General features: G+C 37.8%; 94 protein-coding genes and 1 tRNA gene (1 of these 95 only partly in view). 54 read left to right on the forward strand and 41 right to left on the reverse strand.

Annotation, left to right across the window (positions count from 1 at the left end; genetic code table 11):
* Nucleotides 1–911, reverse strand: partial view of an OstA-like protein gene (locus RIB54_RS05690; RefSeq protein WP_350099664.1) — the 5' portion only. 700 nt of this gene lie to the left of the window's left edge; the window shows 911 of its 1,611 coding nt (coding positions 1–911); its start codon is at nt 909–911; its stop codon lies off the left edge, out of view.
* Nucleotides 912–956: 45 nt separating this feature from the next.
* On the opposite strand from RIB54_RS05690, the gene tilS reads away from it, so the two are divergent.
* From tilS to RIB54_RS05710, 4 genes are all read left to right on the forward strand, one after another.
* Nucleotides 957–2,282, forward strand: coding sequence for a tRNA lysidine(34) synthetase TilS (tilS, locus tag RIB54_RS05695; RefSeq protein WP_350099665.1), 1,326 nt, complete (start codon nt 957–959; stop codon nt 2,280–2,282).
* A 49-nt stretch (nt 2,283–2,331) separates the two neighbouring features.
* The gene (locus RIB54_RS05700; protein WP_350099666.1) at nt 2,332–2,787 is read left to right on the forward strand and encodes a Crp/Fnr family transcriptional regulator; all 456 of its coding nucleotides are present in this window, start codon (nt 2,332–2,334) and stop codon (nt 2,785–2,787) included.
* 88 nt (nt 2,788–2,875) lie between these two features.
* On the forward strand, nt 2,876–3,796 hold the full coding sequence (gene mdh, locus RIB54_RS05705; RefSeq protein ID WP_350099667.1) for a malate dehydrogenase: 921 nt from the start codon (nt 2,876–2,878) through the stop codon (nt 3,794–3,796).
* A gap of 221 nt (nt 3,797–4,017) precedes the next feature.
* Nucleotides 4,018–6,492, forward strand: a complete 2,475-nt coding sequence (locus tag RIB54_RS05710; RefSeq protein ID WP_350099668.1) for a tetratricopeptide repeat protein — start codon at nt 4,018–4,020, stop codon at nt 6,490–6,492.
* Between the two features lie 3 nt (nt 6,493–6,495).
* Here the strand turns inward: RIB54_RS05710 and RIB54_RS05715 are convergent, their stop codons facing one another.
* The 10 genes from RIB54_RS05715 to RIB54_RS05760 all read right to left on the reverse strand — a co-directional run bounded on the left by RIB54_RS05715 (nt 6,496) and on the right by RIB54_RS05760 (nt 18,808).
* Entirely contained in the window at nt 6,496–6,864 is a 369-nt protein-coding gene (locus tag RIB54_RS05715; RefSeq protein ID WP_350099669.1) for a VOC family protein, read from the reverse strand.
* Between the two features lie 43 nt (nt 6,865–6,907).
* Entirely contained in the window at nt 6,908–8,377 is a 1,470-nt protein-coding gene (locus RIB54_RS05720; RefSeq protein ID WP_350099670.1) for a CotH kinase family protein, read from the reverse strand.
* An 89-nt stretch (nt 8,378–8,466) separates the two neighbouring features.
* Entirely contained in the window at nt 8,467–10,896 is a 2,430-nt protein-coding gene (locus RIB54_RS05725; RefSeq protein WP_350099671.1) for a DUF5686 and carboxypeptidase regulatory-like domain-containing protein, read from the reverse strand.
* Nucleotides 10,897–11,110: 214 nt separating this feature from the next.
* Complete coding sequence (locus RIB54_RS05730) at nt 11,111–12,412, reverse strand: hypothetical protein (RefSeq protein WP_350099672.1); 1,302 nt, start codon at nt 12,410–12,412, stop codon at nt 11,111–11,113.
* Nucleotides 12,413–12,513: 101 nt separating this feature from the next.
* Complete coding sequence (locus RIB54_RS05735; RefSeq protein ID WP_350099673.1) at nt 12,514–13,035, reverse strand: DinB family protein; 522 nt, start codon at nt 13,033–13,035, stop codon at nt 12,514–12,516.
* A 14-nt stretch (nt 13,036–13,049) separates the two neighbouring features.
* Nucleotides 13,050–14,009, reverse strand: a complete 960-nt coding sequence (locus RIB54_RS05740; RefSeq protein WP_350099674.1) for a TolB family protein — start codon at nt 14,007–14,009, stop codon at nt 13,050–13,052.
* A gap of 35 nt (nt 14,010–14,044) precedes the next feature.
* Nucleotides 14,045–14,638 (reverse strand): hypothetical protein, encoded by a 594-nt coding sequence (locus tag RIB54_RS05745; protein WP_350099675.1) that lies wholly within the window; start codon nt 14,636–14,638, stop codon nt 14,045–14,047.
* A 52-nt stretch (nt 14,639–14,690) separates the two neighbouring features.
* Nucleotides 14,691–15,419 (reverse strand): YqjF family protein, encoded by a 729-nt coding sequence (locus tag RIB54_RS05750; RefSeq protein ID WP_350099676.1) that lies wholly within the window; start codon nt 15,417–15,419, stop codon nt 14,691–14,693.
* Nucleotides 15,420–15,429: 10 nt separating this feature from the next.
* Nucleotides 15,430–15,900 carry a hypothetical protein gene (locus tag RIB54_RS05755; protein WP_350099677.1) on the reverse strand — a complete coding sequence of 157 codons (471 nt, stop codon included), beginning with the start codon at nt 15,898–15,900 and terminating at the stop codon, nt 15,430–15,432.
* Nucleotides 15,901–15,913: 13 nt separating this feature from the next.
* A complete protein-coding gene (locus RIB54_RS05760; RefSeq protein ID WP_350099678.1) occupies nt 15,914–18,808 on the reverse strand; it encodes a GH92 family glycosyl hydrolase in 2,895 nt (964 codons plus the stop codon).
* Nucleotides 18,809–19,518: 710 nt separating this feature from the next.
* Between RIB54_RS05760 and RIB54_RS05765 the strand changes: the two genes are divergently transcribed.
* The 3 genes from RIB54_RS05765 to RIB54_RS05775 are packed head-to-tail and all read left to right on the forward strand — an operon-like array spanning nt 19,519 to nt 23,453.
* Nucleotides 19,519–20,496 (forward strand): isoaspartyl peptidase/L-asparaginase family protein, encoded by a 978-nt coding sequence (locus RIB54_RS05765; protein ID WP_350099679.1) that lies wholly within the window; start codon nt 19,519–19,521, stop codon nt 20,494–20,496.
* Nucleotides 20,490–22,712 carry a glycoside hydrolase family 20 protein gene (locus RIB54_RS05770; RefSeq protein ID WP_350099680.1) on the forward strand — a complete coding sequence of 741 codons (2,223 nt, stop codon included), beginning with the start codon at nt 20,490–20,492 and terminating at the stop codon, nt 22,710–22,712. Before RIB54_RS05765 ends, RIB54_RS05770 begins: the two co-directional genes overlap by 7 nt.
* Nucleotides 22,713–23,453 carry a copper homeostasis protein CutC gene (locus RIB54_RS05775; protein ID WP_350099681.1) on the forward strand — a complete coding sequence of 247 codons (741 nt, stop codon included), beginning with the start codon at nt 22,713–22,715 and terminating at the stop codon, nt 23,451–23,453.
* 114 nt (nt 23,454–23,567) lie between these two features.
* Here the strand turns inward: RIB54_RS05775 and RIB54_RS05780 are convergent, their stop codons facing one another.
* The 5 genes from RIB54_RS05780 to RIB54_RS05800 all read right to left on the reverse strand — a co-directional run bounded on the left by RIB54_RS05780 (nt 23,568) and on the right by RIB54_RS05800 (nt 27,147).
* Nucleotides 23,568–24,008: a carboxymuconolactone decarboxylase family protein gene (locus RIB54_RS05780; RefSeq protein WP_350099682.1), complete on the reverse strand. Its 441-nt coding sequence runs from the start codon at nt 24,006–24,008 to the stop codon at nt 23,568–23,570.
* A 68-nt stretch (nt 24,009–24,076) separates the two neighbouring features.
* Nucleotides 24,077–24,652 carry a Crp/Fnr family transcriptional regulator gene (locus RIB54_RS05785; protein ID WP_350099683.1) on the reverse strand — a complete coding sequence of 192 codons (576 nt, stop codon included), beginning with the start codon at nt 24,650–24,652 and terminating at the stop codon, nt 24,077–24,079.
* 63 nt (nt 24,653–24,715) lie between these two features.
* Nucleotides 24,716–25,204 carry a YdeI/OmpD-associated family protein gene (locus tag RIB54_RS05790; protein ID WP_350099684.1) on the reverse strand — a complete coding sequence of 163 codons (489 nt, stop codon included), beginning with the start codon at nt 25,202–25,204 and terminating at the stop codon, nt 24,716–24,718.
* Nucleotides 25,205–25,208: 4 nt separating this feature from the next.
* The gene (locus RIB54_RS05795) at nt 25,209–25,832 is read right to left on the reverse strand and encodes a porin family protein (protein WP_350099685.1); all 624 of its coding nucleotides are present in this window, start codon (nt 25,830–25,832) and stop codon (nt 25,209–25,211) included.
* Nucleotides 25,833–26,184: 352 nt separating this feature from the next.
* Nucleotides 26,185–27,147, reverse strand: coding sequence for an NAD(P)-dependent alcohol dehydrogenase (locus RIB54_RS05800; RefSeq protein WP_350099687.1), 963 nt, complete (start codon nt 27,145–27,147; stop codon nt 26,185–26,187).
* A gap of 207 nt (nt 27,148–27,354) precedes the next feature.
* On the opposite strand from RIB54_RS05800, the gene RIB54_RS05805 reads away from it, so the two are divergent.
* The 3 genes from RIB54_RS05805 to RIB54_RS05815 are packed head-to-tail and all read left to right on the forward strand — an operon-like array spanning nt 27,355 to nt 28,792.
* Nucleotides 27,355–27,888 (forward strand): RNA polymerase sigma factor, encoded by a 534-nt coding sequence (locus RIB54_RS05805; protein WP_350099688.1) that lies wholly within the window; start codon nt 27,355–27,357, stop codon nt 27,886–27,888.
* Nucleotides 27,869–28,135: a hypothetical protein gene (locus RIB54_RS05810; RefSeq protein ID WP_350099689.1), complete on the forward strand. Its 267-nt coding sequence runs from the start codon at nt 27,869–27,871 to the stop codon at nt 28,133–28,135. Before RIB54_RS05805 ends, RIB54_RS05810 begins: the two co-directional genes overlap by 20 nt.
* 3 nt (nt 28,136–28,138) lie before the next feature.
* A complete protein-coding gene (locus RIB54_RS05815; RefSeq protein WP_350070120.1) occupies nt 28,139–28,792 on the forward strand; it encodes a ClpP family protease in 654 nt (217 codons plus the stop codon).
* Nucleotides 28,793–28,797: 5 nt separating this feature from the next.
* Here RIB54_RS05815 and RIB54_RS05820 read toward each other — a convergent pair whose 3' ends face one another.
* The 4 genes from RIB54_RS05820 to RIB54_RS05835 form a co-directional block, all read right to left on the reverse strand.
* Nucleotides 28,798–29,259 carry a RidA family protein gene (locus RIB54_RS05820; protein WP_350099690.1) on the reverse strand — a complete coding sequence of 154 codons (462 nt, stop codon included), beginning with the start codon at nt 29,257–29,259 and terminating at the stop codon, nt 28,798–28,800.
* A 13-nt stretch (nt 29,260–29,272) separates the two neighbouring features.
* Nucleotides 29,273–29,635: a VOC family protein gene (locus tag RIB54_RS05825; RefSeq protein WP_350070114.1), complete on the reverse strand. Its 363-nt coding sequence runs from the start codon at nt 29,633–29,635 to the stop codon at nt 29,273–29,275.
* Complete coding sequence (locus tag RIB54_RS05830; protein WP_350070111.1) at nt 29,632–30,015, reverse strand: hypothetical protein; 384 nt, start codon at nt 30,013–30,015, stop codon at nt 29,632–29,634. The genes RIB54_RS05825 and RIB54_RS05830 overlap by 4 nt, the downstream gene beginning before the upstream one ends.
* A gap of 95 nt (nt 30,016–30,110) precedes the next feature.
* Nucleotides 30,111–30,608, reverse strand: a complete 498-nt coding sequence (locus RIB54_RS05835; RefSeq protein WP_350099691.1) for a hypothetical protein — start codon at nt 30,606–30,608, stop codon at nt 30,111–30,113.
* A gap of 72 nt (nt 30,609–30,680) precedes the next feature.
* Between RIB54_RS05835 and RIB54_RS05840 the strand changes: the two genes are divergently transcribed.
* From RIB54_RS05840 to RIB54_RS05850, 3 genes are all read left to right on the forward strand, one after another.
* Entirely contained in the window at nt 30,681–31,085 is a 405-nt protein-coding gene (locus RIB54_RS05840) for a DUF3052 domain-containing protein (protein ID WP_350070105.1), read from the forward strand.
* An 81-nt stretch (nt 31,086–31,166) separates the two neighbouring features.
* Complete coding sequence (locus RIB54_RS05845) at nt 31,167–32,189, forward strand: hypothetical protein (RefSeq protein ID WP_350099692.1); 1,023 nt, start codon at nt 31,167–31,169, stop codon at nt 32,187–32,189.
* Between the two features lie 46 nt (nt 32,190–32,235).
* A complete protein-coding gene (locus RIB54_RS05850; protein ID WP_350099693.1) occupies nt 32,236–33,648 on the forward strand; it encodes an MBOAT family O-acyltransferase in 1,413 nt (470 codons plus the stop codon).
* Between the two features lie 9 nt (nt 33,649–33,657).
* On the opposite strand, the gene RIB54_RS05855 is transcribed toward RIB54_RS05850, so the two are convergent.
* From RIB54_RS05855 to RIB54_RS05865, 3 genes are all read right to left on the reverse strand, one after another.
* Nucleotides 33,658–34,971: a sensor histidine kinase gene (locus RIB54_RS05855; RefSeq protein WP_350099694.1), complete on the reverse strand. Its 1,314-nt coding sequence runs from the start codon at nt 34,969–34,971 to the stop codon at nt 33,658–33,660.
* A complete protein-coding gene (locus RIB54_RS05860; RefSeq protein WP_350099695.1) occupies nt 34,968–36,341 on the reverse strand; it encodes a sigma-54-dependent transcriptional regulator in 1,374 nt (457 codons plus the stop codon). Before RIB54_RS05860 ends, RIB54_RS05855 begins: the two co-directional genes overlap by 4 nt.
* A gap of 84 nt (nt 36,342–36,425) precedes the next feature.
* Nucleotides 36,426–37,079: a transposase gene (locus RIB54_RS05865; RefSeq protein WP_350099696.1), complete on the reverse strand. Its 654-nt coding sequence runs from the start codon at nt 37,077–37,079 to the stop codon at nt 36,426–36,428.
* A gap of 235 nt (nt 37,080–37,314) precedes the next feature.
* On the opposite strand from RIB54_RS05865, the gene RIB54_RS05870 reads away from it, so the two are divergent.
* The 7 genes from RIB54_RS05870 to RIB54_RS05900 all read left to right on the forward strand — a co-directional run bounded on the left by RIB54_RS05870 (nt 37,315) and on the right by RIB54_RS05900 (nt 51,243).
* Nucleotides 37,315–39,714: an ABC transporter permease gene (locus RIB54_RS05870; RefSeq protein WP_350099697.1), complete on the forward strand. Its 2,400-nt coding sequence runs from the start codon at nt 37,315–37,317 to the stop codon at nt 39,712–39,714.
* Nucleotides 39,715–39,879: 165 nt separating this feature from the next.
* Nucleotides 39,880–42,273: an ABC transporter permease gene (locus RIB54_RS05875; protein WP_350099698.1), complete on the forward strand. Its 2,394-nt coding sequence runs from the start codon at nt 39,880–39,882 to the stop codon at nt 42,271–42,273.
* A gap of 15 nt (nt 42,274–42,288) precedes the next feature.
* Nucleotides 42,289–44,658: an ABC transporter permease gene (locus tag RIB54_RS05880; protein ID WP_350099699.1), complete on the forward strand. Its 2,370-nt coding sequence runs from the start codon at nt 42,289–42,291 to the stop codon at nt 44,656–44,658.
* Nucleotides 44,659–44,682: 24 nt separating this feature from the next.
* Nucleotides 44,683–47,097: an ABC transporter permease gene (locus RIB54_RS05885; RefSeq protein WP_350099700.1), complete on the forward strand. Its 2,415-nt coding sequence runs from the start codon at nt 44,683–44,685 to the stop codon at nt 47,095–47,097.
* Between the two features lie 18 nt (nt 47,098–47,115).
* A complete protein-coding gene (locus RIB54_RS05890; RefSeq protein WP_350099701.1) occupies nt 47,116–49,506 on the forward strand; it encodes an ABC transporter permease in 2,391 nt (796 codons plus the stop codon).
* 62 nt (nt 49,507–49,568) lie between these two features.
* Complete coding sequence (locus RIB54_RS05895; RefSeq protein ID WP_350099702.1) at nt 49,569–50,513, forward strand: DUF4097 family beta strand repeat-containing protein; 945 nt, start codon at nt 49,569–49,571, stop codon at nt 50,511–50,513.
* Between the two features lie 187 nt (nt 50,514–50,700).
* On the forward strand, nt 50,701–51,243 hold the full coding sequence (locus RIB54_RS05900) for a hypothetical protein (protein WP_350066853.1): 543 nt from the start codon (nt 50,701–50,703) through the stop codon (nt 51,241–51,243).
* A 121-nt stretch (nt 51,244–51,364) separates the two neighbouring features.
* Here the strand turns inward: RIB54_RS05900 and RIB54_RS05905 are convergent, their stop codons facing one another.
* Both RIB54_RS05905 and RIB54_RS05910 read right to left on the reverse strand, forming a co-directional pair.
* A complete protein-coding gene (locus RIB54_RS05905) occupies nt 51,365–53,767 on the reverse strand; it encodes an ABC transporter permease (protein ID WP_350099703.1) in 2,403 nt (800 codons plus the stop codon).
* A 26-nt stretch (nt 53,768–53,793) separates the two neighbouring features.
* Nucleotides 53,794–54,141 (reverse strand): DUF6249 domain-containing protein, encoded by a 348-nt coding sequence (locus tag RIB54_RS05910; protein WP_350066850.1) that lies wholly within the window; start codon nt 54,139–54,141, stop codon nt 53,794–53,796.
* Between the two features lie 158 nt (nt 54,142–54,299).
* On the opposite strand from RIB54_RS05910, the gene RIB54_RS05915 reads away from it, so the two are divergent.
* The gene (locus RIB54_RS05915) at nt 54,300–54,869 is read left to right on the forward strand and encodes an RNA polymerase sigma factor (protein WP_350099704.1); all 570 of its coding nucleotides are present in this window, start codon (nt 54,300–54,302) and stop codon (nt 54,867–54,869) included.
* A complete protein-coding gene (locus tag RIB54_RS05920; RefSeq protein ID WP_350099705.1) occupies nt 54,866–55,243 on the forward strand; it encodes a hypothetical protein in 378 nt (125 codons plus the stop codon). The genes RIB54_RS05915 and RIB54_RS05920 overlap by 4 nt, the downstream gene beginning before the upstream one ends.
* Nucleotides 55,244–55,449: 206 nt before the next feature.
* Here RIB54_RS05920 and RIB54_RS05925 read toward each other — a convergent pair whose 3' ends face one another.
* Nucleotides 55,450–59,208 (reverse strand): MBG domain-containing protein, encoded by a 3,759-nt coding sequence (locus RIB54_RS05925; protein WP_350099706.1) that lies wholly within the window; start codon nt 59,206–59,208, stop codon nt 55,450–55,452.
* Between the two features lie 476 nt (nt 59,209–59,684).
* On the opposite strand from RIB54_RS05925, the gene RIB54_RS05930 reads away from it, so the two are divergent.
* The 4 genes from RIB54_RS05930 to RIB54_RS05945 are packed head-to-tail and all read left to right on the forward strand — an operon-like array spanning nt 59,685 to nt 62,478.
* On the forward strand, nt 59,685–60,224 hold the full coding sequence (locus RIB54_RS05930; RefSeq protein ID WP_350099707.1) for an RNA polymerase sigma factor: 540 nt from the start codon (nt 59,685–59,687) through the stop codon (nt 60,222–60,224).
* Between the two features lie 3 nt (nt 60,225–60,227).
* Nucleotides 60,228–60,719, forward strand: coding sequence for a hypothetical protein (locus tag RIB54_RS05935; RefSeq protein WP_350099708.1), 492 nt, complete (start codon nt 60,228–60,230; stop codon nt 60,717–60,719).
* On the forward strand, nt 60,685–61,809 hold the full coding sequence (locus RIB54_RS05940) for a hypothetical protein (RefSeq protein ID WP_350099709.1): 1,125 nt from the start codon (nt 60,685–60,687) through the stop codon (nt 61,807–61,809). Before RIB54_RS05935 ends, RIB54_RS05940 begins: the two co-directional genes overlap by 35 nt.
* A gap of 33 nt (nt 61,810–61,842) precedes the next feature.
* Entirely contained in the window at nt 61,843–62,478 is a 636-nt protein-coding gene (locus RIB54_RS05945; RefSeq protein WP_350099711.1) for a hypothetical protein, read from the forward strand.
* A gap of 73 nt (nt 62,479–62,551) precedes the next feature.
* On the opposite strand, the gene aspS is transcribed toward RIB54_RS05945, so the two are convergent.
* Nucleotides 62,552–64,306, reverse strand: a complete 1,755-nt coding sequence (gene aspS / locus RIB54_RS05950) for an aspartate--tRNA ligase (protein ID WP_350099712.1) — start codon at nt 64,304–64,306, stop codon at nt 62,552–62,554.
* 300 nt (nt 64,307–64,606) lie between these two features.
* Here aspS and RIB54_RS05955 point away from each other — a divergent pair, with 300 nt between their 5' ends.
* The 3 genes from RIB54_RS05955 to RIB54_RS05965 all read left to right on the forward strand — a co-directional run bounded on the left by RIB54_RS05955 (nt 64,607) and on the right by RIB54_RS05965 (nt 66,313).
* On the forward strand, nt 64,607–65,107 hold the full coding sequence (locus RIB54_RS05955) for a hypothetical protein (RefSeq protein WP_350099713.1): 501 nt from the start codon (nt 64,607–64,609) through the stop codon (nt 65,105–65,107).
* Complete coding sequence (locus RIB54_RS05960; RefSeq protein WP_350099714.1) at nt 65,104–65,556, forward strand: nucleoside deaminase; 453 nt, start codon at nt 65,104–65,106, stop codon at nt 65,554–65,556. Before RIB54_RS05955 ends, RIB54_RS05960 begins: the two co-directional genes overlap by 4 nt.
* 151 nt (nt 65,557–65,707) lie before the next feature.
* A complete protein-coding gene (locus RIB54_RS05965) occupies nt 65,708–66,313 on the forward strand; it encodes a superoxide dismutase (RefSeq protein WP_350066829.1) in 606 nt (201 codons plus the stop codon).
* 162 nt (nt 66,314–66,475) lie between these two features.
* Here RIB54_RS05965 and RIB54_RS05970 read toward each other — a convergent pair whose 3' ends face one another.
* From RIB54_RS05970 to RIB54_RS05980, 3 genes are all read right to left on the reverse strand, one after another.
* The gene (locus RIB54_RS05970) at nt 66,476–67,744 is read right to left on the reverse strand and encodes a 7TM-DISM domain-containing protein (RefSeq protein ID WP_350099715.1); all 1,269 of its coding nucleotides are present in this window, start codon (nt 67,742–67,744) and stop codon (nt 66,476–66,478) included.
* Nucleotides 67,745–67,819: 75 nt separating this feature from the next.
* The gene (locus RIB54_RS05975) at nt 67,820–69,436 is read right to left on the reverse strand and encodes a PilN family protein (RefSeq protein ID WP_350099716.1); all 1,617 of its coding nucleotides are present in this window, start codon (nt 69,434–69,436) and stop codon (nt 67,820–67,822) included.
* A gap of 114 nt (nt 69,437–69,550) precedes the next feature.
* Nucleotides 69,551–69,862, reverse strand: a complete 312-nt coding sequence (locus RIB54_RS05980) for a hypothetical protein (protein WP_350099717.1) — start codon at nt 69,860–69,862, stop codon at nt 69,551–69,553.
* Nucleotides 69,863–70,161: 299 nt separating this feature from the next.
* Between RIB54_RS05980 and sucD the strand changes: the two genes are divergently transcribed.
* On the forward strand, nt 70,162–71,037 hold the full coding sequence (gene sucD, locus RIB54_RS05985) for a succinate--CoA ligase subunit alpha (protein ID WP_350099718.1): 876 nt from the start codon (nt 70,162–70,164) through the stop codon (nt 71,035–71,037).
* Nucleotides 71,038–71,113: 76 nt separating this feature from the next.
* Here sucD and RIB54_RS05990 read toward each other — a convergent pair whose 3' ends face one another.
* Nucleotides 71,114–71,440, reverse strand: a complete 327-nt coding sequence (locus RIB54_RS05990) for a HesB/IscA family protein (protein WP_155187965.1) — start codon at nt 71,438–71,440, stop codon at nt 71,114–71,116.
* Nucleotides 71,441–71,453: 13 nt separating this feature from the next.
* Nucleotides 71,454–71,864 (reverse strand): hypothetical protein, encoded by a 411-nt coding sequence (locus RIB54_RS05995; protein ID WP_350099719.1) that lies wholly within the window; start codon nt 71,862–71,864, stop codon nt 71,454–71,456.
* Between the two features lie 121 nt (nt 71,865–71,985).
* Here RIB54_RS05995 and mce point away from each other — a divergent pair, with 121 nt between their 5' ends.
* Nucleotides 71,986–72,387: a methylmalonyl-CoA epimerase gene (gene mce / locus RIB54_RS06000; protein ID WP_350099721.1), complete on the forward strand. Its 402-nt coding sequence runs from the start codon at nt 71,986–71,988 to the stop codon at nt 72,385–72,387.
* On the opposite strand, the gene RIB54_RS06005 is transcribed toward mce, so the two are convergent.
* Nucleotides 72,384–72,557, reverse strand: a complete 174-nt coding sequence (locus tag RIB54_RS06005) for a hypothetical protein (protein WP_350099722.1) — start codon at nt 72,555–72,557, stop codon at nt 72,384–72,386. The two genes, mce and RIB54_RS06005, sit on opposite strands and share 4 nt — an antisense overlap.
* Before the next feature lie 134 nt (nt 72,558–72,691).
* On the opposite strand from RIB54_RS06005, the gene thiL reads away from it, so the two are divergent.
* Nucleotides 72,692–73,726: a thiamine-phosphate kinase gene (gene thiL, locus RIB54_RS06010; protein WP_350099723.1), complete on the forward strand. Its 1,035-nt coding sequence runs from the start codon at nt 72,692–72,694 to the stop codon at nt 73,724–73,726.
* Here the strand turns inward: thiL and RIB54_RS06015 are convergent.
* Both RIB54_RS06015 and RIB54_RS06020 read right to left on the reverse strand, forming a co-directional pair.
* On the reverse strand, nt 73,723–74,091 hold the full coding sequence (locus RIB54_RS06015) for a hypothetical protein (protein ID WP_350099724.1): 369 nt from the start codon (nt 74,089–74,091) through the stop codon (nt 73,723–73,725). The genes thiL and RIB54_RS06015 overlap by 4 nt on opposite strands.
* Before the next feature lie 42 nt (nt 74,092–74,133).
* Nucleotides 74,134–74,718 carry an acyl carrier protein phosphodiesterase gene (locus RIB54_RS06020; RefSeq protein ID WP_350099725.1) on the reverse strand — a complete coding sequence of 195 codons (585 nt, stop codon included), beginning with the start codon at nt 74,716–74,718 and terminating at the stop codon, nt 74,134–74,136.
* An 89-nt stretch (nt 74,719–74,807) separates the two neighbouring features.
* Here RIB54_RS06020 and RIB54_RS06025 point away from each other — a divergent pair, with 89 nt between their 5' ends.
* From RIB54_RS06025 to RIB54_RS06035, 3 genes are read left to right on the forward strand one after another with little or no spacing between them, the layout of a single operon-like run.
* Nucleotides 74,808–75,212: a tellurite resistance TerB family protein gene (locus RIB54_RS06025; protein ID WP_350067480.1), complete on the forward strand. Its 405-nt coding sequence runs from the start codon at nt 74,808–74,810 to the stop codon at nt 75,210–75,212.
* Nucleotides 75,213–75,216: 4 nt separating this feature from the next.
* Nucleotides 75,217–75,906, forward strand: a complete 690-nt coding sequence (locus RIB54_RS06030) for a class I SAM-dependent methyltransferase (RefSeq protein ID WP_350099726.1) — start codon at nt 75,217–75,219, stop codon at nt 75,904–75,906.
* Nucleotides 75,902–77,176 (forward strand): metal-dependent hydrolase family protein, encoded by a 1,275-nt coding sequence (locus RIB54_RS06035; RefSeq protein WP_350099764.1) that lies wholly within the window; start codon nt 75,902–75,904, stop codon nt 77,174–77,176. Before RIB54_RS06030 ends, RIB54_RS06035 begins: the two co-directional genes overlap by 5 nt.
* Here RIB54_RS06035 and RIB54_RS06040 read toward each other — a convergent pair.
* Entirely contained in the window at nt 77,173–77,706 is a 534-nt protein-coding gene (locus tag RIB54_RS06040) for a DUF4924 family protein (RefSeq protein ID WP_350099727.1), read from the reverse strand. The two genes, RIB54_RS06035 and RIB54_RS06040, sit on opposite strands and share 4 nt — an antisense overlap.
* A gap of 99 nt (nt 77,707–77,805) precedes the next feature.
* On the opposite strand from RIB54_RS06040, the gene lepA reads away from it, so the two are divergent.
* The 13 genes from lepA (at nt 77,806) to RIB54_RS06105 (ending at nt 100,531) form a co-directional block, all read left to right on the forward strand.
* Nucleotides 77,806–79,590: a translation elongation factor 4 gene (lepA, locus tag RIB54_RS06045; RefSeq protein WP_350099728.1), complete on the forward strand. Its 1,785-nt coding sequence runs from the start codon at nt 77,806–77,808 to the stop codon at nt 79,588–79,590.
* A gap of 6 nt (nt 79,591–79,596) precedes the next feature.
* A complete protein-coding gene (locus RIB54_RS06050) occupies nt 79,597–80,484 on the forward strand; it encodes a bifunctional 5,10-methylenetetrahydrofolate dehydrogenase/5,10-methenyltetrahydrofolate cyclohydrolase (protein WP_350099729.1) in 888 nt (295 codons plus the stop codon).
* A gap of 40 nt (nt 80,485–80,524) precedes the next feature.
* Complete coding sequence (locus tag RIB54_RS06055) at nt 80,525–82,450, forward strand: OmpA family protein (RefSeq protein ID WP_350099730.1); 1,926 nt, start codon at nt 80,525–80,527, stop codon at nt 82,448–82,450.
* Nucleotides 82,451–82,619: 169 nt separating this feature from the next.
* Entirely contained in the window at nt 82,620–85,676 is a 3,057-nt protein-coding gene (locus RIB54_RS06060) for a SusC/RagA family TonB-linked outer membrane protein (RefSeq protein ID WP_350099732.1), read from the forward strand.
* Nucleotides 85,677–85,687: 11 nt separating this feature from the next.
* Entirely contained in the window at nt 85,688–87,088 is a 1,401-nt protein-coding gene (locus RIB54_RS06065; RefSeq protein ID WP_350099733.1) for a RagB/SusD family nutrient uptake outer membrane protein, read from the forward strand.
* A gap of 8 nt (nt 87,089–87,096) precedes the next feature.
* Nucleotides 87,097–87,900 carry a Calx-beta domain-containing protein gene (locus tag RIB54_RS06070; protein WP_350099734.1) on the forward strand — a complete coding sequence of 268 codons (804 nt, stop codon included), beginning with the start codon at nt 87,097–87,099 and terminating at the stop codon, nt 87,898–87,900.
* A gap of 162 nt (nt 87,901–88,062) precedes the next feature.
* Entirely contained in the window at nt 88,063–91,464 is a 3,402-nt protein-coding gene (locus RIB54_RS06075; protein ID WP_350099735.1) for a S8 family serine peptidase, read from the forward strand.
* A gap of 7 nt (nt 91,465–91,471) precedes the next feature.
* The gene (locus RIB54_RS06080; protein WP_350099736.1) at nt 91,472–92,170 is read left to right on the forward strand and encodes a hypothetical protein; all 699 of its coding nucleotides are present in this window, start codon (nt 91,472–91,474) and stop codon (nt 92,168–92,170) included.
* A gap of 542 nt (nt 92,171–92,712) precedes the next feature.
* Nucleotides 92,713–96,030, forward strand: coding sequence for a SusC/RagA family TonB-linked outer membrane protein (locus RIB54_RS06085; protein ID WP_350099737.1), 3,318 nt, complete (start codon nt 92,713–92,715; stop codon nt 96,028–96,030).
* 12 nt (nt 96,031–96,042) lie between these two features.
* Nucleotides 96,043–97,725 (forward strand): SusD/RagB family nutrient-binding outer membrane lipoprotein, encoded by a 1,683-nt coding sequence (locus tag RIB54_RS06090; RefSeq protein WP_350099739.1) that lies wholly within the window; start codon nt 96,043–96,045, stop codon nt 97,723–97,725.
* An 18-nt stretch (nt 97,726–97,743) separates the two neighbouring features.
* A complete protein-coding gene (locus tag RIB54_RS06095) occupies nt 97,744–98,691 on the forward strand; it encodes a hypothetical protein (protein WP_350063319.1) in 948 nt (315 codons plus the stop codon).
* Nucleotides 98,692–98,755: 64 nt separating this feature from the next.
* A complete protein-coding gene (locus tag RIB54_RS06100; protein WP_350099741.1) occupies nt 98,756–99,304 on the forward strand; it encodes a thioredoxin domain-containing protein in 549 nt (182 codons plus the stop codon).
* Between the two features lie 6 nt (nt 99,305–99,310).
* Nucleotides 99,311–100,531: a monooxygenase gene (locus RIB54_RS06105; protein ID WP_350099743.1), complete on the forward strand. Its 1,221-nt coding sequence runs from the start codon at nt 99,311–99,313 to the stop codon at nt 100,529–100,531.
* On the opposite strand, the gene rfaD is transcribed toward RIB54_RS06105, so the two are convergent.
* Nucleotides 100,528–101,484, reverse strand: coding sequence for an ADP-glyceromanno-heptose 6-epimerase (gene rfaD, locus RIB54_RS06110; protein WP_350099745.1), 957 nt, complete (start codon nt 101,482–101,484; stop codon nt 100,528–100,530). The two genes, RIB54_RS06105 and rfaD, sit on opposite strands and share 4 nt — an antisense overlap.
* A gap of 97 nt (nt 101,485–101,581) precedes the next feature.
* Here rfaD and RIB54_RS06115 point away from each other — a divergent pair, with 97 nt between their 5' ends.
* Together RIB54_RS06115 and lpxB are read left to right on the forward strand one after the other, a co-directional pair.
* Nucleotides 101,582–101,998: a 6-pyruvoyl trahydropterin synthase family protein gene (locus tag RIB54_RS06115; RefSeq protein WP_350099747.1), complete on the forward strand. Its 417-nt coding sequence runs from the start codon at nt 101,582–101,584 to the stop codon at nt 101,996–101,998.
* A 16-nt stretch (nt 101,999–102,014) separates the two neighbouring features.
* The gene (lpxB, locus tag RIB54_RS06120; RefSeq protein ID WP_350099749.1) at nt 102,015–103,115 is read left to right on the forward strand and encodes a lipid-A-disaccharide synthase; all 1,101 of its coding nucleotides are present in this window, start codon (nt 102,015–102,017) and stop codon (nt 103,113–103,115) included.
* Here lpxB and clpX read toward each other — a convergent pair whose 3' ends face one another.
* The 4 genes from clpX to RIB54_RS06140 all read right to left on the reverse strand — a co-directional run bounded on the left by clpX (nt 103,116) and on the right by RIB54_RS06140 (nt 106,634).
* Nucleotides 103,116–104,351, reverse strand: coding sequence for an ATP-dependent Clp protease ATP-binding subunit ClpX (clpX, locus tag RIB54_RS06125; protein WP_350067497.1), 1,236 nt, complete (start codon nt 104,349–104,351; stop codon nt 103,116–103,118).
* 2 nt (nt 104,352–104,353) lie between these two features.
* Nucleotides 104,354–105,022 (reverse strand): ClpP family protease, encoded by a 669-nt coding sequence (locus RIB54_RS06130; RefSeq protein WP_350067496.1) that lies wholly within the window; start codon nt 105,020–105,022, stop codon nt 104,354–104,356.
* Between the two features lie 109 nt (nt 105,023–105,131).
* A complete protein-coding gene (gene tig / locus RIB54_RS06135) occupies nt 105,132–106,466 on the reverse strand; it encodes a trigger factor (protein ID WP_350099751.1) in 1,335 nt (444 codons plus the stop codon).
* Between the two features lie 86 nt (nt 106,467–106,552).
* Nucleotides 106,553–106,634: transfer RNA gene (locus tag RIB54_RS06140), tRNA-Leu, on the reverse strand.
* Nucleotides 106,635–106,727: 93 nt separating this feature from the next.
* Here RIB54_RS06140 and RIB54_RS06145 point away from each other — a divergent pair.
* From RIB54_RS06145 to RIB54_RS06160, 4 genes are all read left to right on the forward strand, one after another.
* On the forward strand, nt 106,728–108,944 hold the full coding sequence (locus RIB54_RS06145; RefSeq protein ID WP_350099753.1) for a RelA/SpoT family protein: 2,217 nt from the start codon (nt 106,728–106,730) through the stop codon (nt 108,942–108,944).
* A 63-nt stretch (nt 108,945–109,007) separates the two neighbouring features.
* Nucleotides 109,008–109,481, forward strand: coding sequence for a Fur family transcriptional regulator (locus RIB54_RS06150; protein ID WP_350099755.1), 474 nt, complete (start codon nt 109,008–109,010; stop codon nt 109,479–109,481).
* 1 nt (nt 109,482) lies between these two features.
* On the forward strand, nt 109,483–109,833 hold the full coding sequence (locus RIB54_RS06155) for an STAS domain-containing protein (RefSeq protein WP_350099756.1): 351 nt from the start codon (nt 109,483–109,485) through the stop codon (nt 109,831–109,833).
* Nucleotides 109,833–111,116: an adenylosuccinate synthase gene (locus tag RIB54_RS06160; protein WP_350099758.1), complete on the forward strand. Its 1,284-nt coding sequence runs from the start codon at nt 109,833–109,835 to the stop codon at nt 111,114–111,116. Before RIB54_RS06155 ends, RIB54_RS06160 begins: the two co-directional genes overlap by 1 nt.
* The last annotated feature ends 137 nt before the right edge of the window (nt 111,117–111,253 follow it).

A 111,253-nucleotide genomic window follows, 5' to 3' on the forward strand; every position in this document is an offset into this window, starting at 1 on the left:
GTTAAATATAGGGTATCAAGCCCCATAACTTTCTTCATAAGTGCATTACCATAGACCTTGGCTATGCCTTTGTCCTTTTGATAGAAGCTATAATCACCCGTGATAATAACATCCTGCTCTTTACTCACCATTTCGACATCTCCTGTAGCGCTATAAAGCTTTTTAAGGTCATCCAAGAAAAGCTTGTTACCCGTCAGAACATAAGATGCTGTTTCAACTTCACCCTCGGCAAGATTGGATTTTCTAATATTGGTATTGTATTCACCCTCCTCGTAATAAAACTGGTTGCCTTCAACATCAGTAAGCTCTGTATAGTCCCTGAAGTAAACTATATTGGTTTTTGTATGATATTGAAGCGTATCAGACTTTAAAGTATAATCTGGGTTTTTACCAACTACATTTTTTTTGAAAGAAGCCATGTTTGTATTAACCTGATAGTACCCCTTTTCACTTGTAAGTACATTGGTAGAGTCTACCAATCGGCCACCATTAAAATATTTGGCTTGCTGCCGATTTCTGTCATAATCAAGGAAATCGGTATAAAGCGTTACACTTTTTAATTTTTTAAAAACCACATTTTCACGTAGTTCTGCCTTCTTATTATCACCGTTATAGTTCAGCCTTTTGGCGGTAATAGTAATGGAATCACCTTCTGTAATTCTTACCCTACCAAAAGCATTAACAATATTTTCTTTTTTGAAAAGGATAGCCGAGTCACAATATATAGTGGTCTCATTTTGCTCAAATACCACATTGCCCACAAAGCGATCAAATCGTTTTCCGGTTTGATCAATACCACCAACCAGTTTATCAGCTTTCTTAAGTTTTACTTTTTTTTGTGCGTCAGCACTAAAGCATAAACCCAGTGTTAATAAAATGACTAATGGATATTTTATGATTAATTTTATCATGTTTGTAATTCTGTTGCAAAACTAAATAAAAAGTTACGCTCCTCTATGTTAAATGAGTTTTTAGCCGTTGTTGAAAAACATAAATTGTTTAAGCCCAATGACAAGTTACTGGTGGCGGTTAGTGGCGGAGTAGACTCAATGGTTTTGCTTGATTTGCTAAAGAAAGGTGAATTTAATGTCACAGTAGCACATTGCAATTTTAAACTTCGTGGTGCTGATAGTGATGGTGATGAAAAGTTTGTAAAAGACACTTCTGAAAACTTAGGATTTAATTGCTTAACTGAGTCTTTCGATACCAAAAAGTATGCCACTGACAACTCAATTTCTACCCAGATGGCCGCTAGGGAATTACGCTACACTTGGTTTGATGAGTTGATGGATGAGAACAATTTTAAATATCTATTAACGGCACATCATCTTAATGACAGCCTGGAGACTTCAATATTTAATTTCACAAAAGGAACAGGCGTAGCAGGACTTCGGGGCATTCTGGTTAAGAAAGATAAATTGGTCAGGCCAATGCTTGAATTCACTAAGGCAGAAGTGGTTGATTATGCTGAACAAAACAATATGAAATGGCGTGAGGATGTAAGTAACAGCAGTATAGACTACAAGCGAAATTTTATTAGAAAAAAAGTAGTTCCGCTTTTAAAGGAAGTTAATCCATCGTTAGAGTCATCCTTCTTATTAACGGCTAAGCGTTTGCAATCACTTGAGTCTTTACTGGAAAAGCAGATTTTAGAATTTAAAGGAGCTTTTGAATTAGAAGGTGATCATATTTTCATTAGGAAGGCGCAATTTCAAAAACAGGAATGGGTTGTGTTGGAAAGTGTTTTAAAGGAATATGGATTTAATCATGATCATCTGCAAAGCACGCTGGATATTTTAAATGAAGATGTGCCCTCAGGTAAGCAATTTGAGTCCCATACACACTCTATGAATGTAGATAGAGAACATATCATAATTTCTCCTAAGTTTCAAAACGAGGATGTGCTAGTAGAAATTGGGGAGGAAGAAGAAGGCACTTTGAATGGAGTGATTGTGGGTGGTAAGGTTAGCGATGATCTATCATATTCAATTGACCCTCAAGTAGCTAAACTTGATTTTGACCTGCTCAAATTCCCCTTAAGGTTACGTTATTGGAGGGAAGGTGACAGGTTTCAACCTTTGGGAATGAAGGGCAAAAAAAAGCTAAGCGATTTTATGATAGATGCGAAAATTCCTCTAAACTTGAAAAAGCGCGTGATGGTTTTACTTTCTGAAAATAAGATAGTTTGGGTAGTAGGTCATAGAATAGACGAAAGGTTTAAAATTACTCCCGGCACCAAAAAAGCGTATAGCCTCGAAATAACAAATGATCAATCCATTTAAAAAGACATATACACTGAAGGAACAGGATATCTTTTTGTTTCTCACCAAAATGAGAATTTTTTCCGATCTGAATTATAAGCAATTATATCAGTTTATTCCTCATATGCACGAGCGCAGATATGTTCAGGACGAGGTTGTTTTTTTTAGGAATGATCCCAGCCATGCATTGTATCTTTTAAAGAAGGGTGAGGTTTCTTTGAATATAGATGTCAATGATACTTTTGAAATTTTAACAAAAGTGAAATCAGGAGCTTCTTTGGGCGAGAGTTGTCTGATTAAAAACAGAAAAAGGCAATTGAATGCCTTCGTTACTTCTGAGAATGCCGAATTTTATGTTATTCCACAAGAGAACATCTTTTCGATTTTTGATGACAACCCTAAGATTAAAACCAAAATGGTAGAAGCCCTTGCTGGCATGTATAGCGACTACAACGCCAGTATTTTTAAAACCTACAAATCGTCTTTAGGCTTCTTTAACTTAAAACAGGTTTATAAAGAAGATTAATTGGTCTTTATTTTAGTCTTATATAGTTGATTGTATAACTTTGTTCAATCGATTTAGTTCATTTAAAAACATAATAAACTCACATCATATGAAAGTTACCGTTGTAGGTGCAGGGGCCGTAGGAGCTAGCTGTGCTGAATACATCGCCATTAAAGACTTTGCCGCTGAAGTGGTATTAATTGATATTAAAGAAGGCTTTGCTGAAGGTAAGGCCATGGATTTAATGCAAACTGCTTCTTTAAACGGTTTTGATACCAAAATTACCGGTACAACTAACGATTATTCTAAAACTGCTAATAGTGATGTTGCGGTTATCACGTCAGGGATTCCAAGAAAACCAGGAATGACAAGAGAAGAGCTGATCTCTACAAATGCAGGAATTGTAAAATCTGTAGCAGAGAACTTGATCAAGCACTCTCCAAATGTGATCATTATTGTTGTATCAAACCCAATGGATACAATGACTTACCTTGCTCATAAGGCAACTGGTCTACCAAAAAACAGAATTATCGGAATGGGTGGAGCTCTAGACTCTGCAAGGTTTAAATACAGGTTGTCTGAAGCTTTGGATTGCCCAGCTTCTGATGTTGATGGCATGGTAATAGGCGGACATAGCGATACGGGTATGATTCCTTTGACAAGGTTGGCTACAAGGAATAGTGTTCCTGTTTCTGAGTTTTTGAACGCTGATCAGCTTGGTTATGTAAAAGAAGAAACCAAGGTAGGAGGAGCCACACTTACCAAGTTGTTGGGTACTTCTGCGTGGTATGCGCCAGGTGCTGCAGTTTCAGCAATGGTTCAGGCTATTGCTTGTGACACTAAGAAAATGTTCCCTAGCTCTTGCATGCTGGATGGTGAATATGGGTTAAGCGATATCTGTATTGGTGTACCTGCAATCATCGGACGAAATGGAGTTGAGAAGATTGTTGAAATCGAGCTTGACGCTGCGGAGAAGGCTAATCTTGCCGAGAGTGCCGATGCAGTGCGAAAAACAAATGGTTTATTATAATAATAGCCACTTTTAATATTCAACGGCCATCCGCTAGCTAGCGGATGGCCGTTTTTTTTCTATTTATGATCTCAAATATATAAGAGTATAGTATCTATTTCATAATCAATTGTATTACTGGTATTTATGGCTTGATAATGCGGACTGAACTATTCAAATAATCATATTTTATAGTTACCTTATTTTAGGAAACGGTCTTAACGGCTTTGATAAATCAAGTATTGAAACTTATACGTTATTGGCATTTAGTCATTGCCAGTTGTCTGTTGCTTGGCTTTGGGCAGAGCTATGGGCAAGCGGTTTCTGTTGATAGTAAAAAAGTAGAGTCGCTGGTAGAGCAGGCGCATACAGAATTACGAGCCTATAATTATGACAAGGCCATAGAAATAGCCAGACAGGCTCTAAATCTCTCTGATAGTATTGAACATTATGAAGGAAAGGTGAACAGCCTTTTTATAATTGGTGAAGCATATAAATCTAAAATTGATTATTCAGGTAGCCTCAATTACTACTTACAGGCCCTTGATGTGGTTGAAAAGAATAATGATCTGGAAAGCCAGCAGTGGGCTCACTATAAGTTAGGCGATTTGTTTCACGAGTGGAATGTACCCGAAAAGGCACTTGACTATTACAATAGGGTTTTATCCGTCAGATCAAGCGAACTGGATAAAAATGACATAAAGCTACTTAACAGTATGGCCGAAGTTTATTTGGCACTAAACCAAAAACAAGAGGCGCTGAGAAAGTATAAGAAAGTACTTGAAATTGAAAAATCAGAAGGTAATCAGAATCAAATCATAAACACTTATAGAAAGGTAGCTTCTATTTATTATCAACTGAGTGATTATCAAAATTCATTACAATGCCACTTTGAAATACTCAAAATCAATCAAACGCTTAAGGATTCTACCAATATGGCCATTTCTTATAATACCATCGGCTATCACTATAAGGATCTTAAGAACCTGGATCAATCTCTGTCATATTATAAGGCAGCCCTTGATCTAAATAAGCAAATGAACCGCAATGACTTGAATGATAACAACATAGTGTCCAACCTTATTAATATAGGGGTTATCTATCAGCAAAAAGGAGAGTTGCGTGACTCTAAAAGGACGTTTAATGAGGCGCTGAAGATAAAGGAGAAAAGTGGTACACCTGTGGAGATTGCTGTAATGCATAATTATCTGGCAACAATAGAAGTAAGTGCCGGACAGCTTAACGATGCCGAAATGCATACTCAAATGGCCATTGATCTATTGAAAAACACAGATAATAAGCGAATGTTGGCCACCAATTACAAAAGGCTTTCAGAGATTAACCAAAAGCAAAACGATTATCGAAGTGCATTAGCGAATTATGAGAAATATTCGATTGTAAAAGATAGCTTACTCTACAGGGAACAACTGCAGCAAGCTCAGGAGAAGTACAAGGCTTTCGTGGTGGAATCGGCAGAAAAGGAATCGAAGCTCAATATTATAGATCATGAAGTGCAAGCGCTAGAGCTTCGTAATCAAAAGGTAAATGCCGAAAGGGAAAAGCAGGAAGTTGAACTTTTACTAAGAGAAAAGGAACTGCAAAATGCAGAACTACAAAATGAACAACTTGATCAGGAAAGGCAGTTGCAAAGCCTCATGCTTGCCCAACAAAAAATAGATCGTCAAAGGCAAAATCAGGAGATACTTCTGCTTGAGCAGAAAAGAGATTTGCAAAACATTGAGCTTCAAAAAAATGAGCTTCAGGAAAAGGAAAGATTAAAAGAACTGGAGCTAAAGAACTCTCAGATTGAACTCCAGAAATCGGACCTTCAACTAAAAGAAGCACAGCTAGAAAAAAGTTCTATCAGACAAACGTATCTTATTTATGCCACACTACTAGCTCTGGCCGTGATTGCTCTGGGTATTTTTGCTTATTTAATTAAGCAAAGAGATAACAATAAGCTGAAGGTGCAGTATGCAGAAATTCAAAGGCAAAAGGAACAAATCGAAAATATAAATGCCGAGCTGGTTCAGTTAAATGAAGAAAAAAATGACTTGATCAGTATTGTTGCTCATGATCTCAAAAGCCCGCTGAATCAGATTAGTGGCATGCTCGATATCATTAAACTGACTTTGAAGAAACAAGATAAGGAGCAGCAGGACTACATATCCAGAATAGACCAATCAACTGCCAGGCTCAAAAGAATGGTGACCAAAATATTGGATGTCAGTGCCATTGAAGCCAAGACTTTGAATGTTACTATTGAGGAGGTTGACATCAATGTTTTACTGAAAGAGGTAGTGACTAGTTTTTATGAAATGGCAGAAAAAAAGGAGATAGAAATAGTCGAAAATTTATCATCCGTGGCTAATGTTAATGTTGATAGGGGCTATGCTACAGAAGTACTTGAAAATCTGATGTCCAATGCTGTAAAATATTCGCCTGTAGGTAAAAAAATCACAGTTGATATGCAGGAAAATGGACAGTTTGTTAAAATTGGATTTGCTGATCAGGGGCAGGGAATAAATAAAAACGATATGAAGAGGCTTTTTGGCAAGTATCATAAGCTAAGTGCCAGACCAACAGCAGGAGAAGACTCTACAGGTCTAGGGCTTTCAATTGTTAAGAAATATGTTGAGGCTCTAAATGGTAAAGTATGGTGCGAAAGTGTAGAGGGTGAGGGTGCTACCTTTTTTGTAGAGTTTCAAAAGGCCTGATCACTAGACATCCTGCACAAAGAAAATAGAATTATTGTTTGGGTCATACATCCCAAATTCGTGAGTGCCCCAGTCAGTATTTCTTCTTAATAAATCGTTATTAACTCCACCTTTTGCCACAAGTTCTTCAAAAATTGGTTCAATGTCTTTTACAAAAATTTTAATAACACTTCCTCCTAACAATGGATCCTCAGCCGTATCAGCATGCCATTGTAAATGAATAAAGGAGTTCTCCCTTCTCAAGACACAATACATATCATCGCCACCAATCCATTCATACCCTGTCTTTTCCTTGTGCCATTGTACATCTCTTTTAATATCAGAGCTTGGTAATACAGGAGTGATTTCTAGAATATTATTTTCCTTGGCCATACTGTATTCGTTTTATAATTCTTAATAATGAATAGTATAAGTTCTAAAAGTTCGATATTTCTGAATCCATCCATTCTGCACGTGTCTGAAGGAAATCCTTCAAGCTCTCTATACTGCCCAGATAATCAACGGGTACCCCTATGGTCCATCGATTATAATTCCTTTCAATTGCGCCATGTTTAATTAAATAGCTGGAGATCTCATTTACCATCAAATGTAATTTGGCAGTGCTTAGCTCATTTGTTCTTAAGGAGTTCCATCTTGATTTTATTGCTGCTCTAAATTGCGCGTCTTCCAGTAATCGAGGCCACCAGAATGGCATCATCCAGGTATCCTTATCTACATATTGGTTATAGTTGATCACCCAATTGTCTATGGGCACCCGATCACCATTATCAAACCCTATATTCATATCCCACACCGGCCCCATATTGAGTTTTTCACCCTTATCTTTAGTTAAATACGTGCTTAGTCTAAAGGCATCCACATTGCGACAAAGCTCATTTATGATAAAATAATCTACAAAACTGCCTATATCAATATACTCAGCATATGATCTCTCATCAGCGGCAAAATTATCAGTGAGCAGTGCTGTTTCAAATTCATCAATATAATTCTGAATATATGCTTTTTGCTCATCTGCAATTTCATCAGCAGCGGGATACTCATATAAGAAATAGGTCTCTAAATATTGATTTTCATGATAGGGTTCACCAAAAGCAGGAAAGTCAATGATATTACCATTAATGTCATAATTTGATCTAAAACCAAGGTTTTCAGAATACCTGGCATCATCATCCCAATTAGTGTAATAATATTCTAATGGTTGATTTAAGTTCAAATCACCGCCAGATGTCTTATCAATTTTTAAGATGTACCCTCCTGTAATATTTTCTTCATCTATCTCAGAAGGTTCGAGTTTTGAGAGGTCAATGCGGTTGTCGTCTCTTTTAAGTTTTTCCATAAAAATATAGACCCCTTGATATTCTCCATTTAGCTCAAGTTCAACAAATTTTGTTCGACTGGCATACTTGCCAATATTGCGTGATATTTCATAGCCTAGATAATGGTACATCAATGTTTGATCAAACATGTACCCCTCCGTTTCATTCACAACATGCCCCATTAATATCCAATCCTCTTCTTCAGGCAATCCAAAATAAGATGCCTTTATATCATTGCCTTCTGCGTCCCACGATTCTAGTCCAAATGATTTTTTATCTGAAAGCCGAAAAGAAGTAGAGCCTCTGTATTCTATGCCTATAGTGCTTACATTGGTTGCTACCTTTTTCTCAAAGATGGTCATATCCGCAATTATTTTGGGTTCATTTTCAATACTGACCCCACGCGTATCAACCGTTATAAAAGGAATTTCGCTATCACCAATATCTACAGAGAATTCACCTTCATCTGGATTGTTATTGTTTGAACCGTCTTCAAGATCATCCTTACAAGCTATGAGGATAGTAGTGAATAATAAAGCTGACAAGATATATCTGAACAATTTGAACATAGTAAATGAGATTAATATCGATTCTCATGCTAACATCACTCAAGTCCTGCTAAGTATGTTTAAAGCATATTTGTACTAAAAATACACTTTTAATAAGACCAATTTTTCTTCCAGGTGTCTATAATGTCAAAAGAGATTTTAAAATCCTTGTCAAAAGGCGTTTTGTTGGAGTCGGCAGCTACACCATAAATGCCTATTCTTAACCGTCTTCTTGCTCCTAGTTTAAATACCCGCTCCACTCCGGCAAAAACTTCTCTGTGCAGGTAATCACTTTGTTTTATCCACATAGCGCCAACTCCCGCTACTACATTGAAGCGTAGTTTTTTAATCAATGGAATGTTGTTGATCAAAGCACCATTGAAATGATGGATGTGATGGAACTCCAGATAATAGTCTGTGGCGTTAAGTGCCGTATCCAACAGCTGGAAAGAATTGAGAGGATCAGAATAAAGGTAGGGATCAGACTGCCTGAACCGCTTCAAGTCTATGAATTCCAGTTTTTTAGTGTTCACAAACTTGCCTACCTGAGCTTTGTACTTTGAGTTGCCAAAAACCGCGAGAATTATATCCTGATCAATAGAAAAATCAAGAAAATCAAAATCAATATCTGAACTTAATGGCCCTGGCCACCCTTTTTTATGGCCTACACTAAAAGTAGGAAACTTGCTGCCCAGCACTATTTTCCTGTTGGGTTCTCGCATGTATTTCTGCATGGGAGTGTATGATATTCGGATTTCTGTTATCAAAGCTTCATAGTCCTCAAATGAGAGGGGATCATTTTCATCAATGATTTGATTTATTACGGTAGTCCGGTCATAGTCCTCAACAGACTGGCGTTGGCTATACTTTGCTTCGGCACTCACATAAAATCCATTAAAAAGCTCCCTTCTCGTCCAAAAGCCTACATGGTCATGAAGAATATAGTTCGAAATCCTAAGCTGATTTAGATAAGCATCAAAGCTATTGACAGAATAAAATGATCTGCCAAAATATAAGCGCACATCACCCAGATAATAGGGATTGTACCTGAAAAAGGTACTATTGCCCCATTGTAGGTCTTCATTTTTGAGGCCGATATTTACATGGCCGAATGTATATAATAGTCTTCCACTTTCCCAGCGCTTAAAAAGTGATGTATGTGGGCCTAATCGCCAACCGCCTATAACCTCAAATTCTATTGTACTGAGTAGCGAACCAAAATATAGGTCACGCTTTTTTTCGGTGTTACGCCATCCCACGCCATCGTAAATTATTTCACCAAGTGTTATTTTGTTATAGCGCGCTTCAATAGAGTCCAGATAATCTTTGTCATTAAGCGCCAGCTCAATACTGTCTCTGTAGCTGATTACTTTCTTTTCATCAATAGTTAAAGGCTCAGGTCTTTCCAGGTTCCAATAGCTAGAGTCCCTTTTGTAGGCTTCAGCTGTGGTTACCGCTACTTCATTGTTAAAGTACTTTGGTGGAAACTGGACATTCTTTTCAAAGTCTTTATAGAAGATGAGGGTATTCCCCTCAAAGCTTTTTCGTCTTCCTTCTTTGGTAAAATAATCAAACTCCAATCTGTAGGGAATCCACGTGCCGTCTGCAAGTTGATTATAATCCAGCTTAATGGTTAACTCATCATAAAGCTTTAGGCCGCCTTTTTCAATAGTAAGCTCCAGTTTGTTGATATTCCAAATGCTGTCATTAATATAAATATGGCCTTCAAACGTTGAGTTGCTCGATTTTCTGGGTGTAACCCTTATTTTATGAACAGCAATGCCATTCTGCTTAGTGGTTTCTTCTAGTTTAAATTTATAGGTAAGAATGGAAGTCCTGCTCAGCGGTGAGATGATGGGAGAGGAGCCAAGGTTTTTCATTTCTACCAAATTTTGGTAGAAGTTGAAATCGGTTTCGCTAAAGTTAGGCAGATAAAGCCCAGCCTTTGTTCCATACAGCTTATAGCCGGTTCTCTCTTCCTTATATTTTTCCGGAGCTTCATAGCTTAAAGTACTTTTAATCTCCACCATATTGATATTCTTGAACTTATCGTCAGTGGTAGGTTTGTCAAATGGATCATCAATTCCTTCAGGGCTGTTAAACTCTACAGTAACGTCAACTTTACTCTTTTTCTCCTTAGGTTCAACCTCCATAAGTTCGGTTGCCTTGGTATAGACATTAGCCCTGAAACTGGTAATCTGTGTAAAGAAGTCATCCCGGTGTTCAATGGCCTTTTGAATAATTTCGTAAGCAGGGTCGCGCCTTGAGGCTTTAATAATAACCTGCTCCAGCTCTTGAGTGGCTGATGCTAATTGGTAGTTCCTGATTGTAGGTTGATCACCAATGGAGACTTTTACTATTTGGGATTCATAGCCGATAGATGACAAAACAATATCATAAATACCTGGATCAAGACGCAGGAAATATTTTCCCTGATCATCTGTAGAGGTGCCAGAGTTGAGCTGCTGGACAAAAATGTTTACAAAAGGTACAGGTTCGTTTTTTTCATTGGTGATTGTGCCACTTATGCTCTGAGCCATAACACTGGCACTAATGAGCATGAGCGATAGAATACAGCAGAATCTACTTCTCTGTTTTAAGCTACTTGTAATCAACTTGTTAGGTTAGGTGGACAAGGAATAAAACGAAAGTAATATGATTTATTATAATTTGAAGGGTTTATTTTTTATGTAAAATCAGAAACAGGAGATAAGGTGCTGATTCAAAGGTTAAGTGATATTATGTGTCTTTTATCTACAAATGATCAAAAGTTTGATATTCCCTTTGAACGATCTTGCTCTCTGAAGCTTCCAGCTCTTGTACTACCTGCTCATAGTCCGCAAATGATTCAATGGTTTTGCCTCTTAGGTCGTCCATAGCGCTGGTGAATATCTTGAGTTCAAAAAATACCCGATCCAGCAATGCCTGTTCTTCCTTCGATATATTAGATGTGCCAGACGTTAAATGTCGTGCTTTATTATAAGCAATCTGTTTAAGTTGATACCTCAACTGAGGATCATTTGGAAGGTTACGAAGAACACCAATTGTATAAAGATACTTGCCGGTATATGCAATATGGTTGTATTCATTGCCAAACTTAGATTTAAAGGCCTCAATATCATCGTTTTTTTGATTTTTAACAGTCTCCCTAGTTTCAAATGAAATCACCAGAGATTGCTGTTCTTTAACAAACAGAGAGCCGGCAATTAATACTTGGTCTTCACTTGTAGGAAATTGTTCTATTATTTCTCTATAAGCGTCAGTACTAACCGCAACATTTGTTTGGAAAGGTTGAGAAAGGTATTGAGAACTTTTGTAAAGTTTATATTCAGGAATGTATTGGGTAGGATATATCCTTTCCTCCCAGTCTAGGCTTTCAGAATAGGACATTAAAATATTCGCAGAGTTTTGTTCTTGTTCTGGGAATGGGTTTGACATAGATAGATTGGTAAAGCTATCAGCGCCCTCGCCTAACAATGTTTCTAAGAGTAATATGGCATTGTGAATAATTTCTCCTGACTTTGTGGTTGTAATTTCTCTTGAGTTAGTATTGAAAACCACGCTAGTAACATACGTCTGATCTGATGAAGTGAAGGTGCTTTTGCTGATCTGTCCATTTTTAAACGAGGTGATCGTTGTGCCATTATCAGCGTTAACAGTTTTCATAGAAAGTAATCCATCTATATATTCAAAACGTGCATCTATACTCCCATCCGCATTGTAGTATGTTGAAACGATTGGTTTATTGTTAATATCTCTTGATACCTCCATGTATTTATGATATTCAGGATAGTCGCTATAAACGGTAGCTGTTTTGATGTATCCATTTTCATAGTACTCAAATTCTGACCTTGTTCTACCATCAAAAAAGAGCCTTCGGGCATATTTGATCCATCCGTTGTCAAATGTTTCCTCAACATCGAGTAGCGTGGATGAACGGATGCTAAAATCAGGACTTAAGCTTGGCTCTGATTCTGGATCGTCTGAGCAGGCTATTAAAGCTAACATCCAAGCAATTAGTGTAAAGGCGTTCAGAGATTTAAAAAGGATTTTCATTTAATTGATTTCAATATTAGTAATGTCTGGTGTGCAAATATGAGCAAATTTTAACAGATCGAAAGATTATAAATGTTGGTGAAGCTCTTATATCTAATCAGCTATCTCAGTATCCCAAGGAACTGAATCCATGGGCCAACTTCGGCTTTGTACTGCTTGGCCATTACCCTTGAGATTTGACTGATATGACCGAGATCATGTACTACCCAGCAGGAAAGCAGTTCCTTCAGCGTGACATCACCCAGTGCAGGGTGCCTGCCTTTTAGTTGTAGTTGCTCTTCAGATAGATTGAGTTCTTTTAATTGCCTTAGGTTCTCAATTCTCAAAGCTTCAAACTTATCCAAAAGCTCATTTATGGTTTTGCCTTTGCTAAGTTCAAATTGGGCAAATCTGTCAAAAGGCTCAAAGGTTTTGTCTTCATTATCACTCAGAATTAAGTTGGTTCTTTTAAGCCAGTCTTCCTGCTCACCATGGATGAGGTGGCCTATGATGTCAAACGGGCTCCAGGTGTCAGGCCCTTCATTGGGGCTGGTCCACTCGGTAGGCAAGTCATACAAATAAGTACGTAGAACGGCAGGTGTTCTTTCTAAAACATGGATAGCTTGGGTTAGGTTGTATTGCATGGGGTGAATGATGTTTAATGCTGTTTGTAATTATCAGCATTAAATTTCACATACCAAATATTGTCGGTTTGATTATCTGCGCTCTTGTATTTGCTTAGAAGTGACTCATAATTTTTCTTTTCAAATGTTTTCCAGTTTTCTATCATTCTATTGCTGGTAAATGTTAATATTCCGGAGGACATGCATGGAGCAAAGTCATTATCTTCAGAATTTACTGTTTCTCCAAGATTGATAGGCTCACTCCATTTTCCGTCATTATGAAACGAAATATAAAGATCATGATTTCCATATCCTCCAGGTCTATTGGAGGCAAATATCAGATAATCTTCATTGGGAGATATAAAAGGGTCTGCTTCACTATGCCCTGTGTTAATTGTGGAGTCTAAGAGGGCCACTTCATAAATACCATTTGTAAGAATAGCTTTATAAATGTTGTTTGAGTCAGAAGCTCGTGAGTGAAAGTAAATTGTGCCCTTATTTGTGATAGAATTATAGAACTGATTTTCGTCTGAATTGATAGCAGCACTTACTTGCTCAGGTTGTCCAAAACCATTTTCATTTACGTCAACATACCACAAATTGGTATCTTCATTATCGGGCCCATAAGGGTTTATCGGGCGCCTTGAAGTAAAATAGATTCTTTTACCATCTGGTGAAAATATTGGATCAATATCGGCATACTGCCCTGAAAACGATGCTATCTCTGGATCAGTCCATTGACCATTTTTTAGCATCATACAAATGATTGTTGAGCCAGAATACATGAAATGAGTAGAATATAAAAACATTGTTCCGTCCGGAGAGTAACTCCCATTAGACTCCCAAGCCACATCTGAAACAATATCTGGCGATAGCATCTGAGCTTTGGAAGCTTGACTTTTATCAAGACCAAAGAAAGGCTCATTGGGAATGTTTTGTGCTAAACCAATGCGCGAGTATATAATTGAAAATAATATTACGAGTGGTTTAGTCATTTTAATCAATTGTTTCCAGAGTTGCTTTTAATATTTTACTTCCAAGAACTAGCCGTTCTTCTGTATTCGGTAAGGATAACATCAACCTCTTTTTCAGAAATTTTGTAAGGATTTCTTCCATCAATTGGGGGAGGGCTGTTGCTGTCAATGTATAAAACAAATTCAATTAGATACTCTCCTACATTCATTCTCATACCTTCACATCCAGCATAATACTCTATTTGATACTCTTTATCTTGGAGCGCTTTAAAAACCAAATCGGTTTTGTTCTTATAGTCAGCTTTTCTAATCAGTCCTTCATAAGCGATTGTTTTTATGGTGCCATCAGGGTATTCTGTTAGTCTCAATAATTCTGCTGTTGTGGTATTTTCCATAATCCAATGACGTCTATCATACTGTTTTGGCTTTATTCCAGAGATTCCAACTATTCCACTGGAGATTCCACCATATTCTGCCATCTGGATGCTGTCTTTTATCTCGGGTCTTATTCCACTCCAGTTGTACACCCAGCTTTTTTCATACATAGATGAGAAAATGGTAATAACGCCAATCAAGATTATGCTGAGAATAGGAAAAGCGAATATTAATCGTTTCTTTTTTCTACTATATTTCTTCTTTTCTCTTATCATCAGTTATTATATCAAAACTATAACAGGTTTTCTTAATTAAGTAACAGAAATATTACCTCTTTATTTTAAGCTTTTCTCTATCCCAAGCCAGCACTTTCACTCCACTAGAATAATGAGCAATTTCTGGATTTCCATTGATCAGGCCTTTAAATCTAGAATAGTTAACACTCAATTGCCTAATCTCAATATTGTTTATTGGCCATTCTAAATGGTGAATTTCATATTTATTGATACCTGTTGATGAATTCTGAAAAAGGGCATACCTCTCCGTTAGAAATTTATCGAGATGGGGTTTGTCAGGCTTATCTTCAAGTACATTGTACTCAATTGAAAGCTCATCATGGTAATCAGGATTGTTTGAGTTAAGGGTGTTAGAAGTTCTTTTGATGTGCGAAAATCTATACGGTAGCTCTGAAATGGTTTTTGCTAACCAGGTTGATGCTTTCTTCCCTGCTTCAATACTAAGGAAATAAACCCCGCCCTTATTCTGGCTTTTTACATAGGTGCGGATATTGATTTCATCAAAATTGGAAACTGGCGGGAATGCAGGTAAAACTCTTGGCCTCACATTTTCCATGGTAAACGCCACGATCGAAACCCAAGGCTTGCCTTCATATAAATCAATCTCCAATTCTTCAGGCACCAAATCACGAAGTATGTTAAAATCAACTTGCCAATGAAGGAAAACCGCCTTATTCCATTCCTGATAAAATTTATATTTACCAGAAGGAAGCTCCCAAGGACGGTGCTTTACAGAATTTAGAATTTCTCTAATTTTCATGAAATTGGCTTTATAGGTCAAGTTCTTTTTTCTTCCTTTTTATTAGACTACCCATGCCACTCCAATCCCAAGAGAAAAATAGAAACTGAGCTCCCCATCTTGATGTATTAAATAAGTAATAGTCATCATCATTTTTAAACTTGAGCTTATATAATGGAGGAAATAATACCGGCAGCATACGCACATATTCTACATCCAACCAGCTGCGGTCAACTAATTGACCTTCTTTTTCAATTTTAATAGATTGATTATTTAGCTCAACAATTATTATCCTTTCTTTATATGTGAAAGGAATTAATATTAGAATCAAGCCTAACAATAAAAAGATTACTGTAGCCCAAATATCAGGAGGTCCAGGCGCTCCATTGAAAGTTGAATTTTCTGGATGAAGGTATCCGAATAGTGGAACTAGAATTAAGAATGCACCCAATACCATAGGGAGGTATTTATAAGTCAGGTATACTGTTAGGTCGCTTCGCATTATTTATTTTTTATCACTCCACAACCACCTCATCCATAAATATCCATGACTGGCCGCCAGCGCCCAGGTGCCATTCCTGTATTTCACCATAGCTTTCTACCTGCACTTTTACATATCTCGCTTTGGTGTTTACTTTGGCAGTATAATCATCCAAAACCACACCTTCCTTATGGTCATCAGTTTTGCTTGTAATAGTGGCCACTTCTTTAAAATTCTCACCATCATTTGATACTGAATACGTAACCTTTTTAGGCATCCAGATCCATGATTTAATGTCCTGTAAAAAGCCAGCACTAATCGTTTTGATATTTTGCTCAACATTTAAATCAATCACCAATTCCACATCCTGGCCTTGCCAGCCTTGCCAAGCGCCAGTTCTGAAATCATCACCACCACGTATATAGTCGATCAATCCATTTTCGCCACCTCCTGCATATTGACTATTGTACATATTCTTGTACCTCACCGTACGCTTATTATCCACCTTTATAAATTTCGAGGCGGCTTCTTTGCTTTGAACTTGACCATCCACAGCTGCCATCATTTTAATATTGGTGGTCTTAGTCAAGGTCAACGGTTCGCTATATATTGTAGACTGGGTAGTAGGTGTGCTACCATCTAAGGTATAATAGATTTTAGCCCTGCTATCAATATTCAAAAGCTCCAGTTTTAAAGAATCGAAGAATACCTGGCTTGCCGCTTTTGCATAAGGCACTGCCGTAATCAATTGATCTTCGATTGATGTAACTGGGATTTCATGTTCCCATTCAGTATTTGGCTCCGAAGACATTTCAAATACCAATTCACCGCCTTTCATAATATCAGCATGCGAGATAAAAGATTTATTATAAGGCTGACCGTTGAGGTATATTGATTTCACATAAATGTTGTCTTTTGATTGGTTATTGACGGTGACAAAGAAGGTTTTGCTATTCTCAAGATTCACATTGGCAGACTTTATTTTGGGCGATCCAATAATATAATCGGTACTTCCAGGTGTTACCGGATAAAAACCAATGGCTGACAAAACATACCAAGCCGACATTTGACCACAGTCCTCATTGCCAATCAGTCCATCAGGCTGATTGGTGTACATTTCGTCCAGCATTTGCCTTACCCTTTCCTGCGTTTTCCATGGTTTGCCAATAAAATTGTAGAGGTAGGTCATGTGGTGGCTCGGCTCATTGCCATGGGCATATTGCCCAACCAGACCGGTAATATCCACCTGCTCACGACCAGAAGTTTCATTGGTCGTGGAGAACAATAAGTCTAGTTTTTTTTCAAACTGATCTTTACCACCATGAAGATTAATTAACCCTGAGATGTCTTGAGGAACATAGAAGCTATACTGCCATGAATTGGCTTCGGTGAAATTAAAATTCACTTCAGTTGGATTAAAGGGCTCAGTAAACTGCTGATTGTATTTAGCTCGCATAAAACCTGATGTGGGCTCGAAAATGTGTTTATAATATTGAGCGCGTTGAATGTATTCATCATATACCTCATTATTGCCTAACACTTTGGCAAATTGAGCTATACACCAGTCGTCATAGGCATATTCCAGGTTTTTGGAGACTGACTCATGCTCTTCGTCAGAGGCCATATACCCTTTTTGGATGTAATGCTGTTTGCCCAATTCATCGGCTGTAGCTGTTTTTATCATGGCCTCCAATGCCAGCTCCGTGTCAAAATCGGTAAGCCCTTTTTCATACGCATCTACAATTACCGGCACTGAATGATATCCTACCATACAATAAGTATAATTTCCAGATAACTCCCACATTGGCAGTTTTCCACCATTTTTATAATGGTTCAAAAAGGTGTTTATGAAATCTTTAGTCCTTTCCTGCTGAGTGATGGTGTGCAACGGGTGCGCACCTCTATAGGTATCCCAAAGCGAGAAGATGGTGTAATTGTTAAAGCCATTTGCTTCGTGAACTTTTAAATCAGTGCCCCGGTACTGACCATCAACATCCTGAAAAGTATTAGGATTTAGATAAGTATGATAAAGGGCCGTATAGAAAATTTCTTTGTCAATGTCATTTACCGTTTCCACTTCTATTTTAGCCAGTTCTTTGTCCCAGGCCATTTGCGTTTGTGTTTTTACACCTTCAAAATCCCAATCAGGAATTTCAGCATGTAAATTCTTTTTGGCTCCTTCTGTGCTTACAGCTGAAATACCTGTCTTCACTAGAATTTCCTTTTTGGGGCTAAACTTCATAATCAACTTTGTTGAATCCTGATTGTAGATGAATTCATCAACAGCTTCTGAGAGTTCAGCATAGAAAAAAGCATACTGTTCTACGGCCCAGCTTTTGGATACACGCATTCCTTGCACGGTTTTATTGTCAACCACTTCCAGCTTATAGTCCAGCAGCTCATCGCGGTGTTCCAGGTCTATTATGATGTAAACATCTTCAGGATTATCAAAGCTGTATTTGTGGAAACCTGCCCGGGTGGTGGAGGTCAATTCCACATTGATATTATAGTCTGACAGGAAAACCTGATAGTAGCCTGCTACAGCTTTTTCATTGCTATGTGAAAACCTGGAGGCATAACCCTGATCAGGAGAGGTTTTGTAGCCGTTATCAAATTTAGGTTCGCCAGTAGCCGGCATAAAAAGAAAGTCCGCATAGTCTGGAATGCCAGTGCCGCTCAGGTGCGTATGCGAAAAACCATAGATTATAGAATCTGAATAATGATAGCCACCGCAGCCATCCCAGCCTTCAAGCCTGGTATCCGGACTTAATTGCACTCCTCCAAATGGTGCTGAAGCGCCAGGGTAGGTATGGCCGTGTCCTCCAGTGCCAATAAACGGATTGACATACTCATGAAGCACTTTTTCTTGCTTGCTGCACGAAAAAAATAGGATAGATAGGATGATTAAGGTGGATAAGGTCTGTTTCATTATAAGTGCTTGTGTATTTATTGGATTGCCAAATTACACGATTATCTGAAATTCTATAACGATGACAATTTTCTCTGCGGCAAAAAAATAAACTACAGAGTGCGCAGAGAAACACAGAGGGCTTATGAAAAAGAAATATTCCTAAGTTTAAAATCAAATTAATGCCTATCGTTGGAATGCAAAAGTGTTATCCGATGCTCATATTCTCTGCGACCCTCTGTGTTCTCTGTGGTAAAAAAGCTAACCGCAGAGTGCGCGGAGAAACACAGAGAGAGGGCTTATGAGAAATAAAAAATTCCTAAGCTGAAAATCAAGTTAGTGCCTGTCATTTGAATGAAAAAGTGTCATCCGATGCTCATATTCTCTTCGGCCCTCAGCGGTCTCTGTGGTTAGAAATATAAACCGCAGAGTGCGCGGAGAAACACAGAGAGCTTACGAAAACAAAAAAAAATCTAAAGGTGAAAATGAAAATAGAGCATGTCGTTAGAATGCAAAAGGGTTGTTGGGTTCGCAATATTCTCTTCGGCCCTCAGTGACCTCTGTGGTTGGAAATAAAAACTACAGAGTGCACGGAGAAACACAGAGGTATAAATGATAAGAAAAATGGAGTTGCCTTTTTACTCAACTTGATTATGGGATTTTCTTTTATCGGTTATTCCCAACTCAATTTATTTAGCTAATTTTTGACCCGTTTACAAAATCATAGCCTCATGACTTCAAGAAGAAATTTCGTAAAACTATCTGCACTAGGCAGCCTTTTTTCATTCAACGCTTTCTCAGCATTTGGTAAAAATACACCTATTCTTTCTTCAAAGGAACCGGTAGTTATATCTACCTGGAACCACGGCATTATGGCCAATAAAAAAGCGTGGGAGATATTGAGTGCCGGAGGTACCGCATTAGATGCCGTTGAAAAAGGGGTGATGGAAGTGGAGAATGATCCAACAGGTGCTTCAGTGGGCATCGGTGGCCGCCCTGATAGGGAAGGGCGAGTGACTTTAGATGCCTGTATTATGGATGAGAAAAGCAGATGTGGGGCAGTGGCCTTTTTGCAGGATATTAAAAATCCTATTGCAGTGGCCAGAAAGGTTATGGAAGAAACACCGCATATTATGCTGGTTGGTGAAGGAGCGAAGCAATTTGCCCTAGAAAAGGGGTTTAAGGAAGAAAACCTGCTTACTGAAGAATCAGAAAAGGCCTGGAAAGAGTGGCTGAAAGAATCTAAATATAAGCCAATAATCAATGTGGAAAACCATGATACCATAGGCATGCTGGCGTTGGATAGTAATGGCAACCTATCGGGGTCATGTACCACCAGCGGGGCAGCTTATAAACTACATGGCAGGGTAGGTGATTCACCCATTATTGGTTCAGGATTATTTGTGGACAATGAAATTGGGGCAGCCTGTGCTACGGGGTTAGGTGAGGCAATTATCCGCGTGGCGGGCAGTCATTTGGTAGTAGAGCTGATGCGACAGGGGCATGAACCGGAAGAAGCATGTAAGCTGGCAGTAGATCGGATTATCGCCAAACATGAAAACATGGATGGTTTACAAGTGGGCTTTTTGGCCTTGCGCAAAGATGGAAAATATGGTGGTTATAGCGTGTTTAATGGGTTTAACTATGCTGTTGCCAATAAGCAAATCAACAATGAGTTGGTAGATACTAAATTTGACCGTTCGTGGTAAAACGAGCTTGTTTTGTAATTTCTATATTATTTGTCTTAGGGTGCACACAGCCAGATAGTTCGCAAGAACATGACCGAATAGTTGCATTGGCATCTTCTATTATTCCTAAGCCAAATGAAACCACAGTCAAAGCAGATGAATACTTTGAGTTCAATGAAAATACAGCCATTGTAGCCGATGATCAACTGTCTTCATTGGTTGGTGTAGTTCAGGGTTATCTTGAGGAGCTCACTGGCTATCAAATAACAAAATCTGATAACGGAGATAATGCTTTAATTCTTAAGCTGGATGAACAGCTTGATGAGGAGCGCTACAGTATTGAAGTCGATAAGTCACAAATACTAATAAAAGGTGGTAGTACCAAAGGAGTGCTTCATGGATTTCAGACCATTCGTCAGTTGCTCATTACTCAAGATCAGTCATTCGTCATTCCTGCGATGACAATAAATGATGAGCCTCGTTTCCCCTGGCGTGGCTTACAGTTGGATTGCTCTCGCCATTTTATGGAAAAGGATTTTGTAAAGCGTTATATTGATTTGTTGGCACTTTATAAAATGAATGTATTCCATTGGCACTTGACCGAAGATCAGGGATGGCGCATTGAGATCAAAAAATATCCAAAGTTAACCTCAGTTGGAGCATGGCGTGATGATGGTAAGGGAGGTAAATATGGAGGATTTTATACTCAGGAGGAAATCAAAGAAGTTGTGGAATATGCTACTGCCCGGGGGATAACCGTAGTGCCTGAAATAGAAATGCCAGGACATTCAGTCGCTGCCTTGGCTGCATATCCTGAGCTGTCATGTACCGGAGGGCCTTTTGAAGTAGAAACCGATTGGGGAGTGTTTAAGGATATTTACTGTGCAGGCAATGACGCTACCTTTACATTTTTGGAAGATGTGTTGACTGAGGTGATGGCCTTATTTCCTTCAAAATATATCCATGTTGGAGGAGATGAAGCACCAAAATTCAGGTGGGAAGAATGTGAGAAATGCCAGCAGAGAATTAAAGATGAAAGTCTGCATAATGAGCATGAACTGCAGAGTTATTTTATCAAGCGAATTGAAAAATTTCTCAATGCCAATGGCAGGCAGATTGTTGGTTGGGATGAAATACTGGAAGGGGGACTAGCACCAGGAGCTACAGTACAAAGCTGGCGTGGTTTTGAAGGTGCAGAGGCAGCTGTTAAAAGTGGACATAATGCGGTGGTTTCTCCAACCTCGCATGCCTATTTTGATTATTCAGTGGATGATATTGATTTGGAAAAAGTGTATTCCTTTGAGCCCTTACCTAAAGGCTTAACCCCGGAAGAAGCATCGCTGATCCTGGGGGGCGAGTGTAATATGTGGACTGAGCGTGCGCCTCAGCATTTGGTAGATAGCAAAGTCTTTCCCCGGATATTAGCCATGACTGAAGTGTTATGGAGTGATACTACTAATCGCAATTATCAGGAGTTTAATGATCGTGTTCAAACTCAGTATTCAATTTTGAATAAACTTGGAGTCACCTACGGTTTTGAAAAGAATCCTGTGGAAGTGAGTTCGGAAGTTAGAGATGGAGAGCTTATGGCCAAATTATCATCCTATGATCCTAATATTGAATTGTACTACAGCATTAATAATCAAAAAGCGATAAAGTATGAGCAGCCTGTTGAAATACAGGAACCAGTGACATTTGATGTTAGCTTTAAGAAAAATGATATTTTCTATAGTGATACAGTAAAGCAATATTTTGTTCCCCATAAAGGCGTTGGAAAGCCTATTGAATTGATTTCAAATTATAGCCCTAATTATACTGCTGGAGGCGATAGGGCACTTTTAGACGGAAAAAAGGGAGGTAGCAATTTTAAAGATGGTAACTGGCAGGGGTACTGGGCAACAGATGTTGAAGTTATCGTTGATTTGGGTGAATTAATAGATATCAAGAAGGTTCAGACTTCGTTTTTCCAGCATAATAGATCATGGATTTTCTTCCCTGAGAAGGTAGAATTTTTACTTTCAGAAGATGGAGAGAATTTTAAATCTGCTGGTATTATAATCAATACTATTGATGCTATGGAGAAAGGTGAATTGATTCAAAACTTTGAGATTTCTGCTGAAGGACTCAAAGGCAGGTATTTGAAAATGAAGGCAAAATCAATAAGTAAATGTCCAGATTGGCATGAAGCCGCTGGAAATGATTCATGGTTATTTATAGATGAATTGATTATTAATTAAATGAGCTACCAATTAGAAATATGTGCTAATTCTGTTCAATCGGTAATTAATGCTGAAAAGGCAGGTGCACAGCGGGTAGAGTTATGTGATAACCTGTGGGAGGGAGGAACAACACCAAGTGCGGCTACTATAAAGCTGGCTAAAGAAAAGACAAAGATTGCGATCTATGTTTTGGTAAGGCCCAGAGGTGGTGATTTTGTTTACTCCGATTTAGAGTTTGAGATCATTAAAGAAGATATCAGAATCTGCAAGGAATTGGGTGTTGAAGGAATAGTATCAGGAGTGCTGAATGCTGATGGCACTGTAGACAAAGCAAGAACTAAAATATTGGTGGAACTTTCCAGGCCATTGCCTTTTACTTTTCATAGAGCTTTTGATGTTGCTGCGGAACCATTTCAGGCTTTAGAAGATATAATTGATTGTGGCGCTGTTAGGATTCTAACCTCAGGACAAAAAAATAGTGCTATTGAGGGTATTGAATTGCTTAAGGAAATACAAGAGAAGGCTGCTGGTAGAATCATCATTATGCCTGGTGGAGGAATAAATGAATCTAATATTTCTAAGCTACAATCAATCGGCTGTCAGGAGTTTCATATGTCTGGTAAAAAGGCGCAGAAGAGTATGGCTAAGCCTGGCCATGTGAACATGAACAGCTCTAAAGATATTCCAGAAAATATAATTTTTACTTCTGATATAGGAACTATCAGGAGTGTAATTGAGAAAATTGATGTTGATTCTTAATGTGCAGGACTAGAAATCAACCAATCGTCATTCTCGAAAATATTAGCTCTACTTTGTTTTAGAGCTAATATTTGTCGGGAATCTCAACTCAGGACAGACACAATTTAAGGGGGATTAAATCCCAATCCCCATATTAGTGCTCACTGCAATTCTGTTCCAGCCATTAATTGCTACAATGGCCATAATAATTTGAGAGACATAGTCCTCACCAAAAAGCTCAAGAGCCTTTTTATAAGTCTTGTCCGACAAACCGTGTTCGCTGATTAATGTTATTTCTTCGGTCATAGCTAAAATAGCTTGTTCTTCTTCTGAAAAGACAGTTGTCTCATTCCAGGCACTTAAAAGAAATATGCGCTTGTTAGTTTCCCCATTTTCTAGGGCGGCCTTTGTATGCATATCAATACAGAATGCGCATTTATTGATTTGAGAGGCACGAATCTTTATTAAATGCAGATGTCTTGTGTTCAGATTAGAGTTTTGTAGATAGTTTTCAAGTGCCAATAATGGTTTGTATGCCTGAGGCTCTGTGTCATTAATACTAATTCTCTTTTCCATTTTTATAAAGTTTTTGTTTTTGATAAGTCAAAGCTCACCAATAGAAAATGGAAAAAACTTAAGCTAGTTTAAGATCGATACTTAGCCCTTATTTCACTTAAATATTCTGGTGTAAACCCAAGGTAGGAGGCAATTAGGTATTGAGGTATGCGCTGTACAAATTCAGGGAACCATGAATTAAAATGATAGTATAACTCCTCACTTGAATGACCATAAAGGTATTTGATTCTCATCTGATAAGCTGCAAATGCCCGTTGATAGATAAATCGAAAATAGCGCTCCATTTTAGGCGCCTGTTCCAAAAGTTTATCATAACTATCATTATCAATTACCAATATCTCAGAGGGTTCAACCGCCTGAATGCAAAAGTCAGTTGACTTTCTATGTTCGAAGGAGATAAGGTCTGTCATCCACCAGTTTTCAATGGCAAATTCAGTGGTCTGTTCTGTGCCCTTGTCTGTAATAAAGAACTTTCTCAGGCAACCATTAAGCACAAAATAGCTGCGTTTGCACACTTGCCTTGGCAAGAGTATATTTTCTTTCTTCTTGACTTTTATGATTGAGAAGTACTTGGCAATCTCTTTGAACTCATCATCATTGATGTCAATAAATTTGTCGAGATGTGCCCTAAATATTGATGACATGACTAAGGAGATAAATGTTTTATTATCAAATATACTATTCCATTTTATGGCATGACACTTATACTATGACTTAAGCCCTTTTCGACCTATGAATGATTCCTTACCTAATAAGAAGTTAATAGCCCGATCTATATTTTTATCGATACTCTTTTCAGTTTTTAAAAATGAGATGTACCTGATAATTTCCTTTTTCAATGAAGGGGTAAGTTCTTGAAAGACTTTTTCGGCCTCTGGATTTTCTTTAAGCGCGTTCAATAGTTTAGGATGGGTTTTCACAGTCCTGTCAGAGGGATCAAACTTTACAGTTAACTCAATAGTTTCTCCAATCATTTGCGGAGAATTTTTCAGCATAGTAGTATTAATATAAAGCCTCCATTCACTCTTATACTTTACTAAGGTTTGCGTATAGGGTTTGTTATTTATTTTCCCACAAATAGGAATAGGCCCCTTTTCCTTATCGGCTTGCTGAAATATAGCTTTCAGTATTTCTAGAGGCACAAATACATAAGGGTTAATTCCGATAATGTTAATTGTCGCTTTGAATTTATGCATTACACTATTTCAAATGATAGGATAAACTAAGCTGTAGGCTTCTGTTTTGGAATTTAGCGCGTTCGCCTGTGCTATTACCATTATTGTCACTAACATAGGCATTAGCCACAACTGATGAAAATCCATGGGTGTACCGAACTCCTGCACATATTTTTTCTGAAAGACTATAGTCAAGCCCGGCAGCCAGTCCAACGTCCAACTTATTGTCCCATTTGTCACTAACATCAATTCTATCAGGTCCAAATTTGGAGTTGGCCGAAATTAAATACCCTAGCTCAGGCCCGATACTCAACCTGATTTCTTCTGTGGCTTTGTAGCCAACGAGTAAGGGAAAGGTTATATAATTCAGGTTCAAGTATCCGCTTTCTGAAAAGGCAGTTTCAACAAATTGGTAGCCTTTACCAGAATAAAGCAGCTCTATTTGCATGTCCACTTTTTCGGTCACATCAGCACTTGCGAAAATACCAACGTGAATGCCAGCCTTGTACTTGCTGTCATTTATAGTTGATTGTTGATTAACAACATTGTTGGTGTAGTTGAGTCCGCCTTTTAGGCCAAAACTATATTGTGCAGACAGCGACCCAATAGTTAGTATTGATATAATTAAATAAGATAAAATGCTTTTCATACTTCTTCACCAAACGCAATTCTATGACCATCTGTTGTGCCATAAAGTATACTTTAATAGACCTCCAACTCATTTGCCTACAGACAGTTTGGTTTAAACTGTCTTCATAGGGCTGATAACTGGGATTTTTGCAGTAAAAGCCTATGTTTAGCAGAAGCCTCACGCCATCTTCGGTTATCGTGTTGACTCCATAAATGCTCCCTCTCCAAGTTGGAGAGGGCATTCAAACTGTGCGCAAGCTCAGCTTTAGAGAGGTGAGTCTTCTTTGAATGCAAGACATGTTAAAATCATTAAGCGACAATTTGAAATGCATCCTCTTCATTTATTAAATATAACGGAAACACATAGATTTCTAATATTCAATAATCACATTACCTGTTTTCTCACCACTCAGCACATAAGTATAAGCCTGTTTTATATCATCTATTGAATAGGTTCGGTCAATGACAGGCCGAAAGGCACCTTTAGATAGTAGGTCGTTAATATAATTTAAACTGCCTTTGATATCAGATGGAAAGGGGAATTTTACGCGCTTACCACCTTTGAGTTTAGTAAGGAGTGGCAGATAAGTATTCTCTAATCCTTCGCCCAGTTCTGAAGAGATATATGTTCCATTGGGTTTCAACAAATGCTCGCATAAGACAAATCTACTTTTCCCAACAGCGTCAAAAACAAAATCAAAGGACCCTTCAGGCAATTTGGTAAAATCTTCCTGCTCATAGTTAACCACTTTGCTGGCTCCCAAAGACTCAAGTAAGTCCAGGTTTTTTGTATTACCAACAGCCGTAACATCAATACCCATATGAACCAGAATCTGTAACATAGCAGACCCAATAGCGCCTGTAGCACCGTTAATTAATACTTTGTCATTGGCATTGACCTTTACTTTGTTAATGAAATTAAGTGCATAATGTACGCCCTCTATGCATGCCACTATTTCTTCAAATAAAGTTTCTTTTGGTATGGGAATAACATTTGACTTTTCATTGATAACTAAATATTCAGCCCAGGAACTGAGTCCATTATCATTAAACCCCCAAACTTTGTCACCTTCTTTGAATTTCGTCACTCCTGATCCAACAGCTTCAACCTCTCCAGCGAAGTCAGTACCTGGCACCAGATCTGTTGGTGTGATAAGCCCTGTAAACGCCCTGATAATGTTTGGTTTGCCTAGTAATATGCCGCAGTCAGTTCGGTTAACCGTTGTGGCTCGCACGCGTATTAGTAGTTCACCTTTTCCTGGAACAGGCTTATCTATTTCCTTAACTTCTAAAATATCTGGTGAGCCGTATTGGGTACGGGTAACTGCTTTCATCGCATCTGATTTTCATGCTAGATACGGAAACAATACATGACTAAGGAGCGGAAATGATTGAGCGGTTTGATAAGGTGATAAAGACCACTAAAGGTTTAAGTGATTTCCTACCAGGGAAAATGACATTTGGAGGTTGTTCATTGAAATTAAAAGTATTTTTAGGGTGATACTTTATAAAAACCGGGACATATAGTTAAAAACCAAATTATGTTAGTATTAGAACAAACTGTTCAAGAAGCCAGAAAGGAGAAAATCACCGAATGGTACAAAGATTTTTTCCCTGTAGTAGCTGCATATATCAGCAGAAGAGGGGGAGAGATGGAAGATGCCAGGGAGCTTTTTCAGGAGGCGTTAATAATCTTTTATGAAAAAAATCTGGCCGGAGACTTTCATCCAGAAGTTAGTGCTGAGGCCTATTTAATGGGGATAGTAAAAAAACTCTGGTTGAAGCAACAGCAGAATAAACAGAGGATTATAAGTTTCGAGAATATTGAGATTTCAGAAGAGTTTGAGTTGAAGCCAGCAGTTAAAAAAGTGCTTTCATTCCTTAGACAATCAGGAGAGAAATGTATGGACTTGCTACAGTCTTTTTACTATGAAAAACTGAGTATGGAGCAGGTGGCTGGCAGGTTTGGTTATAAAAGTGAAAGATCGGCTACAGTTCAAAAGTTTAAGTGTCTTGAAAAAGTGCGTGATCAAGTAAAACAAAAATCTTTGAGCTATGAGGATTTCCTTGATTGAGATACAGGAGATAGACAACTATTTACTTGACCAGGATCCTGCTCAAAGTCTTGTTGTTGATGTAAGGATGCTTGTAAATCCACAGTTTAAAGACAAAGTGCTTTGGCAGAAAACGGTTCATGAGCTTGTGAAGCTACATGGTAGGGAGAAACTCAGGTTCGAAATTCAATTAGTGGAGAGGGAACTTCTTACTGCTCCAAAGTACAAGTCATTTCAAGAACGAATACGTTCCATTTTTAAAAAATAATTTATGAATATTCAGTCGAATTTGATTCCCATGGTTATCGATCAGGATGGCCGTGGAGAGAGAGCCTATGACATTTTTAGTCTGCTGCTGAAGGAACGTATTATCTTTCTAGGCTCGGCCATTGATGATCAGGTGGCGAATGTTGTTGTAGCGCAACTACTGTTTCTTAACAGTCAGGATTCAAAGCGGCAGATCGATATGTACATCCAATCTCCCGGAGGGTCGGTTTATGCAGGGTTGGCGATTTATGATGCTATGAAAATGATATCAGCCCCAGTGTCAACAGTGGCGGTTGGCTTTAGTGGAAGTATGGGAACGGCACTGCTTACTTCTGGAGAAAAGGGCAAGCGCTACGCTTTACCACAGGCTACAATTCATCAGCACCCTACAGGTGGAGGTGCTAAGGGCTATACCGAAGATGTTCGCATTGCTACGCAAGAGCAGGAACGCCTTCAGGCACAACTTTTTCATATTATGGGCAAGAATACGGGACATACAAGGCAGGAAATCGAAGAGTTCTTCAGAAGAGACCGTTTCTTAAATGCCTTGGAGGCAAAAGAATATGGTTTGGTAGATGAGGTGTTAGGTGATACCTCAGATATTTTAAAAATGGCTCCAAAAGAATTGGAGTTTAGTCTTTATGGCAAATCAAACTAGAAAGATCAGTCCTCAACATAAGCCATACACTCTATCTCTACCCGTGCGCCCATGGCTAATCCCGTAGCCGCAAAAGCGCTGCGGGCAGGTTTGTTCTTAGGGAAAAATTTGATGTACTCGGCACTCATGTCAGCCCACTCGTTGATATCAGCTAGCATGCAGGTGCATTTGAATATGTTTTCCATTGAAGAACCATTGCGCTCTAATACTCCTTTAATGTTTAGCATAGTCTGTTTTGTTTCGGCCTTAATGCCACCTTCAACAAGCTTCCCAGTTTCTACTTGGTCGCCAATCTGTCCTGACAAGAACAGAATATTTCCAACTCGAACGGCCTCTGAGAAAGGCAAACCCCGCGCAGCAAACTCTTCGGTCTCAATAAACTCTGGCTTTGATGACTTTTCCTCTTCCTGAGGGATGCATGCTGAAAAGCTTATCAGGATTAAGGCGAGTAGCATTAAGTTTTTCATAATTAATTCTTTATTAATTGAAGGAGCCAATATGCCATAATATGCCTGATGGGTCATGAAGAAAAAACTCCTTACCCCAGGGGTTATGGACTATTTCAGATAGCCTAACCCGCTTATATTTACTGACCAGGTCGAGCTTCTTTATTTCTTCAAGATAGTATTCCACATCATCAACTTCCAGGAAAATCATAGAATTATCAACCCAGTCTTTGACATATGCTTTCTGAAGGTAGAAAGCAAAGTTTTCATTTTTAAATACAGACATATCGTGAGAGATGATGACTTCTTCAAAATTAAGATCACAGTAAAATTGTCTTGACTCATTGAAATCTTTGGCTCCAATAAATGGGCGCATTGATTTTATGCTGTGTTTCATGATTTACCTGCTTTATCTGGATGATGAGTAAAAATATAGCCAAAAGATATTGCAAAAATTGCATAAAAAATTGCAATAGCCCACATTAAAGGTGAAGAATTTCTAAATGCAAATTTCACTAAAGCCAAGCCAGCAACTATGAAATGGGTCATATTGCCAATAGTTATTGGGCGCCCATAAATCCCTCCAATCAGGTTGTCTTTGGCAGTCCAGTTGAGCATGGCAAAACCAAAATAAAGGGCTCCAACTAACTGTAATACAATAGGGTCAGTATCAATCAGCTTTATTGCAGCAGAAATTTCATGTGGAAGAAATGTGAGCAAAATGCCAATAGCGCCCAGCAATAGGGAGCTGGCTATCATCAGGTACTTTGTGTTCATAAATTAAAAGTATTTGTTACAAGCTACTTCTAATTATCCTCCAATTCAATTGACTTAGCGCAAATGGCTATTATGAAAGGTGGTCGGTTTTGATGCTATTCAGATTTGCAAACCGCAATATCTTTCCTTCCGGTAAGTTTACCTTTTGAAGCACTGCCAATATTGCCAGCAGCTAGAATTGTATTTTTATTTGGTCCGTCATCAAGATGGATTTTGATATGGCCATCGAAGTTTACTAAGTCATCGTAACTAAGAGTAGTTTCATCCATCAAAGTTTTAACTATAGTTATGCTCTCACCAGTTTTACCAAATACAGGGGTTAACACAATGGCAATTTCTGCGTCAGGGTTACTCACATTACCATAATGAAAATGCACAGGGTGGGAAATATCTCCTTCTGTACCACTAAGAGTAACTTTAATTTCCGTGGTTCCATCATTTCTTTCATAAAATGTTGCACTACCACTAATTGGGAAGTCTGCCGATTGTATCAATGCGTAGGTGTACTCTCTTCCTGTGTAGTCACTTTTTTCAGAAACATCAGCGCAGGATTGAATTAAGAAAAGGCCTAGTACGAATATTAAAGTTCTCATAGTATTTTGTTTTTTGTCAAAACTGTTCTGATTGCCTATTTTCAAATATAAAAACAAATCACATAATAAAACATGACTACAGGTTATTCAGGAACACCTTTGGCAAAAAAACTTGGTATCAAAGCGGGTTTTAGAGTATTACTTGTTGACGAACCAGATTATTACCCAACCCTGTTTGATGATCTTCCTGAGATAATCACCGAACTAGATAACGCTAAACCGGTGGATTTCATTCACTTATTTGCATTAAAATTTAATGATCTTGAAAATCACTTCGATCAGTGCAAAGCCCGGTTGGCTAAAAATGGTATTATGTGGGTATCATGGCCTAAGAAGGCTTCTAAAATCGAGACCGATTTAGACGGTAATATCGTCCGGGAATATGGCCTAAGCCATGGTTTGGTTGACGTAAAAGTTTGTGCCGTTGATGAAACATGGTCAGGGTTAAAATTTATGTATAGAGTTAAGGATAGATAGCTTGTAACTTATTAATTATCAGCGGAGTAGATAGTAGTTCTGGAATTTATTTCTACCTTGTGAGATTAAATGTAGAGTAAAATGGAATATCCTTCTATAAACCGGTCTCTTTTAATAGGCATAATCTTATCCATAGTTTTTCTTAGTGGCTGGGAGTGGTACTGCAGGGAGCAAGGTTTTGTAGCTACAATGGAGGACACCAAAGAACTTTGGGCTGAAACCCGGGCTAATTTGGAAGATAATAATCCAAATCAACTAGTTTCAGTAAGTGCCTCACGTGGGCATTTTGATATTCAACTGAATGAATGGGAGGCATTGACCGGCATAAGACCCTTAATGCTTAGTGCTGATGGCAGAGGCCCCGGGGCCGTTTTAGAAGATATTGTAATCACTACTGAATTTAACGGTACGATTTTATTAAATGTAACTCCTGATATGTTTTTTGTGCCCAAAGCCGACTCTTTATTTGCTTGGTGGCGAGGCAAGGAGTGGGTTGATTATTACAATAAACGTACCTACGCGCAGTTATTTAATCATCAAGTATCATATTCTCTTCAGCCATTTTTTGCCTTTCTTACCACAGGTGAAGAGGGTGATCCTGATTTGAAATCAATGGTAAGGGAATGGAGCAATACCAATGATAGGACTAAATCAGGGCCACCATTTCCTCGGTTTTCTTATTGTGATTTTGAGAGAAATACTACGATGTTGGATAAGGTAGTTACCGATACAGCATTTGCAGCAATTATTCAAAGAGCCTGGATGTTTGATACAGATTCCGTTAACCGCTTTGTTGATCATAAGCAAAGTATTTTTAACTTCTACCTCAAACTAATAGAGACTTTTAAAGCTAGAGGTGGTAAGGTTATTATTACTAGAAACCCTTCGCATGGTGGGGTAAGAAGCTATGAAAAGGATGTTTACCCAAGATCAGAATGGTGGGATGAGTTTATAGAACAAGCAAATTGTCCAGCCTATCATTTTGAAGACTATCCGCAACTAGATCAATTCTACACCCCTGAGTGGTCACATTTATCAACACCTGATGCAAGAATATATACCACTGAATTAGTTAAAATTTTACAAGCAGATGGTGTCCTATAATCACCTCTTCTCAAATTATAAATCATAAACATTAACCTGGTAAAATATGCTGTTTAATTCACTTGGCTTTATTGTTTTTTTACTGGTCGTTATGTTTTTCTATTATATGCCACTGCCTTGGGCAAATAAGAAAAGAATGCTCCTTCTTGCCAGTTATATTTTTTATGGCTTGTGGAATCCTCCTTTGGTCATTTTACTATGGATATCTACGGTTGTTGATTGGATAGCAGGTAATAAGCTGCATGCTTCCACTAATAAAGCCAATCGAAAAATGTGGTTGTTGTTGAGCATTCTTGTTAATATGGGGTTTCTGGTTTTCTTTAAATACGGAGGCTTTTTAATTGAAAATTTTCAAATGCTAACTGGCCTTTTGGGGTTTGAATTCCAGTCTTTGGAAATGGATATTATACTGCCTATGGGGATATCTTTCTATACATTCCAAACCATGTCATATTCCATTGACATGTATTATGGTAAAATTAAACCAGCCAATACTTTTTTAGACTTTGCTTTATACGTGACCTTCTTTCCACAATTAGTAGCTGGACCGATAGTTAGATCCGAAGATCTTGTTCCACAGTTTTATGAACCAAAGCGAGCTACCTCCAGGCAATTCACCTGGGGGTTATTTTTGCTAACATTGGGTTTGTTCGAAAAGGTAGTTTTAGCGGATGTATTGTTATCAACTACTTCAGATGATGTTTTTAATACTGCCTCGATAGTTAATCCTTTAGATGCATGGACAGGTACATTGGCATTTTCAGGTCAGATATTTTTTGATTTTGCGGGTTATTCAACTTGTGCTATCGGCATAGCTTTAATGTTAGGTTTTGTGTTACCTGATAATTTTAAATACCCTTATGCTGCTATTGGTTTTTCAGATTTATGGCAGCGATGGCATATTTCTCTTTCAAGTTGGTTAAGAGATTACCTTTATGTGCCATTGGGCGGAAATAAAAATGGAGTAGCAAGAACCTATGTTAACCTGATGCTGACCATGTTATTGGGCGGCTTATGGCATGGTGCAGGATGGACTTTTATATTTTGGGGGCTGCTTCATGGACTTTATCTTATTATTGAAAGGCTGCTTAAACAAAAAATTTCAATTAAGATTAATGGCTGGAATGGAATTCTATTGGCCTTGGCCACTTACACCTTGGTCAATATTACCTGGGTGTTTTTTAGAGCTACTACTTTTGAAAATGCTACCAACATGTTGAGCGCAATGCTTTTTATAAATACTGCTGGCGAGAAAGTCTTATGGTCAGGCACTATTATTAAGGTGTTTTCAGTTGTGAGTATTATGTTTTTGTGCCATTGGTTTATGAGAAATACCTCTGTAAAAGAAGTGGCAGGCAAAACTCCTAAATGGCTTCTTGGGGTTTTTTGGGCAGCCATGTTTATTCTATTGGTTATTGCACAAGGTAGTGGTGAACAATTTATATACTTCCAATTTTAGTTAAGTGGCTTAAATGGATACAATAAAGGTAGTTCCCTCACCAGGCACTGAAGTCACACCAATGTTACCATTATGTAGTCTGATGATTTGTCGTGATAGGGCCAGCCCAATACCAGAACCCTCTTTTTTGGTAGTGAAAAACGGTATAAAAATCTTATCAATTTTATCTTCATCTATGCCGCTGCCATTATCAGAAATAGCAATGTGGGTCTGATCGTCCTGCCAGGCCTTTACTCGCAAGACAGGTAATTTTCTTCCTTCAAGAGCCTCAATGCCATTTTTCACAAGGTTTATAAACACTTGCTCTAGCAAATCTTTATCACCCATAATTTGCATTTCTTGAGCAATTTCTATTTTTATCTCAATGTCTTTTGATTGGTCCTGAACCAGGATTATAATTCTTTTAAAGAGCTTATCAAGATTTAAACTGGTATAGTTTGGGGTTGGGATTTTGGTGAGCTTTCTGTAAGCATCAGTAAAGTTCTGTAGTCCCTTGCTTCTCAATTCAATGGCTTCAAGACCCTGGGTAACTTTATCAATAGTTTGATCATCATGAGGGGAGTTTTCTACAATCTGTCTGAGCGTTCCGGAAAGTGAGGTAATAGGGGTTACAGAATTCATAATCTCATGTGTCAGCACACGGATGAGTTTTTGCCAGGCGTCAAGCTCGTTTGAGTCCAATTCATTTTTAATATTTTGGATAGAAATCAGTTTGTAAAACTCCTTATCCAAAAGAAATTCTGAAGCGTGTATGGATAAATGAAGTAGCTCATCTTTGACCTTCACCTTGAGCAATCGATTTTCTTTGGGTTTGATTTCCAACAGTAGATTAGGGAGACGCTCATCAATACCACTTAGATTACTTAAAAATGCCATTTGAGGTCTGTCAAACATTTTTTGCAATGCCAGATTCATCATATGGATTTTGCCGTTTTTATCGAAGCTGATAATCCCAACCCTGAGGTGGTCCACCAGTGCTTCAAGATATAGGTGCTGAATTTCTTTAGCGGAGCTGATCTGTTCAAATTTCTTGGTGATCTTGTTAAGTGCCCCATATAGATTTTTGAAAGATTTACCTTTCCCTTTTTCCTGAAAAGTGGTTGTAAAATCTTCCTGCAATAGGGATAATAAAAAGGACGTAAAATCCCTGTTTGTTTTGTCAACGTACCAGATAAACTCTATGATAGCAACTACCAAAAAGAATACGATATAAACTGATCGCAAGTATCTTACATCCACCAATAGAAAATATACTAATAGTGTAATTAGTGCTGAGATGATCAGAAGCCGAATTAGTACGCTAAGTCTGAAGTTTTTTATCATAATCCGTATTTCTCCATTCTTCGGTACATAGCTCCTCTTGAAAGCCCTAGCTCCTTAGCTGCATGACTTATGTTGCCGTTGTGTTTTTTGATGGCATTTTTGATGGCCCAGGCTTCAATATTCTCCAGGTTGAAATTGTCAAACTCACTATTTGAAGCTTCGGTACGCCTTAAAAATGCAAAGTCACTAGCATTGAGTACATCATGTTCGGCAAGTATTGCAGCGCGTTCTACAGCATGTTGAAGCTCTCTTATATTGCCTGGCCAGCTGTGTTTCTTCAAAGCCCCAATAGCTTCCTTGCTAATAGACAGCGCATTTTTATGATATTTCTTCTCGTATTTTTTTAGAAAATGGTCTGCTAGCTCAGCAGTGTCCTCTATCCTTTCTTTCAAAGAGGGAAGGTCAATTTCTACCGTGTTAATTCTATATAGTAAATCCTCTCTGAAATCGCCATTATTTACGGCCTCCTGTAAATTCATGTTTGTAGCGCAGATTACACGCACATCAATATCTGTAGGTGTATTGTCACCTACTTTAGTGATTTGTCTGCGCTGAAGAACAGTGAGCAACTTACTTTGCAGATGCAATGGAATATTACCTATTTCATCTAAAAAAATGGTGCCTCCAGAGGCGGCTTCAAATCGGCCTATGCGCTCTTCTTTGGCATCTGTAAAAGCTCCTTTTTTATGGCCAAACAGCTCGCTTTCAAACAAATGCTCTGGAATTGTACCCAGATCTACCGCTATAAAAATCTCTTTTGCCCTACCAGATTTTTTATGAAGGGCTCGGGCAGCTACCTCTTTACCTGTTCCGTTTTCCCCTAATATCAAAACATCAGCATCAGTTGGAGCTACTTTGCTAATCATGTTTTGAATACCTTTCATGGCTGCTGATGAGCCAATCATTTCACGGTATTCATTGTCTATGTTTGAACTTATAGCCTGCTCTCGTATTTCAAGCTGCTTAACACGCTTTTCCTGGGAGGCCAACTTCAGAGCATTTTGAACGGTAACAATCAGCTTCTCATTCTGCCAGGGTTTGACAATAAAATCAATAGCACCTTTTTTCATAGCTTCAACGGCAATATCGACTTCCCCGTAAGCCGTCATGAGCAAAACGTTGGTTGATGGGCTTATTTCCTTTATTCGTTCAAGCCATTGTAAACCTTCATTGCCTGAGGTTTCGCCTTGCTTGAAGTTCATGTCCAAAAGCACCAGATCGAAAGTATGTTCTTTGAAGGCTTCTTCTATCTGTGTTGGGTTGTTGATTTTGCGTACCTCTGTATAATACTGCTCCAGCAATAGCTGCGCTGACAGCAATATCATGTCATCATCATCTACAATTAGTAAGTTACCTTTTGACTTGGCCATATTCTTGAAGTCAACTAAGCATTTAAGGATTAGTTGACTATTTATTCTAAATCTACTAAGCCTTTTTTAGGATTAGTGGATGATTTATTCGTTAATAATTAATTCTTTAATCTCATTATAATTTTTAGAGTCATTGTGAAATTTTAGAAATAACTCCTTATCTCCAAAGCAATCAAAAACAGACTCAGGATCGACAAAGCTATTGTCATAACTCAATAGATCATTATACGAAGAGTATCTCCATTTACCATATTTATTGACAAATGAATGATGTATTGGATTACGATGGATATAGTGAATTAGGATTAAAAGATATTTTTCCGAATCAACTCTAATTCTTCTAAACCTCTTTTGAAAAAGGCTTCCGGTTCTATTTTCTTGTTTATTAATTGCTAGAGTGTAGCCACTGAATAAATTTTTAAATTGATCTTCTAACAATTTATTTATATCCAATATTTCCAATGCCGACCTACTAATCCTTGAAGGCTTGGTAGATGCCGACCTACTTTTCAATAAAGCTTTAACTTCTTCTTCGGTTTTTATTTTTATTAAAAAATGGAAGTGATTAGGCATTAAGCAATAGCTTAATACTCTTGAGAATGGAAGGATGTATTTTTTCCATCTGGACATAAAGTATGCATAATTATGCTCATTCAGGAATAGGTTTTCCTTGTTGTTACCACGATTGTAAATGTGGTAGTAGCCTTCATATTCAAACGGAGCATGATAATCTGCCATCTTAATAGTGTAATTTAATCTACTAAGCCTCCAAGGATTATTAGATGGTTAACTATACCTGTTTCGTAAATCTAATTTCTTTAGAGCCTAAAATCATAATAAATGTCCAATAATGGGCGGTTGAATGTTTTATACATGGACAGTTTTGTATATTAGGCATTTAAATATAATTGTAAATGACTGTAAATCAGTTAATTAGTAATTATGGCATCTGTATTGGTAAGTAGATTGCATTATGATAAAAAATTACTTTCTCGTTGCCTTGCGCAACATTACGCGCAACAAAACCATTTCCATTATCAATATTGTAGGATTGTCAATAAGCATGTCAGTATGCTTATTACTAATTTTAATTGTAGCGGATCAGTACTCTTATGATGATTTTCATGCTAAGAAGGACAAGACTTACAGGGTCATAACTGACAGGCTGCAGGAGAAGGAGTACCTGTGGTCAACAGCCACAACGGCCTATCCATTATTAGATAAGCTAAAGGAACATACTGGCATTGAAAGTATTACCGGTATTCAGAGTAGGTTTAATGGTGTGTCAGAATGGAATGAAAAACAAATACCATTTAATGGATATTATACAGACAATGGCTTCTTTGAGATTTTTGATTTTCCGCTAGCCAAGGGAAACAGCAAAGAGGCATTTACACTTCCTAATTCTGTTGTGCTTACGGAGGAGTTGGCGGCCAAATTGTTTGGAGACAAGGATCCTTTAAATGAGGTTATTTTAGTTGAAAATAAAGGCGAATTTGTCGTGACCGGGGTTTTGGAAAAGCTGCCGGGAAAAACGCATTTGACTTTTGATGCACTTGCCTCCATTGGCTATCAGAAGGCTTTGCAGCAGCGAGATACATCTGCCTATACAGGTCTGGACGATTGGCAGGCCATATATGACAGCTACATTTATATAGAGGTGAAGGATGGAGCGGAACTTAGCACGATCAGCGATTTTATGAAAACTGCTGCCACTGAAAATTATGAAAAGGATGGAAAATTTGAATATACTTTTTTACTTCAGCCTCTTACTGGCATAACGCCCGGCCCTTTATTGAGCAATACCACAGGATTTGGCTTGCCCAATTTTGTGATTTATATGATGTTGGGCATTTCTTTAATAGTACTTTGTTCAGCGTGTTTTAACTATGCTAATCTTACTACTGCGCGTGCAATGAACCGATCTAAAGAGATAGGAGTTCGCAAAGTGGTAGGTGCCTTGCGCTGGCATATCTTTGGTCAGTTTATGATTGAGGCGGCATTAATTGCGGTTTTGTCTTTCTTCTTTGCCGATCTGATGGTTCAGTTTATTGTGCCGACTATGAACAGCTACTTTGCCTCACTAGGTGCACCTATGAGTTTTAATGAAACATCTAATTTGATATGGTGGTTTTTGGGGTTTGTGATCATAGCGGGACTTGTATCAGGCATTATTCCAGCACTTGTATTCTCCGCAACCCAGCCTCTTTCTGCCCTCAAAAAGACATTGCAGTCAAGTTACACTTCTAAAAAGAGTTGGTTTTCAAAATTTGATATCAGAAAGGTATTGGTGGTAGCGCAGTTTGCTATTTCTATCTTTTTTGTGATTACCATGATGACGGTTTACATGCAGCTCAAATTTGTACTGAATAAGGATCATGGCTTCAGAACGGAGGGTATTGTTAATGTTCATTTACAGGGTGTGGAGTTTGAAAAAATTCAGCCTGCACTTTCTGCATTATCGTCTGCGAAACTGGTATCCAGTGTGTCGCACCTTCCAGCTTTAGGTACAAATAACACATCAGATGCCAAATTAAAGGGTGACGATCAACCATTTCCGATGAGCTATTTTGCTATTGGGGATCATTATTTAGAAATGATGAATCTCAACCTGCTGGCAGGAAATGATTTTCCAGGTCAGATGCCCGAAGAGGAGTCTTATATAATTATCAATGAGAAAGCAGTGAAACGACTTGGGTGGGAGTCACCTATTGATGCTATTGGTGCGTCCATTTTGATCAATGATAACCCTTTGCAGATAATTGGGGTGATAAAGGATTTTCACTACGAACGGCTAGATGAGGAAATAGGCCCCATGGCCCTTAGGCATTTACCTGATTATGCCAACAGTGCAGTGTTGCTGTCTGGTGGTAATACCAACCAACTTATCAGTGATATTGAAAAGGTTTGGAAGGAACATACCACCCGTCCATTTGAATACTCCATGTATAAGGATGATCTGAAATTAAGTTATGGTCATTTTGAAGCCCTGTTAATGGTCACTGGTTATGTAACCATAATTGTGGTGTCATTGGCATGTCTTGGGTTATTAGGAATGGTCATCTATCAGGTACAAAATAAAACCAAAGAAATAGGGATTAGAAAAGTATTAGGAGCCTCTGGTTTTAGTATTCTCTCAACGGTTGGCAGAAGCTTTTTAGTACTCATGATCATTGCCTATGCCATAGGCGGACCGTTGAGTTATTTCGTTAATGATTTGTGGTTGAGTACTAATGTGTACCGCATAGATTTTGGACTCCAAATAATACTTACTGGTTTTGTAATGGTGCTTTTAGTCGTGTTGGCTACCGTTGGATCACAACTTTATAAGGCCATGCGCATCAATCCTTCAGACTCATTGAGGAGTGAATAAGTGCCCATTTATGGGCACTTAAGTGTTTTGTCAATGGGCACTTGGCCGATTTATTACTCTTTATAGAGCTTTAAATAGCTGAAAAACAATATGTTATGTTTTTTGGCACTTTACTTGGCATTAATAGATCATAATCTAATTTTTGGCATTTAATACCTCAACATTATGCTTAAGAACTACCTCAACATTGCGGTTAGAAACCTGAAAAGATTTAAAGTATATACTTTGATCAACTTGTTTGGCTTAGCCATGGGGTTAACTGTTGGTATTTTAATCATTCTGTATGTGACTGATGAACTTGGTTTTGATAAGTTTCATACAAAAGGTGACAGGATTTATAAAATAGTAACTGACAATCCTGAAGGTGGCACAATGGAAACCAATGCCTGGCCGGTTGCAACCATCTTAAAGGATGATTACCCTGAAGTAGAGAAAGTTGTTTATACGCGCAACGCTGGATCATCTATGATGGTTAGCTATGAAAACAAGCGTTACGAGCATAATCTTCATTATGCTGGTGAAGATTTCTTTAACATATTCACTTTTGATTTTGTAGAAGGCACTCCTTCGGAGGCGCTTAGTGCTCCATTTAATATTGTGATTACTGAAGAAATGAAGAAGCGCTATTTCGGCACTGATGTGGTATTAGGAAAAACACTCACCATTCGCGACTCGCTTGACTTTACTATTACCGGGGTTATAAAAGATGTTCCTGAACAGTCGCATATTCAATTTGATATGCTCATGTCATTTAAATCTTATGAGAAACTTGACGATTGGTTCAGCTACAGTGAGGGCTGGGGAAATTTTAATGTTAGAAATTACATCCTTTTAAAAGAAGGGGCTGATGTTAGCGGATTACAGCAAAAGGCGAAAAGCATGTACATGGAGCATGTAGGTGATTGGCTTGCTGAAATGGGGATGAAATTCAATGTTGAACTTGTTCCGCTAAATGATATATACCTGAGTGAAGATATTGGTAATGGTTTTGGCCCCAAAGGCTCTATGGGTAAAATTTATCTGGTGTCTGGAATAGCTGTTTTTGTGTTGCTATTGGCTTGCATCAATTTTATTAACCTTACTACAGCCAGATCAATTTACAGAGCCAAGGAAGTTGGGCTTAGAAAAATTGTAGGCTCCAGCCGTGCTTCATTAATTGGCCAGTTTATGAGTGAGGCTTTTATACTCACCTTGGCTGCCCTTTTTATCGCTGCTATACTTATTGATGTAATACTTCCATTTTTTAATCAGCTTATGGATAAAAATTACATGCTTAGTAGTTTATTCAATGCCAATATAATTGTTGGAGGCGTACTGCTAACACTATTGGTCACTTTGTTATCTGGGTATTACCCTTCAGTAGTATTGTCTGGCTACAACCCGGTGCAGGTCTTAAAAGGTAAGATGCAATCCAGCGCAAAAGGTGTTCAGTTAAGAAGGTCATTGGTTGTTTTTCAATTTTTTGTGTCTTGTGGACTGGTACTGGCAACAATTACGGTGATCAACCAGCTTGACTTCATGAGAAATCAGGATTTAGGATTTGGTAAGGAACAGGTGCTTGTACTTGATGCTACTAGAGTTCCAAAATCAGCCTCGCACCAGGCTTTTAAAAATGCCATTGAGCAGCTGCCTTCTGTTGAATATGTTTCTTTTAATAATGCATTACCAGGTCGGCCCGGTTGGTTGGGTCAGTGGGCCTATCCGGGAGAAGAACAGGAAGGCGAGCAGGTAGATACTGAATACATGGCTGTTGACCATGATTATTTGAAAGTGTTGGATTTAGAACTCATAGCCGGTGAAAATTTTGACCCTAATAAAAACATGTCTGATGCTGTAATTATAAATGAAACTACAGTAAAAGAAATGGGGTGGGAGACACCAATGAACGCCCTTGGAAAGAAGATTACTTCACCGTCAAGTCACCCATCAGGCACAGTAATAGGGGTGGTTAAGGATTTTCACGGTCTCGGCCTGCAAGATGAGATTTGGGCACAGGTAATGGAATATGAGGCTGAAAATTATGGTCGATACTATGCTGTTAAATTCAGCACTGGCAAAACTTCTGACCTTATAGCAAAGTCATCAGAACTATGGAAGGAGTATTTGGGCGATTATACCTACGAATATTTCTTTTTAGATCAGGAATTTGATAAACAATATAAGTCTGAAGATAGATTGATGACGGTACTTATTGTATTTGCAGTTCTAACCACACTCATAGCAGTAATTGGCCTGTTAGGTCTGGTGTCCTTTATGGTGCTTTCAAAAACTAAGGAGATAGGGATTAGAAAAGTACTTGGTGCAGATACCATTGGGCTGGCTGGTCTGCTGTCTAAGGAGTTTGCTTACCTAATTGTTATCGCTAATATCTTAATCGCTCCGGTGGTCTGGTACTATGGTCAGCAGTGGTTGAATGACTTTGCTTACCATACCGAAATCAACCCGATGATATTTGTTATTTCACTAGTTTCTACACTGTTCATTGCTTTGGTAACTGTGAGTTTCCAAACGATAAAGGCTGCACAAGCCAACCCAGTTAATACCCTTAGGGGCGAATAACATAAATCAGAAAAAATGCTCAAAAGCTATTTAAAAATTGCGTTCAGAAATTTCAGCAAAAGACAGGTTTACTCTATAGTAAATGTTGTCGGATTAAGCGTGGCCCTTGCTTGTTCATTACTGGTATATCTTTTTGTGAAAAGTGAATTTACTTATGATACTTTTCACGAAAATCATGAGAGCATCTACCGCCTCAATGTTAAGTCTAAAAGAAGTGCCGATGGGGACTGGCGGGAACTAGGAGCCGTAGCAGCCGCCATGGCACCCGAGTTTGCCAGTAACACTTCGGAAATAAATAAATATGTGCGTTTAAAGGGCGCCTTAGCGCTGATGAGGGTTAATGAGCAATATAGTGAGGAGTCCTTTACCTATGCCGACCCAGACATTTTCTCTGTCTTTACATTTCCATTGGTACGGGGTGAGTATAAATCATTATTCAATGATCCTAATACAGCCATTATTTCTGAAGCCTATGCCATGAAATGGTTTAATACTTTGGAAGTTGTGGGTAATACTTTCTCTGTGCAACTCAACGATGAGTACATGCCAATTACCATTAAAGGAGTTGTTAAAAAAATACCGGGCAATTCTTCAATACAATTTGATATTTTATTGCCTTTTGAAAAGTTTATTCAGACTGCTGGTGGTGACTGGCTAACCAGCTGGAATGCCTGGGGAGTACCTACTTATTTTCAAATGAATGAAGGTTTTAGTAAGGCTGATTTTAATGATAAAATTACTGCTATTGCAAGAACACATTTCCCAGAAGAGAGCAGAATGAATTATGCCGTTTCTGTTCAACCCTTACATGATATATACTTAAATGAGAATGTGAGAGGGTTTTCGGAAAGTGGAAAGAAAAGTACCTCGTGGGTACTTTTGGCCATAGCTTCATTCATAGTGATAATAGCTAGTATCAATTATACAAACCTGTCAATTGGTATGGCGTTGCCACGCACCAAAGAGATTGGATTAAGGAAGACAATTGGTGCAACCAAAAGGCAACTTGCATTGCAGTTTTTAGGAGAGGCATTTCTTTATGTTTTAGTGTCTCTGTTCTTTGCTTTATTACTAACAGACTTGCTGTTGCCTTACTTCAGTCAGCTCACCAACACATCCTTGACATTGAGTGGTCAGTTTAATATCGAACTGATAAGTTTTATTACCGGACTAGTTTTGCTTATTGTAGCTATGGCCGGAGGGTACCCTGCACTGATAGTATCCCGTTTTAATGCCGTAAAAGCACTCAAAGGTCAGGAGAGATCCAATAAAGGAGGGCTGTTGATCAAGACATTGGTTGTGCTTCAGTTTTCTCTTGCCATCATTTTTACTTTCGGAGCATACATAATGACCGAACAAATCAATTTTTTCCTTGATTCTGATAGGGGTTATAATGACCAAGATATTATGGCCCTGTATGTTAAGGATGTTGATGGTGACAAAGTGCTTAAGCGAATGCGTGCCGATCTTGAATTTCAACCAGAGATAGTTTCGATATCGCCAATGGGATGGACCAACGCCAGAGTTATGATTGGTGAAGATCAGGTAAATACTGATGTTTACCGTGTTGATCCGGAGTTTTTTAATACCCTGGAATTAGACGTTATAAATGGTAGCAGGTTTAGCAAGCATGCTGCTAATAACCAGACAAATACTGTTATTGTAAACAGAAGCCTGTTAAAGGCCTTTGATATCAATCTTGAGGATGCAGTAGGTACTACTATTCCATTTAACAGGTTTGATGGCTTTGATAACCCAATGATTATTGGTGTTATTGATGATGTGAAATTTGAGTCGATGCACGCTGCAGTAGACCCTCTCATTTTGCATACCAATGCTGATATGAGAATGCAGAGAATTATGATCAAATTGAAGCCAGGAAGTTTGGCTGTTGGTCAGAAAAAAGTAGCTCAGGCATGGAGTAATATTTTTGTGGACAGACCATTTGAGTTTGAATATCTGGTGGATATCAACAAACAGCAATATGCATCAGACGAGAGCCAAAGGCATATTATTTTATCAGCAGGAGTACTTTCAATTCTCATTTCCTGCCTTGGACTGTTCGCACTATCAAACCTCAATATCAGTCAGCGTAGAAAGGAAATAGGGGTTAGAAAAATATTAGGTGCAAGACTGCCACAATTATTCATTACCCTATCAGGAAGATTCACCCTACTAATAGCAATTTCATTAATAGTGGCCTTGCCGGTAGCGTGGTTCCTTGCTTCTGATTGGTTGGCAAATTTTACTTTCAAAATTGAACTAGGAGCCGCACCATTTATAGTTATAGCTATTACCATGTTTGTTCTTGCGTTGTTCTCAGTAAGCTATCAGGTAATAAAAACTGCCAACACTAACCCGGCAACAACACTTAGAGAGGAATAGATACTCATTATAAACAACAACAAAATGCTCATAAGCTACTTTAAAATCGCTATTCGAAATTTACTAAAACAGAAGCTTTTTTCGGTCATTAATATCCTTAGTCTGGCAGTTGGTCTTACCTGCTCGCTACTACTATTTCTGTTTGTTCATGATGAACTCAGTTTTGACAAATTCAACAGCAAAAGTGATTCAATCTATAGAGTGGTGCAGCATACAAACCTTCCTGATGGCAGCCTTCAGTGGCAAGGGATTTTTCATGCTATTGGTATGGGCCCGGCCTTAAAAGAGGAAATTCCCGAAGTAAAGGAGTTCGTCAGGTTTTATAAGCCTTTCGGAGATGGCAAGTATTATGTAAAGCAACGCGAAACCAGTTTTTACGATGAAGTGCTCTACGCGGACTTTAGTGTGTTTGATATTTTTGACTTTCCTGTGCTAAAGGGTAGTATAAATGTCGGCAACATCAATAGTGTGGTCATTAGCGAAAAGGCTGCCATTAAATACTTCGGGGATGCTGACCCAATAAACAAACCTTTATCAGTTCGCATAGATGATCAATATGTGGAGTTCAATGTTGTTGCGGTTGTGGAGAATATACCTTCTAATTCCAGCATCAAGTTCGATGTTCTATTGCCATTTGATCATATTGCCGAAGTTGGAGAGTTTAGGCAATGGAAAGATGAGTGGGGCTTTGGAGCCATTATTACCTATGTTTTACTCAATGATGGTGTGAGTACAGCTGCTTTAAACTCGAAACTCGAGAGTTTGTTGGGTAAATATTATCCCTATAATGCCGAAGTCGCAAAAGAAAGAGGGTATAAGAGCACTGCTGATTATAGATTTTTGCAGTTAGAACCACTAGCTGATGTTCACTTTAATACTGAAGTTTTAGAAGGTATTGTAGCTTCCAGTAACCCAATGTATTCCTATATATTGTTAGGGCTCGTCATAGGTGTGTTGGGTGTAGCTTGTTTTAACTTTATGAACCTAAGTCTGGCAAGATCAACGCATAGAGTGAAAGAAGTTGGCCTTAGAAAAACAATAGGTGCAGTTCGATCGCAGCTTATCAGGCAATTTTTAGGGGAGTCTATTTTTGTCTCTTTCATTGCATTATTAATAGCGGTACTTTCTGCTGATTTGTTACTTCCTGTATTTAATTACCTAACTGGTAAGCAGCTTGTAATAGGAGCTCTGTTCAATCCGGCTTCAATATTAGCCTTGTTGTCTATTTGCCTTTTTATTGGCGTTATGGCTGGATTTTACCCTGCTTTTGTTGTTTCTAAATTCAACATAAAAGAAACATTGGCAGGGGTAAAGCACAAAGGTGCCGGGTCTTTCACCAAAATGTTAATCGTTATACAGTTTGCAATTGCTACTGTGCTAGTCATTGGTATGATTGTCATTCAAAAGCAAACCGATTATTTGCAGAATAAAGATTTGGGATTTGATAGCCGTCAGGTTATTAGTTTAAAGAATGCTAAAATTGGTGAGACTAGCATTTATAGCCACCTTAAAACTTCTCTGGCCACCCATAGCGGTATATATTCCATAGCAGCAGCCAACCAAACCTTTGCTGATCCTTCAGGTCTGGGTGGAAGAGGCTTTACCTATAAAGGGGAGCAGAAAAGAGTAGGGATGATTGCTGTTACCGAAGATTATATTAAAACGCTCGGGCTCAAGCTCTCTTCAGGAAATGAATTTGATGGTCAGGCTGCAAAGAATGAAGTTATCATAAACGCTGCTTGTGCTAAAGATTTTGAATTACAAATAGCCGATAAAATAGAAGGGTTTACCAGAAATCCGGAAGATGACCCACAGGTGGTAGGCATTATGGAAGATTTCAACTATTCCTCATTAAAAACGGAGATTTTCCCAATGCTCATCTCTTTCACAGATAGTGATGATTTAGGCCATATTTTTATAAAGCTCTCAGGTGTTAATAAAGAGGATGCGCTAAGCTATATCGAGCAGCAGTGGAATGTTGTAGCACCTGACCTGCCTTTTGACTACTCCTTTTTAAATGATACCATGGAGGCTCAGTATGAGTCTGAAGAAAAGTGGGCAAGTATTATCAGTTATTCGATGTTGATGACCATTATCCTATCTTGTTTGGGGCTATTTGGTATTGTCGCTCTTGGTCTTGAAGCAAGGAAAAAGGAAATCAGCATTAGAAAAGTATTTGGAGCTCATGTGTCCAATATTGTATGGTTGGTTTCCAATTCATACCTAAAATTGATCATTTTGGCTTATTGCATAGCGGCTCCGGTTTCCCATTATCTGGTAGATCAATGGCTATCTAATTTTGAATATAAGATACAGGTCAATCCACTAGTGTATGCTATAGGGGGTGCGGTTATCATCTCTATCTCACTTGCCACTATAAGTATAAGAACCGTCAAATCAGCACTCAACAATCCGGTGGATAACCTCAGGAACGACTAAACTCAAAATAACAACACCATGCTCAAAAATTATTTTAAAATCGCAATCAGGAATATCACCAGAAACAAGGTGTATTCTATTATCAATATTCTTGGTCTCACCCTAGGCATAACCTGTAGCAGCCTTTTGTTTCTGCTGGTTATTGATGAGCTTTCATTTGATACCATGTATTCTAAGCGAGATCAGATTTACAGGGTTGTAGAAATTGATGAAAGTGCAAAGGAAACAAGGTATTTTGGAATGACCGCTCCGCCACTGGGTGAAGCACTCAAAACCGATTATGCTGAAATAGAAAATTATACCCGCCTGTTCAAGTTTGGTGGACATATAAACTTTCAGCAGGGCGAAACCAGATATCATGAGCGTGATTACTTCTTTGCTGATCAAAATGTGTTTGAAGTTTTTGATTTTGAATGGATAGCTGGTGACCCTGAAACAGCACTTAAAGAGCCCTATTCTTTGGTTATTGATGAAGAATGGGCCAAAATCCTTTTTGATGATGAAGACCCTATTGGTAAAGAAGTAGACTCAGGAGGTGAGATCATGAATGTGGTTACCGGGGTTATTAAAAAGCTGCCGCAGAATTCTCACCTACAGGCAAAAATATTTGTATCAATACCTAATACCGAAGAATGGTTTCCAGAGTTTGATAAAAACTGGCGCACTTATGGTGCCTATACTTATATGGTTTTGGGAGAGGAGACAGATCCCGCAGAAATTTCTAATAAGATTCCTGAGTTTACGGCTAAATATTTTGATGCAGAGCAAGAGCGGAATTTTTACCTGCAACCACTAAAGGATGTGCATTTCAAATCTCAGGATATCGAGTTTGCCAGTGATACTGGCAGAGGGCAGATTGCCTATGTATACATCTTTATTGCAATAGGCTGCTTTATGCTTATTATAGCATGCATCAACTATATGAACCTGGCTACAGCCAAATCCCTTCACAGAGGTAAAGAAATTGGTATTAGAAAAGCCTCTGGTGCCATTAGAGGACAATTGATTACTCAATTCTTATCAGAGTCTACAGTTATTGCGCTTATCGCTTTGGCTATATCTATAGGGCTTGTGGATTTGCTAATCCCATATTTCAATGAGCTCACAGGCAAGGCCTTTGAGTTTAATGTCGAAACATTTGGCAGCATATTCACCCTATTATTCGCGCTTACCATTGTTGTAGGGTTGTTAGCAGGTACATATCCTGCCATTCTAATGTCAAAACTTAGACCAGCAAATATTCTCAAGGGAGATATGTCTACTGGTATTGGCAGTGTTTTACTAAGAAAGATATTGGTAATCACTCAGTTCTCACTTTCTATTATCATGATTATAGCCACCATAATTGCTTCTAATCAGCTCAACTACATTCAAAATGCCTCATTAGGATTTAATAATGAGCAGATGATGGTGGTGGACATTAACAGTGGCAATGTAAGGAGCCGTTTTGAAACCATGAGGACTGAGTTTGCCAAGTCGCCTTATGTTTCACAAGTGGCTGTGTCAAGCAGGGTGCCTGGCGAGTGGAAAAACTTAAGGGAGATTTATATCAAGAATATGGGAAGTCAGGACTCGTTAAGGACCAACTTTATGGGTTTTGATGAGTTTATGCTCGACTTATATGAAATGGAGTTGGCGGCCGGTGAAAACTTCTCTGGTACAACAAAAGCAGATTCTTTACATATTTTGGTGAATGAGACATTTGTCGAGTCTATGGGCTTGGAAAACCCTGTAGGCAAGTTTGTTGAAATATCTGATAGAAGTACTGGCCAGTACCAAATAATAGGAGTTGTTAAAGATTTCAATTTTCAGTCGCTGCACAATAAAATAGCCCCCATAGTTTTAGGCTTCCAATCTAATGCTTACCAGTCTATAGATTATTTCTCACTGAAATTTGATCCTGCACATACAGATGAAGTGGTAAAACATGCTTCAGAAGTGCATAATACTTTTGATACAGGTTCACCTATAGAATATCACTTTTTAAGTGAGCAGTGGGCATTATTTTATGCGAAAGACAGGCAGGCAAGCAATGTATTTGCTATTGGAGCAGGCATCACCATTTTTATAGCATGTCTTGGGTTGTTTGGCCTGGCATCGTTCATTATTCAAAAAAGAACCAAAGAAATTGGCGTTAGAAAAGTACTGGGAGCATCTGGATCAAATTTGTTTGTAATGCTTTCTAAAACCTTCACCCTTCAGATTTTAATAGCCTTTTGTATAGCCTCACCATTGTCATATTATTTCATGACGCTGTGGCTGGACAATTTCGCCTACAAGATGTCCATTGGGTTGCAGCATTTTGTTATAGCCGGAGTAAGTGCTTTTGGTGTTGCATTATTGACCATTAGCTATAGGTTGATAAAAGCTACACAACTGAACCCTGCAGATACTTTAAAGACAGAGTAGTGTTGATGATGCAACCTTTTAATATTTAGTCAGTCTATAGAGAGCACTCAAATTATAAGACTATGAAACTCAAAATTACAACCATGATCATGCTGCTGGCTTCTTCTCTGATGGCGCAGCAAAAAATAGAAAAGGAATTTTCTGGCGTAAATAAAATTAACATGTCTACCAGCTCTGGTGACTGTCTGTTGAAAAAGGGAAATACTGATAAGGTGCTGGTTACCGTAGAGTACACTTATGATAGTGATGATTATGCTCCTGAGTTCGAGCAAAACGGCACCATGCTAAGAATCAAAGAAGATTTTAATGGCAGAGGGTCATTCAGAGGTGAATCTACCTGGACGTTAACAGTTCCTGATGATATGGATATTAAATTCAATACCGGGTCTGGTGATTTTGAAGCAAGTGATTTAAAGTTGGAATTGAGCCTTAATGCAGGGTCTGGGGACTTTGTTTTTGATAACATTAATGGAGAGATTACAAGCAATGCCGGTTCAGGCAACATGAGAATGCGAGGGTTTAGTGGTGAGTTAAGGGCCAATACCGGATCAGGAAATGTTAGGGTAAGTGGATCAAAAGGAGAAATTAAAATAAATACGGGGAGCGGAAATATAGATATTAATGATGTATCAGGGGCAATCTCTGCCAATGTGGGCAGTGGAGATATTGATGCAAGAGGTATTCTGGTTTCAGAATCAAGTGGCTTTAATTCTGGTTCTGGCGATGTTATAGTTGAATTGGCAGGTGCCCTAAAAGCTGACATTTCGCTGAACAGTGGCTCTGGAAATTCAAAACTGGACTTTAATGGAAATGCCATAGAAGGGCTTGTTGAAATGAGAGCTAATAAGAAAAATGGAACAATAAAGGCACCTTTTGATTTCGATTCAACAGAAGAATTGGACAATTATGGAAGTCAGAAAGTAATAAAGAAAACTGCACAAAGAGGTAGTAGCGATATAAAAATAAAAATAGGTACAGGATCTGGTACCGCGAGTATCACTGAATAGGATCAATTAAACTCACTTAAAAGGGCCTCAATAGAGGTCTTTTTTGTTTTCACTTATTACCAAGCTTATCACTTTATCGATTTGTAACTTGTTGATTGTAAAATCATTAAAAATATTACATCGATAAAAATCTCCTCTTTCTGTGTATTAATATTGCGCTACAAACCGTAAAATAAAAGTAAATAAAATGGATAATTCAACAGAAGGTGTAACGCTCATAGCAGCATTTGTTTCGGATGTAATCAACTTATATGAAGGCAAATCTGATCAGGCCACATTGAAAAAAATGGCTGCTGACCTAGACCTGTCAGATCCTATGAAGCATGTGCCAATGGAAACTTACAACAAGATGTGCAACTGGATTGAAACGCAGGTAGGTAAAGCAAATGCCAGATTGTTAGGGAGAAAGATTGGTGAAACAGCTTATGGCAGCATGGTGTCCATGAAAATGGTGAATGATAACACTACACCAAGTGAAATGATGAAAGCATTGCAGCAAGTGGCGGTAACTGTAATAAAAGACCCCAAGAGAAGAGGGTGGGAGATTTTGGAGGACAAACCAAAAGAAATAGTAATGAGAAGAACTCAAACTTTCAATGGCACATTGCAGTTGGGTCTTCTGGATACACTTATAAGAAAAACAAAGGTTTTATCACCTTCAGTAGATATGATAAAAGAGGTGGCACTCGGGCATGAATTTGATGAATATAGAATTACATGGTTGAAATAAACGAATAAAAAGAAGGTGCCTCAAAAGTATTAAAACCTCGTCATTGCGATCCAGATGGCTATCGGGATGGCAATGACGCTTAACTTTTGAAGCACCTTCTTTTTATCGCTAAATTTTGAGACTATTCCGATCGCAGTTGTTCCGCAGGATTAGACATGGAGGCTTTTATTGTTTGCGATCCAATTACAATGATCCCTAACAAGAACATTATTCCAGTGCATAGCCCAATCACTGAAAAGTTAATGTTTACCCTGTAAGCCAATGACTGTAGCCACATGTTATTAACAAAATAGGCTATTGGAAGAGCAATTACCGTAGCTATAATTAGCAACATAATAAACCCTTTTGACAGCATTAGGATCACATTCTTATCGCTCGCACCTAATACTTTTCTTATCGATATTTCCTTGACTTTAGTCTGCGTAGTAAAGGTGGCCATTCCGAGTAGACCAAGACATGAAATGGTAATGGTGAGAAATGAGATTAATCCAATAATGTTTACAAGATCGCCAAACATCAAATCATAAAAACCTTTCACTTCCTCAGAAAACTCCTGATAGGTCACTTTCTTAGAAGGATTGATTTTAGACCAGCTTGTTTCCAGATGATTTACTGCTGCATCACGATTACCATTTTGATATTTAACCTGTAATATATGATGTTCCGTAGTTTTTGGGATAAGGGCCATTGGGCCAATCTCCACAAGCAGCGCCTCATGATTGTAATCTTCAACAACCCCAGCAATAGTCATTCTGATACTGTCTCCTACAATAATGGTTTCATTGATAGCCTGACTCGGACTTTCAAACCCAAGCATACCCACCATTTTTGTGTTGATAATTAGCTTATCAGGTGAAGTTCGTACATCTTCTTTTTTAAAGTTGTTACCAGCTATTAGCTTAAGACCCATATTCTCAATGTAATTTTCATCAGTTGAGAAGTAATTGAATTCCATTTCTTCATCTTCAGGATTGATTCTCACATCATCACCATAACTGGTGCCGGCAGCCGGCAGGTGAGAGGTGGCTGTTACATTAAGAATACTACTGTGATTGGTTAGCTCTGATTTGAGCAAGTCTACATTGGCATCGTTTATTTTAACGTTAATTATATTCTCTCCATTAAAGCCATAATTAGCATTCAACATCATATTAAGCTGGTTATAGACCAGCGTTGTTGAAATGATGAAAACCAATGAGAAGGCAAACTGAATAACAATAAGGCTTTTTCTTAATCCTATTTTAGAGAATAGTTTTATGTTAGACAGCTCCTTCAGCACTTTTATAGGTTGAAATGACGAAAGCAATAAAGCTGGCAGGGTGCCTGCAAGTACACCTACTACTACACTAAAAAGAACACACAGTAGCATAACCCCAGGCTCGGTGTTCAAATCCCATTGTAGAAGTTGTGAAAACTTCATATTTAAGAATGCTGGCTTAAGTATTACTAAAAAGCCCAAGGCCAGGCCTAAAGCCAGCAATGAAATGACTACAGCCTCGCTAATAAACTGGAAGAAGATCTGATGCTTGACTGCCCCTGATACCTTTCTGATACCCACTTCTTTAGCTCTGGTTAATGCTTTGGCAATAGATAAATTGGTATAATTAAAGCAGGCCGAAATCATTATGATTAGTGCCAGACCTCCTAAAAAATATACAAAAATGTTTGGCAGGCCCGGGCCGATCTGATTACCCAACAAGGGGCCAGGGGTGATTTCTGTTACCCCTTGTAGGTAAAATTTATTATCAACATCTTCAATTTCACCATAGTGAGCTTCACTAATCTCGGCAAGGTGAGCTTCCACTTTGCTTATAGCTGAACCTTCTTCCAATCGAATGTAGGTCCAGCCTGACGTTGTAATATTCCAATCGTCATTTGCTTTATGAATGATACTATCAGCTTCTAAAGTTTTTAAGGAAGAATAGGAGCCAAGGGCCTCAAATTTTATATGTGATTTAGACTCAATGTCTTTTAGTACCCCCGTGACCTTGTATTCACCAAGATCACCAACTTTAACAATCTCACCCACGGGGTTTTCTATTTCAAACAATTTTTCTGCTGCCCTTTTGGTAAGTACAACTGAGTGGGGTTGTAATAGTGCAGTATTGGCATCACCGTAGAGTAATTCATATTCAAATACATCCAAAAAAGAGTTGTCAGCAAAGAAGCCCGCAACAGGGATGTTGACATCATTGTCAATATCAACCCACGCGTTTCCAAACCCTCTTCTGAGTTTCGTGGCTTGTTCTATTCCGCTATAATTTGTGAGTAATTCATCAGCCATAGGAAGCGGAGTGGTTGCAAATTTATTAACCATATCGTCCGAATGCTTGCGGTGCGTATTTACTCGATAAACCCTATCCTTTTTAGTGATATGTCTGTCATAACTTTTCTGATCTGCAATCATCATAATGATGATGATGCATATAGACATACTTATGGCGAGGCCAAATATATTTATGAATGAGAAGGTTTTGTTTCTAAGCAGGTTGCGAAGAGCAATTTTTAAATAGTTACGTATCATGTTGTTGAGTTTTTGAGTTATGAGATTTATTCAGCTTCTTTTTTCATCATTTTGAAATAGATAAGAAACCCTGCTGCTACAAATACTATAAATACTCCAAATGGCAAGGGAGAATCTCTTTCATAAGGAATGTATTCTAAAAGTATCAGGGCAATACCACCACATAATAATATGAGCCCCCATTTCAGTGCTGAATACATATTGGTTGAGCCTTCTTGTTGCTTGAATAGCGCCTGGTTTTCTTCATTTACATAGCCTTTGTCTATCATCTTTTTCTTCAAAAGGTATTCTGTGATATACTTTAAAATGATATACCAGAAGAAGGCAAGTCCACCAAAAATAGCAAGAGGCGTTAGAAATTCGTATGAGTCCATGTTTGAAAATTGTTTGTTTACCCGTTTGACAGGGGCAGTGATATAAAAGGTTGCAGTTGCAGATAAAATAATTAAATTCAGTGCTGCAGAGTGACGCACCAAAGCAAGGTTTTGCTGTATTGCAACCTTAATAGATAAACTCTTGTCTAACGAAAATAATGGTGGATGACAACCAACTGGTAAGTGCAGTACTTAATGGTGATATGCAGGCTTTTAAGGTTTTGATTGATCAGAACCAGAGGCTGGTAGCTCATATGGTTGGAAGGTTAATTAAAAATGATGAGGACAGGCAAGAGCTTTGCCAGGATGTGTTTGTTAAAGTGCATCAGAAACTCAGTGAGTTTAACTTTAAATCGAAGTTATCAACATGGATTGCTACCATTGCTTACAGGTTAAGCATCAATCATTTACAGAAAAAAAATATTACTATAGATAAAGATATACAAGAGCTAAGTCCAAAGGAATTCCAGATAATGATAGAAAATACTACACCACTTGAGACGTTGCAAGAGAAGGATGTTAAACAATTCCTATTGGCAGCAATTGAGCAAATGCCTGTGCATTATAAATCTGTGGTAACTTTATTTCATTTGGAGGACATGGGGCATTCTGAGATTGCTGAAATCATGGATATGCCTGTTGGCACTGTAAAAAATTATTTATTTAGAGCGAGAAAGCTACTAAAAGATAGCCTGCAGCTCACATTAGACAAGGAGGAATTGATATGACCAATCTATCGGACAAAGAAATTCAGGAATTACTGGAAAAAGGGAAAACCCAATCCTTTGATAATAATGAAAAGCTTTATAGCAAGGTGTTTGACGCTTTGAAGGCGGAACCTGACTTTGAATTATCAAAGCAATTTTCTTCTAATGTGATTGCCTCAATTGAAGCAAAAAGTGATAGTACTGAGAAAGTAATCTACGTAATTGGTGTGCTAGGGATATTAGTAAGCTTCGCATTAACACTTGCCTTGATAGTGGCTTTTGCTGGTGATAGTATGCTAAAATACCTTCCTCATTTACTTATCAGTTCTGTGGTATTGCTCCTTGTTCAGTATTTGGATAATAAAGTTCAGCATCTGGTTACAGGAACTAAATGAAGTTATTGGCGTGAAATTAATCCCTGATCTGGAAACTTTGATGGTAAAGTCAAAAATTCAATCATTTATAACTTCTTTACTGGCACGGCTCGAGAGTTAAGGTCAGGTAACTAGCTTTAAAATGATCGCCTAGGAAGATCCATTTTGAATGTTATTTTTTTCACTTAATCCTTTGTGTATGTTTCTAACAAACTGATGAGTTGGCACTAATTCTTCTGAATTTTATGAGTAATTAATTCTTTATCTGTTTGTAGGTGTATGAAGTAAATTCCCGATTTATAAGAGGTCAAGTCAATTCTATTATCATGACCTATTTCAGTTTTCTCAATTAACATTTTTCCTGAATAATCAAATACTCTTATTAATCTGATATTGTCATTATTCTTTTCAAATTTTAGCTCGCCACTAGTAGGATTTGGATAAATGGATACAACCTTAACCTCTAAATTATCAATTGATGTAACTGATGCTGTGATGCTAAAATCGGCACCAATAAACGTCATATTATAGTTTGCTCCTGCAGATAGAGTTCCGACAGTAATGGGATATGTGCCTACATCCTCACCTTCTTCTCTCGATAGTGATCCTGAAAAAGAGGCGTTAGTTTCTAATCCCCCTGTAGTTACTGTGTAGGTAAATATTGGATCAGAGGCACCATACACTTTGGTCTGACCGGCATCTACAGTTATAGTCATGGGTTTGGCAGTGATGCTAAAATCGGCACCAATAAACGTCATATTATAGTTTGCCCCTACAGATAAAGTTCCTACGGTTATCGCATAAGTGCCCACATCTTCACCTTCTTCTCTCGAAAGTGACCCTGAAAAAGAGTCGTTAGTTTCTAATCCCCTTGTAGTTACTTTGTAGGTAAATATTGGATCAGAGTCGCCATACACCTTGTTTTGATTAACATCTGCTGTTACAGTGAGATTCTTAGCCATAATTGCAAAATCAGCACTAATTAAAGTAATGCTATAGTTTGCGCCCGCAGACAAAGTTCCTTCACTGATGGCATAAGAACCAACATTTTCCCCTGCTGCTCTCGATAGTTGCCCAGTAAAGGAATCGTTAGTTTCTAGGGCTCCTGTAGTCACTGTATATGTAAAAATTGGATCGGAGTCACCATACACTTTGCTCTGATTCACGTCTGCCGTTACAGTGAGATCCTTAGCCGTAACCGTAAAATCTGCACTAATAAAAGTAATATTATAGTTTGTGCCTGCCGATAAAGTTCCAATGTTGAGGGCATAAGTTCCTACATTTTCCCCTGCATCTCTAGATAATAACCCTGTAAAAGAATCGCCAGGTTCTAAGGCCCCTTCTGTAACTATGTATGTAAATGTTGGATCAGAGTTACCATACACTTTGGCCTGATTCTCACTGGCAATTACATCAATGGCCTTAGGAGCAATAGCTAAAATAATATCCTTTGTGGTGGAGGTATAATTGCCATCCGCAACTTGTGTTGCTCTTATTGTTACCATTCCAGCACTTCCCAATGAAACTTCTTCTCCAGAAATAGTTGTTCCGTTTGCATCCCCCACTATAGAATAGGTAATAGTACCTGCCGAATTTGAGGTTGAGGAGAGTATAAAATCCGAATCTCCATAAACCTTATTAATTGCTTCAAATGTAATTGTAGGGATTTGCTTGTTGACATAAAGCTTGGCAATTCGCTTATTTGAATTATTATTACCCGTGATAAGTACATCTAGATCCGAATCTCCATCCGCATCTGTCAAGGCCAGCGAACTAGAAGATGCACCATCCAGAGTAATTTCTTGGATTTCTAAAAAAACGCCACTACCATCATTACCATATATTTTGGATATTTTAATATTTAACCTATTTAATCCTGCAATTACTAAATCCTGATCTGAGTCTCCATCTACATCTGCAAATGCAATAGAGCTATTTTGAATCCCTTCAAAGGAGGTACCTGGAATTTGAGTGAATACACCATTGCCATCATTACTATAAAGTTTTGTAATTCGAATGCTTGATGTATTATTACCTGTAATGACCAAATCTTGGTCTAAATCGCCATCTATATCTGCAAAGGCAACAGAGCCATGTTCAACTCCATCAAAAGGAGTGCTCATTATTTCAGTAAAAACCCCATTTCCATCATTCTCATAAAGTTTTGTAATTCGTTCATCTAGGCTATTTAGGCCTGTAATTAATAAATCCTTATCTAAATCCCCATCTATATCTGCAAAGGACAAAGAACTATTCTGAACTCCTTCAAAAGGAGTGCTCATTATTTCAGTAAAAACACCATTTCCATCGTTGGTATAGAGTTTTGAGATTTGAACGTTAGAGCTATTGAGGCCTGTAATGACTAAATCTTGATCTAAATCGCCATCTATATCTGCAAAGGCGATAGAACCATGTTCAACTCCATCGAAAGGGGTACTCATTATTTCAGTAAAAACCCCATTTCCATCATTCTCATAAAGTTTTGCAATTCGTTCATTTGAACTATTTAGCCCTGCGATTAGTAAATCCTGATCTGAATCGCCATCTATATTCGCAAAGGCAATGGAACTATTCTGAACCCCCTCAAAAGGAGTACTTTCGACTTCTGTAAAAAGGCCACCTCCATTGTTACTATATAACTTTGCTATTATTACATCTGAGCTATTAAGACCAGTAATCAATACATCCTGATCCAAATCTTCATCCACATCTGTGAAAGCAATAGAACTGTTTGAGACCCCATTAAAAGGGCTCCCTGTTATTCTTGTAAAAATACCACTTCCGTTATTGCTGTAAAGTCTTGAAATCCTAACGGTGGTGGCTAGGCCAGTCACAAGGACATCCTGATCTAAATCGCCATCGACATCTGAAAAGGCAATTGAACCACCTGAGATCCCGTCAAAGGGTGTGTTCATTATTTCAGTAAAGACTCCATTTCCATCGTTATCATAGAGTTTTGCAATAGAGGCATTTGAACTATTAGTTCCTGTAATAAATACATCTTGATCTAAGTCTCCATCTATATCTGCAAAGGCAATTGAACCATCTGAAACCCCTTCAAAAGGGGTGCCTATTATTTCAGTAAAAACCCCATCTCCATCGTTTTCATAAAGTTTCGAGCTTGCTATTTCTAAACTATTTTTACCAGTAATTAGTAAATCCTGATCTAGATCTCCGTCCACATCAATGAAAGCAATTGAACTTGATGCCACCGCATCGAAAGTAGTGCCTATAACCTCTGTAAAGATCCCACTACCATTGTTTTTGTAGAGTTTAGTGATTCGTATGCCAGAACTATTAAAACCTGTTGTAATAATATCTTGATCTGTATCTCCATCTATATCGGCTGAAGCAATGGAACTAAAAGACACCCCTTCAAAAACGGCATCTATCACTTCTTCAAAAACCCCTTCACCGTTGTTTTTGTATAGTTTTGTAATGGGTGTAATTGAACTATTATTTCCCGTGATGAGTATATCTTGATCCAAGTCACCATCTACATCTGAAAAAGCTACTGAACCAAATGCAACTCCTTCAAAAGGAGTGCCTATGACTTCTGTAAAAATACCACCGCCATCGTTAATGTAAAGTTTTGTGACTCTAACCGTTCCTGTGGACCCTGTAATGATTAAATCCTGATCAGAGTCTCCATCTACATCAGAGAATGCAACGGCACCATCAGAAACCCCTACAAATGGGGTGCCTAATACTTCATTAAAAACCCCACTGCCATTATTGGTGAAGAGCTTTGCAATTCGTGTATCAGAAGCACTTCTGCCTGTAATTATTACATCTTGATCTAAGTCACCATCTACGTCTGCAAAAGCAACTGAACTATTACGAATGTCATCAAAAACAGGATTGCTCTGTATTGCAGGCGGAGCTTGGAATACTTGTTCGAATTGAATCCCTTGTCCGTTTGAAAAAAGAATAATATGAGAAAACAAAAGTATGAGCAGATATTTTATTATTATATTATAGGGCATCAAAGGTGTGAGTTTTAATAGCAGAATTATTAGTTCTCCTGTGCTTATTTTATAAATGTCGAAAATCAAATAACTCACCAAGTTAAATGAATTCTATGGATAAATGACGGAATTTAACAAGAAGGTAACCGGAGGGGATAGAGGCCCCCTCTTACAGATTAAGTTTGGAGAAACTGCTAATTTCTTAGGCTTACGGAGTGTTATTTCAGGCTTAATATTAACCCTTGGTATGTTATTTTTGGAGGAGATGGTATACTTCAACATATACTACATTTATTGATTCAGGCATTATTGTTTTGGTTCAGTACTTTGACGGATTACTGCCAAAAAATATGGTATAAAAGACATATAGAACATATTAGACTACAGAATTGACAACTTTTACGACCTGGGGTAAAATTTTTTTAAAATAATTTTCTTCAAATTGGCAACACTCCCAAAGTTGCCCCGTCTTTTACTTGAAAATTGACTATAGTTTGGATTCGGAAAATCACCTGCAGCATTATCTGATTGAGAGGAGCCAAAAAGGGGATCGCAAGGCCCAGGGCGAGCTGTATCATTTGTATGTGAAAAATATGTATAACATCTGCCGCAGAATGATGGGCAATGATGATGATGCAAGTGATGTACTGCAGGATGCTTTTGTGCATGCTTTTTCCAAACTAAACAAGTTGAATGATAAGGAGCTTTTTTCAGGTTGGCTAAAAAGAATTGTTCTTAACCATTGTATAGATGCACTGAGAAAAAGAAAGCAATTTGAAATGTTTGAAAACCAGGAAGTGGAGGATGAAGGGAATGAAAACAGTGATTGGTCGGGTTATCAGATTAAAAGGATTTTGAAAGCTATGGACAATATATCTGTGGGCTATAGAACAGTGTTGAATCTTTATGTCTTCGAAGGGTATGATCATCAGGAAATTGGCGAGATATTAAACATTTCAACATCCACTTCAAGAGCACAGTATAGTAAGGCCAAGGAGAAAATCAGACAGGTATTATCAATTAATGTTAATTAAATCATGAAAGATAATTTTAAAGATTTTGTAAACAACCAAAGAGAGGATTTTGAGGTCTATGAGATCGACAAAGATCAGCTTTGGGATAAAATAGATCAAAACCTGCATCCACATCATTATACAGGTTGGTGGAAAATGGCAGCAGCTATAGCATTGATTTTTGTGATTTCAGGCACCCTTTATATTAGCTTAAGAACTCCAGCATTACCTCAGGAAGTAATTGAAGCTGAGAACTATTATTCTGCCACTATGGCTGACCAAATGCGATTTATTAAAAGCCAGAAAATTGAGCTTGATCCGGCTATTTTAAGAGATTTGGATACGCTTGATCAGGAATATGAGTCTCTAAAAAATGACCTTAAGGATGATATTGATAATGAAGAAGTAATAAGCGCCATGATTGAGACTTACAGGGTCAAGCTGGAAATTTTGGAGCAGATATTAAACGAAATTCAAGGTAATGATACAGAAGAAGATGATGAAGTATCTATTTAGTATAGCACTTTGCTTGCTGCTGTGCAGCAATGGGCATGGTGCAGGGAAGGGTGATGTCAGTTCGTCAAAAACCTTTAATAAAAATTATAAAGTGGACAAAAAAGCGAGTCTTGAAGTTGCCAATAAATATGGGCAGGTGATTATCAATTCGTGGGCTAAAGACTCTATAGTAATAAAAGTAAAGGTCACCTCTTTTGCTAAAGATCAGGATGCGGCAGACAAGCTACTTGATCGAGTAGAATTTGATTTTAACAGAGCCGGAGAGTTTGTGGTAGCTGAAACCGTCATTGATCGGTCGAAAGGTTTTTTAAAAGACCTTTGGGATGACCTGGATAATTATTCCCGTGGGCTGCTCAGTACTAAAGGAAAGGTCACAGTTAATTATGAAGTGTATGCTCCAAAATACACTAATATCAAGATTTCTAATAAATTCGGAGATATCTATCTGGATAATTTTAAAGGGGATGTTAAAGTAGGCTTAGCCAATGGCAATTTAAAGACCGATGAAATAATTGGTGGCTTTGATCTGAACCTGAGTTTCGGGCGGGCGAATATCAATAATATTAATAATGGCGTCTTTGTTTTGCGTTCAGCCGATGTTGAAATTGAACGAGCCAAGGATATAGACCTAACCAGCAGCTCTTCAACACTTGTTGTATCTAAACTTAGTTTGCTTAAGATGGAATCAAGAAATGACAAGTTGAGGATTGACAGTCTGCAAGTGTTAAGGGGCAACAGTAGCTTCACGAAAATCAATGTAAAGTCTTTATCCAGGACAGTGTTTGCTGATATGAATTATGGGGAGTTGAATATTGAACTGGTGAAACCTGGCTTCAGGGACATAGAATTGTTGGGTAAGTCTACAGATTTCGATCTCCTTTTCTTCGAACATTCGCTCGTAAACATAAATCTGGTTGGTAAGGAATCTAATATGTTGATAGGTGCTGGCGATTATGAAAAATCAGTCTATGAAAACGATGATAAACTCACCAAAATCACAGGCACTATTGGTACAGGTAAAGACAAAAACGGGACAGTTAATATCCATGCAGACGGTGGAAAACTGTCGATTCGGTACACTTTAAATTAAAAATGACATTCAATCAATTATTCAACTAAACTCATGAAAAGAACAACACTAACTCTCACATTAATTATTTTCATTGCCATGCTTGGCATAGCGCAAGAACAGGAACCAAAAAAGAATCGTGAAATAAAAACCATGCTCGGGGGAAACTCGAAGGCCAGGGGCTTTGGAGCTCTTGAACTCAAAACAACTGAAATTAAAGATGATATTGTATTGATGCCGGGTGTTACTGGCGGTATGATTTTAAATAATCATTTTGTACTAGGAATGGGTTTCTATGGTATTGCCAATGAGGTTGACTTTGTTGGAGTTCAACCTGTCACTAAACAGTTTCTTTATGGAGGTTATGGAGGGTTGGTATTAGGAGCGATAATAGCCCCTAGAGAGATTGTTCATATTTATGTACCGGTTTTACTAGGAGCAGGTGGAGCATACATTACTGAAAATGATTATAGAAATGATAATGGCAGATATATCAATGAATATGACGAATCATCGGCATTTGCAGTTATAGAACCAGGTATTGAAATAGAACTTAATATTACCAAATTCTTTAAAATAGGAATGGGAGCAAGCTACAGATACGTTACAAATTCCAGCTTAGTAAATATGACTGATGATGACCTGTCGGGTTATAGCGGCAGTTTCTCATTGAAGTTTGGTAACTTCTAAAACAAACAAGGCCTTTCAAATTGAAAGGCCTTGTTTGTTTTTGTCACATTAAGCAAGTCTAAATATGATTCTATTATGATTTTAAGTTCAGCTTAAGATTCAATTCATCCAATTGAGCATTGTCTATTACACTTGGTGAATCGATCATAACATCTCTTCCAGAATTGTTCTTAGGGAAAGCGATATAATCACGAATAGAATCAGAACCTCCAAATAAGGCACACAATCTATCAAAACCAAAGGCGATGCCACCATGTGGAGGCGCTCCATATTCAAATGCTTCAAGTAAGAAACCAAACTGGGCTTGAGCCTCTTCTTCGGTAAAGCCTAATGCCTTGAACATTCGCTGTTGTACTGCCCTGTCATGAATTCTTATCGATCCGCCACCTAATTCAACACCATTAACAACAAGGTCATAGGCATTGGCTTTAATATCACCTGGATAGGTTTCCAGCTTAGCTAGATCCTCTGGTACTGGTGAAGTAAATGGGTGATGCATGGCATGGAAACGCTTGCTGTCTTCATCCCACTCTAATAATGGAAAATCAATCACCCAAAGCAGTTTATATTCACTTTTCTGTCTCAGCCCTAATTCATTGCCCATGTGCAAACGCAATTCATTCATTGCTTTACGCGTATGGTCTATATCTCCACTTAGAACTAGTAGTAAATCACCAGGTTGAGCACCCATTTTATCTGCCCAAGCTTTTAAATCTTCCTCAGAGTAGAACTTATCAACTGAGGATTTAAAGGTTCCATCGACATTACATTTTACATATACCATACCTTTTGCACCCACCTGCGGACGCTTAACAAAGTCAGTAAGCGCATCCAACTGCTTTCTGGTATATTCTGCACAGCCTTTAGCATTGATGCCAACAACGAGTTCCGCACTATCAAATACATTAAACCCTTTGCCTTGAGCTACATCATTCAACTCAACAAACTTCATATCAAATCTGATATCTGGTTTGTCAGAACCATAATATTTCATGGCGTCATCGTACTGCATGTGGGGTACTTCACCAATGTCTATGCCTTTTACATTTTTAAAGAGATGCCTTACCAACCCTTCAAAAGTATCTAGAACATCTTTTCTTTCCACAAATGATAACTCACAGTCTATTTGCGTAAATTCAGGCTGCCTGTCAGCTCTCAAGTCTTCATCCCTGAAACATTTTACAATTTGATAGTATCTGTCAAAGCCAGACACCATTAATAACTGCTTAAAAGTTTGAGGTGACTGCGGTAAGGCATAAAACTCACCTGCATTCATTCTTGAAGGGACAACAAAGTCTCTGGCACCTTCCGGTGTAGACTTGATCAAGACAGGAGTCTCTACCTCAATAAAATTACTTCCATCAAGATAAGCCCTTGTTTCCTTCATCAATTGATGCCTCAATTGCAAGTTCTTTCTTACTACCTCCCTTCTAAGATCGAGGTAGCGATATTTCATTCTTAAATCTTCACCACCATCAGTATCATTCTCAATGGTAAATGGCGGCACTTTAGATGGATTTAAGATATTGATTTCAGATACTCTTATTTCTATATCTCCAGTTGGAATCTTATCATTCTTACTAAGTCTCTCTACAACCTCACCTTTGGCTTGGATTACAAACTCACGACCCAATTTTGAAGCAGACTTCAATAAATCTGCATCTGTTTTGCCTTCTTCAAGTATCAATTGAGTGATACCATATTTATCTCTCAAATCGACCCAAATAATTCCACCTTTATCTCTGGTCTTTTGTACCCAACCAGAAAGGGTCACTTCTTTGTTTATGTCGGCAATCCTTAATTCTCCGCAAGTATGTGTTCGTAGCATTCTAAAATTTATAATTTTGAGGCGCAAAGTTAATCCGAAATTAAGCAATTGAAAATTTCATTGCTTAATTGATGAAAAAATCTGAATTCAGATTTTTTGTCACGATTAACCCTGACATTCGCCAAAAGGCGAATCGTCATAACACAAGGTGAATTATACATCAACTTTTAAGTAAGTGTATTGCCTGGGTTAACGGTATAAAGTTTGCAGCGAAATATAAGTCTGAAAATTCAACACTAGATGTTAAAAATTACTCTATTAATAAGTTCATTGTTATGGTTGGCTCCAGTTCAACAGAAAATGGTCAAAGCCAAAATTGGTGATTATATCACAGTGGAGCTGCCAGAATCATTTTATGCGATGAGTCCACAGGACATAGCGCAGCGCTATCCATCCGTTCGTAAGCCTATTGGTGCATTTACTAATGATGAAAGGCTGGTAGATTTTAGTGTCAATGTGTCTGCTACAAGATGGAGAAGCACAGATATTGAAATAGCCAAGGACTTTTTTAAAGCCAGCATCACCAACCTTTATGATAGAGTAGATTTTATAAAGGAAGATATTCAGGTGATTAATGATATGCGTTATATCGTGTTTGAATTTACCTCAAGAATTAATGGCGACAAGTACTCTTTAGATCAGCGTGATGCCATCAGGACCTATACTTACCTCCAATATTTGCTTATCAATGGAAAAACCTTCGTATTTACTTTTAATACTCCCGTTCAGATAAAAGACAGATGGGTAGACATTGCCCCGCAGATAATGAATAGTCTTAAAGTTAAAAAGAACATAGAATGACATTATCTATCCATAGCGATGAGCATTTTATGAAAGAGGCCCTGAAGCAGGCACTCATTGCTGAAGAGGAGGGAGAGATACCTGTAGGGGCAGTGGTTGTGGCAAATAACACTATTATAGCTAGGGCTTACAATCAAACCGAAAGACTTAATGACCCAACTGCTCATGCAGAAATGTTGGCTATTACATCAGCTTGTAATTATTTGGGAACAAAATATCTAACTGATTGTACACTCTATGTTACCCTGGAGCCATGTGGTATGTGTGGTGGTGCACTTTACTGGTCGCAAATTGGGAAATTGTATTATGGTGCTCGTGATGAAAAAAGAGGTTTCAGTTTTCTAAACAAGAAGATCATCCATCCAAAAACGGAAGTGAAGAATGGTCTTATGGCTTCTGAATGCGGTAGTTTGGTCACCCTCTTTTTTCAAAAATTGAGAGATAAGTAGCCAAATAAGCATATCTAGCTATTAGTTCAGCTGATTGATAGATTAAATAAATGTTATCATAGAATTTGAGAAACACCTTTCGTTTTTTGTTCGGGTGCTGATGGTTATATTTGAGGTATAACGAATTGTTGAACTAAAACATAGAAATATTATGTCATTTCAATTGCCAGAATTACCCTATGCATACGATGCATTAGAACCACATATTGATGCAAGAACAATGGAAATCCATCATGGGAAGCATCATGCAGGATATACTGCTAACTTGAATAAAGCTATTGAAGGTACTCCAATGGAGGGAAAATCAATAGAAGATTTGCTTGCCAACCATTCTGATGTGCCTGCAGTAAGAAATAACGGAGGCGGATATTTTAACCATGATCTATTTTGGAAGGTGATGTCACCAAAGGGTGGAGGGGCACCTTCGGGAGATGTGGCTGCAGCCATTGATGCTGCCTATGGTTCTTATGATAAATTTAAAGAAGCTTTTGCTACTGCTGCCGCTACAAGGTTCGGATCAGGATGGGCATGGTTATGCGTTCATAAAGGTGGAAAAGTAGAGATTTGTTCATCGCCTAATCAGGATAATAGCTTAATGCCAAATGTTGGGTGCGGAGGCACACCAATTTTAGGTCTTGATGTTTGGGAGCATGCCTATTACCTAAACTATCAAAACAGAAGACCTGATTACATCCAGGCATTTTTTAATGTTATTAACTGGGATGAGGTTACAAAAAGATATAACGCTGCTAAATAGTTAAGATCTTTTTTCAGAAGTGAAAAGAAAAGGTGTCTCAAAAGTATTGAAATCTCGTCTTTGCGAGGAATCGAAGCAATCTCATGGCTGACTGCGAGTCCTTAGAAGAGATTGCTTCACTGCGTTCGCAATGACGCTTAACTTTTGAGACACCTTGTTTTTTTATGAAAATTTGAATGTTGTGTCTTTGCTTTTGTGAAGTTGATTATATCTTAAAGTATAGCCCAAAAGCCCATAGAGTATGACATATCCTATACTTGTTATGTAGGGGTTATAAGGCAAAAACTTATAATAGGATAGCATATCATAAAAGAACAATATAATAATAAGGGTAATAGCCACAGCTAGATACCCGGCCCCTTTCTCATCATATATGTAGGCCTGGATCACATTGATCAGGATATAGGCCAGCAGCAGTCCCATCAAACCAAAATAGATGTTTAGCAATTCAGTAAACATCACTGCAGGAGATACCAGGGTAATAATGATAAATGTAGAATTTATGAAGATGGAAGCCCAACTAATAATTTTATTGGAATGGTTGGGAAATAGGTTATGAAAAATATGATAACCAACTAAAACTGATGTGTAGATTGTCAGGTACTCGATCTTTGTTCCTAATGTCCAGTTAAAATCGGGAATCCACGAGTAGATAAGGTACATGTTTGAAAAAATGCCCCTTACCGACCACAAAATGCTAAAGATAGAAAAATAGGTAAACAGTTTCTTTGAGTAAAGGAAGAAGCCGGCCAATGAAATAATTGATATTAAGGCTATACCAATAATTCTGATAAGATTGGCTGCAACTTCATTGGTTCTTTGACTGGCCAGGTGTTCAACAGGCCCCAGCACAATGCTGTTCTTAATACCTCCTTTGGAGTGATCAAAATTTGATATGTTTAAAAGAATGGATTCAGTTTCTCTTTCGGCAACAAAATTTACTGTGACGGGCCGCCACTCAGGCTCGTAGCTTTCCGCATCTCTCCCAATTTTGCCATTTGATGCCACCAGCTTAGAACCTACCCAAAGCTGATAACTACAATACATGTCAGGTACTTTTAAGGCATATTCCTTGTCTTTTTCAAGACCTTCTATAATTAGTAGGTAAGATGCAAAACCAAACGAGGGATAACTGGTATCTCCTTCATAATCCGTCCAAAGCCCTGGGAATGATTTAATGTTTTTATTTTCCTGGTTGAATGAAAGTAATCCATCCTGAGGGGTAAGTATTTGGCTCCAGTAAAAAAACCAGTCGCCATTTAGCTCGATAGGGTTTTGGTCAATGTCCCATGAGGTAAGGTTTAATTTACCTTCTATAGCAAATGGTTTTCTGTTACCTTGTCCGTAAGTGATTGATGCTAAGAGTAGTAGAATAATTGATATTCTAAAAACCTTATTTTGAGAAGCCCAAAATGATGAAAAGCCTGACATATTTTATAGATTCAACTTACCAAGTTATATAAAAAAAATGGATTAGTCTATCAATAGTGGCCTTTTAGCTTAAGGTTACTCAAGCATCTGATTTACCTTACGCACCATCTCGTCAAGTTCCTTTGCTGACTCCTCAATCCTGCTTAGCATCTCTTCTTTTTCTGATTGCTGAATGCTTTGAGTTTCCCACAAATGGATTAAACCAAGAATACGGGCTAGCGGCCCTCGTATATTGTGTGAATTATAATGAGCATAATCTTCGAGTTTTTTATTTTTTAGGAGTAATTCTTTTGTACGCTCATTGACTTTTTGCTCCAACAGGGTGTTCAATTCGGCAATTTTATCAGATTGTGTTTTTAAAGTCTCCTGTTGCGATTTCAGCTCTTCATTCTGGTTGTTTATTTCAGTATTTTTTCTTTCAAGCTGAAGATTCTGCATCCTTTTTTGGGTTAAGTTTCTATAAATAAAAATGGCCAAAAGTATGATAGCGAAAATACCTATTATAAGTGCTACATTGTATTTATATATGGCTCTTCTCCGCTGGTTCTCCAAATGGTTTATCTGTGTAAGTTGGTTTATTTTCTCTCGGGCTTTCTCGAGGGCCATTTGGGATTGTGCTATCTCATAGTCCTTGCTCAGACGCACTTTTGCAATTGAGTCTTTAATTGAGTTGAAGTACTTGGTGGTAGAAATCAGTTTCTGATATTGGTTTGTTTTGTTGTAATAGTCGAGCAAGAAAGCAAGATTATTGTCAATAAAAAAGGGCTCATTGATCTCTGGAAGCAGCTTAAAAACTATCTGAATGTATTTTTCAGTGCTGTCAATTTTTTCTAATTTAAAGTAGCTTTCTGCCAAAATACCTGCCAGTCCAAACACACTTCTTTTGTTATCTTTTTTCTGGCTGAATTTCAAGTCCAGCATAGAGTATTCTATAGCCTTATAATATTTGTTTTGAAGAAAATAAATATTGGAAAGGTTGCCCTGAAAGTTGGCTAACATCCGGCCTTCTTGCATATCTTCAGCCATAGAAATTCCTTTTAAAATTATCTCCTCAGCCTTATCTGTTTTTCTATTTACCAGATAGGATATTCCTAGGGTATTGATAACATTAAGTGCCAGAAATGACCTGTAGGTTTTATCTATTTCTGTGGAATTTTCGATAGCAGGAGCCAAATCAATTAGCATGTTTTCTGCTAACTCATCTTTACCCAAAACCGCATTAAATAATGCTGAATTGATCTCAATTAAGATCGCTAGTGTTTTTTCTATATTATTCTTTTGCTCAATCTTTAGTTGGGTAATTTTATTAAGGGCTTCTGTGGGGTTGCCTAAATGATAATATGAAATAGCTTCTGCAAGTTTAAGATAAGGAAGCAGCTTTGAACTTTCACCTTGGGGTATAAATGAATAAGCATTAATAATGTTCTCAATCATTAATGACTTATCAATATCCCTGATGGAAATTGATAGCGCCAAGTAAGAATAGAAAACATTTACCGAGTCAGCATTTTTTAAAGATAAATCCAGCTCATTTTCAATTTGCTCTAAACTTAAAATTCTATTGCCATCCTTATCTGTCCGGTTAAGATAGATTTCAATAATACCTTCATTACTATCAAAAATAGCTGCTGAGCAATGGATACCTGATATTAGGCACAGGATTATGAGAATAAATAAGTAGCCTCTATTCAAAGTCTGTTTTTGATAAGGAATTTGATAAATGTAATAATTACTTTTTTATTATTCCCACAAAAATAGGAAAGACCCACACATGTGAGCCTTCCGTTCAACCTAAACTTGAAAAAACTAATTGTTTAATCGGAAATATGAAGTCTTTGAACTCTGAATCAGAAAATCACTCTCGTTCAGATACTTGGCCAAATCTGCATTTGGCTCATCGTCTTTTGTAATAGTTACTTTGTAAACGAGCTCATCATTGAAGTTATAGAATTCTAAAACCTGTGGCTCGCTAGGATTATCAAAAGGATAAAATGGATCGAGAATTTCGATTTGTTGTTGACTGTCTTCTTTTTTATCTGTGTCATTACCAAACGCAGGTAATGTTCCCAAAGCTGCTAAGACGAACAGCATACTGTACTTTTTGAGTTGACCACTCATGATTGTTGTTGTTTTATTTTGAGTGCCTCCCGAACTTTATCGGGAGACTAATTTTGACCTGTGAACTATTTTACAATAGGTGTGCCAAGAAGTTAACTTATTGATAATCAATAGTATAATTAAAAATGGGTTTTAAAGATTGTAGCAGAACCGGACACACATGGTCGGTCGTGTACGGAAAAAAAGGTTGCGTAAAAGAGCATATTTTTTTTAGCATGACACCACGCATTGACTTCTCATTACCTTTGCTTATGCGACATAAAATTTTATTTTTGTGCAAATTTTAATCCAAGCGATACATGAGCGTTTTAGTCAATAAAGATTCGAAGGTTATAGTACAGGGTTTCACAGGCTCAGAAGGTACTTTCCATGCAGGTCAAATGATCGAATATGGAACAAATGTGGTAGGTGGTGTTACTCCTGGTAAAGGAGGTCAGACACACCTTGATAAACCCGTATTTAATACTGTAAAAGAAGCTGTTGATAAGGCAGGAGCTAATGTATCTATCATTTTTGTGCCGCCAGCATTTGCTGCCGATGCCATTATGGAAGCTGCGGATGCAGGTATTAAAGTTATCATTGCTATTACAGAAGGCATTCCTGTTAAGGATATGGTAATGGCTAAAAATTACCTAAAAGGAAAAGATGTGGTTCTCGTAGGACCTAACTGCCCTGGAGTAATCACTCCGGGAGAGGCAAAAGTTGGTATTATGCCGGGTTTTGTTTTCAAGCAAGGTAAAATTGGTATTGTATCTAAATCAGGTACTTTAACTTATGAAGCTGCTGACCAGGTGGTGAAAGCTGGTCTTGGTATCTCTACGGCTATTGGTATTGGTGGTGACCCGATTATTGGAACATCTACCAAGCAAGCTGTTGAGATGCTGATGAATGATCCTGAAACTGAAGCTATCGTTATGATTGGTGAGATTGGTGGTAACTATGAGGCTGAAGCTGCACGTTGGATTAAAGCTCAAGGCAATCCAAAACCAGTTGTTGGATTTATTGCAGGCCAAACTGCACCTAAAGGTAAGAGAATGGGACACGCAGGAGCTATCATTGGTGGAGCAGATGATACTGCTGAAGCCAAAATGAAAATTATGAAAGAATGTGGCTTACACGTAGTTGCATCCCCAGCAGATATAGGAGACACAATGCTTAAGGCTTTAGGTAGATAAACCTTAAGATACTGTCAAACAGAAAGGGCTGATTCATTTGAATCAGCCCTTTCTGTTTAAATATATTGCTAACTAATTATACTGCAAAGCTTTCTCCGCAGCCACAAGTTCTTGTAGCATTTGGGTTTATGAATTGAAATCCTTTTCCATTCAATCCGTCAGAAAAGTCTAATGTGGTACCTAATAAGTACAGTAAACTCTTCTTGTCGACTAATATCTTAATGCCATTGTCTTCGAAAACTTCATCCTTTTCTTCAATAGCAGAATCGAACTTAAGGTCGTACATTAGTCCTGAGCATCCACCGCCCTGAACCAGAACCCTTATATTGTGATCATCACTCTTTCCTTCCTGAGATCTCAGATTGATGATTCTTTCTTTCGCTTTTTCTGTTACACTAATCATAATTTCTTCAAAATTAAGCTACAGGATTTAAAACAACACTGAATACCGTAATGGTATTACTATCTCTTCCATAATAAAGCTTGTCTAATGCATCATATATGCTACTTGCTCTAAAGTAGGAGGTGTGCAATTCTTTATTATCACCATTTGCAATCCACTGAATGGTATAAGGACTTTCCTTTTCCTTATAATTCTCAACATACTCAAGCATCTTTTTCAGCGCATCTATTTTATCAAAACCTAGTTCAGAATGAAATAAAAATGACTGATTATGTCTTGGATTTATCGTTATAAGATCCAATTTGGTCTTGCTCTCAAACTTGCTATATTCAAAAATAAGTGCATTGCTACGGAGTCCAAGGTGACTTTTTATCTCCTTTTGAATTCTTGCCGCCTCAACATGCACATCTGTTACTGCCTCCATTATATATTGTTGGATTACTTCTGTTAAAATAAATTTAGTTTAAAACTTTCGGCATCACCAAAAAGTTTCAAACTTTAGACAAAGTTACTGATTTGATTGATATAAGTGAATTTAAGGATTTATGTTAAAAGTAGAACACATAGGAATAGCCGTTAAAAACATCAATGAGTCTAATGAAATCTTCGGTAAGCTCTTTAACAGGGAACCTTATAAATTGGAAGAAGTTGTTTCTGAAAATGTAAAAACCTCATTTTTTCAAATGGGAGAGACTAAAATCGAACTACTCGAAGCAACGAATGAAGAATCCGCCATAGCCAAGTTTATTGATAAGAAAGGTGAAGGCATTCATCATATCGCCTATGAGGTTGTCAACATTCATGAAGAAATGAAAAGGCTCGAAGCAGAAGGTTTTCAACTGATCAATAAGGAGCCAAAAAAGGGCGCAGATAACAAATTGGTTTGTTTTCTTCACCCTAAATCCACAAATGGGGTACTAATCGAACTTTGTCAGGAAATTGCCTAGCGTCTCTTGTTGTTAGACTTTGGCAAGGGCGCTCTGTCGTATTGAATAGAGTTATAGTATTTCATTTTTTTCTTCCCTTTAGCAGTTTTGTACTGTGGTCTGGGGCCGCAAGCTGCTATCAATCCAATGAGTAGACACACTACTATTATCTGTTCTATAAATCTCTTCATCACAAATCGCTTTTAATATAGAAACGTAAACTTAGATTTTTTGGATTTTGACAGGGCTACGCATTTAGTTATGACGTAACTTTGAACGTCTAATTGCAATATTTAGCGACAAGTTAATTTCAAAAAACACCATAATGGCAGAAAAAAGGACAGAATTAAGTGAACTGGGAGAGTTTGGATTAATAGATAGGATTAGTCAAAAATTCAAGATTGAGGGTAAAACTTCTGTTAAAGGAATAGGTGACGATGCTGCCGTTATTGACAATGGAGAGAGCTATACCTTAGTAGCTACAGATATGCTATTGGAAGGCATTCATTTCGATTTGTCTTATATGCCGTTGGCGCATTTAGGTTATAAGGCAGTGGCGGTTAATGTGTCTGATATTGCGTCCATGAATGGAACGCCAACACAGATCACCGTCAACATCGGACTTAGCAATCGCTTTTCTATTGAGGCTGTTGATGCGCTATATGAAGGAATTAGAATGGCTTGTGATAATTACAAAATTGATCTGGTAGGTGGAGATACCACATCTTCTGCCAGTGGGCTGGTAATATCTATTACTGCAATTGGTATAGTTGATAAGAATAAAGTGGCCTATCGTGGTGGAGCCAATCTCAATGATATTGTTTGTGTTACCGGAGATCTGGGGGGCGCATATATGGGCCTTCAGGTTTTGGAGCGTGAAAAGCAGGTGTTTATGGCCAATCCGGATATGCAACCTCAGCTTGAGAAGTATGACTATATCGTGCAGCGCCAGTTGAAGCCAGAGGCGAGAATGGACATTATCCATGAATTAAAGGAATTAAATATTCAGCCAACAGCCATGATTGATATATCAGATGGCCTTGGCAGCGAGCTGTTGCATATTGCACGGGCATCAGGAAAAGGGCTTCAAATTTATGAAGACAAACTACCTGTTGACAAGCAGACTTATGATACCGGATATGAAATGAAGATTGATGCAACTACTGCTGCAATCAATGGAGGAGAAGATTATGAACTTCTGTTTACTATCAGTCAGGAAGATTTTGAGAAGGTTAAAAACCACGCAGATATTCATCTGATAGGCTATATCCATGAAGCTTCAAAAGGCAATAAGATGATAACCAAGGGCGAGAATATTGTTGACATTACCGCCCAGGGTTGGAACCACTATAAAGGTTAATCTTCAGGGTAGGGTATAAAAACAAAATTGGTGAACTCATCATCTACCACAAACAGGCAGCAGAATTCATCAGGGTCTTTATAGTTGGCTTTAAAATCTTCAACCTTTTCTTCTCCGATGATTTCCCTTTGAGTGAACTCATCCAGATATGAAGCATTATAATTCCAATTGGTGGCCAAATCTTGCTTAGCCACTAATAACTGACCAATAGGCAATTCAAACTTTGATATAGGGAATATAGGATGATCAGAGAACTTCCTTTTCCTTATTTGATAAGAAGCTTCTTTTAAAGTGTCAGACACAACTACAAAATCCTGTGTTATTGAGCCTAAATATTTGCCGTTTAATTCCGGATCGTTGTTCATTATAATCTTCAGATTTATTCTAATGCAAATTTAAGTATTATCTTAATTAGCACTGAGCCATTGGGCGACAAAGCTTTGAAGATCTACAAAAAATTCTTTGAACTCTTTCTCAAACTCATCGTAATGTGTCCTTAGATCAACTACGGCTTCATCCATTTTAGAGTCAAACTTTGTTCTTCTTGACATTCCACCAAGTGCGCGACTAATTCCTTCAACTTTGGAATAATTATACAGCCAGTTGTTTTCCATCATGTAAGGCAACATGTATTTGGCTCCTTTAGGTAAGATATTATGGTAATTATTAATTGCATTGTAAAACTGCTTTGTAAAAGTCAGCAAATCCGTTTTATGATAATCAGACCAGTTTTTGGCCAAAAAATGGTCATAATAAATATCGACAATTACGCCCGAATAGTGGCGGTATTTCTCCCTTAGCTTATCCTTGCTTTTAGATACTACTGGGTGCTGATCGGTATACTCGTCAATCGCCCGATGTAAATTAACACCTCGGGTGATTTCACTTTCAAAGTCATTGAGTTGATTGCCTTTTACAAAGTCGCCAATGAAATTTCCAACCATGAGCGGTTCATTATTTCCAGATAAGTAGATATGGGCAAGGAAATTCATTTTAACAATGGTTTGATTTAAAACTAAGGTTTTATTTGTAAGGATTTATTAAATTGCCCAACGTTTATATTTTCTAAAAGTCATTAGGTATGAAGGATAATCCACATCTAAATATTTTGGTAATGATGGCAAAAATTGACGGTGAAACCGATCATGCCGAATTAGAATTAATACGGCAAATTGGAGCCTCGAGTAATGTTTCATCAGAGGATATAGAAGCAATTATTGAAAACACAGAAGCCGATTATTCTATTCCTTCGCTTACTCACCTGTCCAAAGAACAGAAAGTTGATCTCATGACTGACCTTGTGCTAGTGATGAAAATAGATGGCAGGATAGATAAGGAAGAAATGAAATTCTGTTTTCAGGTGATTAAGAAGCTGGGTTATAAGGAAGAAGCGTTATTTGATTTGGTGTCCACCACCTATTTGGACCCCAAGCAGGCTATCAACAAGGAAGAAATAAAACAAAGAGCGGAGAAATACCTTAATTAAAACATTGACACCCTACGAGCAGGCTCTTTCTGACTATTTCGAAACTGAGGTTTCAGCAGATTTAATACTTCATAACAGCTACGGTGAACCAGAACTAATGCCAGTTGAGGTTTTCTTTAGATCGGAAGAAGACTTTACTGACTTAGATAACATTGCTTTGAGCTTTTGTCAGGGGCGTACTTTGGATGTTGGTGCGGGCACTGGTGTACATAGCGCAGTGCTTCAGGCCATGGGAATAGATGTTGCTGCATTGGAAATCTCAAAATTTGCCTGCAATGCAATGAAAAGCATAGGTATAAAAAACGTAATCAATAAAAACCTTTATGATCTTAAGGGCGAAAAATTTGATACTCTTCTGATATTGATGAATGGTTTTGGGCTGTGCGGTAAGGTATCAGAGGCGCCAAAGTTTTTTAAAAAACTCAGATCACTTCTTAATCCTGGAGGCATAGCCATAGTTGATTCCAGTGATGTGGCTTATATGTATGATGAAATTCCCAAAGAACCATATTACGGTGAAGTGCAGTTTTGCTATGAGTATAAGCACATTGTTGGAGAGTGGTTCAATTGGTTGTATATTGATCCAGCTTTCTTGACACAATTAAGCAATGACAATGAATGGCATTGTCAGATTGTCCATAAAGAAGATAATGATCAATATTTAGCAATACTAACACCCTATAACTATGATTAGAAAAATTACTCTTTTAGCTTTTATTTTAGTCTCTATTCAGTCATTTGGGCAGAATACCTTAATCTACTGCGGTCAACTGATCGATGGTGTCAGTGATAAGCCTCTTAAGGAAATGACCATCATTGTGAAGGATGATAAAATTGTAGATGTTAAAAAAGGCTATGAAACTGCCGGGCCGTCTGACACCGTTATTGACCTTAAATCAAAAACTGTAATGCCAGGCCTAATGGACATGCATGTACACATTGAAGGCCAGTCAAGCCCGATGAGCTATTTGAATGAGTTCACCAAAAACAAATCGGATATTGCTTATGACGCTGCCGTTTATGCCAAGACTACGCTTATGGCTGGGTTTACAACTGTTAGGGACTTAGGTGGAAGTGGTGTCAATATTTCATTAAGAAAGGCCATTGATGCTGGTAAAGTTGATGGGCCAAGAATATATACAGCAGGTAATAGTATAGGTACAACAGGAGGTCATGCTGACCCAACAAATGGATACAGAGAAGATTTGATGGGTGATCCAGGCCCCAAAGAAGGTGTTATCAATGGACCGTATGAAGCCAGAAAGGCGGTAAGACAGCGCTACAAAGAAGGTTCTGATGTTATAAAAATCACCTCAACTGGTGGCGTTCTAAGCGTTGCTAAAGATGGGTCTGGCCCCCAGTTTACAATGGATGAGTTGAAAGCTATAGTGGAAACAGCCAATGATTATGGCATGGTAACCGCAGCTCATGCTCATGGCCCGGAAGGAATAAAAAGAGCTGTAGAAGCTGGAATAAACTCAATAGAGCATGGCACCTTAATGACACCTGAAATTATGGAATTGATGAAGAAGAAAGGGACTTATTATGTGCCGACTATTACAGCAGGTAAGTCAGTGGAAGAAAGAGCGAAAATTCCAGGCTATTTTCCAGCGATAATAGTGCCTAAGGCTTTAGCTATTGGCCCAAAGATTCAACAAACCTTTGCTGATGCCTACAAGGCAGGTGTTAAAATAGCCTTCGGTACGGATGCCGCAGTTTTTGACCATGGCCAGAATGGAAAAGAATTCGGCTATATGGTAGAAGCAGGTATGCCAGCAATGGAAGCAATAAAATCTGCCACCATGGGAGCAGCTTCGCTTTTGAGGATTACCGACAAGTTAGGTTCTGTTGAGAAAGGAAAACTAGCAGACATAGTGGCTGTTGATGAAGATCCATTAAAAAATATTAAGACCATGGAAAACGTCACTTTCGTTATGAAAGGTGGTAAGGTCTATAAAAACTAATTGTCATTCAAAAAATTCTGTTGTTTGTATTTATAACTCAAGTAGGACAATACATTACCAAATTGATCAAGTGCCGGTTGAACATCTTCCGGCACTTTTTTTCCATTGATTCTAGCCAATAATAGCCCATACACGCCATTAATGCAGATTTGAATTTCGTCATTTATTTTCCCTTCCGACATAGTGATAAACTCCTGAATCGATGGAGCTGCTGTTGAGTAAATTTTCTCAAATTCTTTATCTGAACTTAGAAGTTGATTCTTAATGGAATTTAAGTTTTTTACAATTTTTTGCGTTTCTGAAAGATGTCCTGATTTCTCAATACCCTCTTCTTTCATTTTATTTAGAATAACCTGATACCATGCAATTAGCTCCTCCTTTGTAGCATCCCCTTGAGGTATATGTTTTATCACATACTGGCTAATGTTTTCTATATCCATGTCAAAGACCCTGATAAGGTCCTCAGTTTGATACATATGGATAATATATTCAACAATGTTATTCTGCTTTTTATGCTCTGCGATGTTCATATTAAGGCTTAAAATATATGTTTAACGACTGTATTCTTTAAGAATCAATAATTCTCTACTTTTGCACTTCATTTTTCGAAGATAAGGGAATAGGTTTAGATGAAAAACATTAGAAATTTTTGCATTATCGCTCACATTGATCACGGCAAGAGTACCTTGGCCGATAGATTGTTGCAGGCCACTGGTACTGTTAGCGACCGCGATATGCAGGAGCAGTTGTTGGATAACATGGATCTCGAAAGAGAGCGAGGTATTACCATTAAAAGTCATGCCATACAAATGGATTACAAACTTAATGGTGAAGAATATATTCTAAACCTAATTGACACCCCAGGACACGTTGACTTTTCTTATGAGGTGTCACGTTCTATTGCGGCCTGTGAGGGAGCTCTTTTAATAGTAGATGCCGCTCAGGGTATTGAAGCACAAACAATCTCTAATCTTTATTTGGCATTAGAGCATGATCTGGAGATTATCCCTGTCTTAAATAAAATTGATTTACCCAGTGCTATGCCTGAAGAGGTTACAGACCAAATTGTAGAACTTATTGGTTGTGATCGTTCTGATGTTATACATGCTAGTGCGAAAGAGGGCTTAGGTATAAACGAAATTCTAGAAGCTATAGTTAGCAGAGTGCCTGCTCCCAAAGGTGAAGTAGACGCGCCACTTCAGGCTATGATATTTGATTCTGTGTTCAATCCATTTAGGGGGATTGAAGTATACTTTAGAGTATTTAATGGTACGCTTAATAAAGGAGATAAAGTTAAGTTTGTTAATACTAACAAAACTTACGATGCTGATGAAATTGGCGTTCTCAAATTAAAACAGTTACCCAAGAACTCTATTAGCGCAGGAAATGTGGGTTATATCATTTCTGGTATTAAGGTAGCTAAGGAAGTTAAAGTAGGGGATACCATTACTCACGTTGACAGACCTTGTCCTGCTGTCAAAGGATTTGAAAATGTTAAGCCAATGGTTTTTGCTGGTATTTATCCAGTAGAAACTAGTGAATATGAAGAATTAAGGACAGCCATGGAAAAACTGCAGCTTAATGATGCAGCCTTAATTTGGGAACCTGAAACTTCAGCTGCACTGGGATTTGGGTTTAGGTGTGGATTCCTTGGTATGCTACACATGGAAATTGTTCAGGAAAGGCTAGAGCGCGAATTTGATATGACCGTGATTACTACTGTACCTTCAGTTCAGTTTCACGCAGTTAAAACAGATGGTAGCATTACAAAAATCAATGCACCGTCCGAAATGCCTGAACCTAATACCATTTCACATATTGAAGAACCTTTTATAAGAGCTCAGATAATTAGCAAGTCAGAATATATAGGAAACATTATAAGCTTATGCATGGATAAGCGAGGTGTAATAAAAAATCAAGTTTATCTGACTTCAGATCGAGTTGAACTTTCATTCGAACTTCCATTATCGGAAATTGTCTTTGACTTCTTTGATAAATTGAAGACACTCTCAAGAGGTTATGCTTCTCTGGACTATGAGTTGATAGGATTTAGACAATCTACCATGGTGAAGCTGGATATTATGTTGAATGGGGAAAAGGTAGATGCGCTTTCTGCTATTGTTCATAGAGACAAGGCATACGAATGGGGCAAGAGGTTGTGCGAAAAATTAAAGGAATTATTACCACGACAGATGTTTGAAATAGCTATTCAGGCTTCAATAGGTACTAAAATTATTGCCAGAGAATCTGTAAAGGCCATGAGAAAGAACGTTTTGGCAAAATGTTATGGTGGTGATATTTCAAGAAAAAGAAAGCTTCTTGAGAAACAGAAAAAAGGTAAAAAGAGAATGCGCCAGGTGGGTAACGTAGAAATACCTCAGGAAGCATTTATGGCAGTATTAAAATTAGATTGATATAAGATGGCAGCTACAATATTGGACGGTCGCAAGATAGCCGATGAAATAAAGAATGAAATAGCAGTTGAAGTAGCTGCCTTAAAAGATGCGGGAAAAAGGGCACCTCATTTGGCAGCCATACTAGTAGGAGATGACGGAGCGAGTCAAACCTATGTTAACAATAAGATCAGAGCTTGTAAGAAAGTTGGCTTTGAATATACGTTATTGAATTTTCCTGAAACTATCACGGAAGCCAAGTTAATGACTGAGATAGAGCGCATCAATGCAGATGAGGACATTGACGGAGTTATTGTACAGCTTCCTCTTCCAGAACATATTTCTGCCGCCAAGGTAACCGATAGGATATTACCACATAAAGATGTTGATGGGTTCACTAATGAAAACTATGGACGTATAACTTCAAAAAAGCCCGGGCTGCTGCCAGCTACACCGTTCGGAATAGTTGAATTGCTGAAAAGATATAATGTGCCAATGCAGGGCAAACATTGTGTTATGGTCGGAAACAGCAGAACAGTAGGTGCTCCTATGAGTTCAATCATGTCATACCATGAAAATGCAACCGTTACGGTTTGTCATATTTACACAGAAGATTTGGCCAAATACACCAGGCAGGCCGATATATTAATTGTTGCCACTGGCAAGCCAGCCTTAATCAAAGCAGATATGGTTAAAGAAGGTGTAGCGGTTGTTGATGTGGGAATTACCAGGGTTCCAAGTGATAATGAACGTGGCTATACCCTTAGTGGTGATGTTGATTTTGAAGAAGTTTCGAAAAAGGCTTCATTTATTACTCCTGTACCTGGTGGTGTGGGCCCTATGACAATTGCTTCTTTATTACTTAATACACTGAAGGCTGCAACAACTCCAAGCATTATTACAACTAAAATTTAATACTGGTTATTCTCGTTATAGATTCATAGTTTAGAATACTATGAGATTAACCTTATTTACTTTTTCTATAGTTGTCTTTTTAAATATCAATGCTTTTCAGGCTGAAGCTCAATTGAGTACCAAATCAAAAAAAGCAGCTGAACTTTATGCCGAAGCTGATAACTTCCGGGTTCGTGGGCAATATACTCAGGCTATAGATCTTTTAGAGCAGGCCATTGCCAAGGACAAAAATTTCCATGAGGCATATTTTAGGTTAGGGGTTATATATAAGGCCAAAGGCGAGATTGATATAGCAGAGAAACTCTTGTTAAAAGTTATCGAACTGAATCCAGGGAATAACGGCCCATCTTTCTTTGAACTGGGAGAACTCTATATAAAAAAGAATAACTATCAAGAGAGTATAGACTATATAAATAAATATCTGGCCTATGATCCGCGAAACAGACAACGAGTTGCTGAGGCAGAAAAGATACTCGCCAATGCACAATTTGCCATTGATAACGCAGAAGAGATGGCTGAGTTTGATCCACATCCACTAAGTGACACTGTAAATGCCTTCCCTATGCAGTACTTTCCTATACTTTCTGTAGATCAAAATTCTTTGATCTTTACCAGAAGGTTAGGCACATCTATGCAACATGATGAAGATTTGGTGGTTTCCACGAAAGATGACGAAGGTGTGTGGCAACTTCCAGTCTCTATATCAGAGAACATCAACTCTGAATTTAATGAAGGTACCTGTACTTTGTCGGCAGATGGGAGGACTTTAATATTCACGTCATGCTACGGCAGGCAGGGATATGGCAGTTGCGACTTATATATAAGCGAGAAAACAGGCGATGAATGGTCTGTTCCAAAAAATCTAGGCCCGGCTATTAATTCTTCAGCCTGGGACTCTCAGCCAAGTTTGTCAGCAGATGGTAGGAGGTTATTCTTTATTTCAAACAGATCAGGGGGAGTTGGAAGCAGGGATATTTGGCTGGCATACAAAAATGAAAATAACGAATGGGAGAAGCCTGTTAATTTAGGAAGAGGTATTAATACAGTTAATGATGAGGTGTCTCCATTTATTCACCCTAACAACAAAACACTTTATTATGCAACTAATGGTTTGCCAGGTTTTGGCGGATTTGACATCTATTACTCTAATGAGCTAGATGGAAAATGGGAGAAGCCTGAAAACCTTGGGCCTCCTATTAATAATGGTGAAGATCAGGTGTCTTTATTTATAACCTCAGATGGCAACAGAGGATACTATTCTAATGAGGATAACAAATCAAAAGACAGGAAAGGCATTATTTATGAATTTGATGTGCCTAAGTCTAAAAGAGTTGAGTACAGAACCTCATTTGTTACAGGAACGGTTAAGGATTCAATAACTCACCTGCCATTAAAAGCAAAAATAGAATTGTATGACATAGAATTGGATAGGAGGGTGTCACTTGTGAATTCTGATTCTATTAATGGTAAGTATCTTATGGTGCTGACGGAGGGTTCTCAATATGCATTATACGTGGAGCGTCCAGGATACCTATTTCAAAGCAACACTTTTAATTATCAAAAAGGTGACAGCTCCATGTCGATTCAAAAGGATTTCCTTCTTTCACCTATTAAAGAGGGGGTAAAGACCGTACTTAATAATATATTCTTCGAGACAGATAAATATGAATTGACTGATAAATCAAAAACAGAGTTAAAAAAGGTAGTGGACTTTATGTCTGACAACCCCTCGATCAAAATTCAAATTGAGGGTCATACCGATAATGTAGGCAGCGATTCCTATAATAATGAACTCTCGAAGAGGAGATCGCTCAGTGTTTACACCTTCTTGTTAAATAATGGAATAGTTCAAAAAAGGATTTCTTATCAAGGCTTTGGATCTAAAAAGCCTAAGGTTCCAAATGATTCAGATCAAAATCGCCAGTTAAACAGAAGAATAGAATTTAAAATAGTTGGATTAAGATAATTTTGACTGTATCCCCCAAATTGGGGTAATGATTACATGTTCGTTATTTAATTAATAGTCTTTACCCCGTCAATTAGGTTACTTTTTTCAAAACAATTCATTTGTATTTCATGTTTTTGTCCTAAGTTTAAGGCAAACTATTTTTAATTTTTAACCTAAACAATACAATATGAAGAAGTTTTTACTGCTTAGTTTCATGTTGATGTTCGCATTTACTTTCAGTGAATCGTGGGCTCAAGAACGCACCGTTTCAGGTAAGGTGACGTCTATCGAAGACGGATCAACATTACCAGGTGTAAACGTTGTACTTAAAGGTACAACTACAGGTACAGTTACCGATATCGATGGTAACTACAGGCTATCCGTCCCTTCTGACGGAGGTACTTTGGTATTTTCATTCATTGGTCTGGCTTCAGAAGAAGTTGCAGTTGGAGCAAGGTCAGTGATTGATGTACAGATGTCTGCAGATGTTAAACAACTTTCAGAGGTTGTTATTACAGGCTACGGCTCTCAATTGAAAAGGGATTTAACAGGTTCTGTTTCCTCAATAAAGGCTGAGGAAATTGAAGGTTTACCGATGCAATCTTTTGACAGAGCTATCCAAGGTCGTGCAGCTGGGACTCAAATTTCAGCTGCTTCAGGTCAGCCAGGTGGAGCTTTGAACATTAGAATTAGAGGGGTTGGTTCAATTAATTCAGGCAACGATCCATTAATTATTATTGATGGTGTTCAGGTTGCTTCTCTTGGAGGTTCAGCACAGGCATCAAGTAATCCCCTTAACTCAATCAACCCAAATGATATTGAGTCGATTGACATTTTAAAGGATCCAGCTACAGCCGCCATATATGGAGCTCAAGCTGCTAATGGTGTTATTGTGGTTACAACTAAGTCAGGTAAAAAGGGAGGCAAAACTAATATTGATCTTTCGTATCAAGAAGGTGTTGTACAACCATTAAACCTTTACGATGTATTGGATGCACGTCAGTATGCTGAAATTCAAGCTGAACAAGAGACAAATGTTGGGTTAGACCCTTCTAGAGTAAATGGGTCTTTTGATTTCTTTGGCGATCCAAATGATCCTTCAACTTACGAAAATTATGACTGGTTGGATAATATGTTTCAAGATGCAAGATTTACAACACTGGACTTTACTATGAGTGGTGGTGATGAAAAGACTAGTTTCTATTTTGGAGGTTCTTACAACAAGCAAGAAGCACAGATTATAAAATCTGATTTTGAAAGGTTCACTGGGAGATTAAATCTTTCTCATAGAGCAACTGATAAATTAACTGTTGGCGCAAAACTTGCAATAACCAACATTAAGCAATTTGGTGCCATTGCTAATGGAAACTTTGTGAACGGCCCGTTCGTGGCTGCTTTTTCTGCGATTCCGTCATCTCCAGCTATAGATACAGAGACAGGGGAATTCAACCCCTATCCAACTAATGGGTTGAGTCATTTGTTTGGTTACAATATTTTGCAAGGCGTCAATCAGGAGGTGAGATTAGGTCGTACACTTCAGACAGTTTCAAGTGCGAATATTAGTTATCAAATAATTCCAGGTTTATCTGTTAATGGATTGGTAGGTATAGATTTCTCTATGAACAGAGACGATAACGAGAGGCCACGTTCAATCCCAGTCTTTGCTGCTGCCGGAGGTTCTGTGGCAATTACTAATAGAAGATCGCTAAACTGGAATACTAATGTCAATTTAAACTACAGTAAGACATTTAATGATGTTCATACTGTTGGTGGTATCATTGGATACGAGTATAAAGCGGAACAAAGAGAAGGTAACAATTTAACAGCTAACCAGTTCCCTAATGCTTTCTTTAGATTACCGGGTAATGGACAACCTCAAGCAGTAGGAGGATTCTTTCAAGAGTACAAACGTCTTGGGTATTTCGGTAAATTTGATTACGCATATGATGACAGATATCTAGGTTCAGTAACAGTTAGACGCGATGGGCACTCAAGGTTTGGATCAGAGAATCAATACGGTCTATTTTATGCTGGGTCAGTTGGATGGAGATTATCTGAAGAGTCATTTTTGTCAGGTATTGAAATAATTGATGATTTAAAGCTGAAAGCCAGTTATGGAATATTAGGAAACGCTGAAATTGGCAACTACCTAACTCAGACCACATATGGTGCATCGTCAGGGCAATATGCAGGGGCATCTCCTCTTACAATAGGATTGCTTGGTAATGACGAAATTTCATGGGAAGAAGAAGAGTCTATCAATCTCGGTGTTGACTTCTCATTGTTCAATAATCGTTTGTATGGTACTGTTGATTTTTGGAGGACGAATAATAATGATTTGTTATTTCAGGTGCCATTCTTGCAAACTAGTGGTATAAACCCACCTGCAGGACAAGCTAATCCAAGTGTTACAAATAACATTGGGTCGGTTAGGAATCAGGGTATAGATATTGAGGTTGGAGGTATAATTTTCGACAAGGGTGGATTTAGATGGGATTCTAGATTCAATGTAACCTTCTTGGAAAATGAAGTGACAAAACTTGTTGATGCAGACACTATTTTTAATGGAAATATTCCTGACAAAATAGTTGGCCAGCCTGTAAGCTTTCACTATTTACTAGATTATGCTGGAGTTAATCCTGCAAATGGAAGAGCCATGATCAGGGATGCCAATGGAAATTTGACATATAACCCTGGATTTGAAGATGGTGCTGTAAGAGGATCTGCTTTACCTACTAGTTATGGTGGTTGGTCAAACACGTTTTCTTATAAGGGAATTTCATTGGATATTTTCTTCCAGTATCAGTTTGGTAACGATGCCTTTAATGCTGACTACTATAATTTGCTAGCAACTGGGGGCGTTAATAACAGGACAACTGATATTTTGGAAAGATGGCAAAATCCAGGTGATGTCACCAATATCGCAAGGTTAACCAACAATGGTAATATTAATGGTATTGCACAGAATTTTGGATTTATAGGCACGAACCAATTTATGTCCGATGCTTCTTACATTAGACTAAAAACATTAACATTATCTTATGAACTACCTCAGAATTTACTTAATAAAGTAGGTTTTAGACAAGTTAGGGTTTTTGCTCAAGGGGTAAACTTAGTTACATGGACAAAATTTGATGGTATTGACCCAGAAGTTGTGACTAACAACAATTCTACTGGTGTTTCAGGTTTTGGTGCTTATCCAGTTGGTCGTCAATATTCAGTTGGAATTAACTTAGGACTTTAATAATGAGAATCATGAAAAAAATAATATATTCATTGTTAGCTTTTGTGATTGCTTTCACAGGCTGTAATGATTTAGAAGTTGAGAATAAGGCAGCGTTGCCTAGAAGCGTAGTACTCGGTGATGTGGATGGCTATAGTGCCTTTTTGTCTGCTGCGTATGAATCAGTAAACGATTTTGGTTACTATGGGCAAACTATGATGATTGGGCCAGAGATATTGGCTGACAATATGGAACTTGTACAATTGACAGGTCGCTACCAATTGGAATATGTAAATGCCGTAAATTCTGGGATAGGAATTTGGGGAAACAGATACACGGCCATTCAAGAGTGCAATGTTATAATAGGTTCTATAAATGATGAATCTGTTGTAGGTACTGTAGATGAGAAAAATGATCTTATCGGTCAGGCACTGTTTCTAAGAGCATTGTTTTACCATGACTTGGCGAGGGTTTACGGTTATGAGCCAGGAAGGGAAGTGAATGGTTGGAATTTGTCGGTTCCATTAAAAACTGAGCCTACATTTGGTTTAAGTAATGTTGTGGATTTACCGAGATCAACTAATGTGGAGGTTTATGAGCAGATAGAACAGGATTTGTTACAAGCGATATCATTATTGTCTGATGTTACCCCTGGAACAAGTGCAGTGATTTTTGCAAACAGGAATGCAGCTAGATTACTATTAGCGAGAGTTTATCTTTATTGGGGAAGATCTGCGGATGCAGCTAATTTGGCACTTCAAGTTATTGCTGGCGATGGATCTGATTTAGTGGCTGCTGCTGATTATGACGATTCTTGGGATGATGCACAAAATGCATTTCACCCTGAATCTCTATTTGAGTCAGAATTGCGTTCACCAGATTGGTCAACTGTAGACGGCCCTAATAATAGTTTGCATTCATTATTAATGAATAATTCAGGAGGGGCTCAGTTTATCATTGCCGCAAGTGACGAGTTGTTGGCTGAGATTGCTTCAGAACCTACAGATGTTAGAGGTGCACTTTTCAATACTGAATCTTTAGGTGAAGAGTTCACAAAATGGAGAGCAACAGGAGGCCCGGTGCCATTCATGGAGAACATTCCAATTCTTCGCTTATCAGAAGGTTACCTTATCGCAGCTGAAGCTTTAGGTGCAGGAGCAGGAGATGTTTATTTAAATGCATTGAGAACGGCCAGAGGAATAGCTACTCCAGCTACTGCTACTGTGGATAATGTGTTAAGGGAAAGAAGAATTGAATTTATGGCTGAAGGTCATAGATGGTTCGACTTGAAGCGTTTAGGAAGAAATATTCCAAAACCAGCAGTATCTGGTGCTAATACTCTTCCAGCAAATGACTTTAAAATGTTACCAAGGTTACCTCAAGGTGAATTGAATTTAAGTGATGAGTTACGCCAAAACCCAGGATATAATTAATTAGAGCTATGAAAATATTAAATAGAAATATATGGGCAATAGTTTTAATGTTGCCACTATTGTGGGGTTGTTTTGATGACCCTGGTACAGATGTGACATTGGGAGATGTATTTGTTTCGTTAAGTAATGATTCGCAACAAACATCTGAAGACCAAGTTACTGGTGAGATTTTATTAGAGATTTCGCGAGCACAGTCATCTGCTGTGGATGTTGATTACGAGCTAACTTCTACCAATGCCATCAATGGTGTAGACTTTGAATTGCAAGGCAGTTCTGTAACAATACCAGCAGGGGAATTTAGTACTTCTATTCCTTACACGGTAACAGACAATAATGTTTTTGAACCAGAAGCGAGATCATTTACTGTAACTTTGACAGGTGTCAGTGCCTCATCAGTAAGTATTCAAGGTAATACAGCAATTACTGTAGGTATTTTGAATAATGATTGTCCTGTTAACACAAGTGTGTGGTTTGGTGATCTAAGTGTAGAAGATGTTGGGTTTGGAGCGGTTGCAGGTTCAGGAGCTGCCAACGCAAATGGAGATTGTGATATATTGGTTATCACTGGGGACTATGTAGGAGCACCTTTAACTCCTGTAACTTGGAATTTGACACCCTCTTCACCTGGTGCTACAAGCGGAACAGCTGTTGCGCCAAGGCAGGCATATACTTGCTGTGATCCTACCGCCTATGAGTATGAAGCTAGTGGTACTTACGATGAAGCAACAGGTATAATTGAGGCCGATTATATTTTTTATCGTCCAGATGGTACTGTGTTTTTCACAGGAACCAATATAATTGCTGCAAACTAATATTTGTTGAATTTATAGTAAAACCACCTCTCTTCAGAGAGGTGGTTTTATATTTATATACGGTAAGGGTGTATTTTTTTAAAATATTTTGGAGTTGAATAAACATGTAGAAAAAAAAATATGTTCTAGTATTAGTGATTTTATATTACTCAATTATGAAAAATGTTAAATAGTATTCCAATGTTAAAGGCAATTTATTCTGCGTCTATTTTGTTTGCGCTCTTAATTTCTGAATCTGTCTATTGTCAAAAATTTAATGTTCAGCGATTAAATGAAATCGCATTAGAGGAAACTGCTAAGGTAAATGCATTTAAGAGCAGGTTGAATTTAATGCGTGATACTACAGCTATCCCATTTACTATCCAGTTGCAACACAACAAGAAGGCCTTTTTAACAGATTACATTAATGGATTGCCGTATTATTCAACAACGCACAACATTGAAGCCCGGAAAACAACAGGTGTAGAATTTGTTCAATCAGTCAACGGGCTAAATTTACCATTATTTGGTGATGGAATGACTGTAGCGGTATTTGATGGGGGACTTGTGAGACAAACCCATCAAGAATTAGTAGGGCGCATTAGCAATAAATTTGGGAGTGATCTAAGTCAGCATGCAACACATGTCACTGGTACTATTGCTGCGAAGGGTCTTAATCCACAAGCTAGAGGTATGGCTCCAAATATTCAAGTAGTCTCATATTTTGGATTTGAAAATGATCTTGGTAATATGGCAATGGAAGCTGCTAAAGGTTTGATTTTATCTAATCATTCGTATGGCGTTATGCTTGGCTGGGATTTTCAAAATGGGAGTTGGCAATGGTTTGGAGGGGAATCTGATGTGGATTTAAGGTTTGGACACTACTCAAATAACAGTAAGGCGCTTGATAATATTGCTTTTAATGCCCCCAATTATACTATTGTCAGATCGGCCGGAAATGACAGGAGTGATGTTGGAAATGGAACAAGGCCAGCCGATGGCCCTTTTGACTGTCTAGGTCCTGCTGCTGTTGCGAAAAACGTGATTACTGTAGGTGCTATTACAGGTTACGAAGTTTACATAGATCCTAATTCGGCTGTAATGAGCGAATTTAGTAGCTGGGGTCCCACTGATGACGGAAGGATTAAGCCCGATATAGTCGCTGATGGAGTGGGTGTTTTTTCAACGGGCTCTTCGGGCGATGATGATTATGTTATTTTGCAGGGTACTTCAATGTCATCACCAAATGTTACAGGTTCATTAGCAATCATTCAAGAATATTTTAAGAGTATCGAGGGCGACTTTATGAGTTCTGCTTCATTAAAAGCTCTAATGATTCATACGGCTAAAGAAGCAGGTTCTGCAAATGGGCCCGATTATAAGTTTGGATGGGGAGTATTGGATGCGGTACACGCTATAGAGTTTATTAATGGCAGAAATGGTTCTGATACATTAATGATTGAGAGGGAATTAAACAATGATGAAACCCATGAATTCTCCTTCTTGTCAGACGGAAAAGAACCTATTACAATAACATTAGCATGGACAGACGTTCCTGGTAATGTTGGAACTCAAGGTAGTAATGAATTGAAGTTGGTCAATGATCTGGATGTTACTTTATTAGACCATAATAACAATGAAACTTTACCATGGACTTTGGATCCTGAAAACCCAGGGCAGCCAGCAAGAAAGGGCAATAATTTTAGAGACAATGTTGAAAAAATTGAATTGCCATCTCCGGCTATTGGAAGATATACTGTAAGAGTAAGTCATAAGGGAAATTTGGTTAATGCTGCTCAGCGCTATTCCATTATTATTTCTGGAAGTTCTATTGAAGAAGAAGATAATGATGATATCTACTGGGTATCTTCTAGTGGAAAATCAAATGAGCTTAATTGGTCAGGTAATACGGGTGGTACTATTAATGAAGAGATAGTTTCTGATAATAAAACCTGGATTTTTGACGAGAACTCAAATATATCTAATAATGGTGTGGTTCAATTATCTTTCTCCACAAGTATCAATAATCTTATATGGACTAATAAGAGTAATGCTATACTAGACTTAGGTTTAGATACACTTACGGTTGAAAAACGATTTATAGTTGATAATGAAAATCTGAAAATCATCAATGGTGTTGTTGTACTAAAGAACAAAGGCGGAAAATTTAATACTTATAATTTTGATGGTAGTCAGAATTGCAGAATTGTTTTTGAAAACTTAGATCCTATTGAAATAGTAGGAGAAATAGACTCACACTCAATAATCTTTAAAGGGGATAGAGTTGAGTTATCGAATTCAAACTTAAGTTCAAATCATTTGAGTTTTCTTAACACAAAGGAAATAAGAATAGAAAATTCATCCTTACATGTAGATGGGATTGTTGTTTCTGAAAATGAAAATTTGATATTGAATAATAACATTTGGCATATTTCAAATGGCAGTGTCCAATTGAGTGAAAATGTAAATGCTTCAAATGATGTTTTTCTAATTAGTAATTCACGCATAGACTCAAATTTAAATGTGGGCAAACTAACATTAAATGGTGATATTGCATTAAACAACCAAATTATTACCGACTCACTTCTTATAGAAAGTAATTCAATTGTTGATTTACATGCCTTAGCTGATATTGTTATAAAAGAATATCTTCATATTTCTAATTCTGATGGCAATCAAACTACTATAAGGGGTTTTCAGGCAGAAGCCCTAGCTAATATTGAAGTTCAATCTAGGAACTTATTATGTTTTGATAATTTAAACTTGACAAACATCAGTTTCGTATCGGAAAGTGTAATGAATGTTGGATTAGCTTCAAACTTAGTAAATGTCATAGGGGTATCACAGTCTGCTTGTGAGGAAGTTGTTTTTGTAGACTTTGAACTTGAAAATAATTGTGCTAATAGCGTGATTCAACCTGTAAATAAATCAAAGGGTCCAATAGAGGGTTTTATTTGGAAATATAATAATCTTCAAATAGAAGATGTTGGTGATGATTCTCATCCGGTTAACTTGATATTTAACGAGAGTGGCTTTTATGAAGTTGAACTCATTGCATGGAACCCCACGTCTGAAACTGGTTATAAAAAAATAGTTGAAGTTGTAAATAATTCACTATCTGATATTTCAATCATTGAAAATGACTTAGGTCTGGTTGCTTCCTTGTCATTGAATAATTATTTATGGTATAAAGATCAAGAAGTTATTGATGGAGCAAACTCGAGGATTTTTGTCCCGGATGTAAATGGGAAATATCAAGTGGCCTATTTGGATGAAAATTCTGTCTGTGGCAATCGAGTAAGTGGTGTTTTTGAGTATTTGATGATTACAAGCACTAGTGAAATGGAATCAAATAATGCAATCATTTATCCTAATCCATTCACTAATCAGGTTTTACTAGAAAACATTTCTGATGGGGAGGAAGTAATAGTTTCAACAATGGACGGAAAAATAGTTTACCAAGAATTTTTACCGAATAATTCAAGTGATGTTAGATTGAACTTGGAATTTTTGGAGGAAGGGGTATATGTTCTCAAAGTATTAAGTGATATCCGTAGTTTTAATTATAAGTTAATAAAAAAATAGTTTAGTGATGAAATACATTTTAATAAGAATAACAAGATTTATCTGTCTGTTTGCAATCCTGACTGTCAGTTTTAATTTAAATGCGCAAATAGGAAATGTTAATGATTTGACAGGCACACCTATAAAAGTTAAAAGTTCAGAACGTATAGAAGGAACCTTCTATCCTATTAGTAGTCAATGGTCGAATGGAGAATTTATAACCACACATGGGACTAGATATGTTGATATTCCAATTAGATTTAATGCGTTTAGTCAATCGTTGGAAATATTGAAAGCTAATACTGCTTTCACTCTGGATTCCAAAGAAGTTATCCAGTTTAGTTTCAGTGTTTTTGATGAGAACGGTAATACAATCGATTACATATTTAAAAATGGTTTTGATACCGAATTCCCAAAAAGTCAATATTTCAGAGTATGGTTTAATAACGGAAAAATGAAGATACTTGAATTAATTAAGGTGACAGAGGAGAAGGTGCCGGCAGAAGCTTATGGTGCACCAGAAGATACTAGGCTGAATAGTTATAATTTCATATATCTTCTTAAAGATGGAGAGTTTAAGAAAATTAAAATGAACAATAGAAATATGTCAAAGTTGTTTTTAGACAGAAAAGAGGATGTCCTTAATTTTATTAAAGCTAAATCGCTTGACGTCAGTGCCTATAATGACTTTAAAATATTATCGGAATATGTAGAGTCGTTTCAATAGATAAAATTAATTTGAGATTTAATCTTATCTATTGAATTGGTAGGTCTTACGATAAGGTTATGCAGAAGAATAACATACTAGAAATAAGATAACTAAGTTGAAAAAACCTCCTCTTTTAGGAGGTTTTTTTATTCATTTTAGTTTCAAAGTGTGGCTGACTAAATTTGTCTTTTTTTAAAATGCTGATATCATTGAAAACCTGGTTTTGGTCTTTTTTAATAATAGGATTGCTGACTAACTTTTCACGCAGAATGAAGTTATTTTGTCAATATGATAGGAAGTTGTCAATATTTATCATCCTTTGATTTAAGATTTTACAATTTAATTGGTGTTCGTGCTTAACCTTAAAATTGGTGGATAAATATCTATTTACCCAATAGATGTGAGCAAAATTGATTCTAAGCAATTGAAACGTTTGCAAAATAAAAACCATGTTTTATTCACTCATTTTGCGTTAATTATTTGGCAAAAGTCTACCACAAAAGAATTTTATTTTTTACCTTACCGCCTATTATTCACATTTTTAACCTAAACACTACAATATGAAGAAGTTTTTACTACTTGGTTTCATGTTGATGTTCGCATTCACCTTTAGTGAATCGTGGGCTCAAGAACGCACTGTTTCAGGGAAAGTAACCTCAGTTGATGATGGTTCTACCCTGCCCGGTGTGAACGTTGTACTAAAAGGTACAACTAACGGTACGGTTACCGATATAGACGGTAACTTCAAATTATCTGTACCATCAGAAGGTGGTACATTGGTATTTTCATTTATTGGTTTGGCTACTGAAGAAGTTAGCGTTGGTACCAGATCAGTGATTGATGTACAAATGTCACCAGATGTGAAGCAACTCTCAGAAGTTGTTGTAACAGCTGTAGGTATTGAAAGAGAGAAGAAGGCATTAGGTTATTCTGTTGCTTCAGTAGATGCTGAACAAATGCAACAAAGATCTGAGCCAGATCCATTGAGATCGATGCAAGGAAAAATGCCAGGAGTTAATATCACCGGTGGTGGTGGTGCTCCGGGACAAGGTACAAAAATCAATATTAGGGGTATGTCCTCTATAACTGGTAATACCCAGCCATTATTCATCGTTGATGGTATTCCTTTTGATAACTCAGTAAACGGATCAACAGGTGCTGACCAGAATACTGTTTTCTCTAACAGGGCCTTTGACTTAGACCCAAACAATATTGCAAGTATTTCTGTACTTAAAGGAGCAGCTGCTAGTGCGCTGTATGGTTCTAGAGCAACCAATGGTGTAATTGTAATTACAACAAAAGCTGGAAAGAAAGGTGTTAAGAAGGGACTTGAAGTTACTTACAGTGGCTCAGTAAACTTTGAAGAGATTTCAGGCATTCCTGATTATCAGGATACTTATGTACAAGGGTCTAATGGTGTTTATAATGGTGGTTTCATCGGAAACTGGGGGTCACCTTTCCCTGAGCACGTTGATAGAATCAATGCTCAGTATGGTACAAATTATACTAAGTCATACGGTACTTATCCAGATGGAACTTCCTATCCAGAAGGTACAGGGCCAAACCCTATTAATAATAGGTATCCCGGCTTGTTTCCTGAGTTTGTTCAGGAGTACACTATGCCTGATGGTACAACAAGAAACGTTTCTGCTCCTTATGCAATTCAACCCCATGATATTATTGGAGATTACTTTGAAACTGGTAGAGTGGTAGAAAATGCTGTAAGTATTTCTGCTGGTTCAGAGAAGGCCAGTATCAATGGTGGTTTCTCTAGGATGGATAATGATAGTTATATTCCAAATGCTGAAACATCAAGAACTACGATGAGTTTTGGTGGTAACGGACAGTTAGATAATGGATTATTCCTTTCAGGAACAATCAACTATACTAACACCGTACAGCAGGCTCCACAGTCAGGTGGTAGTGCATTTGGTGACTATTTCTCCGGACCAGGTGGTAATTTTGATGGTGCAGGTTCAATCTTTGCAAGACTATTTTACTTGCCAAGAAACTTTGATTTAAATGGCCTTCCATTTGAGAATCCAGTAAATGGTAATAACGTGTTCTATAGAGCATTGGATAATCCTCTTTGGATTGCTAAATACAACCTTTATACCAGTGAAGTAAACAGGGCTTATGGAAGCATGACGGCCTCATATGATGTTACTGACTGGTTAACTGTACTTGCCCGAGGTGGTATGAATACCTATCATGACTCACGAAGAAGTGTCATCAGAAAAGGAGGTATTCAGGTGCCTAATGGTTATGTATGGACAGAAGACCTTTCTTACTTAGAGCAAAATTATGACTTCACAGCTACTGCCAATAAGGAGTTTGGTAACCTTAGTCTTAATGCTTTGGTAGGGTTAAATATGCAGCAAAGAGAGTTGACCAGAAGAAGAGTAACTGGTAATAATATTATTTCTACAGGTTTGAACAGGACTGATGCTACTTCAACTCAAATTGTTGACAGGGACTTTACTTCTTTGAGAAAGTTATATGCAATTTATACTAACGTAGTATTAGGTTACAATGATTATCTGTATTTGACCTTAACAGGCAGAAATGATTGGTCTTCTACACTTCCTGAAGGAAATAATAGTTATTTCTATCCTTCGGCCAGTTTATCCGCTGTAATTAGCGACATGGTAGATTTGCCATTGTTTGTTAATTTCTTAAAGGCTAGAGTAGCTGCTGCGACTGTTGGTAATGATGCACCTCCTTACAGAGTTGGTAATGTCTATTCTATTGGCGTTCCTTTTACGCCTTCTGGTGGCGCCCCTATTAACAGGGCTTCTTTGGGTAATAGGTTAGGAAATCCAGATTTGAAGCCTGAATTTACCTCTGAGTATGAGTTAGGTTTTGAAGCTCAATTCTTAAACAGTAGAATTGGAGTAGACTTAACTTATTTCAACAGAACTTCTACAGACTTGATCTTAAACGCTGATATAGCTAGATCATCTGGTTATACTGAGGAAGTGATTAACGTTGGAGAATTGAATAACGCAGGATGGGAAATTGGTTTAGATGTCACTCCTGTTAAATTAAACAACGGTTTTACCTGGAATTCATATTTTGCCTTCACAAAAATCAAAACTGAAGTAATTGATGCTGGTGCAACAGGTGAATTACTTTTAGGAGGCCCAAGTAGCACTTTAGGCACTATATTCAGAAATGGTGCTCCTTATGGTCAAATATTTGGTTCTAAAAATGCAAGGGATGATGAAGGCAACCTTTTGATAGATCCTCAAAGTGGTTTGCCATTTGCAGAACCAACATCTAGTATTGTAGGTGACCCGAACCCTGATTTTACATTGGGTTGGACGAACACTTTCACTTACAAAGGAATCACTCTAAGGGCTTTGATTGACTGGAAACAAGGTGGAGACTTCTACTCTTTTACAGCAGCTTCATTGCTATTGAGAGGGCAGTTGAAAATTTCTGAAGATAGAGAAGCTATTCGTGTAGTACCTGGAGTACTTGGGGATACACAAAACCTTGTTGCTCTTCTGGATGAGAATGGAAACAAAATTCAGAATACTATCGGTATTTCTGCATTTGATTCACACTTCTCTAATGGATGGGGGGCTTATGGTCAGGATGAGGTAAACATCTATGATGGTACTGTTATCAGACTAAGGGAGATCAGCTTAGGTTATAGCCTGCCAAAGTCTTTGCTTGAAAAGACACCATTTGGGTCGGCTAACATTTCAATATCCGGACGTAACCTATGGTTTAATGCACCAAACATCTTGGAAGGTCTAAACCTAGACCCTGAAGTATTAGGTGAGACACCAGACTCTAACGTTCAGGGATTTGAATATGGTAGTGCTCCTACTACTAAGAGATATGGAGTTAACTTATCATTAACCTTTTAATCGGAAATAATTATGAAAAATATAAAGAAAAAAGTAGTCGCTAGTGCGATGTCTTTCATAATGTTATTTTCTGTAACATCATGTGACATCTTCGACTTAGATGTAAATCAAGATCCGAATAACCCAACTGCGGCATCTGCTGATCTGTTACTTGCCAATGCACAATTAAATGGTATAGCAACATTTGCTGGTGGCTTGAACAATGCTACTATGGGATTTATGGCTATCAACACTTCGTTTGATAATTTTAATATGACCAACGGATCATGGAATGGAACATGGAATTATCTTTACTCAAATCCTTTAGCTGATTTAGAACAGATAATTGTTGATGCTGAGGAGGCAGGTAATAACCCACATTACCTAGGAGTAGCTCAGGTATTGAAAGCCTATTACTTCAGTATAATGGTTGATATGTGGGGACGTGTGCCCTATTTTACGGCTTTCAAGGGCAGTGAAGGCAAGGAACCAGGTTATGACGATGATGCAGCTATCTATGCAGATTTAATTTCACTTTGTGATAAAGCTCTCGCCAACTTCGAATTAACTAGTGCTGTGACTGTTACAGGAGATTTAATTCATAATGGAAGTCTTCCGCAATGGAGAAGAACAGCCAACACCTTGAAGTTAAAGTTGTTTTTAAATTTAGGAGATGGTGGGGCTATTCAGGCTCTTATAGATGATGCTGATGTTCAACTAATTGATAGAAGTTCCAGAGATTTCCAATTCAAGTTTGGTAGTCTACAAAACCCTGATGACAGACATCCGATGTATCAGGCTGGATATGCTGGTGGAGAAGCTGCATACTCATATTTTGGACATCAGTTGATGGTTGAAATGTTAGAAAATAGAGATCCTAGAGTTCCTTTCTACTTCAAAAGACAAACCACAGATGTTTTAGATATCGCAGATCCAACGGATAAACAAACAATCCCTTGCTCGCAACGTACGGATTGTTCTTATGGTTATTTAGTTACTAACCCTGCTATGACTAATAGAATATATGAAGTTGACCCTGGTAGTATGACTGCTGAGCAAACGGAATACTTGGCAGGGTTCTTCGGACGGGACAGGGCTGATCCATCAGGTATTCCTAATGACAACCCTTTAAGAACTATCCCTGGTGCCTACCCTGGTGCAGGTTTATGGGATGATGAAGCCGAAACTGGTGGTGGAAATAAAGGAAGAGGTGATGGTATTTTCCCGATGATTACTTCATGGATGACTTATTTTTATCTTTTAGAAGCTCAAGTTAGTTTAGGTGTAAATACAGGTATGTCTGATGCTGAATTGCTGGAAGAGGCTTTGTCTGCCCAAATGGCTAAGGTAATTTCAGTAGGTACTGCTGCTGACCCAGCTGCAAGTGATGATGTGACAACCTGGGATTTCCCTATTACTTATACTGACTTTGATGTATTCGTTGAGGATATTGTTGATGCCTATCCTTCTGGAGGTAACGAAGCACAGAAGCTTCAATATGCTTTAAAGCAAGCTTGGTTTGCTAATTTTGGAAATGGTTTCGAGATTTATAATGCATACAGAAGAACTGGCTTTCCTTCAACTTTGCAGGCGCCATTGCAGGCACCTAGGGGCTTTCCTTTGAGAATACCTTATGCACAGTCTGAATTAAATTTGAATTCATCAACACCAACTGTGGTGTATGATGTTGATAGAGTATTTTGGGATGTAGATTAATTTAAATTCAAAGAAAACATGAAAAGATTTAATAAATTATTTATAACGCTATTGTTACTAGTAACAATAACTATATCATGTCAGGATGAGGATTTACTTGAAATCAACAATCCTACATGGGAAACGGGTGTAAACACCTTTGGTCAGATTGCTGATGGTTCAGCGGCTAATTTCATTCGTGGAGATGAGTCTGTTGACTTAACTTTCGATTGGAGATGGATTTCTGTTGATCAAGCCAATACAATAGTAAGTGTAGACTTCTTTGTGTCATGGACTGAGTCATATGTTAATGTGAACGGTGATGCGGTTACAGCGAATCATGGAACACAATTGGTTAATACTGCGACTCCTGCTGGTAACAGGGAAGATATTTCCTTCACTTTAACCCAGGATGATATAGCAGCAGCTTTTGCAGGCACTACTTATAACTATGACGATGGTAATGACGCTGCGGTTGATGTATTTACCTACGCAGGTAAGCCTAACCGGAATGCAGGTGCTGGACGAGCCTTTATTGATGGTGATAGTTTTATACTAACATGGTCATTAACAGGTGCTGATGGCAGAGTATTCGAAGGATGGTCTCCATCAGTATGTACAGAAGTACCTGGTTCTAACTGTCAAATTTCTTGGATAGTTGAGTGCGGTCAAGTTATAGCTGATCCTTCGCAAACATACACCTTGGCATTACAAGATTCTTATGGAGATGGTTGGAATGGTGGTGCGTTAGCAGTAATCGTTGATGGTGTAGCAACAGAATACACTATTGATGATGGATCTTCTGAAGTGTATCCGGTAGTGGTTCCAGACGGAGCAACTAGCGTTCAGTTTGAGTATATTTCTGGTGATTGGGATTCAGAGGTTACGTTTTCAGTTACAACTGAGAAAGGCAATGTAATTGCTAAGTACGGACCTTCTCCTCCCGTTGGTATACTTACATTAGATTTATGTAAAGAAAACGAGTAATATAATAATTGCTTAAATTTAAAGACACGGAGAAATCCGTGTCTTTTTTTTGTTGCCTAATAATTTGAAACTACTTGATATGAGAGGATTAAGAGTTAGTATATTCACTTCGGTTGTGTTCTTCATATGCTCTTTTGATTATACAGATCAAAAGAAAGAAAAAACAACCATCAATAGTGCAAAATATGAGTTAACAGCATATATTTTTTTAGCGCCTGATTGCCCTATCTCACTGAAGTATTTACATACCCTTAAGGAAATGGACTCAATTTTTCGTAGTAAAGTCGAATTTATAGGGCTATTTCCTAAGACCTATTCAAAAAATGAATTGGAAGAGTTTAGAAGGGAATTTAACATCGATTTTGATATAGTTATTGATGATAACAATACTCTTATTGAGGAATTTAATATTTCTGTGACCCCTGAAGTGATACTTGTAGAGGCAGAAAAGGTGCTTTATCAGGGAGCAATTGATAATTGGTTTTATGCATTGGGGAAAAATAGGACTAAACCCACAGAACATTATTTGAGGGATGCAATTAACTTAACTCTTGCTGATAAAAAGATTAAAGTTGCGAAAACAGAGGCTATTGGTTGTATAATATCTAAATAAGATTAAATGAAGTTACTGTTAACTACTTTGGTTGTATTATTTGGCTCAGTTGCTGGTTACAGCCAAGAAGTAACCTATTTTGATAACATTGAGGAGATAATTATTAATAATTGTGCCCCATGCCATAAGAAAGGTGGATATGGACCATTTCCACTGACTACTTATGATGAAGTTAAATCTAAAGGTAGTTTCATAGGGTATGTCACAAAGACCAAATACATGCCTCCATGGAAAGCAGATCCTCAATTTCAGTCCTATAAAAACCAGGTAATACTTTCTGATAATGAAATTGCTACTATTCAGGCTTGGGTTAGTGGAGGCTTTAAAAAGGGGAAATCTAAAGGCCCCAAACCAGTGATCAAGGATTTATTGGTTGATCAAAAGGCTGATTTGGTAATTGAAATGAAAGCTCCTTTTGAGTTATCTGAAGAAGCCATAGAAGATTATCGTTTTTTTAATATCCCAACAAACTTGGAAGAGGATGTCTATTTGAAATCAGTAGAGTTTATTCCTGGGAATAAACAAGTTGTTCACCATAGCCGAATAATGGCCGATACCTCAAACCTGATGCATGAGATAGATGGAATGTCTGAGTATGACCCGGAAATAAAAAGATTTATGACTATCCCTTTAGCTGATGAGTTTTTGTACGGTTGGGTGCCGGGAAATTTACCAGTACTCTATCCAGAAGGTACCGGCAAGAAAATGTATGCAGGAACAGACTTACTTTTAAACATACATTATGCGCCAACTTCAAAAACAGAATATGATCAATCAAAAATTAAACTGTATTACACAAAAGAACCAATAGAGCACGAAATAAAAACCTTGGCAATACGAGAAACACATATTTCCAATCAGCCATTTTATCTACATGCTGAGACGGTGCCTACTTTTTATGTGAGTTACACTGTTGAAGAAGAAATGAATCTGGTTTCTATACTTCCCCATATGCATTATTTGGGAAAGAGTTTTAAAGCACTGGCGGTAACTCCAGATGGTGACGCCATTCCTTTAATTAAGATTGATGAGTGGGACTTTAATTGGCAGAGCACCTACCTGTTTAATGATATAATTAACATACCAGCTCAATCGGTGATACTGGTGACGGCTACTTATGACAATACCTCCGAAAATCCTGCTAACCCAAACAATCCAGCCATAGATGTTGGTTATGGGTGGAACACCACGGATGAAATGATGAATCTTGTGATATATTATTACTAAAGGTTCGAGAGGTAATTTTTTACATAATCTTCAATACCCACTTCAAGTGTGGTAAATTCTTTTGGGTAACCAATGGATTTTAACTTCTCCATATTTGCCTCGGTGAAGTATTGATACTTGTCCCTTATGTCTTCAGGTGTATCTATAAATGAGATATCTTCATTCTTATCCAGGGCTTTAAATACTGCTTTCGTAAGATCGAGGAAGGTTCTTGCCTTCCCACTACCCAAATTATATATACCAGAATCCTTTCGGTGGTGCATTAGCCAGTAACATACATCAATCACATCTTTAACATATACGAAATCGCGCATTTGCTCACCGTCTTTATATTCAGGATTGTGTGACCTGAACAATTTCATGGCATCGGTTTTCAATATTTGGTTATAGGCATGCCATACTACCGATGCCATTCGTCCTTTATGGTATTCATTAGGACCATAAACATTAAAAAACTTCAGGCCTGCCCAATAGAATGGTTTTTCGGTTTGTTCCAGCGCCCAAACATCAAAGTCCTGCTTTGACTGTCCGTACGGATTAAGAGGCTTTAATTTTGGTATTTCAGCCTCATTGTCGTCATACCCAAATTCACCAAGTCCATATGTAGCAGCAGAAGAAGCATAAACCAAGGGAATTTGATTTTCAATACACAGTTTCCATATATCCTTTGTGTACTGGGTATTCATTTTAGTGAGTAGCTCCACATCAAATAGCGTAGTGTCTGTTTTAGCACCAATATGAAATATGAATTCGACAGACGAGCCATTATTTGATAGCCATTGAATAAAAACATCGCGATCAATTTTCTCTGTGATCTTCAGCCCTAGCAAGTTTTTGTTCTTATCTTCTCTATCAAAATTGTCTACTGCAATGATGTCGTTAAAATTTTCATTGTTGAGTTTTTCAATCAATTGACTGCCTATGAAACCTACTGCTCCTGTAACTACTATCATGAATTTAGATTTTGAACAAATTAACCTAATGATTTCAATAAATTAAAAGGTATTAATAAATAATGGCTTTGCTATCTTTGTCAAATAATAGAGAGAGATGGTTTTTGTTAGCAGACATGAGCATTTTAACGCAGCGCATAAACTCTACAATCCAAATTGGAGTGCTGAGAAAAATGAAGAAGTATTTGGCCCTTGTGCTAATGCCAACTGGCATGGACACAATTTTGAGATTATTGTGACAGTAAAAGGAAACCCTGACCCTGACACTGGGTTTGTTGTTGACTTGAAAAAATTAAGTAGACTGATAAGATCCGAAATAGTGGAGAAAGTGGATCATAAAAACCTGAATCTTGATGTTGATTTTATGGTTGGCAAAATGGCTAGTACAGAAAATTTGGTGATTGAGTTTTGGAGGATACTTAATGACAAGCTTGGTAGTATTACTTCAACCGCGCAGCTTCACAGCATAAAACTCTACGAGACACCTCGAAATTTCGTTGAATACTATGGTTAACAAGCTTAGCTAGTCTATGAAATATTATTTAATAGCCGGAGAGCGCTCCGGTGATCTTCATGGCGGTAACTTGGTTAAGTCATTGAAACAGTATGATAACAATGCTGAATTCAGTGGCTTTGGCGGAGATCGAATGTCAGAAGAAGGAGTATCACTAACCCTTCATTATAAGCACCTGGCTTTTATGGGTTTTTTTGAAGTCTTGAAAAACCTTTTCAAGATATCTGGATATTTGAAGTTATGCAAAAGGGATATTCTAAAGTTTAAACCAGATGTGGTAATCTTAATTGATTACGGTGGTTTTAATCTTAAAATGGCCTCATTTCTGAAAAAAAATAATATCAAGACCTATTACTATATCACACCCAAAGTATGGGCTTGGAATCAAGGCCGGGCATGGAAAATAAAACGATTGATAGACAGAATGTTCGTTATCCTTCCATTTGAAAAGGATTTTTATAAAAACTATGACTGGGAGGTTGACTATGTGGGAAATCCTGTGCTTGATGCCATCAAGAGTCATGAGCAGAAGGATTTACCTTTAGGAAACGAAAATAAGGAAGTTATTGCCGTATTACCTGGAAGTAGAAAACAAGAGGTAACCAATGTTATCAATCTGCTACCAGCAGTTATTAAAGGTAATCCAGACCTTTATTTTGTTATTGCCACTGTAGATAATCTTGATGACACTTTGTACGATCCTGTAATTGGTTTTTCTAATGTAGAGCTAATTCAAGGCCGGACTTATGACTTGCTGTTAAAAGCTAAAGCAGCTATTGTTACATCAGGAACTGCAACTTTAGAAACAGCACTATTAAAGGTGCCACAGGTTGTTATCTATAAAACAAGCAGTATTTCTTACTATATAGGGAAAAGCCTTATTAAGGTTGGTTATATCTCCTTGGTTAACTTAATTGCAGACAAGCCAGTTGTTAAGGAGCTCATTCAAAATGATTTGAATAAGGCTAATCTAAAAAAAGAGCTTAATGAGCTTGTTTCAAATGATCAGCATAGAACTCAGATCATTTCTGACTATAAAGAAATTTACCAAACTCTTGATGTAGGTTCTGCCAGTGACAATACAGCCCGACTAATTGTGAACTATCTAAAAGAATAGTTAAGCAACCTTAAGCTTGCTGTATTTGGATTTATTGAATTTCTCCTCAGCATAAGCCTTTGTAATTACCAGTTTTGAGGCATTCTTAGTGGAAGGCAATTCAAACATAGCGTCATTTACTATGGCCTCGCATATAGATCTCAATCCTCTTGCTCCAAGTTTGTAGTCCATCGCTTTCTCAACTATAAAATCAATGGCCCCTTTCTTGAACTCCACTTCAATATCCTCCATGGCAAACAATTTTTGGTATTGCTTGATAAGGGCATTTTTAGGAGTTGTTAGTATTTGAGAAAGCGTTTGCTCATCTAGTGGGTTGAGATAGGTAAGCACTGGTAGCCTTCCTATTAATTCAGGAATAAGGCCAAAACTCTTTAGGTCTTGAGCCGTAACATATTGCAACAAATTATCATTTTCAACATCCAAAGGATTAATAGAATCCTCAGATGATGCAAAACCAAGTGGTCTTGTGTTCATTCTTTTTGCAATATTCCTTGAGATTCCATCAAATGCTCCGCCACAGATAAATAAGATATTTTCCGTATTTACAGAAATCATTTTCTGATCCGGATGTTTACGCCCACCTTGAGGTGGAACGTTTACTGTAGTGCCTTCTAATAGCTTTAAAAGAGCTTGCTGTACGCCCTCACCGCTTACATCTCTGGTTATAGATGGGTTGTCAGACTTTCTGGCGATTTTATCTAATTCATCTATGTAGACAATACCGCGTTCTGCAGCTTCTGTTTCATAATCAGCTGCTTGTAATAATCTGGTCAATATGCTCTCAACATCTTCACCTACATAACCTGCTTCAGTAAGCACGGTGGCATCTGCTATACAGAAAGGAACCTGCAATATCTTGGCCAGTGTACGTGCCAGGTAAGTTTTTCCTGTCCCTGTTTCTCCCACCATGATGATGTTTGATTTTTCAATCGTAACATCATCATCGGAAGATTTTTGCATTAATCTTTTGTAATGGTTGTAAACAGCCACGGACATCACCTTCTTGGCCTCGTCCTGCCCAATCACAAACTCATCCAGAAACTTCTTCATATCCATTGGCTTCACCAAATTAAAATTGGGAAGTCCGCCCTCACTGCTGCCTGATTTTTTTTCTTCTGACAATATCTGGTTGGCTTGTGTGATACATTTATCACAAATGTGCGCATGTATTCCAGATATCATTAAATCGACATCTTTTTTATTTCTACCGCAAAATGAACAAGTAACTTCTGACATTATTATTTTTTTACTAGTACTTCATCAATCAGACCGTATTCTTTGGCTGCGCTCGCACGCATCCAATAGTCACGATCAGAATCTTTTTCTATTTTATCATACTTCTGCCCGCTGTGCTTAGCCAATATGTCATACAAGTCCTTTTTAACTTCTAAGGTTTGTTTCAGGGAGATCTCCATATCTGATGCCTGACCCTGCATTCCGCTCATTGGCTGGTGAATCATTATTCTTGCGTGAGGCAATGCTGATCTTTTCTTCTCATGACCTGCCGCCAATAATACCGCTCCCATAGATGCTGCTAATCCTGTACATATTGTCGCAACGTTAGGATTTACATATTGCATAGTATCATATATCCCAAGACCCGCATAAACAGAGCCCCCAGGGCTATTGATGTACATAATTATATCCTTTTTAGGATCGCTTGATTCTAAAAACAATAACTGCGCAGTTATAATATTCGCTATCTGATCATCAATTCCCATTCCTAAGAAAATGATTCGATCAGAAATTAGGCGCGTAAAAACATCTATAGCTCTAAAATTTCCAGGTCTTTCTTCAATAACATACTGAGTCATGTTTTGAATACTGGAAGCATAGTCGTCAAAAACGTGGCCACTGATACCTTGATCTTTAATGGCAAATTTTCTGAATTCGTCTTTATTGTACATATCTCTTAATAGCTTTTAAAATACTCAATGATAGCAAGAAAATCTAGATTTATATTAAAAAAGCCCACCGTTTATGGGCAGGCTTTTTAGAAACAATGCTATTTGTAAATTAGTTTGTAGCAGCCTTTTTAAATTCATCCAGATTAACCTTCTTCTCAGAAAGTGTGATCTTCTCTTGAATTAAATTCATAAGCTTCTCTTCTCTTACCTCATTATAAAGCTTCATGTAATTTTGACCATTTTCTGCTTTGAGGTAATTATCGGCAAATGCGTCCATATGGTCTTTTAGCTGTTCAGCAGCACCAGCACCGCCCAATTGGCTAAGGATCATCATTTTTGCTCTATCCACAACCTCTGCGTTCTCTACACTTACTTTGTTTTCTTCACTGATTTTGTTTCTCAATAAATCCCACTTAAGAGACCTTACATAATCATCAAATTCTCTATCAATGTCTTCTTGAGTAATTTTTCCTTCATTAGAAACCAAAAGCCATTTCTTTAAAAACTCTGAAGGAACTTCAATCTTGGTGTTCTCAATTAAATAATCTCTAATGTCTCTATTAAGCAGCAGGGCAGATTCTCTTTGATAATTTTCCTCAACCGTCTGCTTTATCTTATCAGTAAATTCCTTTTCAGATTTAACAGCGTCTTTACCAAAGACCTTGTCAAAAAGCTCTTGATTAACCTCTGCAGGCTCTGTTCGGTTAATATTTTTAATTGTAAATGTGAATTTTCCCTTGATATCATGTGCTTTGTCATGGCCGATGTCTAATAATCTCATTAGATCATGGTTGTCATTAACAAGTTTTTGTACATCAAACTCAACAACATCACCAGGCTTAATGCCTACAAATTTCTTATGCTCTTTCTTTTCAATGTTATCCCAATCTAGAAGAGCTTCATTGGAGATGCCGCCTTCAACTTCCTGAAAAGTACCGAAGAATGAATCACCTTCTACACTAACTTCTGGATTAGTAACGTTTCCGAATTGCTTCTTAACATTAGCAAGGGTTTCATTCAAGCCCTTTTTATCAAGTTCAATTTTGTAAGACTTAATTTTTATTTTATCTGACAAGTCATATTTGAAATCACTAACCATCCCAATTTCGTAGTCAAACTCAAAGTCTTTCTGGTTTTCCCAGTCTATTTTTCGAGCTTTTTCCTGGTCTGGCAACGGCTCTCCGATGATTTGTATATCATTTTCTTTGATGTAATTGCTCAAAGAACTTGATAACAAATTGTTGATTTCTTCAACGATGATGGATTTGCCATACATCTTCTTGATAAGACCTACCGGAACCTTGCCAGGTCTAAAGCCTTTAATAGAGGCTTTCTTAGCATATTCCTTAACTTTTTCTTCAACATGAGGTTGGTAATCAGCCTCGTTTAACTTAACTTTAATTGAAGCTTCTGTTGAATTTTTTTTGTCTAATGAGATATCCAAAGCAATAGATGTTTTGTGGTGATACTGTTAAAATTAAAAACCCTCAATCTCGATTTTTGTTAATCGCGATCGAGGGTATTTCTTTGTGCGGATGGAGGGACTCGAACCCCCATGCCGTAAAGCGCTAGATCCTAAGTCTAGTGCGTCTACCAATTTCGCCACATCCGCTACTCTAAAAATGGAGTGCAAATTTATTTATAATTTTCGATTGTGCAAATAGTTGGTTTTATATTTTTATAATTTTGGTCATACTTTTTTCGAATGATTGCAATTGACGTAGAAGAAGAGAATAAAGAGATAGTTCGGAGATACCGGCAGCTGCTAAGGCATGCTAAGCCCCTGCTAAAGGGAAATGACTCTAAATTAATCAGGAAAGCATTTAATACAGCCCTTGAGGCACATAGCGGTACCAGAAGAAAATCTGGGGAGCCTTATATATTTCATCCAATAGCAGTAGCAAAAATTTGTGTTGATGAAATTGGTCTTGGCACCACTTCTATAATAAGTGCATTGCTTCATGATGTTGTTGAAGATACTGAGTGGACCATAAAGGACATAGAGCGTGATTTTGGTAAGAAGATCGCTCGTATCATTGATGGTTTAACAAAAATTTCGGGTGTTTTTGAACATGGGAGTTCTCAGCAGGCTGAGAATTTTAGGAAAATGCTGCTTACACTTTCAGAAGATGTGAGGGTTATTCTGGTAAAACTTGCCGATAGGTTGCACAATATGCGCACACTAGATAGTATGCCGGTTAATAAGCAGTACAAGATAGCCAGCGAAACAATATTTTTATATGCTCCTCTGGCACACAGGCTTGGTTTGTATGCTATTAAATCAGAAATGGAGGATCTCTATCTCCGTTATACCGAGCCTGAGGTCTATGATGATATCATTAGAAGGATAGATGCTACTAAAGAAACGCGTAGCAAATTTATTAAAAGTTTTATTCGGCCTATTCAGAGAAACCTCAATGATCTTAACTTAGATTATATAATTAAGGGAAGGCCTAAATCCATTTATTCCATTTGGAATAAAATGAAAAAACAAGGAATACCCTTCGAGGAGGTATATGACCTGTTTGCTATTAGAGTTATAGTTGATGTCCCCTACGAAAGTGAAAAAGCAGCATGCTGGCAGGTTTATTCTATTGTTACGGACTTTTATAAACCGAATCCGGATAGACTTCGAGATTGGATAAGCACACCAAAGGCCAATGGTTATGAATCTCTTCATACGACCGTAATGGCGAAAAACGGTCAATGGGTCGAGGTTCAGATTAGGGCACGCAGAATGGATGATATTGCGGAAAAAGGATATGCAGCACATTGGAAGTATAAAGATAATGAGAGCTCCAACAGTTCATCAGGACTGGAACAATGGATATCTAAAGTACGCGATATGCTCGAACAAAATGATTCTTCAGCGCTGGAATTTGTTGATGATTTTAGAGGTAATCTATTCAATGATGAAGTATTTGCTTTTACACCCAAAGGAGATTTGAAGACTTTGCCAAGAGGCGCGACTGCTTTAGACTTTGCATTTGAAATCCATACAGAGGTAGGGGCCAAGTGTATAGGAGCAAAGGTAAATCAGCGACTTGTACCAATAAACTATGCACTCAAGAATGGCGATCAGGTTGAGATACTCACATCCTCTAAGCAGAAGCCTAATGATGATTGGTTACGCTTTGTTGTTACCTCAAAGGCCAAATCTAAAATTAAAGATGAGCTAAAAGAAGATAAAAAACATATTGCAGATGAAGGTAAGGAAATCGCCATAAGAAAATTAAAACACTTTAAAATTGAGCCAAGTAATGAGGTTTTTGAAAAGCTCCGTGTCTATTTTGATATGGCCAATTTGTTTGATTTATTCTTTAAAATAGGCGAAGGCTCAATTGATAATAAAGATCTTCGCAGGTTTAAGGATCATAAAATGGATGCTCCTATTAAGTCCAGGCCAAATACCAAAATTTCTGATGCAAAGACTTTTGAGAAGGAGCTTGTAAAAGTTAAGTCTGATGATGTCCTATTAATAGGAGAGGATATGGACGTTATTGATTATAAGTTGGCTAAATGTTGTAATCCTATCCCGGGAGATAATGTTTTTGGTTTTGTAACGGTTACAGAAGGTATAAAAGTGCACCGAGTCTCTTGCCCAAATGCTCCAGAACTATTGGCTAATCATGGCCACAGGGTCGTTAAAGCCAAGTGGGCCTCTCAGCATCAATCTGCTTTCCTTGTAATCCTCAGGATAATTGGAACAGATAGAGTAGGTCTTATCAATGACGTTACAGGTATAATTTCTGATGAGTTGAAAGTGAACATGCGTTCCATGGCCATAGATACAGACTCAGGTATTTTCGAAGGAGAGATAATGTTATATGTAAATGATACCCGTCATTTAGACCTTTTAATAAATAAATTGGACAAGGTAGAAGGGGTTGTGAAAGTATCCAGAAGGGATTCACAAGAATAAGGTAATACCTCAAGCAGATTCTTTAATAATATCTATATTTGCAATCCTTAAGATTAGGACTTTATGGCATTGAATGAAAAAGTATTTAATGAGGTGAAAAAAATCTTCACTGCTTACCTTGAAAACAAGGGTTTGAGAAAGACTCCTGAGAGGTATGCAATACTGGAAGAGATATACACCCGTGATGGTCATTTTGATGTTGAGTCACTCTATATAAGCATGAAAAATAAGAATTATAGAGTAAGTAGAGCTACTGTTTACAATACATTGGATTTATTGGTAGAATGTGATCTGGTCAGTAAGCATCAATTTGGCAGAAACTTAGCTCAATATGAAAAGTCATACGGTTATAAGCAGCATGATCATTTGATATGTACAGAGTGTCATAAAGTAGTAGAGTTTTGTGATCCTCGTATTCACAACATTCAAACTATGGTGGGAGAATTGTTAAATTTTGACATTGTACACCATTCTTTGAATTTGTATGGAATATGCCGTGATTGCCAGGTGAAAATAAAAACAGAAAAAGCGAACTAACATGAATTTTGAACATTCAGTTGTTGACAATATACTAAAACTACAATTAAGCGGGGATCTTATTGGTGAGGATAATGGTATCGACATTATTGAGATCATTAATAATCACATTAACAATAACGTAAAACTTTGCGTGGTTGACATCTCAGGCTTAAGATATATTAATAGTAGTGGAATTGGAGTATTAATCACAATACTTACCAAGTTTAGAAATAAAGGTGGTGAACTATGTCTTTTAAATCCATCAGAAAGTGTTAAAAAGCTTTTAATAATTACAAAACTCAATGCTATTTTCACAATCGAAGAAAATGAAGATAAGGCAATTGATGTACTGAACAATTCTTTAAAATAATGAAATTGGATATTCTTTTAGGTCTCCAGTGGGGAGATGAGGGTAAGGGGAAAGTAGTGGATTACTTAGCACCTAAGTATGATGTGGTAGCTCGTTTTCAGGGAGGGCCTAACGCTGGTCACACTTTGGAGTTTGATGGAATAAAGCATGTGCTGCATCAAATCCCATCTGGTATTTTCAGAAAGGACATTTTGAATATCATAGGCAATGGAGTTGTACTTGATCCCGTAATCTTTAAAAGAGAGATTGAAGCATTGGATAAGTATAACCTTGATGTAAAAAAGAATTTATACATATCTAAGAAGACACAGCTTATACTTCCAACACATAGATTGTTGGATGCGGCCTATGAAGCTTCAAAAGGTAAAAAGAAAATCGGCTCCACTTTAAAGGGGATAGGTCCAGCTTATCAGGATAAGATTGCAAGATTAGGACTTAGGGTGGGTGATATACTGTCACCATCTTTTAAGAAGAAGTATGAAAAGCTTGTTGAGAAGCATGTTCAAATACTTGAGTTCTATAAAGCCGAGTATGAACTTAAAGACCTGGAGGGTGAGTTTTTTAAAGCAATTGATTTCTTAAAAGAGTTTCAATTAATAGAAAGCGAGTACAAAATCAACGATGAACTGAAGTCAGGTTCTAAGATTCTGGCAGAAGGAGCTCAGGGCTCATTGCTTGACGTTGATTTTGGAAGCTATCCTTTTGTCACAAGTTCCAACACAACAGCCTCTGGTGTTTGTAGCGGACTAGGCGTTGCTCCTAATAATATTGGAGAGGTATATGGTATTTTTAAAGCCTATTGTACTCGTGTTGGCAGCGGCCCATTCCCTACTGAGTTATTTGATGAAGACGGAGTGCTAATGCAAAAGGTAGGTAACGAGTTTGGAGCAACTACTGGAAGACCTCGTAGATGTGGCTGGCTAGATTTACCAGCACTTAAATATGCTATCATGATCAATGGTGTTACTCAACTATTTATGATGAAGGCAGATGTTTTAAATGTTTTTAAGAAAATTAAGGTTTGCACATCTTATAAAATGGAGAATGGTGATTTAATTGACATCATGCCTTATGAGATAGTTGATGAAAAAATCGAACCAGTACTTCATGAGTTAGATGGATGGGACTGTTCTCTTGATAATATCTCTGACTTTGAAGATTTCCCTAAAGAGCTCAAGGATTATATTTTCTATTTGGAAAAGGAGCTTTCTGTTCCAATTAATATGGTTTCAGTAGGCCCAGATCGTACGCAGACCATCATTAGAGCTCAAGTAGTAGCATAAGCTCAAAAAGCGATAATTTTTTTCTTCGATGGTATTGCAAATGTAGAATGTTGTGTTACCTTTGCAGACCCTATCCGAAAGAGGGTTTATGGGGAGTTGAAATGAGGGGTTTGGAGGTTGGCTGTGAGCGAAAAAAA

Origin of the sequence: Fulvivirga sp., from assembly GCF_040218215.1 — a bacterium.
In the GTDB taxonomy this organism is placed as follows: Bacteria; Bacteroidota; Bacteroidia; order Cytophagales; family Cyclobacteriaceae; genus Fulvivirga.

Excerpts from the sequence above, each read along its gene's own strand:
- RIB54_RS06060 (WP_350099732.1), top strand. The coding sequence starts at position 82,620 with ATGAAGAAGTTTTTACTGCTTAGTTTCATGTTGATGTTCGCATTTACT.
- RIB54_RS05800 (WP_350099687.1), bottom strand. The coding sequence starts at position 27,147 with ATGAAAGCAGTTACCCGTACCCAATACGGCTCACCAGATATTTTAGAA.
- RIB54_RS05790 (WP_350099684.1), bottom strand. The coding sequence starts at position 25,204 with ATGCATAAATTCAAAGCGACAATTAACATTATCGGAATTAACCCTTAT.
- tilS (WP_350099665.1), top strand. The coding sequence starts at position 957 with ATGTTAAATGAGTTTTTAGCCGTTGTTGAAAAACATAAATTGTTTAAG.
- RIB54_RS05895 (WP_350099702.1), top strand. The coding sequence starts at position 49,569 with ATGAAACTCAAAATTACAACCATGATCATGCTGCTGGCTTCTTCTCTG.
- RIB54_RS05755 (WP_350099677.1), bottom strand. The coding sequence starts at position 15,900 with ATGCGAAGCGACCTAACAGTATACCTGACTTATAAATACCTCCCTATG.
- RIB54_RS06080 (WP_350099736.1), top strand. The coding sequence starts at position 91,472 with ATGAAATACATTTTAATAAGAATAACAAGATTTATCTGTCTGTTTGCA.
- RIB54_RS05715 (WP_350099669.1), bottom strand. The coding sequence starts at position 6,864 with ATGGCCAAGGAAAATAATATTCTAGAAATCACTCCTGTATTACCAAGC.
- RIB54_RS05850 (WP_350099693.1), top strand. The coding sequence starts at position 32,236 with ATGCTGTTTAATTCACTTGGCTTTATTGTTTTTTTACTGGTCGTTATG.
- RIB54_RS05980 (WP_350099717.1), bottom strand. The coding sequence starts at position 69,862 with ATGAGTGGTCAACTCAAAAAGTACAGTATGCTGTTCGTCTTAGCAGCT.
- RIB54_RS05870 (WP_350099697.1), top strand. The coding sequence starts at position 37,315 with ATGATAAAAAATTACTTTCTCGTTGCCTTGCGCAACATTACGCGCAAC.
- RIB54_RS05700 (WP_350099666.1), top strand. The coding sequence starts at position 2,332 with ATGAGAATTTTTTCCGATCTGAATTATAAGCAATTATATCAGTTTATT.
- aspS (WP_350099712.1), bottom strand. The coding sequence starts at position 64,306 with ATGCTACGAACACATACTTGCGGAGAATTAAGGATTGCCGACATAAAC.
- RIB54_RS05745 (WP_350099675.1), bottom strand. The coding sequence starts at position 14,638 with ATGATAAGAGAAAAGAAGAAATATAGTAGAAAAAAGAAACGATTAATA.
- RIB54_RS06145 (WP_350099753.1), top strand. The coding sequence starts at position 106,728 with ATGATTGCAATTGACGTAGAAGAAGAGAATAAAGAGATAGTTCGGAGA.
- RIB54_RS06160 (WP_350099758.1), top strand. The coding sequence starts at position 109,833 with ATGAAATTGGATATTCTTTTAGGTCTCCAGTGGGGAGATGAGGGTAAG.
- RIB54_RS05925 (WP_350099706.1), bottom strand. The coding sequence starts at position 59,208 with ATGCCCTATAATATAATAATAAAATATCTGCTCATACTTTTGTTTTCT.
- RIB54_RS06075 (WP_350099735.1), top strand. The coding sequence starts at position 88,063 with ATGTTAAATAGTATTCCAATGTTAAAGGCAATTTATTCTGCGTCTATT.
- RIB54_RS05735 (WP_350099673.1), bottom strand. The coding sequence starts at position 13,035 with ATGCAATACAACCTAACCCAAGCTATCCATGTTTTAGAAAGAACACCT.
- RIB54_RS05905 (WP_350099703.1), bottom strand. The coding sequence starts at position 53,767 with ATGATACGTAACTATTTAAAAATTGCTCTTCGCAACCTGCTTAGAAAC.
- RIB54_RS05835 (WP_350099691.1), bottom strand. The coding sequence starts at position 30,608 with ATGAGAACTTTAATATTCGTACTAGGCCTTTTCTTAATTCAATCCTGC.
- RIB54_RS05970 (WP_350099715.1), bottom strand. The coding sequence starts at position 67,744 with ATGTCAGGCTTTTCATCATTTTGGGCTTCTCAAAATAAGGTTTTTAGA.
- RIB54_RS05760 (WP_350099678.1), bottom strand. The coding sequence starts at position 18,808 with ATGAAACAGACCTTATCCACCTTAATCATCCTATCTATCCTATTTTTT.
- RIB54_RS05960 (WP_350099714.1), top strand. The coding sequence starts at position 65,104 with ATGACATTATCTATCCATAGCGATGAGCATTTTATGAAAGAGGCCCTG.
- RIB54_RS05845 (WP_350099692.1), top strand. The coding sequence starts at position 31,167 with ATGGAATATCCTTCTATAAACCGGTCTCTTTTAATAGGCATAATCTTA.
- RIB54_RS06155 (WP_350099756.1), top strand. The coding sequence starts at position 109,483 with ATGAATTTTGAACATTCAGTTGTTGACAATATACTAAAACTACAATTA.
- RIB54_RS05810 (WP_350099689.1), top strand. The coding sequence starts at position 27,869 with ATGAGGATTTCCTTGATTGAGATACAGGAGATAGACAACTATTTACTT.
- RIB54_RS05885 (WP_350099700.1), top strand. The coding sequence starts at position 44,683 with ATGCTCATAAGCTACTTTAAAATCGCTATTCGAAATTTACTAAAACAG.
- RIB54_RS05780 (WP_350099682.1), bottom strand. The coding sequence starts at position 24,008 with ATGGAAAAGAGAATTAGTATTAATGACACAGAGCCTCAGGCATACAAA.
- RIB54_RS05910 (WP_350066850.1), bottom strand. The coding sequence starts at position 54,141 with ATGGACTCATACGAATTTCTAACGCCTCTTGCTATTTTTGGTGGACTT.
- RIB54_RS05955 (WP_350099713.1), top strand. The coding sequence starts at position 64,607 with ATGGTCAAAGCCAAAATTGGTGATTATATCACAGTGGAGCTGCCAGAA.
- sucD (WP_350099718.1), top strand. The coding sequence starts at position 70,162 with ATGAGCGTTTTAGTCAATAAAGATTCGAAGGTTATAGTACAGGGTTTC.
- RIB54_RS05945 (WP_350099711.1), top strand. The coding sequence starts at position 61,843 with ATGAAAAGAACAACACTAACTCTCACATTAATTATTTTCATTGCCATG.
- RIB54_RS05855 (WP_350099694.1), bottom strand. The coding sequence starts at position 34,971 with ATGATAAAAAACTTCAGACTTAGCGTACTAATTCGGCTTCTGATCATC.
- mdh (WP_350099667.1), top strand. The coding sequence starts at position 2,876 with ATGAAAGTTACCGTTGTAGGTGCAGGGGCCGTAGGAGCTAGCTGTGCT.
- RIB54_RS06115 (WP_350099747.1), top strand. The coding sequence starts at position 101,582 with ATGGTTTTTGTTAGCAGACATGAGCATTTTAACGCAGCGCATAAACTC.
- RIB54_RS06070 (WP_350099734.1), top strand. The coding sequence starts at position 87,097 with ATGAAAATATTAAATAGAAATATATGGGCAATAGTTTTAATGTTGCCA.
- RIB54_RS06025 (WP_350067480.1), top strand. The coding sequence starts at position 74,808 with ATGAAGGATAATCCACATCTAAATATTTTGGTAATGATGGCAAAAATT.
- RIB54_RS05990 (WP_155187965.1), bottom strand. The coding sequence starts at position 71,440 with ATGATTAGTGTAACAGAAAAAGCGAAAGAAAGAATCATCAATCTGAGA.
- RIB54_RS05865 (WP_350099696.1), bottom strand. The coding sequence starts at position 37,079 with ATGGCAGATTATCATGCTCCGTTTGAATATGAAGGCTACTACCACATT.
- RIB54_RS05935 (WP_350099708.1), top strand. The coding sequence starts at position 60,228 with ATGAAAGATAATTTTAAAGATTTTGTAAACAACCAAAGAGAGGATTTT.
- RIB54_RS06130 (WP_350067496.1), bottom strand. The coding sequence starts at position 105,022 with ATGTACAATAAAGACGAATTCAGAAAATTTGCCATTAAAGATCAAGGT.
- RIB54_RS05825 (WP_350070114.1), bottom strand. The coding sequence starts at position 29,635 with ATGAAACACAGCATAAAATCAATGCGCCCATTTATTGGAGCCAAAGAT.
- clpX (WP_350067497.1), bottom strand. The coding sequence starts at position 104,351 with ATGTCAGAAGTTACTTGTTCATTTTGCGGTAGAAATAAAAAAGATGTC.
- RIB54_RS05815 (WP_350070120.1), top strand. The coding sequence starts at position 28,139 with ATGAATATTCAGTCGAATTTGATTCCCATGGTTATCGATCAGGATGGC.
- RIB54_RS05725 (WP_350099671.1), bottom strand. The coding sequence starts at position 10,896 with ATGGCTCAGAGCATAAGTGGCACAATCACCAATGAAAAAAACGAACCT.
- RIB54_RS05860 (WP_350099695.1), bottom strand. The coding sequence starts at position 36,341 with ATGGCCAAGTCAAAAGGTAACTTACTAATTGTAGATGATGATGACATG.
- RIB54_RS06150 (WP_350099755.1), top strand. The coding sequence starts at position 109,008 with ATGGCATTGAATGAAAAAGTATTTAATGAGGTGAAAAAAATCTTCACT.
- RIB54_RS06005 (WP_350099722.1), bottom strand. The coding sequence starts at position 72,557 with ATGAAGAGATTTATAGAACAGATAATAGTAGTGTGTCTACTCATTGGA.
- RIB54_RS05900 (WP_350066853.1), top strand. The coding sequence starts at position 50,701 with ATGGATAATTCAACAGAAGGTGTAACGCTCATAGCAGCATTTGTTTCG.
- RIB54_RS05830 (WP_350070111.1), bottom strand. The coding sequence starts at position 30,015 with ATGAACACAAAGTACCTGATGATAGCCAGCTCCCTATTGCTGGGCGCT.
- lpxB (WP_350099749.1), top strand. The coding sequence starts at position 102,015 with ATGAAATATTATTTAATAGCCGGAGAGCGCTCCGGTGATCTTCATGGC.
- RIB54_RS06020 (WP_350099725.1), bottom strand. The coding sequence starts at position 74,718 with ATGAATTTCCTTGCCCATATCTACTTATCTGGAAATAATGAACCGCTC.
- RIB54_RS06015 (WP_350099724.1), bottom strand. The coding sequence starts at position 74,091 with ATGAACAACGATCCGGAATTAAACGGCAAATATTTAGGCTCAATAACA.
- RIB54_RS05795 (WP_350099685.1), bottom strand. The coding sequence starts at position 25,832 with ATGAAAAGCATTTTATCTTATTTAATTATATCAATACTAACTATTGGG.
- RIB54_RS05880 (WP_350099699.1), top strand. The coding sequence starts at position 42,289 with ATGCTCAAAAGCTATTTAAAAATTGCGTTCAGAAATTTCAGCAAAAGA.
- RIB54_RS05740 (WP_350099674.1), bottom strand. The coding sequence starts at position 14,009 with ATGACTAAACCACTCGTAATATTATTTTCAATTATATACTCGCGCATT.
- RIB54_RS05915 (WP_350099704.1), top strand. The coding sequence starts at position 54,300 with ATGGTGGATGACAACCAACTGGTAAGTGCAGTACTTAATGGTGATATG.
- RIB54_RS05820 (WP_350099690.1), bottom strand. The coding sequence starts at position 29,259 with ATGAAAAACTTAATGCTACTCGCCTTAATCCTGATAAGCTTTTCAGCA.
- RIB54_RS05940 (WP_350099709.1), top strand. The coding sequence starts at position 60,685 with ATGATACAGAAGAAGATGATGAAGTATCTATTTAGTATAGCACTTTGC.
- RIB54_RS06040 (WP_350099727.1), bottom strand. The coding sequence starts at position 77,706 with ATGAACATCGCAGAGCATAAAAAGCAGAATAACATTGTTGAATATATT.
- RIB54_RS05785 (WP_350099683.1), bottom strand. The coding sequence starts at position 24,652 with ATGTCATCAATATTTAGGGCACATCTCGACAAATTTATTGACATCAAT.
- mce (WP_350099721.1), top strand. The coding sequence starts at position 71,986 with ATGTTAAAAGTAGAACACATAGGAATAGCCGTTAAAAACATCAATGAG.
- RIB54_RS06085 (WP_350099737.1), top strand. The coding sequence starts at position 92,713 with ATGAAGAAGTTTTTACTACTTGGTTTCATGTTGATGTTCGCATTCACC.
- RIB54_RS05965 (WP_350066829.1), top strand. The coding sequence starts at position 65,708 with ATGTCATTTCAATTGCCAGAATTACCCTATGCATACGATGCATTAGAA.
- RIB54_RS06055 (WP_350099730.1), top strand. The coding sequence starts at position 80,525 with ATGAGATTAACCTTATTTACTTTTTCTATAGTTGTCTTTTTAAATATC.
- lepA (WP_350099728.1), top strand. The coding sequence starts at position 77,806 with ATGAAAAACATTAGAAATTTTTGCATTATCGCTCACATTGATCACGGC.
- RIB54_RS06090 (WP_350099739.1), top strand. The coding sequence starts at position 96,043 with ATGAAAAATATAAAGAAAAAAGTAGTCGCTAGTGCGATGTCTTTCATA.
- RIB54_RS05720 (WP_350099670.1), bottom strand. The coding sequence starts at position 8,377 with ATGTTCAAATTGTTCAGATATATCTTGTCAGCTTTATTATTCACTACT.
- RIB54_RS05750 (WP_350099676.1), bottom strand. The coding sequence starts at position 15,419 with ATGAAAATTAGAGAAATTCTAAATTCTGTAAAGCACCGTCCTTGGGAG.
- RIB54_RS05920 (WP_350099705.1), top strand. The coding sequence starts at position 54,866 with ATGACCAATCTATCGGACAAAGAAATTCAGGAATTACTGGAAAAAGGG.
- thiL (WP_350099723.1), top strand. The coding sequence starts at position 72,692 with ATGGCAGAAAAAAGGACAGAATTAAGTGAACTGGGAGAGTTTGGATTA.
- RIB54_RS06095 (WP_350063319.1), top strand. The coding sequence starts at position 97,744 with ATGAAAAGATTTAATAAATTATTTATAACGCTATTGTTACTAGTAACA.
- RIB54_RS06050 (WP_350099729.1), top strand. The coding sequence starts at position 79,597 with ATGGCAGCTACAATATTGGACGGTCGCAAGATAGCCGATGAAATAAAG.
- rfaD (WP_350099745.1), bottom strand. The coding sequence starts at position 101,484 with ATGATAGTAGTTACAGGAGCAGTAGGTTTCATAGGCAGTCAATTGATT.
- RIB54_RS05995 (WP_350099719.1), bottom strand. The coding sequence starts at position 71,864 with ATGGAGGCAGTAACAGATGTGCATGTTGAGGCGGCAAGAATTCAAAAG.
- RIB54_RS05890 (WP_350099701.1), top strand. The coding sequence starts at position 47,116 with ATGCTCAAAAATTATTTTAAAATCGCAATCAGGAATATCACCAGAAAC.
- RIB54_RS06105 (WP_350099743.1), top strand. The coding sequence starts at position 99,311 with ATGAAGTTACTGTTAACTACTTTGGTTGTATTATTTGGCTCAGTTGCT.
- RIB54_RS05805 (WP_350099688.1), top strand. The coding sequence starts at position 27,355 with ATGTTAGTATTAGAACAAACTGTTCAAGAAGCCAGAAAGGAGAAAATC.
- RIB54_RS05730 (WP_350099672.1), bottom strand. The coding sequence starts at position 12,412 with ATGAAAATCCTTTTTAAATCTCTGAACGCCTTTACACTAATTGCTTGG.
- RIB54_RS05840 (WP_350070105.1), top strand. The coding sequence starts at position 30,681 with ATGACTACAGGTTATTCAGGAACACCTTTGGCAAAAAAACTTGGTATC.
- RIB54_RS05875 (WP_350099698.1), top strand. The coding sequence starts at position 39,880 with ATGCTTAAGAACTACCTCAACATTGCGGTTAGAAACCTGAAAAGATTT.
- RIB54_RS05775 (WP_350099681.1), top strand. The coding sequence starts at position 22,713 with ATGAGCTACCAATTAGAAATATGTGCTAATTCTGTTCAATCGGTAATT.
- RIB54_RS05765 (WP_350099679.1), top strand. The coding sequence starts at position 19,519 with ATGACTTCAAGAAGAAATTTCGTAAAACTATCTGCACTAGGCAGCCTT.
- RIB54_RS06065 (WP_350099733.1), top strand. The coding sequence starts at position 85,688 with ATGAAAAAAATAATATATTCATTGTTAGCTTTTGTGATTGCTTTCACA.